This is a genomic window from Allobosea sp. CRIB-10, from assembly GCF_900112185.1.
Taxonomy (GTDB): Bacteria; Pseudomonadota; Alphaproteobacteria; order Rhizobiales; family Beijerinckiaceae; genus Allobosea.
Genome location: NZ_FOKP01000002.1, coordinates 56,296 through 168,229 on the forward strand (window position 1 = coordinate 56,296; position 111,934 = coordinate 168,229).

A 111,934-nucleotide genomic window follows, 5' to 3' on the forward strand; every position below is an offset into this window, starting at 1 on the left:
AAGCGCGGATTGGTCATCAGCGCCCGTCCCACGGCCAGCATCTGCTGCTCGCCGCCCGACAGCGAGCGGGCATATTGGTTGCGGCGCTCGCCGAGGCGCGGAAAGAGCTCGACGACGCGGTGCTCGCTCCAGAGGCCGGGCCGGGCTGCGGCGACGAGGTTTTCGTGGACGGTGAGGTTGGAGAAACAGCGCCGCCCCTCCGGCACCAGCCCGATGCCGAGGCGCGCGATATGGTGGGCGCCCATGCCGGCGACTTCGCGGCCATCGAAGCGCACACGACCGCCGCGCGGCCGCGACAATCCCATGATCGAGCGGATCGTGGTGGTCTTGCCCATGCCGTTGCGCCCCATCAGGGCGACGACCTCCCCTTCCCCGACATCGAGCTCGATGCCGAACAGCGCCTGCGATGCGCCATAGAAGGTTTCGAGCCCGGAAACTGAGAGCAGGCTCATGGCGTATCTCCCAGATAGGCGCTGCGTACATCCGCATTGCGGCGGATCTCCTCGACCGTTCCTGTGGCGATGACGCTGCCATAGACGAGCACCGATATCCGGTCGGCCAGCGCGAAGACGGCGTCCATGTCGTGCTCGATCAGAAGGACCGGGGCTTCTCGCCTGAGCCGGTCGAGAAAGGTCGTCAGCGTCTTCGCGCTCTCCGGCCCCATGCCGGCCATCGGCTCGTCGAAGAGGAAAGCCTTCGCGCCGAGCGCCAGGGCCATCGCGATCTCGAGCTGGCGTCGCTCGCCATGCGAGAGCTCGGCGGCCGGAATCCGCGCGCGTGCTGCGAGCCCGGCCCGTTCGAGCGCCGCCATGGCGGGCTCGATCAGCGAGGCGTCGTTGCGCACGGGACGAATGAAGCGGAAGCTCGACCCCTGCCGCGCCTGCACCGCGAGCATCACATTGCGCAGCGCCGAGAAATCCGGGGCGAGCGAGGAAATCTGGAAGGTGCGCCCGAGCCCGAGACGGGCGCGGCCGGCCATGTCGATACCGGAGACGTCTTGCCCGTCGAAGAGGATCGATCCGGAATCCGGCTTCAGAAAGCCGGAGATCAGATGCATCAAGGTGCTTTTTCCGGCGCCATTGGGGCCGATCAGCGCATGGACCTCGCCAGGCCTCAGATCGATGCTGACGTCGTTCGTCGCCTTCAGCGCACCGAAGCTCTTCGTGAGATTGCGGATCTGGAGCAGCGGCTCAGCCATGACGAAGCCTCCCCGCCAGCATGCCGATCAGCCCGCCGCGCGCGAACAACACCACGCCGAGCAGGATCAGCCCGAGGAAGAGCTGCCAGCGCTCGGTCAACCCGCCGAGCGCGAATTCGAGGAAGACATAGAGCATCGCGCCGGCGACCGGGCCGAACAGCCGGCCGACGCCGCCGAGGATCACCAGGACGATCAGCACGCCCGACATGTGCCATGACAGCATCGAGGGGCTGACGAACTTGTTGAGGTCGGCATAGAGGGCGCCGGCCAATCCGGTGAGCCCGGCCGAGAGGGCAAAGGCGACGAGGCGCACACGGAGAGGCGCAACGCCGACCGCGGCGAGCCTGATCTCGTTCTGCCGGGCGGCTTCGAGCGCCGTGCCGAAGCGCGAATTGCGCAGGACGGCGAAGGCGGCGAGCCCCGCCATCAGCATGGCATAGCAGATGAGGAAGAAGGTCAGCGACTCCGCCGTATCGAGCCCCGGCAGCGTGTTGCGCACCGACAGCGCCAGCCCGTCCTCGCCGCCATAGGCCGGCCAGGAAATCGCGAAATAATAGACCATCTGAGCGAAGGCCAAGGTGATCATGATGAAGTAGACGCCGCTGGTGCGCAGACTGATCGCGCCGATCGGCAGGGCGAGGAGCGCAGCGAGGCCCATCGCCACGATCCAGATCACCGGCATGAGATCGCTGGCGGACAGCGTGAAGGGCACGGCGAAGATCGGCTCCGCATTGAAGGCATGGGTCGCCATGACGCCGGCGACATAGCCACCGATGCCGAAGAAGGCGGCATGGCCGAACGACACCAGTCCGCCGACGCCGAGCGCCAGGTTGAGGCCGGTCGCCGCGAGGCCGAGCACGGCCATGCGTGTCGCAAGATCGATGTAGAAGGGCTCGTCGAGTGCGAAGGCGACGAAGGGCAGTGCCAGCAGGAGGAGCGCCAGCGCGGCGTTGAGAATGCTCTCGCGGCTCATGGTCAGGCGCTCCCCGTGAACAGGCCGCGCGGCTTGAAGGCGAGGACCAGCGCCATCACCACATAGATAAGCATGGCCGCGACCGCCCCGCCGACCAGCGCGCCCTGAGCCGGTCCGAGGACGGCGCCGAACAGCTGGGGCAACAGGATTCGGCCGAGCGTATCGACGACGCCGACGATGAGCGCGCCGACCAGCGCGCCTTCGATCGAGCCGATGCCACCGATGACGATGACGACGAAGGCGAGGATCAGGACCGGCTCGCCCATGCCGACCCGGACCGACTGCAACGCGCCGATCATGGCGCCGGCGAGCCCGGCCAGGGCGGCCCCGAGCGCGAAGACGATCGTGTAGAGCCCGTTGATGTCGACACCGAGCGCGCCGATCATTTCGCGGTCGTTCTCGCCGGCGCGGATGCGCATGCCGAGCCGCGTCTTCGAGATCAGGAGCCAGAGCCCGAGCGCCACCGCGATGCCGACGACGATGATCGCGAGGCGATAGACCGGATATTGGCCGCCGCCCGGCAGGGCGATCGAGCCGGACAGGACGGGCGGCGCGTTGAGATAGAGCGGGACGGAGCCGAACAGCCAGCGCGTCGCCTCGGAGAAGATCAGGATCAATGCGAAGGTCGCCAGCACCTGGTCGAGATGGTCGCGGCCGTAGAGCCGCCGGATCACCAGGACCTCGACCAGCGTGCCCGCCGCAGCGGCCGCAGCGAGACTGGCGACGAGGCCGAGCCAGAAGGAGCCGGTGGCGGCCGCGACCGCGGCACAGGCGAAGGCCCCGATCATGTAGAGGGAACCATGGGCGAGATTGATCAGCCCCATGACCCCGAAGACCAGGGTCAGCCCGGCCGCCATGAGGAAGAGCATGACGCCGAACTGGAGACCGTTCAGAGTCTGTTCGACGAGAAGTGCGCTGGACACGGCGGGCCTTTCCGCAAAAGACCGGAGGATTGGTGTCAGGAGGGCCGCTCGCTGTCGGACGCCACGCGGCATGCGTGACGGCTGCCGGCCTTCGTCTGACGATGGGGCCGGCCCGCAAATGCTCGAGCCCTCGGCGTGGCTACGTCACATCTTGCAGTCTTTGACGTAGGCATCCTGGTGAGCGGTGAAGGTCTTGCTGACGAGCTTGTTGGTCAGCGCGCCGTCGACCTTGACCACGTCGCGGACATAAACGTCCTGGATCGGGTGGTGGTTAAGGCCGAAGCGGAAGCTTCCCCGGACAGACTTGAAATCGGCCGCCTCTAGGGCGGCGCGGAAGGCGGCGGCGTCCTTCACGCTCGCCTTCGCGACCGCCGAGAGCAGCAGGTTGGCGGTGTCGTAGCCCTGGCTCGCATAGATCGACGGCCGGCGCTTGTACTCCGCCTTGAACCCTTCGACGAAGGCCTTGTTGGCCGGGTTGTCGAGATCCTCGGACCATTGCGAGGTGTTCTTCACGCCGAGCGCGATGTCGCCCATGGCGCCGAGGACGTCCTGGTCAAGCGAAAAGCCCGGACCGGTGATCGGGAGCTTCACCCCGGCCTGCGCATATTGCTTCATGAAGGCGATGCTCATGTCGCCCGGCAGGAAGAAATAGACGGCATCAGCGCCGGAAGCACGGATCTGCGCGATCTCCGCCGCGTAGTCGGTCTGTCCAAGCTTGGTGTAGAGCTCGCCGGCCAGCTCGCCCTTGTAGTAGCGCTTGAAGCCCCTCAGCGCATCCGTGCCGGCCGGATAGTTCGGCGCAAGAATGAACATCTTCTTGTAGCCGGCCTCATTGGAATAATTGCCCATGGCCTCGTGCATCGCGTCGTTCTGCCAGGAGACGTTGAAGTAGAACGGGCTGCACTTCGCCCCCGCCAGCGGCGAAGGGCCGGCATTCGGCGACAGATAGAACTTCTTCTGGCCGACGACACCGGGCACCACCGCCATGGCGAGGTTGGAATAGAGGATGCCGGTCAGCACATCGACCTTGTCGGCCTTGATCACCTTCTCGGCGAGCTGAACCGCCCTCGCCGGCTCGCCATTATCGTCCTCGATGACGAGCTGGACGTCCTTGTTGCCGGACTGCTTCAGCGCCAGCAGAAAGCCGTCCCGCACCTCGATGCCAAGCCCGGCGAGCCCGCCGGACAAGGTCGTGATCATCCCCACCTTGACGGGCTCGGCGAGAGCGGCGGTCGCCACGCTCGCGGACAGCGCCAGGATCCCGACGGCCAACATTCTGGACATTGTGTTTCTCCCCATGAGTTTTCTTGGTTTGCGGCGGCGTTGGCGCGGCTTGCAGGCTTCAGGCGGCGACGGCCAGTCCCGGGGCGAGCGCAGCTCCGGCGCCGGGGGCAACCGGTTCGAGGGCCACGGATTTGAGCATCGCCCGGACGGTGCAGGCCGCGGCCGAGATGACGGGAATGCCGAGAGCGGCCTCGACCGGTGCCAGCGCCGCCAGCGAGGGCATCTGCACGCAGGCCGACAGGACGACGACATCGACGCCGCGCGTATCCAGGCGCTTGACGTCCTCGATCAGCGCCCTGGGATCGCGGGCGGCGACGGCGAGATTGTCCTCGATCTCCAGCGCCAGGCTGTCATGGACCGTGAAGCCTTCGTTCTCGATATAGGCCGTCACCTTCGCGGCCAGCGGCTTCATGTAGGGCATCAGCAGGCTGACGCGCCTGGCGCCCATCTCCTTCAGCCCGTCGACCAGGGCTCCGGCCGAGGAGACGACCGGGATAGCCTTGCCTTCCCCGGCAACGGCGCCTTCGAGGTTCGTCTTCGAGACGCGGTGATAGCCGAGCCCCTGGCTCATGATCGCGACGAGGCAGGCATAGCCCATCACATCGACATCGGCGTCGGCGAGCTCGCGTGCACAGCGCAGGCTGTCGCGATCCATGGCGGCGAGCTCTTCAGCCGTGACCTTCTTCATGCGCATGCGGCTGGAATGGAAGGTGAAGCGCTCCGGCCGGATCGTCTCCCGGGCGCGCAGCATCGCCGGGATCTCGGTCTCCATCGTGATGTTCGAGCTCGGGACGATCTGTCCGATCCGATAGGTCTTCATGCCTTGTCCTCCGGCTGATGGGGATGGGCCGCCGCATAGGCTTCGAGCCGCTCCCGCAGCGCCTGCGGCAGCACCACGCCGGCCTTGCTGACGCGATCGATGGTGATCGGGGAGATGCGGGCGACGAAAGCGACCGGCCCTTGCCGCTTGCCTTCCGCCGCGACCAGCCGCGCGGTGATGTGCAAATCGAAGGTGCGGGAGCGGATCGCGCCGACCCACACCGCCATGTCGAACTGGCTGTCGAGCGGCAGGCGGCTGCGGAAATCGATCTCGACGCCGCGGATCGGAAAGTCGACGCCGGCGGCGGCTTTCATGGTGTGGATCGGGCCGCCGAGCATTAGGCTGATGAAGGCTTCGTGCGCCGATACGACATAGTCGAGGAAGCGCGGCGTATAGGCGATGCCGGCCGGATCACAGTCGCCCCAGCGGACGACGCGGCGGATCACCAGGGGCTCGTCGGAGATGATCTCCTCCGTCGCCGGGAAGAAGGCATAGGGCATCGTCATCGCACGGCCCCTCCGGTCGCGGCGGCGCAGGCCGTCATGAATTGCGGGTAATCTGCGGCGACCCTGGCCGCATCGACGCGGCTGGTGCGCGTCAGGTAGCCGAAGGCGAAGTCGTAAGGGCCGTTCGCCGCCGCCATGTGCCGGCCCATATCCTCGTACCAGGTGTAGCTTTCGCGGGCGGCGCCGATCAGGATGTCGGCGGCGGGCTTGCGGCTGGCGACATAGGCGGCGAGCGCGGCCGGAATGTCGCGCGTCTGTTCGAGCGCGCTCACCAGCGCGATCGAATCCTCCATCGCGATCCTGGTACCCGAGCCGATCGAGAAATGCGCCCGCCGCACCGCGTCGCCGATCAGCACGCGATGGCCATGGGTCCAGCGCTCGTTCCAGACCGGCTGGAAATTGCGCCATTCCGACTTGTTCGAGATCAGTGGCCGGCCGTGAAGGTCGTCAGCGTAGAGCTGCTCGACGAAGGCCTTTCGCTCGTCGTCGGTCATCGTGCCGAAACCGCAGCCTTCCCAGGCGGCGCGGTCGCACTCCATCACGAAGGTGCACATGCGATCGGTGTAGGGGTAGTAGTGCGCGCAGAAGGCGCCGCCGCCAGCGCTCCGGAAGCTGAGCGTCGGCCGGTCGTGGCGCCGCTCCGCCCCGTACCAGGCGAAGGCATTGGACAATTCGCTGCCATGCGTACCGAAAGCGGCCGAACTCATGGCGCGCAAGGTCGAGTTGGCGCCGTCCGCGCCGATGACCAGATCCGCATCGTCGAGGGCGGCGGTATCGCGGATGTCATCATGATGCGTGACGGTGACGCCGACCTCGGCGCAAAGCTCGTTCAAGAGCATCAGCAGCCGCAGCCGTTCGACCGCACCGCCATAGGCCTGCCCTTCAATCGAGACGGCCCGGCCGTTGAGGATGATCTCCTGATTGCCGAGCGGCTTGGTGATCCCCTTCAGACGCTCGAAGCTGTCGGCATCGGCGGCCGCCAGCTTGGCGAGCCCCGCTCCGGCGAGCACGACGCCGAAGCCGAAGGTCGCGTCGGGAGCGTTGCGCTCGTGAACATGGACCTCCACGCCAGGCAGGCGCTTGCGGGCGAGATAGGCGAAGTAGAGTCCCGATGGGCCGCCGCCGATGATGCTGATCTTCATATTCATACTGCCTCAATTTTAAGCCGCGATCGCCCCGCCGAAATGGAGCGATCAGGTCACGAGCTTGTCCTCGAGCCATTTGCGGATCGCCTGGCCGGCAAGGGCTTGCCCGCTGGGCTCCCCCGCCAGAACGGGCTGGCCATGATGGTTTCCGCGGATGACCGCGATCCCCTTGTCCTTGGTCCCGAGCGCTTTCCAGATCGCGTCGAGGTCCCGCGGGAAGACGCAGGCGTCGGCCGTGTAGCGGATGACGAAGGTCGGCTGCGCGATCGCTGGGGCACAGCGCAGGACACTCGCCCGCGAGGACAGCCCCGACCAGGTCGAGAGCCAGCTCTCGGGGGTGCAGGCGCGGCCGAAGCCGACGCCGTTCATATTGGTCTTGAACGGATCGGTGCCCCAGAGGGAGCCGACGAGCCGGTCCGTCGGATCGAGGCTCAAATCCCAGTTGCGCAGATCGGCATCGGTGCGCGCCACCTCGAAGAGATGCTGCCAGCCGGCGGTGAGCTTCTGCGCATCGCTGCTGGCGTCGGTGAGGCCCTTCCGGGCCGCCATGCGCAGCCGCAGCATCTCGCGCGCCTTGGCATCGATGGTCTCGACGCGCCGGCGCTGCGCATCACGGTAGCGTTCAACGAACTCTGGCGCATAGCTCGCCCCGGTCGGTTTGAAGCCGTTTGCGAGGCTGAACGGGAACAGGACCGGGTCGATCGACACCGGATCGCGTTCGTCGACGATGGACGGATCGAGCGAATTCATCAGCAGGATGCCTTGCCCGGGATGCGGGGCGACCATGACGACGATGTCCGGCCGAACCATCGGCGCCTCGGCCAGCCGCACGGGGCGCCCCGCGGGCGTGCGCGTCTCGCGCTGCTCGGGCGGCAGGTTGGCCTGCTCGGTGTAATAGGCATAGAGCCCGGCGCCCCCCGAATTGCCGACCAGGACGATCTGGTCGTAGCGCTCCTTGAGGAAGGAGGTGCCGGCATCGACGTCGAGCAGGGCGAGCTCGTGTTCGAGCCGTGTGTCGTTGCCGGCCGAGCGCGAAGCCTGGACCCAGACGGCAGCGCCGGCCTTGAGCAGTTCGGGCACGAGGTAATGGGTCGCGAGGATCTCGCGCGGGTGCATGATGCAGCAGACCGCCGTCTCGCCGCCCCTGCGATAGAGGAAACCGTTCACATTGGCGCCGTCCACCGTGGTCAGTGAATGCACTGATGTGATCAGGCCGGGCGGCAGGTCCGACTCGTTCCATTGGGCGCCGCGCAGGCCTGCCAGCGGGATGCTCTGCGGTGCGTTCACGGTGCCCTCCCTGTGTCGTTGAATGGGTCGTACCCTGTAATTGAGATAGTGTCAATATTAATGCTGCACACACCCTCTCGACCCCCCGCGCCGAATTTGAGACCCGGCTCCGGTGTGCTCGAGAGCTATTCCGCCGAGGTCCGCACAGCCGGCGACGTCTCGCTGGCGATTATATGGTCCGCGAGATGGATCGCCTGTTTCGCGCCGCGCGCGAGCCGTCGCATGATGCCGCTGAGCGTCTCGAAATCGCCCCGGTCGAGCGAGGCGAACAGCGCGTCGTTCACCGGCCGCTGCAGCGCGGCGAGGCGTTCCAGCATCTCTGATCCGAGCGGCGTCACCGAGAGATTGACCCGGCGCTTGTCGCTGGCATGCGGGAGCTTGGCGACGAGCCCGCTCTTCACCAGCTTGTTTACCTCGATGGTGACGAACGCGCCGCTGAGGTGGAGCCGCTCGGCGACCTGCGCCACCCCGACCTCGCCATCGGGCCCGCCCCGATTGATCGCGATCATGATCAGGTATTGCGAGGGGTTCAGCCCGATATAGCCGGCGAAGCGCGCCCTCGCCTCCTCCAGCCGGCCGCCGAAGGCGAAGAAATCGTAGAGCATATCGCGGAAGCGCGCATCGCTGCCGCCCTCCAGTAGATCCGGCTTCGCCACGGTCAGACGCCGGTTCTCACTCGCCATGGTTCATCCGCCTCCAAAGGCTGTTGACTCACTAAAATAGCTTTGCTACAAAGCTATCTAACAAATATAAACCACAGAACTCAACCGGAGGGAACCATGGACGGCAGGGCCTTCAGGCAATCCCTCGGCGAGTTCGCCACCGGCGTCGCGGTGATCACCGCGCAGGGCGGCGGCGAGGAGCTCATCGGCATGACCATGAGTTCGTTCAACTCCGTTTCGATCGATCCGCCGCTCGTCCTGTTCAGCGTCGACAGGCGGGCGAACAGCCTGCCGGCCATGCTCGAAGCCAAGGGCTTCGCGGTCAATGTGCTGGCGCGCGAGCAGGAGCACATATCCAACCGTTTCGCCCGTGCGCTCGGCGACAAATGGTCCGAGACCAAACGTACGATCGGCCACGCCCAGGCGCCGCTGCTCACCGGGGCGCTCGCCCATTTCGAATGCGAGCCCTACGCAAACTACGACGGCGGCGACCACGTCATCTTCCTGGTGCGGGTGCTGCGCCACGCCGTGCGCCCCGGCAATCCGGCGCCCCTGATCTTCTTCCGCGGCCGCTATCGCGACCTCGTCGACGAGACCCAGCGCGAGCCGTCCTGGCCGCTGCCCATCCACTACTGACAACCGAAACAACGAGGAAACAGCCATGACCAAGACGGGACAGGAGCATCTGGCCAGCCTGCGCGACGGCCGCTCGATCTATATCGACGGCGCCCGCGTCGAGGACGTCACCGGCCACCGCGCCTTCCGCAATGTCGCACAGTCGGTCGCCGGCCTGTTCGACTTCGCCGGCGATGCCTCGCGCCGCGATCTCATGACGTTCGAGACCGAGACCGGCGGCCGCGCCAACCGGATCTGGCAGTTGCCGACCTCCTATGCCGACCTGGTCGAGCGCCGCCGGGCGCTGGAGGCCTGGACCGCGATCCATGGCGGCTTCCTCGGCCGAGCGCCCGACCATGTCGCCTCCTGCATCGCCGGCATGCGCATGGGCCTGCCAGTGTTCGAGGGCTACGACCCGGCCCGCGCCGCGGCGCTCGAAGCCTATTACCGCTACGCCCGCGACAACGACCTCTACCTCACCTACGTCATCATCAACCCCCAGGCCGATCGTTCCAAGAACGCCGCAGAGCAGGCCGACCCGTTCCTGACTGCCGGCGTGGTCGACCGCGGTGCCGAAGGCATCACCATCCGCGGCGCCAAGATGCTGGCGACCGGCGGCGTCGTCGCCAACGAGGTCTTCGTCACCACGATCCAGCCGATGCAGCCCGGCGAGGAGCGCTACGCCGTCTCCTTCGCGATCCCGATGAACGCCAAGGGCCTGAAGATGCTCTCGCGCAAATCGTATGAGGCGCAGGCCGGCTCGATCTTCGACAACCCGCTGGCCAGCCGCTACGACGAGAACGACGCGGTGCTGTTCTTCGACGACGTCAAGGTCCCGTGGGACCGGGTCTTCATCGATGGCAGCGTCGAGATGTGCCAGAAGCAGTTCCACGCGACCCCGGCGCATGTCTACCAGAACTACCAGGCGATGATCCGCCTGAAGGTGAAGCTGCGCTTCCTGATGGGCATCGCCCATCGCACCACCCAGACCAACGGCATCAGCCAGTTCCCGCAGGTGCGCGAGATCCTCGGCCAGCTCGCCGCCGAGGCGGCGATGGTCGACGCCTTCGTCAACGCCATGGAGGCCAAGGGCACGCAGGCCGGCCCCTACTTCGTGCCCGACCGGCACATGCTCTACTCGGCCCAGGTGCTGACCCAGCAGATGTACCCGAAGATTCTGAACTCGCTGCGCGAGCTCGCCGGCGGCGGCATGATCATGCTGCCCTCCTCGATTGCCGACTTCGCCAATCCCGAGATCGCGGCGATGATCGAGAAGACCCAGCAGTCGCCCGCCGCGAACGCGCATGACCGGGTGAAGTTCTACAAGCTCGCCTGGGACGCGGTCGGCTCCGAGTTCGGCTCCCGCCATCACCAGTACGAGATGTTCTACGCCGGGGCGACCTTCGTGACGAAGGGCCACTCCTTCCGCACCTACGACTGGGGCAAGGCCGGCGGCATCGTCCAGTCGATGCTCGACTCCTACGACCTCGACACGAAAGCGGCCGCCTGAGCCGGCGAAAGGACCCGTCATGCCCGTCAACAAGAGCCACGACGAATTCTACACGCTCGACATGTCCAAGGGCTGGGAGGTGCCGGCCGGCTATCCCGCCGGCATCCAGCAGAAGATCCTGTCGGGCGCCCTCGACGAAGAGAACAACCGCGGCACGCGCACCCGGCTGCTGCGCTTCCAGCCCGGCGTCTACACCACCGCGCCGTTCTCCCACGACTACTGGGAGGAGGTCTATCTGGTGGAGGGCGACCTCACCGTCGGCAACGACGCCAACGGCGAAGGCGGCGAGAGCTTCCCGCCGCATACCTATGCGGTGCGCCCGCCGCACGCCCCGCACGGCCCGTTCAAGTCGCAGAAGGGCTGCCTGCTGCTCGAGATTCACTATTTCGACCCGGTCTGAGCCAGCCGTTTCCCGTCCCGTCTCTGACCCTGCTTCGGAGACGGGACGGCCGATGGCCGCAAAGCGACAGAATAAAATTCGCCGACTAATAAAAGGGGACAGGCAATGATCAAGATCGTTTGGAGAACTGCTCTCGCAGTCATGCTCAGCGTACCCATGACGCCCGCCATCGCGCAGGAGAAGCCGGCATCGCTTGGTGTCGGCGTCATGACCTTCACCTCCGGCCCGGCCGCCGCCTATGGCATGCCCGGCAAGAACGCCGCCGAGCTGATGATCGACATGCTCAATGCCAGGGGCGGCATCGGCGGCGTGCCGCTGAAGGCGACCTATGTCGACGAGGCGCAGGGCACGCAGGGCGTCATCGCCGAATATCGCCGCCTTGCCGAGGACAAGGGCAACCAGGTGATGATCGCGGCGCTGTCGAGCGCCAACTGCCTGGCTCTGGCCCCGCTCGCCGAGCAGATGCAGGCCCCGACGATCGGCTGGAACTGCGACACGCACCAGCTCCTGCTCGACGGCAAGAGCAAGTATTACTTCCGCCCGAACGGCAACACGATCCCGGAATTCGTCGCCTATGCGCTCTATCTGCTGCAGCGCAAGCCGGATGTGAAGCGGATCGCCATCGTCAATCCCGACTATGCTTTCGGCCATGACGCAGCGCTGATCTTCAAGACCGCGATGAAGGCGCTGAAGCCCGATGTCGAGGTGGTGGCGGAGCTGTTTCCCAAGCTCGGCTCGGCCAATTTCCAGACCGAGATCTCGAAGCTCTCGGCCTCGCGGCCGGACGTCGTCTTCTCCAATCTCTGGGGCGCCGATCTCGAGAACTTCGTGCGCCAGGCCCAGCCGCGCGGGCTGTTCACCTCGAGCCAGGTCGTGCTGGCGCTGGGCGAGACCGTGCTGCAGCGCGCCAACCTGCCCGAGGGCGTGATCGTCGGCGTGCTCGGCGACGGCTGGTGGATGTCGCCCGACGCCAGGGCAAATCCCGTGACCAAGGCCTTCGTCGAGGCCTATGAGAAGCGCTATGGCGAATACCCGGTCTTCCCGTCGATCAAGATGGCCAACGCGATCATCTACATGAAGGCCGCCTATGAGGCCGCGCTGAAGAAAGGCGACGGCAAATGGCCGAGCCGCGACGAGGTCGCCGAGGCGATGCGCGGCAGCACGGTCAAGACACTGACCGGCACCACCGTGACCCGCAAGGACAATGACGGCCTCGTCGACCAGGTCGTCGGCGTCACCACGAAGTCGCCCGATTACAAGTTCCCGGTGATCGGCGGCATGGTCCGCTACAAGGGCGACACGCTGATGCCGCCCCAGGGCGAAGACGCGATCAAATGGGTGGGAACGCTGACCCCGGCTTTCCTCGCCGCCCAGCCCAAGCCCGGCAGCTACCAGTAACAGCCGGTTCGACAACTCCTCAGCCTTCATCCTGAAAGTCTGACTCGAAACTCCAGCCCTCGTCCTGAGGAGGCCCGAAGGGCCGTCTCGAAGGGCGTTTCAGCTGGCTCCGGAATCTCCTGGAGCGTCCTTCGAGACGCCGCTTCGCGGCTCCTCAGGATGAGGGCTCGATGAATGTTCGGTCAGGTTCTCAGGATGAGGGCTGGGGGTTGTCGAACAGCCTTCCGAGCAGCTGGCGGGACGAACGTCCCGCCCCCCTTTCATCATCAATCCCAGGTGCCGCTCATGCTCGACACCCTGATTCCACTCGCCGTCGACGGCCTTGCCAGCGCGGCGCTGATCTTCTTCGTCGCCGTCGGGCTGACGCTCGTCTTCAGCGTGCTGCGCGTGCTCAACGTCGCGCATGGCAGCTTCTACGCGATCGGCGCCTATGTCGCCGCTTCGATCGGCCTGTGGATCGCCAGCGCGAGCCTGAACCCCTGGCTCTCCTTCCCGGCCCTCGTCTTCAGCGCGGCGATCGTCGCGGTCCTGTTCGGCCCGCTGGTCGAGCGCTGCCTGATGCGCTGGACCTATGGCAAGTCGGAAGCAATCCAGATCCTCGTCACCTTCGGCCTGTTCCTGATCCTTGAGGACCTGCAGCGCATCGTCTTCGGCGTGCGCTCGCTCGCCGAGGACACGCCGATGCAACTGCTCGGCTCGACGCAGATCGGCGGCGTCGTCTATCTCAACTACCAGCTGCTGCTGATCGCGCTGGCCGTCATCGTCGTCCTCGGCCTGCGTATCCTGCTGACCAAGACCCGGATCGGCCGGCTCGTCACCGCCGTCGTCGCCGATCGCGAGATGGCGCAGAGCATCGGCATCAACACCAACCGCGTCTTCATCCTCTCCTTCACGCTCGGCGTCTTCCTGGCGGCGCTGGGCGGGGCGCTGGCGACGCCGACCGCCGGCGCGGCGCCCGGCCTCGGCGCCGAGACCATGGTGCTCGCCTTCGCCGTCGCCGCCATCGGCGGGCTCGGCCAGATCGAGGGCGCGGCGCTGGCGGCGATCATCGTCGGCCTCGCCCGCGTGCTCGCCATCTATTTCGCGCCGTCGCTCGATGCGGTCGCCCCCTACATCGTCATGCTCGTCGTGCTGCTGGTCCGCCCCTACGGGCTGTTCGGCCAGGCGGCGACCCGGAGGATCTGACCGCCATGCGCGCCGCCCTTTTCCTCATCGCCCTTGCCGCGCTGGCGCTGGCGCCCATTGCCGCGCCCTGGCTGCAATTCGTGCTGACGCTCGCGCTCGCCAAGGGTTTTGCCGCGCTCGGCGTCGCCGTCCTCTTGCGCGGCGGGCTGATCTCGATCGGCCATGCCATGTTCTACGCCGTCAGCGCCTATGCCATCGCCTTCCTGGCGCGCGCCGGCCTCAACGAGTTCGTCGTGCTGCTCCTGCTCGGCACGCTCGCCTCGGCGCTGGCCGGCCTGCTCATCGGCGCCTTCCTGGTGCGCTACCGCGCGATCTTCTTCGCCATGCTCAACCTCGCCATGTCGATGGTGCTCTACGCCCTGCTCTCCAAGCTCTACGGCATCACCGGCGGTACGGACGGCCTGCGCCTGGCGGTGCCGCGCTTCTTCGGCCTCGCGCTCGACAAGGCGAGCTTCGACACCGCGCTCTATTATGCCGGCCTCGTGCTGATGCTGGGCGTCGGCTACGGCGTGCAGCGCTATCTTGCGAGCCCGCTCGGCCATGCGCTCGCCGCCGTGCACACCAACGAGCTCCGGCTCGAATATCTCGGCGTTCCCGTCCGGTTCGTGCTGCTGATCGCCTATACGATCTCGGCCGCGCTCGCCGGCGTCGGCGGGGCGATCGCGGCGATGGCGATCAGCCATATCCTGCCCGAATTCGCCTTCTGGACGGCGTCCGGCCATCTCGTCCTGGTCGCGGTGCTCGGCGGCATCGGCGGCGTCGCCGGTCCCTTCATCGGCTCGCTCTTCCTCGAAGTGCTGCACACCCTGGCGGTCGGCGTAACCGATGCCTGGAACCTGATCATCGGCGTCGCGCTGATCGGCGTGATCTTCTTCCTGCCGAGCGGGCTCTACGGCCTGATCCGGCGCCGCAGCGGAGAACCGGCATGACGACGCCCCTCCTCCAGGCCAAGGACCTGCGCATCTCCTTCTATGGCGTGCAGGCCGCCGACGGCGTCAACCTCGAGATCCGCGAGGGCGAGTTCCTCGCCATCATCGGCCCGAACGGCTCCGGCAAGACGACCTTCCTCAACCTGTGCACCGGCTACCTCCGGCCGAGCTCGGGCGAGGTCTATCTCGACGGCAAGCCGATCACCGCCATGGCGCCGCGCACGATCGCCAGGCGCGGCATCGCCCGCGCCTTCCAGATCCCGCAGCTCTTCCTCGACCAGACGGTGCTCGACAACCTGATGATCGCGGTCGCGGCCAAGCGCGGCATCTGGGTGCCGTTCAGGGCGCTCGGCGCCGACGGCCGCCGGCGAGAGGCTGAGGAACTGCTCGCCCTCGTCGGGCTCGACGGCGAGGCGCAGCAGCTGGCCGGCGCGCTGCCGGAAGGACGGCGCAAGCTCCTCGACATCGTCATCGCGCTGGCGCTGAAGCCCCGCCTCGTCCTGCTCGACGAGCCGACCAGCGGCGTCAGCACGATCGAGCGCTTCACCCTGATGGAGACGCTGATGGCCGCGCTGCGCCGCGCCAAGGTCACGGCGCTGTTCGTCGAGCACGACATGGACGTCGTGCAGCGCTACGCCGACCGCGTCGTCGTCTGGGATTCCGGCTCGGTGATGGCGGAAGGGCCGCCCTCCGAGGTGTTCAAGGATGAGCGCGTGCTGCGCAATGTCGTGGGGGTGGCGTGATGCTGCGCATGGAAGGCGTGACCGTCGCGATCGCGGGCGTGCAGGTGCTGCGATCGGTGTCGCTGGGACTGACCTCCGGCAAGACCACGATCCTGATCGGCCGCAACGGCGCCGGCAAGACGACGACGCTGCGGGCGATCATGGGGCTGCTGCCGGTCGAGGCCGGCGCAGTCCGTCTTGGCGACCAGGAGATCGGCACGACCCCGGCCTATCAGCGCGCCGCGCAAGGCATCGGCTACGCGCCGGAGGATCGCCGGCTGGTGCCGGAGTTCACGGTCGAGGACAATATCCTGCTGCCGGCGCTGGCCCTCTCTTTGCCGGCGACGGAACGGGCAAGGCGGCTCGACGAGGTCTATAAGCTGCTGCCGCAGCTCCACACCATGCGCAAGCGCCCGGGCGGCGGCGTTTCCGGCGGCCAGGGCAAGATGGTGGCGCTCGGCCGGGCGCTGATGGTCGCGCGCACGGCGCTCTTGCTGGACGAGCCCTTCCAGGGGCTCGCCCCGGCGCTGGCGCTCGACTATGCGCGCACGCTCGGCGAGCTCCGGCGCGGCCGGCCGGACCTTGCCATCCTGATCACGGAATCGACGCCGGCCCTGCTCGACGCGATCGCCGACGAGACGCTGCAGATCGAGCGCGGCGAGATCGCCCGAACAACCGCGCCTCGGCAACCCGTCTGACCTGCGCCCCTTTGCGAGGCAGTAGGTCGCTCAGGTGCTGAGCTGATCGCGGATCGGCAATTGCCTGATCCGCTTGCCGGTCGCGGCGAACACGGCATTGGCGATGGCTGGGGCGACGGGCGGCAAGCCCGGCTCGCCGACGCCCCCGAGCGGACGGTCATAGTCGCCCGCGGGCAGCAGATGCACGCGAATATCCCGCGGCGCCGAGTCGATTCGCGTCAGCTCGTAGGTGTCGAAATTATCCTGTTCGGCACGGCCGTTCCTGAAGGAGATCTCGGCGGAGGTCGCGATGCCGGCGCCCATGATGACGGCGCCTTCCATTTGCGAGCGGACACGGTCCGGATTGACCATCGGCCCGCAATCGATCGCGATGTCGACGCGTGGGATCGAAAGCCTCCCGCGCTCGCCGACGGCCACCTCCACCGCGGCGGCGATATAGCTGACGAAGCTGTAGTGACCGGCGATGCCGAGCCCGCTGCCCTTGGGCAGGCTGCGTCCCCAGCCTATCCCCTGTGCCGCGGCTTCGACCACGCGCCGCAGACGCCCCGTGTCGATCGGATAGCGCTGCGGATCCTCGCCATGGTTCCAGCTGTCGCCGACCTTGGTCGGGTCGATCAGCCGCGCCGGACCGATCAGCTCCAGCAGGTAGTCTTTCGGGTCGCGGCCGGCCGCGTGGGCGAGCTCGGCGACGAAGGACTGCACCGCGAAGGCATGGGGGATGTTCGAGACGGCCCTATACCAGCCGATGCGGACATGAGCGGGCGCTTCCGGATTCTCCGCCCGGATGTTCGGAATGTCGAAGGGCAGGTTGACCAGCCCCATCCCGAGCTCGAACGGCAATTCATGCTTGGGATCCGGGGCGAAGATCGAACCGATGGTCGGCGCCGCGCTGCGATGCAGCCAAGCCGTCACCTTGCCGGAGCTGTCGAGCCCGGCCTCAAGCCGCTCGACCGACACCGTATGGTAGTAGCCATGGTGGAGATCGTCCTCGCGCGTCCACATCAGCCTGACCGGCGCGCCATCCATCGCCTGCGAGCAGATTCCGGCCTCGACGACGAAATCGGGCTTGGATTTGCGCCCGAACCCGCCGCCGAGCAGGGTGACATTGACCTTGACCTTCTCGACCGGCAGGCTGAGCCGCTTGGCAAGACGCTCACGGGTCACCTGCGGGGCCTGGCTGCAGGCCCAGGCCTCGGCTTCGCCATTGACGATGCGGACCAGCGCCGCCGGCGGCTCCATCGGCGATTGGGCGAGATGCGGAATGTAGTACTCGGCCGTGACGCGCTTGGCCGCTGCGGCCATGGCACGGTCGACGTCGCCGTCATTGCGGACAATTTTGGCGGGCTTGCTCGCCGCCTCGCTGAGGCGGGCGCGGTAGCTGTCGGAGGAATAGACCGCGTTCGGCCCGTCTTCCCAGGTCACCTTCAGCGCCTCGCGGCCCTTGATGGCGGCCCAGCTGTTGCGGGCGATCACGGCGATCCCGCCGACCGGCTCGAACTCGGACGGAATCGTCGGAGGGTCGATGGCGACGACTTTCACGACGCCCGGCACCTTCAGGGTCTCGGACGCGTCATGGGACGCGACCTTGCCGCCATAGACCGGCGGCCGGGCGACGACGGCGAACAGCATGCCGTCGACGCGGGCATCGATGCCGTAGACCGCCTTGCCGGTGGTGATGTCCCGATTGTCGACGAGGCCGATCGAATCCTTGCCGATATAGCGGAAGGCGCTTGCCGGCTTCAGCCGGACGCTGCTGCGATCGGGCACGGGCAAAGCCGACGCAGCCTTGGCGAGCGCGCCATAGCTGAGGCTGCGCCCGCTGGCGGCGTGAACGACCACGTGATTGCCGGCGCGCACCTCGGCGACCGCGACGCCCCATTGCGCAGCAGCCGCCTGCTCGAGCATCATCCGAGCAGCCGCGCCGGCGCGGCGCATCGGCATGAACCAATGGCGCAGACTGCGCGAACCATCCGTGTCCTGGTTGCCGAAGCGGTCCTCGTCGGCCCAGGCTTGCGCGACCCGCATCCGGGCCCAATCGGCCTCGAGTTCGTCCGCGACCACCATGGCGAGCGAGGTGCGCACGCCCTGCCCCATCTCGGAGCGATGGCAGGTGACGGTTACAGTGCCGTCCTCAGCCAGCGAGATGAAGATCGCCGGATCGTCGCGCCAGCCATTCGGCATCCCGTCGGCGCCAAATTTCTTGTCCTGCGCGGGCGTCGCGACGGGCAGGCCTGCGGCGAGCACGAAAACGCCGGCGCCCATGCCCTGCAGCAAGCTCCGGCGACTGACATTGGCAAGAGTGCCGCCAGGATTGGGAACATGCTCCGTCATGGCCGGGCCCCCCCGGCAGCCTGCTTGATGGCCGCGCGAATGCGCGGATAGGTTCCGCAGCGGCAGAGATTGCCGCTCATCGCGCCGTCAATGTCGTCGTCGCTCGGATTCGGCGTCTCCTTCAGCAGAGCGCTGGCCTGCATGATCTGACCCGGCTGGCAATAGCCGCATTGCGAGACATTGAGGTCGCGCCAGGCAGCCTGCACCGGATGATTGCCGTCAGGTGACAATCCCTCGATCGTTGTGACCGGGAGCCCCGCTGCCGCCGAGATCGGCGTCTGGCAGGCGCGGACCGCCATTCCGTCGAGGTGAATGGTGCAGGCTCCGCAAGCGGCGACGCCGCAACCGAACTTGGTGCCGGTCAGACCGAGTTCATCCCGCAGATACCAGAGCAGAGGCATTTCGGGATCGCCGTCATAGCGGCGCTCTGTTCCGTTCACGACGAGGGTTGTCATCAGCATCTCCTTCTTCGCGATCGGGGTACCCAGGACTGCCCGTGACATGCGACAGCGAGGCTCTGAGCGGCGCTATGCAGCGCTTCCGGGCGGCAGAACGCAAGCCGCAGCCGCGCAAGTTATCGTGAGAGGAAGGCCACGCCGGCGCATGCAGATCAAAGCAGGCCGTGGCGCCCCGGAGCCGGCCGAGGGTGCGGCGATGCGAGCGATACGGAATCTGGAGATCAGGGAGCAGTCAGCGCGCGATATCGATCCAATAGCCGGGCCGATAGGCGATCGGCAGGAAGCGCTCATGCAGCCGGCGCAACGTCTCCTCGGCATCGAGGTCGGCGAATAGCTCGGGATGCAGCCAACGGGCGATCTGCTGCAGCGCCACGAACTGGTAGGGGCTGGTGTAGAACTGGTGCCAGATCGCATGGATGCGGCCGGCCCTGACCGCCTTCGTCGACCGGAAGGCCGGCCGCGCCGCCAGTGCGGCGAGCTTCGCCTGCGCCTTGCGAAGATCGGCGCCGGGTCCGAGGCCGACCCAGGCGCCATTCGGCGCCAGCGCTTCCCAATTGCCGCCGGTCACGATCACCACATCGGGATCGCGCACGATAATCGTCTCGGGATTGATCGTCCCGAAGGTGCCGGGGAGCAGCTCGCTGCCGAGATTGACGCCGCCGGCTGCGGCGACCATGGCGCCGAAATTCTCGTTGCCGAAGCTCAGGCAGCATTCGTCGGAATAGCCGGGAATCCGGTCGAGCATGACGAGAGGCTTGGCGAGCGGGCCAGCGGCCGCGAGCCGCTCGGTCACCCGCGCGATCTCCGCAACCCGGAAGGCGATCAGCGCCTCGGCGACCTGCGTTCGCCCGAAGACCTGTCCGAGGAGGCGAAGCGACGGCTCGATGTTGCGCGAGGGCGCATGCCGAAAATCGACATAGACGACCGGGATGCCCGCCTCAGCCAGTCGCTCGACCAGACGGATTTCTCCGGCCGGGCGCTGCGTCTCGGCGCCGAGCACGACGAGATCGGGCTGCAGCGAGATCGCCTTCTCGATGTCGAAGGCACCACTGTTTGGCGAACCGAAGCGCGGCAGCGCCGCCGCCCGCGGAAAGCGCGCGAGATAGGCGGCATGCGTGTCGGGATCGGACTTCTCGAAATCCTCGCCCCAGCCGACGATGCGTCCGAACGGATCATCGCGATCCAGCGCTGCAGCGAGATGAATCTGCCGGCCCTCGCCGAGGATGACGCGACGGACGGGGACGGCGACCTCGACCTGCCGTCCGGTGACATCCGTCACCGTCACGGTGTCCGCGACGGCGAGCGCCGGCATGAGCGCGAGCCAGGCCAGCAGCGCAAGCGCGAGCCAGCTACGCACGCCCGCCGCGTCGGACCGGGCCCAGCGCATGCTAGAGATCCATCGACATCGACAGCCGGAAGGTGCGCGGCGCGCCGAGATAGAAGGTGCCGAAGGAGGCGACGCTCGACCAATACTTGTTGTCGGCGACGTTCTGCACCGTGGCGCGGAACACGGTCTTGCGCCCGGCGATCTCGGTGGCGTAGCGCGCGCCGAGATCGACCCGCGTCCAATCCGGCAGCGACTGGGTATTGGCCGCGTCGATGTACTGCTTGCCGGTGTAGACGAGCGCGCCGGTGAGCGTCAGGCCCCTGAGCCAGGGCACATCCCATTCGGCGCCGAGATTCAACTGCACCGGCGCGACACCGATAGGCCGGTTGCCGCGATTGGCTGCGACAGCGGTCTTGGTCAGCTCGCCGTCGAGCAGGGAGACGCCGCCGAGAAGCCGCAGCTGCGGCGTCACCTCGCCATAGACGCTGAGCTCGAGCCCGCGCACGCGCTGCTCGCCGGTGACGGAGAACAGGCCGCCATTCAGTTCGCCGCTCGGCTTGGCGATCTGGAAGCCGGCGAGCGAGGCGCCGAAGCTGCCATATTGAAGCTTGACGCCGGCCTCGTACTGCTTGGTGCGGTAAGGCGCGAAGGTCTCGCCGGCGTTGCTCGCCGTGGTCGGAGCGACGTCGCCGCGGCTCAGGCCCTCGACATAGTTGGCATAGAGCGAGAGATAATCGAGCGGCCGCAGCACGAGGCCGACCATCGGCGTCGTGGCGCTCTCGTCATAGGCCGAGGTCAGGATGCCGGTGCCCGGCGCATAATTGTTCGTCGCAACCGATTGCCGGCGCACGCCGAGCGTCAGCATGACGCGGTCGTCGAAGGCCGACATCGTGTCGGCCAGGGCCACGCTGGTCAGGTCGCTGTCGGAGAGACGCGCCCGCGGGCCGCGGGTGGCGAACTGCGTCGCGCTCCAGGTCGGTGCGTATACGTTCGAGAAGACCGGCCTGCCATTCGTCAGGGCCCGCTCCAGCGTCTCGCGATAATAGGACGCCTGCAGCGTCAGCTGGTGCTTGACGAAGCCGGTCTCGAAGCGGGCGCGGATGCCGGCTTCGTAGCTCTGGCGGCCGACGCCGAGATCGAAATATTGCGGAGTATGGCTGGTGTCGCCGCGGGCGTTCAGGATGGTCGGCAGGCCGAAGAAGCGCTCGACCCGGGTCTGCGAGCCGCCGACATTGCCGAAGACGGTGATGTTATCGGTGAGGTCGAATTCGTTCTTCCAGAGCAGCGAGCGGTCATCGATGCGCGACCATTCCCAGGGCTGGATGACGTTCTCGCGGCCGCCGGGCGCGGACGGCACGCGCAGGCCCCGCGTCATCAGGAAGGGGCGGTTGGGCGCGTCGAACTCGTCCCGCTGCGCCAGGGCATAGAGCCAGCTGCGGAAGCGCGCGCCCTGATAGTCCAGTGCCAGCGAGCCGATCCCAGTCGTCTCGGACTGCCTGTCGATGGCAGTGTCGCCGCCGCGCAGCGAGCCGTTGACGCGAACGCCGAACTCGCGGCCCGCGCCGAAACGTCGGGCGACGTCGAAGGTGGCGCCGCCATAGGCCCGCGACGAGAACTCGGCGCCGACGCGGGTCAAATCGCCCTCGGCGCGCTTGGGCACGACGTTGATCACGCCGCCGACGCCGCCATTAGGCGCGATCCCGGTCAGCGCCGCCGCCGGGCCCTTCAACACCTCGATGCGCTCGGCATAGTCGGTGAAGACGCGATAGTTCGGCGCGACGCCATAGACCCCGTCGAAGGCGATCTCGCCGCTATTGCCCTCGCCGATCGGGAAGCCGCGAATGTTGAAGGAATCGACGATGCCGCCGGACGGATGCGAGCTGCGCACCGACGGATCGAGGATCAGTGCATCGGCGACGGTCGAGGCCTGGAGATTGCGGGCGAGCTCGCCGGTATAGTTCGTCGTACTGAACGGCGATTTCAGCGTCTCGGCATTGCCGAGCAGGCCGAGCCGGCTGCCCTGGGCGACCTGGCCGCCAGCGAAGGGCGCCGGCATGCCGGAGGCGCGGGCCGGGCCTTCGACCACGATCTCGTCGAGCCGGACCTGATCGTTGCTGCGCTCCTGCGCGCCGGCTGCCGAAGCCGCCAGAGCCACAAGCGCCGTGCTCGCCAGCAAGGACAGCGGGAGCCTTCCGCGCCGGGCAACGCCGCAAGGAACCGAACGACACGGCGGTGCGAGACCAATTTTCGACATAACAAGACCCTTGAACCGGTACCGGAGCTGATTCCGACTGGCTGGAACCCTGTTCGTCACGAACAGAAAAGAAAAGCACGCAGATGCTGCAATGAATGATGATCAGTAGATAGCAGATATACGTGCCAATTTTGCAACGAATACTTTATAATTACTTCAATCAGTGCTTTTTTGTGTGCATGCTGACGGCGCCGCACGAACGCTCGCGCGACGCCATTTCATGATCGAGTGATGCGGTAGCGTGGTGCAGCGGCGATCGTCGACCGCGTTTATTCGTGGGGGACTTCTGAAAATTAGAGGCAGGCCGCGGTCACGCCGCGTAGCGCCCGACCAGCTCGCGCGCCGCTGAGATCTCGTCGCAGATCCACTCGTCGACCAGCCTGACCTCGCGGCGCCGGCGCATACCCGGCGGCCTGACGAGGTAATAGGAGATGCCGGTCGGCACGGCCTTGCGCAGCGGCACTACGAGCCGGCCGTCCTGGATCGCCTCATGGGCGAGGACGACATCGGTCATGGCGACGCCGAGCCCGGCCTCGGCGGCGCTGAGCGCCATGTCGAGCGCGTCGAAATCGAGCCCGTGGCGGGTCTCGATATGCATCCCAGATTTCTCGGACCAGGTCCGCCAGTCGCGCCGGTCGGGCAACGGATGGAGCAGAGTCGCCTCGGGCAGGTCCGCGCCGGAGAAGCGCCCCCCGCCATAGGATGGCGCGCAGACCGGCAGGATCCATTCCGGATAGAGCTCGGTGACGCAGTCGAGCGGCCAGTTGCCCATGCCGTAGCGGATGCCGAGATCGGCATCGGCATCGTTGAGCGTCATGTCGTTCAGTCGGGTCTGGACGCTCACTTTGACCAGCGGGTGCCGCTCCTGGAAAGCCTTCAGGCGCGGCAGCAGCCAGCGCAGCGCGAAGGTCGGCAGGCATTTGATCGTGACCGTCTCCTGCTCGGCGCGGAACGGCGTAATCGCCTCGGCGATGTGGTCGAACGCCTCCTTGACGCTGAGCGCGAGACGCTGGCCGGCATCGGTGATCTCGAGCCCGTTGTGGTTGCGCTGGAACAGCGGCGTGCCGAGCTGGTCCTCGAGGATCTTGACCTGTCGGCTGACGGCACTCTCGCTGACATTGAGCGCCGCCGCGGCCTTCTTGATGCTGAGCTGCGCCGCGACGATCTCGAAGCAGCGCAGGGCATTGAGCGAGGGCAGCCGCCGGGTCATGGCTGCGGGCTCGGACGCCGTGCTGTCGCGGCCGCCGGTCTCATCGGATGTCCATGCGCGGGTCGAGCGCATCCCTCAGCCCGTCTCCCGTGAAGTTGAAGCTCGTCACCGCCAGTGTAATGGCAGCTCCCGGCAGGATCGCAAGCCATGGCGCGCTCGTCAGGTAGATCTGGGCGTTGTTGAGCATGTTGCCCCAGCTCGCGGTGGGCGGCTGGATGCCGTAGCCGAGGAAGCTGACATAGGATTCGAGCAGGATGGCGCGGGCGACGTTGAGCGTCGCCGCGACGACGATCGGCGCCATGGCGTTGGGCAGGAGCTCGCGCAGCATCACCCGCAGATGCGAGGCACCGAAGGAGCGCGCCGCCACGGCGTAATCCTGATCGCGCAGGACCTTGATCTGCGCCTCGACGATGCGCGCCACATTCATCCAGGACGTCGCGGCGATCAGCAGCACCATCGAGATCAGGCCAGGCTTGACCAGCGCCGCCAGCGCCAGCAGCAGGAAGATCGTCGGAAAGCATAGGATCGCGTCGACGAAGCGCATCAGAGCCGAGCCGATGGCGCCGCCATGGTAGCCGGCGACCATGCCGACGCCGGTGCCGATGGCGATCGCGATCGCCATCGCGGCGAAGCCGATGCCGAGCGAGATGCGACCGCCCATCATCAGCCGGGCCAGCATGTCGCGGCCGAGCTCGTCGGTACCGAGCAGATGCGCGCCGGCCAGAGGCGGCGCGAAGCGCTGCATCACGTCGATATGGGTCTCGTCGAACGGCAGCAGGGCCGGACCGAGAAAGCAGGCAAGCGCGAGGACGAAGATGATCGCCGCACCGGCCATGGCGAGCCTGTGCCGGCGGAAGCGGGTCCAGGCACTCTTCCGGGCGAGGCCTTCGGTCTCGATCGGCAACGGGAATACGTCTGCGCTCATGGTCAGCCCAGCCTGATGCGGGGATCGGCGACCGCGTAAAGCATGTCGGCCATCAGCGAGCCGATCAGCACCATCAGCGCCGACAGCATCAGGATGCCCATCACCACCGGATAGTCGCGGTACTCGATCGAATCGAGGAAGAGCCGGCCCATGCCCGGCCAGGTGAAGACGGTCTCGGTGACGAGCGCCCCGCCGAGTAGGGTCGGGAACTGCAGGCCGGCGAGCGTGATCAGCGGCAGCAAGGCATTGCGCAAGGCATGGCGGCCGAGCACCGCCCGCTCCGGCACACCCTTGGCGCGGGCGGTGCGGATATAGTCCTGGCCGATCACATCGAGCACGGCCGCGCGCGTGAAGCGGGCCCAGACCGCCGTCTCGACCAAAGCGAGCACCATCACCGGCGCGATCATGTGGTGCAGCACGTCGAGGAGCGAGCCGTCGCCGATCGTCTGGCGGTTGCCGGCCGGCAGCCAGCCGAGCTCGACCGAGAAGAGATAGATCGCGATCAGGCCGAACCAGAAGGTCGGGATCGACAAGGCGATCATGGCGCCGACCGTGGCGGCCATGTCGAAGATCGAATAGCGCCGGATCGCGCCGAGGATGCCGATGGCGCAGCCGAGCAGCATGGCGATCAGCGTCGAGGCCGCCATCAGTTCGAAGGTCGCGCGCAGATGCGAGGCGATGACGCTCCAGACCGGCGCGTTGTCGCGATAAGAGCGGCCCCAGTCGCCGGTCAGCATGCGCCGAAGCCAGTCGAGATATTGCACCGGCAGCGGCCGATCGAGGCCAAGCTCGCGACTGATCCGATCAAGGTCCTCCTGCGTCATCTGGGCCGACTGGGCGAATTGCGACATCGGCCCGCCGGGCGCCAGATGCAAGATGGCAAAGCCGATCGCCGAGACGATCGCGAGGAGGAGCAGCGACTGCCAGAGCCGCCTTGCGAGGAACGGACCCATCTTTGCCGGTCACGCCGCCCAGTGCCAGCGCCGCATGTTCCAGCAGCTCGAGGAGCAGTTGATGTTGGGTCGGAAGCCCTGCAGCCCGTCCTTGATGCCTTCGGCCATCACCGTCTGGTAGATCGGGAGCAGGACGAGATCGTCGCGGATGATGCGCTGGATCCGGCTATAGATTGTCTTGCGTTCCTGCGGGTCGAACTGGCTGGCGCCGTCGGCGAGCAGACGGTCCATCTCGGAATTGCTGTACTGATAGGTGTTGAGGCCCGTGCCGGCCTTGGCCGGGATCGCGGTCGAGGCGAAACGCGGCGTCACGTCGGGATCGTTGCCGATCATGAAGTTCGAGCCGACCATCACCGACTCGAATTTCGATTTCTGCCAGAACTCGCCCCAGATCACCGCGCCCGGCATGTTGTTGATGCGCAATGCCACACCGATCGCGCGCCAGTCCTGCATCAGCAATTGCTGCGACTGCTCGCGGCCGGGATTGCCGACCGTGGTCGAGTTGGAGAATTCGAGGCGCATCCCATTCTTCTGGCGGATGCCGTCGGCACCGCGGGCCCAGCCGGCGGCGTCGAGGATGGCGTTGGCTCTGGCCGGATCATGGCGATGCGCCGGCAGGCCGTCGTCATAGGCCCAGGATTCGCGCGGCAGGAAGGACTCCGTCGGCACCGGCAGGCCGTAATAGAGCGCGTCGATCCGCGCCGCCTTGTTCATGGCGAGATAGAGCGCCTCGCGCACCGCTCTGTCGGCGAAGGGGCCGAATTCGAGGTTGAGCGCGATATGCTCGATGAACGGCGTCGGTGAGCGCGAGATGCGCCGGCCGCAGCCCCTGCGCCTCCTTGACGAAATGCGCCGCGATGCCGCCGATGCCGAGATAGTCGACCTGCCCGGTGCGGAACTGCGTGTAGAGCACCGTCAGGTCGGGAATATACTTGAAGACGACCCGCTCCAGATAAGGGCCATCGCCATGATAGGCACTGTTGGCCCGCAGCAGCAGATGGTCGCCGGCGGCGCGCTCGCCCCAGCGGAACGGGCCGGTGCCGACCGGAGCCCCGTTGAACGGTGCCGTATTGGGATCGGACGCCTTTTCCAGAACGTGCTTGGGAACGATGAACGTCAGCGCCAGGATCGAGAGATAGGGCGAATAGGCGCTCTCCATGCGCCAGTGAATCTCGTCGGGCGCGACGATCCTGATGTCGCGCAGGAGGCTGTGGCCGACCCGGTTGCGCACCCGGAAGCCGGGCGTGTTGATCAGATCGAGCGTGTATTTGACGTCCTCGGCGGTGAAGGGCGTGCCATCATGCCATTTCGCATCCCGCCGCAGCTTGACCTTCCAGCTCAGCCCGTCGGCAGAGAGGCCGCCATTGGCGATGCTCGGCACCTCGGTCGCGAGGTCGGGGACCAGCTTGCCGTCGGGATCGACGAACCAGAGCGGGCTGAAGAGCTGCCACCAGACGCCCTGATCGACCTCGCTGCCCGGCATCAGCGGGTTGAAGACCGTCGGCTCCTGCGAGAGACCGGCGACAACCTGGCCCTTCGGTTGCTGCGGCGGCCGCGGCTGAGCCTGCGCACCTCCTGCCGCCAGCGCTGCGGCGCCAAGGCCGAGCGCCAGCACCTCGCGCCGGCTGCGGAATCTCATGCGATTGCCCGTTTCGGCCATGTCGAATTCCCCTCATTGCATCCGGGCTGTGTTCAGCCTCGGTCATGTCGCGTCGTATCGGCGGTTCAGCCGGCCCCTTGCAGGCCGCTTCTGGTTGGCGACAGGTCGTCGGCTGTCACGCCGAGCTCCGTCATAGCGGCCGGCAACTGGCGTCCGGCGAGCAGGGCCGCAGTCGCCTCGCCCATTGCCGGCGAGGTCAGGATGCCGCAGCCGCCCTGCCCCACCAGCCAGAAGAAACCGGGCTCCTGCGGCCGCATGCCCGCGACCGGCTCGGCATCGGCGACGAAGCTGCGTAGACCCGCCCATTGGCTCAGCGGGCGCCCGATGCGGAAGCTGGTGTCCTGCTCGATATTGTCGATCGCCTGCGCGACATCGAGATCGTCGGCATAGGCATCGCCCGGCGCGGTCGGCGTCGCATCGGCGAGGCTGCCCATCAGGCAGCCGGGCTCGGGCTTCACATACCAGCGGTAATCGACAGTGCTGACATGCGGCCAGGCGCGGGCGTCGTAGTCGGGCTGGTGCGCGAAGGTGAAGGCGGTGCGGCGCTTGGGCACGATGCCGAGCGGCGCGATACCGGCGATTCCGGCGATCTCGTCGGCCCAGGCGCCGGCGGCGTTGACCAGCAGCGGCGTCTGGACCTCTCCGCCCGGCCAGGCAACCGCCCAGCCGGCCGCGTCGCGGCGGATGGCTTCGACGCCCGCCTTCAGCACGATCGTCGCGCCGTTCGCCCTGGCGCCGCGCAGATAACCCTGCAGCAGCACATCGACATCGATGTCCATGGCGTCGGGCTCGTTGACGCCGGCCTGGACCGTCTCGGGCCGGAGCGCCGGAAAGAGCGCCAGCGCCGAAGGCCCGTCCAATCGTTCAGCCCGGGCGCCGACGGAGAGGATGCGCTCCTCCAGCCGCGCCAGCCTGTCTTCCTGGCCAGCGGCCGCGACCGTCAGGCAGCCGCGCGGCGTCATGATCGGATGGGCGCAGAAGCCGGCTGGCGGCGCTTCGAGGAAGGCGCGGCTGGCCTGCGCCATGCGCCGCATCGTCGGAGCGGTGATGCCGACGGTGAATTGCGCCGCCGAGCGCCCCGAGCTGTGATAGCCGGCCTGCTCCTCGCGCTCGATCAGCGCGACGGAGCCGTGCCGGGACAGGAAATAGGCCGCGGATGCTCCCGCGATCCCGCCGCCCACAATGATCACATCGACCCGCATCGTCCCCGCACCAGCTTTCCGGTCATCGGCCACCGGCAGCCACCCACCGGCAGGATCAACGACAGCACCACGCCGCGCCGCAGTCGATTTCAATAATTGGGGGCCGGCACCTCAAAAGCTGGGTCGCCGGACGAAAGCACCCGACGCCGAATTCCCTGAGCCCCCGCCCCAATTATTGAAATCGACATCGCCGCCGCCTCGGGGCTTGCCTTGGCCCGAACAGACAAGCGGAGCAACAGCCATGAGTGGAACCGGTTTGCAGGCGCCGCGCCGGCGCAACATCTCATCCGGCAGCGCCTTCGAAGCGCAGTACAGCTATAGCCGCGCGGTCGTCGTCGGCACGCATGTCATGCTGTCGGGCACGACGGGCTACGACTATGCGACGAGCACGCTGGCCGAAGGCGCGGCGGAACAGACCCGCCACCTCTTCCGCAACGCCGCGGCCGCTTTCGCGCAGGTCGGAGCAGGGCTCACCGACGTCGTCCGCGTGCGCATGTTCATCGCCCGCGCAGCCGATTACGAGGCGGTGATGGCCGTATTCGCCGAGGCCTTCAGGGAGGTGAAGCCAGCCTGCACCACGGTCGAGGCGGGGCTCTTCGATCCCGACATCCTGGTCGAGATGGATATGGACGCCATCGTCGATGTCGATGCTTAGCCTGCGCTCGCATGTTCCCGACGACGTCATCGCCGCCGCCGACTCCCTCCCCGGCCAGGCCGATGTCGTCGTCATTGGCGGCGGCATCATCGGTGCCGCCGCCGCTTTTCATCTCGCCGGCGCCGGCTTGAGCACGGTGCTGCTTGAAGCCGACAAGGTCTCCTCGCAGCAATCCGGCAGGAACTGGGGCTTCGTCAGGACGCAGTATCGCGACCCCCTGGAATTGCCGCTCGCCGTCGAAGCGCTCGCGCTCTGGCCGGAGCTCGAGCGCGAGCTTGACGCTCCCATCGGCTGGCGCCGGACCGGCTGCGTCTTCGTTGCGGCAACGCAGAAGGAGATGGCGGCCTTCGCCGGCTGGCATGAGAGTACGCGCAACATAGCCTGCGATGCCCGGCTGCTGTCAGCGCGCGAGACCGTCGATCTGCTGCCGTCGCTACGGGGCAAGACGGAAGGCGCGCTCTACACCGCGAGCGACGGCCAGGCCGAGCCGGCGCTCGCGACCCTGGCCTTCGCTCAGGCTGCAGCGCGGCTCGGCGTTCGCATCATCGAGGATTGCGGCGCGCTCGCCATCGAGATCGCGGGCGGGGTGGTCAACGGCGTCGAGACCGAGCACGGCCGGATCCGCTGCAATACCGTGGTCTGCGCGGCCGGAGCCCAGAGCCACCGGCTGCTGATGCCGCTCGGCCTGACGCTGCCGCAGCAGAGCGTGCGCAGCACCGTCTCCCTCACCGCGCCGCTGCCCCCGCTGAGCGAGGCCTGCTTCTGCGGCTTCGGCATCGGCCTGCGGCAGCGCGCCGACGGCTCCTGCATCATCGCCGCCGATTCGACCTCCGACATCGACCTGTCGCTCGATTCCTTGCGGGCCGCCCGCTTCTTCCTGCCGGGGCTGTTGCGCCATGGCAGCGGCTTCTCGCTGCGGTTGGGACGTGCCTTCATCGACGATCTACATGAGCGTCTCGCCGTACCGGATCGCGAACGCACCGTCGCACGGCGCCCCCGCATCCCCACCAACTCCAAGCTGGCGGCACGCACCGGCGCTACCGTCCGCAACCTGTTCGCTGGCGCCACCGGCATCGAGATCGTCAAATCCTGGGCCGGCCGGATCGACGTCCTGCCTGATGCGCTCCCGGTGCTCGATGCACCGTCCGGGATCGGCGGGCTCATCGTCGCAACCGGCTTCTCCGGCCATGGCTTCGGACTTGCTCCCGCAGTCGGCCGCCACGTCGCCCGGTTGGCCAAAGGCGAGGCCCCCGCCGCGATCCTGGAGCCGCTCAGGCTGGACCGTTTCGCCCGCGGCACCTATTCGGCACCACATGCCCCGCTCTGATGACGACGATCGCAGAGCGGAACGGGTTTCAAGAGGATCGATGATGACCCAGGGAACGGGCATGGACGCCGCCGCCCGCGAGCATATCCGCCGCTATTACGACGGCACGCTGCGGCCGGACGAGATGGTCGCGGCGATGTCGCAGGAGGCCGGCTGGTTTCCGTCGCGTGTGGTGCGGCGGGGGGCTACCGTCTCGCCGCTTCCCGATGCCGGCCGCGGGTTGCCGCCGCTGGAGATCCGCGACCATGGCCGGACCTTCGATCTCTAAGACTATCTCTCGGTCAACCGCGTCGCCGGGCTGATGGTCCTCCAGGACGGCACCGCGATCGAGGAAAGCTATTCGCTCGGCATCGGGCCGCAGACGCAGTGGAAGTCCTGCTCGCTGGCGAAATCGGTCACCGCCACGCTCTATGGCATCGCCTTGCGCGAGGGCGCGATCGCGGACCTCGACGATCCGGTGACGCGCTATGTGAACTTAGGCGGCCTCTATGCCGGTGTCTCGGTGCGCCAGCTCTTGCGCATGGCGACCGGTGTGCGCTGGAACGAGGACTATACCGATCCTGCCTCCGACCGGCGCTTGCTGATGGACACCCAGATGAATTGGGAGCCGGGCGGCATCGTCAGGCATATGGAGAGCCTGCCCGCCGAAACCCCGCCGGGCGGCTCCTGGAAGTACAATACCGGCGATTCCTATCTCGCCGGCCTGGTCCTGGAGCACGCGACCGGGACTAGCCTCGCCGACTATCTTTCGGACAAGCTCTGGTCGCGGATCGGCATGGAGGCCGATGCTTCCTGGTGGTGCGAAAACCCCGGCGGGATGGGCATCGCCGGGAGTGGCCTGCATGCGACGCTGCGTGACTATGCCCGCTTCGGCCAGTTCGTCCTCGACAATGGGCGGATCGGCGCGCAGAAGCTGCTACCACAGGGCTGGCGCGAGGAGGCCGGCGCGCCCTACCGGATCGGCGAAGCGCTCATCCCCTATGGCTATATGTGGTGGATCCCAGTCCTCGACGATCCCGCGCTGAAGGGCACCTTCCAGGCCGAGGGCATCTACGGGCAGTTCATCCACATCAACCCGCGCAAGCGCCTCGTCGTGGTGGTCCTGAGCGCTCGCTCGAAGCCGGGCTATCGCCGCCGCCTCGAAATCAACGACGACGCCTTCTTCGCCGCCTTGGCGAGCTGTCTTTGAGCTCAGGCAACCTCTTGCGGGCTCGCGAGCCCCCGATCGGCCTAAGATCGCCGCCTCACACAAAGGCGAGCGGCCGTCCTCCATGCGGATGGGCGATCACGCCGACCTCGACGCCGTAGATCATGCGCAGCACATCGGGGCGCACGATCTCGTCGGGCGTGCCGCGCGCGACGAGCCGGCCGGAATGCAGCGCTATGAGCTCGTCGCAGAAGCGAGCGGCCATGTTGACATCATGCAGTACGACGACGATGCCGAGGCCATGCTCGTGCGACAAGCGCTGCACGAGCGTCAGCACCTCCATCTGATGGGCGAGGTCGAGCGCCGCGATCGGCTCGTCGAGCAGGAGGCATTCGGCATCCTGCGCCACCAGCATGGCGAGCCAGGCGCGCTGACGTTCGCCGCCCGACAAGGTATCGACGAGACGCTCGGCGAAGGGCTCGATATCGGTCAGCGCCATGGCCTCGCCGACCTTGTCGCGGTCGCGCTGGCCGAAGCGGCCGAGCGCACCGTGCCAGGGGTAGCGGCCGAGCGCGACCAGCTCCTTGACCAGCATGCCGGCGGCGGGCGGCGTCTGTTGCGGCAAGTAGGCGACCCGGCGCGCGAAGGCGCGGTTGTCCCAGCTCTCGATCGGGCGTCCGGCAAAACGCAGGACGCCGCGCGAGGGCTGCTGCTGCCGCGCCAGCAGCTTCACCATCGTCGACTTGCCCGATCCGTTGTGACCGAGGATGCCGATCACCTTGCCGGCACCCAGGTCGAGCGACAGCGGTTCGAGCAGGACACGGTCCGCTATCGAGAAGCCGACCTCCTCGAGCGTGAACAGGGGGCCGCTCGTCTGCGGCCCCGCCTCGATCGCCCGGGGTGCGGCACCGAAGCGCCCGGCGGCGCTCGCAATCGCTTCAGTCTGCATTACTCACCATGGTCGTGCACATCGGCGTGACCCCGGCGCCAATAGGCGGCGACGAGATGGCGGTCCTTGGACAGCTGTTTTTCTGCCCGCAGATGCTTGCGGATGGCCCGTGCAGCGGCCTGTTCGCAACCGGCGAAGACGAAGGGGCTTCCCTGGTCCGGCAGGGCGATGCTGCGCACCGCCTGCGGCAGCAGATCGGTCGAGCCGGCCGGCGCGCCATCGCGATGCAACCAGGTCACCTCGATCATGGCTTTCGAAGCGATCTCCTGCTGCTCGGAGGCGTCAGCCACCTCGATCACGATGCTGGCCCGAGTAGAACTCGGCAATGTCTCGGCAATACGCGCGATCGCCGGCAGGGCTGTCTCGTCGCCGCAGAGCAGATACCAGTCGGCCGGGATCACGTCGCCGCCGCCTGGTCCGAGCAGGCCGACGCGATCGCCCGGCTTCGCCTCGCGCGCCCAGATCGAGCCCGGCGAGTCGTCATGCAGCACGACGTCGATGTCGAGCTCTCCGCGGGCATGATCGATCGATCGGATCGTGTAGGTCCGCTTCGCCAGCGCGTCGTCACCCTCCGGCCAGATCACCCGGCTGTCGGGCCCGACGCTGGGCCAGACCGGCTCGCGCCCGCGCGGCGGGATCAGGACGCGCACATGCAGGCCGCCGCTGGTGAAGTGGCCGGGGTCGTCGCAGGCGACCGTGACGCGCCGCATCGCCGGGGTGATGTCGCGGGCGCCGCGCACGACGACCTCGCGGAAATACGGGATATGGGTCTCGCCGACCGCGTCTCCCTGCCAGTCCAGCGCGATGGTCTCGCCATCGGCGAATTCGACGAGATGGTCGGCGACCGAGGATTTGACGACGAAGAGATAGCTTTTGGTCGGCGAGGTGACAGTGATGTCCAGCGCATTCGCTACAAGCGTCAACTGGACCGCTCCGAAGATCCCCTCAAGCCGGGCATTGTCGGTCTCTCGCGTGACTGTCCCATGGTCGACGAAGTGGTCGCAGAGCCGGTCGAGCATGCTGGCCGGGTTGATGAGCGCAACCCGGGCGCTGGCGTGCAGGGTGGTCTCGTCAGCCATGCCGGCTCCCTTTGCGATTCAACAGCCAGATCAGATAGGGGCCGCCGATCAGAGCCGCAAACAGCCCGGTCGGGACCTGATAGGGGAAGGCGACGAGACGCGCGAGCCAGTCGGCCAGGATCAGCAGGCCGCAGCCGATCAGGAGCGAGGCGACGAGCTGGTCGCGGGCACGCGCGAAGCCGCCCAGACGCGCCAGATGCGGCGCGATCAGCCCGATCAGGCTGAGCGGGCCGACCAATAGCGAGGCGACCGCCGTCGCCAAGGCCGCGAACGCAGCCAGGATGAGACGGCTGCCTGCGACGGAGAGGCCGAGGCTACGGCTCGCCGCCTCGCCCAAGGGCATCAGATCGAGCCAGCGCGTCGCCAGGAAAAGCGGCGCGATCAGCAGCAGGCAGGCGGCCAATCCGACCCAGACTTCGATCTCGCCGGCGCGGTTGGTCGAGCCCGAAAGCCAGGTCAGCAGCACATAGGCGCGCAAATCGCCCTTGGCGAGCGCCGTCGAGACCAGGGCCATGCAGAGCGCGCCCATGGCGATGCCGGCGAGCAGCAGACGCTGCGAGCCGATGCCCGGCCTGCCCGCCAGGACCAGCATGACGAGGAGGACGGCGAGCGAACCGCCGGCGATGCCGAGCAGCATCGAGAACGGGCTGAACGGCAGCAGCGCGAGCGCGAGCGTCAGGCCGACGCCGCCGCCGGCGCTGACGCCGAGCACCTCGGGTCCGGCCAACGGATTGGCGGTGAGGCGCTGCATCAGGCAGCCGGCGGCGCCGAGCAACGCCCCCGCGACGCCAGCCGCGACCAGGCGCGGACCACGGAAGGGCAGCAGCTCGGCGAAGAGACCGTCCATCGCGATCCCCCAGCCCTGCGGTCCGCGCCCGAGGACGAGGCCGAGCAGGGCGACAATCGCGACCGCCGCCGCGAGGCCGGCGAGTGCCGGCAGCGGACGCCCGATGCGATGCGTCGGTGTCATGGCATCGACGGCTTGAGCAGGCGGGGCCGGCGGGACGCGGCGCATCAGCCACAGCAACAGCGGGCCGCCGAGCAGGGCGGTGGCGGCGCCGGTCGGAGCCAGATCGTTGAAGCCGGAGCCGAGCAGCTGCACCGCGCTGTCGGTGATGGAGAGCAGCAGCGCCCCGACCGCCGGCGCCGCCAGGAGCAGCCGGCGCGGCGTGCGGGCCCCGAACTCGCGCGCCAGCGCCGGGGCGGCGAGGCCGACGAAGCCGATGACGCCGACCTCGGCGGTGACGCTGGCCGCGAGCCAGATCGCCACCGCGAGCACGGCGAAGCGGGCGGCATGTAGGGCGAGGCCGAGATTGCGGGCGATGCCATCGTCGAGCCCCAGCAGCGCGAGCGGACGCAATAGCAGCGCTGCCGCGAGCCAGCACAGCAGCAGGCGCGGGCCGAGCGCCAGAACCGCGTCCCAGCTCTGCTGGTGGAGCGAGCCGGCGCCCCAGATGAACAGCGAGAGCACATAGTCGCCCTTGGCGAGGATGACGGTCGCGCTCAGGGCAGCGGCCAGCAGCGAGACGACCATGCCGGAGAGGACCACCGTCAGCGGCTCGAGCCCGCGCCGCCAGCTCAGCCCGAGCACGAGGGCGACGGCGAGGAAAGCGCCGGCGAGCGCGACGCCTTCGCGCGAGAAGACGATCGCTGCGGGAGCAAAGGCGGTCGCGATGGTCAGCGCCAGTTGCGCGCCCGAGACGACGCCGAGCGTCGAGGCGTCGGCGATCGGATTACGCAGGACACGTTGCAACAGCAGACCGGCGAGCCCGAGCGCGGCGCCGCAGATCAACGCGGTGACGGAACGCGGGACGAGGCTGTGCCAGAGCAGGATATGGTCGAGCTGCCGTGCGAGCTCGGCCGATGCCGGCACCGGCGGGCGCATCGTCATCACGGCGGCGAGCAGCGTCGCAGCCGCCAGCGTGGCGATCAGCCAGAGACCGGGATGGCGGCCCGGTCTGGAAGGTATCGCCATGGCCGCCTCAGCCATGTGCCGGTCCCTTGGCCAGCAGCGCCTCCGCCAGAAGCCGGGCGAAGCGCCGCGCCGCCGGCAGGCCGCCATAGGGATTGATCGAGGCGAGTTGCAGCAGCCGCCCCTCGCGCAGATTTGGCAGGGTGTTCCAGAAGGCGCTGGCCGACAGCGTCTCCAGCGCGCCGGGCGGCACGGGCGGGATCAGGGCGATCCAGGCGTCAGGCACACGCGCCAGTGCCTCCAGGCCGACCGGCGCCATGGCCGAATAGCTGGTATCGTCGCTCCAGGCATTGGCGAGGCCGAGCCGCTTCAGAACCTCGCCGAACATGCTGTCGGCGCCGAAGACGCGGAAATGCCTGGCGTCGCCGAGGTTGATCGGGATCACCGGACGCTGCGCGTGCGGCGTCAGCCGCTCGCGCAGGGCCGCGAACTCCGCCTCGGCTTCGGCGATGTAGCGCTCGGCCTCATCGCTCCTGCCGAGCCTTGCACCGATGCTGCGCATCATCGCCGCCGCCGGCTCGTAGGGCGGTCGACCGGGCGCATAGATCGAGAAGCGCTCGACCGGCGCGATGCGGGTGAGCCTTGGCTCGGAGCTGACATAGAAGCTCGACGAGTAGATGAGTTCAGGGCGCGAGAGCAGCAGCAGCTCGAAATTGACCGTGCCGCGCAGGCCGAGATCGGTGACGCTCGGTGGAACCGCGGGCTCGACCGCGACCTCGCGGAACTGCAGCAGTTCGGGCGCGGCGGCCGGGGCGATGCCGAGTGCGAGCAGGGTCTCCAGCACCGACCAGTCGACGGTCGCGACGCGCAGGCCGACGGCATGAGCCGGATGCGGCAAGGCGGCCACCGCCAGAATGGCGAGCGCCTCGCGCCGTGTCGGGAGCCTCAAATTCATGGGTGCGGGTCTAGCATGGGCGAAGGCCGCAGCGGGGAGCAGCGGCCTTCCGATGACGTGCGGGTCCGTTGCCTCTACCACCGATAATTGGCCGAGACGGTGATGGTGCGGGCGTCGCCATAGCCGCAGCCCGACTGGCCGTTGCAGCTCTTCACATAGGCCTTGTCGAACAGGTTGGTGACGTTGAGCGCCATGCCCCAATTGCCGATCTGATAGCGGATCGCGGCATCGACAAGGGTCGCGGCCGGCACCTTCAGCGTGTTCTCGGCATTGGCGTAGGAGCTGCCGACATAGCGGACGCCAGCGCCGAGATCGAGCCCTTTGAAGACGCCCTCCGGCACGGTGTAGTCGAGCCAGGCCGAGGCGGTCACCTCAGGCACGACCACCGGGGTCTTGCCGACCAGCAGCGGGCGGGTGTCGCGCGTCGTCTTCAGGTCGAAGGCGGTGAAGGAGGCGAGCAGCTTCAGGTCCTTGGTGATGTTGGCCTTGGCCTCGAATTCGAAGCCGCGCGATGTCACCTCGCCGAGCTGCTGCTGGGCGAACGGGTTGAGAGCGGTCGGCGCCGGGTTCAGCACGTTGCGCTTGGTGATGTGGAAGACCGAGGCGGTGAGCAGCGCGTCGATGAAGCTCGGCTTGTACTTCACTCCGGCTTCGTATTGCTGGCCTTCCTCCGGGCGGAAGGGCTGGCCGGGGCCGCCGAGCAGATTAGGGACGGCGTCGAAGACCGGGGTGAAGAAGGTCGCGGCGCTGACATAGGGGGTCAGCCCGTTGGCGAACTCGTAGCCGAGGCCGGCGCGCCCGCTCCAGGACGCCTCCTTCTTGTCATAGGTCGGCGAGAACAGCAGGCCGGCCGGGCTGACCGACTTCTTGTCGACATAGTCGTAGCGGCCGTTCAGCGTCACCAGCCAGCCGCCGCCGAAGCGGATCTGGTCCTGGGCGTAGAAGCCGATCTGGTGGTGCTTCAGGTCCTGGTTGAGATAGACGCCGGTCGGGCCCTGCGGCGCGCCGTAGACTGGATTGGTGATGCTGATCGTCGTCGCCCCGCCCGAGGCCTGGGTGTGGTCGATGTTGAAGTATTTGTAGTCGACGCCGAACAGCAGCGAATGCTCGAGCGGGCCGGTGACGAGCTTGCCGTCGATGCGGTTGTCGACCGTGAAGGTCCGTACCCGCGTGCGCTCCTGGAAGCCGATCCGATAGAGCCGGTAGTCGGGCCCGACCGGCTGCAGCCGGTCGCCGAAGGGTGCGTCGGGGCCGGAATAGCCGAAGCCGTAGGGGCCGAGCTGCGAGCCCTTCATCACGCCGTAGCGCAGGTTCTGGCTGAAGGTCCAGTTGTTGGCGAACTGGTGCTGGAACTCGTAGCCGAGCAGGGCCTGGGTGCGCTCCTGATCGTCGATCGAGGGCTCGCCATAGAAGGCCTCGCGCCGGATCCTGCCGAAGGGCGCGTTCCTCACCGTGCCGACATAGGGCAGGAAGCCGCCGCCGACATGGACCTGGTCGAGCGCGGCATACATGCCATAGGCGGTGAAGCGGGTCGCGCCATTGGGCTGGTAGCTGATCTGCGGCATGATCACACCGCGGAAATCCTTGGAGTAATCGGTGTACTGGTCACCGCCGGAGAGCCTGCCGGTCAGGCGGGTGCTCCAGACGCCCTGCTTGTCGCTGACGCCGATGTCGATGCCGGTATAGGCGTTGCCCCAATTGTTGATGCCGGCCTCGAGATAGCCGAAATTCCTGCCGTTCGGGCGCTTGCTGACGAGGTTGACGATGCCGCCGGGCGTCGAGCCGCCATAGAGCACCGAGGCCGGGCCTTTCAGCACCTCGACGCGCTCGAGCAGGAAGGGATCGATCTGGAAGCCGCCGAAGCCGTAGGAATAGAGCTGCAGCCCGTCCATGAAGACGCCGGTCTGCGTCGCCTGGAAGCCGCGGATGAAGATCCAGTCGGTATCGGGATCGGGGCCGAAGGTCTGGGCGGCGACGCCGGCGGTGTAGCGCAGCGCTTCGTCGACCTTGAGCGCCTTGCGGTCGTCGATCTCGTCGCGGCCGAGCACCGAGACGGCCTGCGGGATCGCGGTGATCGCCGTGTTCGCCTTGGAGCCGGTCGCCGAGCGGGTCGCGACATAGCCATTGACCGGGCCGGTCGTGGTGCCGCCCTCGCCCTCGACCGTGATGGTGTCGAGCTGGACCGTCGGAGCCGGCTGCACCTGCGCCATGGCTGCGCTCGCACTGAGCATGGCCAACGAGACAGTCGAACCAAGACTAAATCTAGACTTCATCTTTTGCGTGTAGCACATTTCCAATCCCGGCCCCAGCAAATGCCGCCATCTCAGAACTGATCAAATTTAGAATCGTTCAAAGGCGGAGTTCAGCTTTCCGTTGGGCAATATCAGCAACGCGCAGGGCAGGATTGATCGTTCCTGTCATGCATTGAACGATCTTGGGCGCGAGTCTACAATTGCCTTGACCACGTTGCATTTTGATCACGCGCCGCAAGGCGATTCCTCGCCGCTCCGGAGGCTAGCCATGGGTTTCCAGCCGCGCATGCGTTCGGTCCGCGAAGGCATCAGTGTCATCGGTTCGCTGAAATATCGGGTCTGGAACGGCGTCGTCGCCGATCTCTGGCAGGCTGAATGCCAGGCTGGCGCCAGCGGCGAATATGTCTCGGAGCATCCACGCCTGTTCGTGGTGCTCGACAAGGTCGGCGGCCATTTCGAGACGCGGCTCGACCCCAACGAGCCCGGCATTTCCAGCAGCGCGCGCGCCAACGCCATCAGCTTCATGCCGGCCGGCGTGCCGGTCTGGGGACGCACGCAGCAGCGCATGCGCATCCGCCATCTCGACCTGCATTTCGACGCCGAAACCGTCAGCGAGCGGCTGGGCGAGGCCTTGTCGCCGGAGCGGCTGGCGCAGCCGCGCATCGCCTTCTCGAATCCGCGCATCCTGACGCTGGCGCGCCTGATCGCAGGCGAATGCGCCGAGCCGGACGCGCGGCACGACCTCTATGGCGATGGACTCGTGCTCGCGGTGCTGATCGACCTCTTCGGCATACGCGCCAGCGCGCCGCGCCGGCGCACGCCGCTGAGCAATTGGCAGCTCAAGGCCGTGACCGATCATATCACCGAGCACGCCGCAGGCACGATCCGGCTGCAGGACCTCGCCGCGCTCGTCGGCATGTCGCAATCGCATTTCAGCCACGCCTTCAAGGCCTCGACCGGGCTGCCGCCGCATCAATGGCAGCTCAAGGCGCGGATCGAGCGCGGCCAGCGCCTGCTCGCGTCGGGCGAACGGCCGCTGACCGAGATCGCGGCCGATGCCGGCTTCTCCGACCAGGCCCATTTCACCCGCGTCTTCCGGCGCATGGTCGGCGAGACGCCGGCCGCCTGGCGCCGCGGCGCCCTGGGCGGATAGCGAACTGGGTGAGCCCGCAGACAGCGATCAAACGCTCGAAGCGCATTCACCGCAAGCCGGACAGACTCGTTCCGTCCGGCGCTTCCGCCAGCGCGACGAGGCCTGCCCGCGCAGCGATGCACTTATAGATTTAACGACATTGCCGTTGCGCGCCACCGGAAATGACGTAAGGTCATTATCCCTAGGAAGCGGCGTGCCGGGAGACGTCTCGAACGGCAGCTCTCCCCGCGGCCGGAGCGACGATCTGGTCGATCGGGCGCCTTTCACCAACGAGCGGAGTTCAGAGTTCCCGCCTTCGCCAAGACGACGTACGGCTCCGCGTTCGTAGCGGGCCTGACCATCACCGCTCAGCTTTTTTGCGCGGCTCTGCGCGGGCCGTGCGGATCGCGAAACGCCGCAAGCGTGCATATCGAAGGGGAAAGCGATGAGCACGGCACGACAGATGGACGCCAAATGGAATGACAGCCTGGGCGAGATGCGCGCGCTGCACGACCAACTCAACATCGTGGCGCCGCAGGGGAATGCGACGCAGCCAACCTTCAAGGATGCGGCGCTCAAGACCTTGCTCGACGGGATCGATACAGACAATTTCATCGCCTGGCCCGAGCTTCATGAGATCGATCTGCGGTTGATCGAGCTGATGCCCGATCCGATGGTCGGCGCCCAGTTCGCCGGCCGCCGGTCGCAGGCCTCGGCAGCCAGCCTCGCCTCGGCGGCCGCGCTCGAGACCGAGTTCAACAAAAACGGCCAGACAGCGGACGGACGCAAGGCGGTGCTCGCGCAATTGGCCAAGGACATGCAGGCGGCTGCGACGCTCAGGCGCGTGAACCGCAAGGCGAGGAAGGAACTGACCGGGAAACTGAACCGGCTTGCGCTATTGCTGTTCGCCGCCCCGATTGCGTTCCTGCTGCTCTATTGGGTGTTCTTCGGCTTGGCCGGTGCGGCCGGCCGCCTTCACATCTTCCTCGTCGTCTGGTTCGGGGTCATCGGCGCCTGCATGTCGCGTTTGATCGCGATCCAGGGGGCCGACATCGACTATGACGATCTGGTCTCGGGCTTCTCGACCTGGGGCATCGGCGTGAGGCTGATCTTCGGCGGTGCGGCGGCGCTCGTTCTCTACCTGATGATCACAGGCCATTTGCTGGGGGGCGACATCTTCCCGGCCAAGGAGTTTTCGGTCTTCACGCGCAAGATCCCCGCCGGAAAGGACTGGCTCGTGGTCGTTCCCTCCATCGACCTGGCCAAGCTGCTCGTCTGGTCGGCGATAGCCGGCTTCTCGGAGCGTCTCGTACCGGACCAGTTCACGCGCCTTCAAGGCACCTTGAACAAGGGAGCGCCGTAGCGGTCGGTCGCTGAGCAGGGCACGCCGAAATGGGCCGAACGGGCAGTTCGTCGACTGCCATCCGTTTCCAGCGCATCGTTTGTTTTTCAAGGGATTGGATGGTGCCGCAAGAGGGATTCGAACCCCCGACCCCCTCATTACGAATGAGGTGCTCTACCAGCTGAGCTATTGCGGCGACGGGTGGGGCTGTATCAGCCCGGCCCCTATTTGACAAGGCGGGCAGGCGTCAGGGCACAGCGGAATTCACGCCTTTGCTGTGAAATCCCGCAGAGCCCGATCGTCCCCTGCCCTCAGCCCTTCTTCAGCTTCTCCGTCTCCGCCTTCTCCTGGCCGAGTGCGACGATGCCGCGGCGGATGGCGCGCGTGCGGGTGAAATGCTTGTGCAGGGTCTCGCCGTCGCCATAGCGGATGGCGCGGGTGAGCAGCGCGAGATCCTCGTTGAAGCGGCCGAGCATCTCCAGCACCGCCTCCTTGTTGGCGAGGAAGACGTCGCGCCACATGGTCGGGTCGCTCGCCGCGATCCGGGTGAAATCGCGGAAGCCGCCGGCGGAGAACTTGATCACCTCCGACTGCGTCACCGCCGCCAGATCCTCGGCGGTGCCGACGATGTTGTAGGCGATCAGGTGCGGCAGATGGCTGGTGATGGCCAGCACCAGGTCATGGTGCTGCGAGCCCATCACCTCGACGATCGCCGCCATGCCCTCCCAGAACTGGCGGGTGCGGGCGATCGCAGCCTCGTCTGTGCCCGGCGGTGGCGTCAGGATGCACCAGCGATTGAGGAAGAGGCTGGGGAAGCCCGCATCGGGGCCGGAATTCTCGGTGCCGGCAACCGGATGGGCCGGAACGAAATGCACGCCCTCGGGCAGATGCGGGCTGACCGCCTCGACGACCGCATGCTTGACCGAGCCGACATCCGACAGGATCGCGCCGGCTTTCAGCACGCCGGCGATCTCTTCCGCGACCGCGCCGCAGGCACCGACCGGCACGCAGAGTACGATATGGTCGGCGTCGCGCGCAGCCTCGAGCGCGCTTTCGGCGATGTCATGGCCAAGATCGAGCTCGCGGGCGCGGCGACGGACATCGGCGTCGCGATCGCTCAGCACGATCTGGCGGGCGAGGTTGAGCTCCTTGGCCGCATGCGCGATTGAGGAGCCGATCAGGCCGATGCCGATGATGGCGAGCCGCCCGAACAGCGGCTCGTCGCGGCGCGGCGCGAACGTTTCCGGCGCGCTCACTTAGGCTGGCCCAGGAACTCGGCCAGGGCCGCCACGACGAGGCGGTTCGCCTCCTCGCTGCCGATGGTCATGCGCAGCGCGTCCGGCAGGCCGTAGGAGGCGACCGAGCGCAGGATCAGCCCGCGCTGGGTCAGGAAGGCGTCGGCCTCCTTGGCGCTCTTGCCGGCAGCGGCCGGGAAATGGATCAGGATGAAGTTGCCGACCGAGGGTGTGACGACAAGACCGAGCTTCTCCAGCTCGGCCGTGGTCCAGGCCAGCCATTTGTCGTTGTGCTCGATCGCCGAGGCGATATGAGCCTCGTCGGCGATCGCGGCGACGCCGGCTTCGATCGCGGCGCCGTTGACGTTGAAGGGGCCGCGGGTGCGGTTCAGCGCATCGATGATGTGGGCGGGACCATAGGCCCAGCCGAGGCGCAGATTCGCCAGGCCGTAGATCTTCGAGAAGGTGCGGGTCATCACGACGTTCTCTGATGTCGCGACCAGCTCGAGACCCGAGGCATAGTCGTTGCGCCGGACATATTCGGCATACGCCGCGTCCAGCACCAGCAGGACATGCGGCGGCAGGCCGGCCTGCAGGCGCTTGACCTCGTCGAAGGGCAGATAGGTGCCGGTCGGGTTGTTGGGGTTGGCGAGGAAGACGATCTTGGTGCGCGGGGTCACCGCGGCGAGGATCGCGTCGATATCGGCCGTCAGGTTCTTTTCGGGCACGATCACCGGCTTGCCGCCGGCGGCAAGAATCGCAATCTTGTAGACGAGGAAGCCGTGCTCAGTGAACACGCCCTCATCGCCATCGCCGAGATAGACCTTGGTGATCAGCTGCAGCAATTCATCCGAGCCGGTGCCGCAGACGATGCGGTTGGCGTCGAGCCCGTAGCGGCCGGCGATCGCCTCGCGCAGCTTCGTCGCCGAGCCATCGGGATAGAGTTCGAGCTTGCCGGAGAGATTGCCATAGGCGGCGATCGCCTTCGGGCTCGGGCCGAGCGGGGTCTCGTTGGAGGAGAGCTTGTGCAGCTTGACGCCGGCCGGGGCCGAGGACTTGCCGGGGACATAGGCCTCGATGTCGAGGACGCCGGGACGCGGGACGGGGCGGGGAGCGGGCAGAGCCATGGGGCTGGACCTTGAAGGAGTGATCAGCGGACGGGTTTGAAGGCGAAGCGGGCGGCGTGGCTACCGATCTCGGTCAGCTCCTTGAGGCCCGCGGATTCGAGTGCGCTGCGGATGGCTTCAACCGGGGTTTCACCGGCGGCGGCCACCAGCAGCGCCAGATGCGAGCCGTCGGCGGCGCTGGCCGAGACCTCGGCGAGATGCTGGGCAAGGCCGTGGCGAAGCTGCTCCGACCAGCGCTCGACGCGGGCGGCATAGAGCACGATCTCGCGTACGGCGGCGTCGGTCAGGGGCTTGGCGATGCAGTAGACCGGCGTGCCGGCCGGATGGTCCGGCCGCTCGATGAAGGGCAGGCGCGCGATGATCTTGGGCTGGTCGGCGCCGATCAGGTCACGCCACCAGACGCCGGCGCTGGCGCCCAGATCCATGCGGAAGATGCCGAGATCGCCGGCCGAGTCCGCCACCGCCGCGATCACGGCGCGGGCGTCCTCATGGGTGACGAAAGGCACGGTGAAGCCGAAATGGAAGCGGGCGCTGTCGCGCATCGGCGCGTCGCCGCCGGAGATATCGGCATGGACCGAATAATTCGCCTGCACGAAGGTGAAGGTCGCGATGATGATGCGCCAGATGCTCTCGACCGTGTCCAGCGGGAGCAGCCCCTGATGGCGCAGGGCGAGGCGCTTCATCATGTCGGCCTCGCGGCCGGGGCGGAAGGCCGAGCCGGACACTTGCGTCTTCTTGATCGCGATCAGCGTCTCGATGATCTGCGAGCGCTCCATCAGCAGGCCGTGCATCGCCGCATCGATGCGGTCGATCTCGCTGCGCAGGTCGGCGAGCGTGGTCGGGGCGGCTTGCGTCATGATGGCCAGACTTCTTTAATCGTGCCGGTCTCTTAGCTGTCGCCGAAGGGCTTGGCAAAGCGCTCGCAACGCATCGCCGCGTTGACAGACGGGAAGAGCCGCGCCATCGGTAGTGTCCGCTATTACGAACGGACCGGACGACAAGACAAATCCGAATGCCGAACCGGACGCAAGATCCCGAGCTTCTCACCGACCCTCTGGCCGAGGCCAATCGGCCTTCGAGCCTGCTCGCCCAATTCGGGCCGGACAAGGCCCTGCAGCTCGATTCCGGCGCGACGCTGGAGCACTGGCAGATCGCCTATCAAACCTATGGCGAGCTCAATGCGGCGCGTTCCAACGCGGTATTGGTCTGCCACGCCCTGACCGGCGACCAATATGTCGCGAGCCGCAACCCGGTCACCGGCAAGGGCGGCTGGTGGACGGCGATGATCGGGCCGGGCAAGCCCGTGGATACCGACCGCTTCTTCGTGATCTGCGCCAATGTGCTCGGCGGCTGCATGGGCACGACCGGCCCGGCCTCGACCAATCCCGAGACGGGCAAGCCCTGGGGCCTTGCCTTCCCGATGGTGACGATCCGCGACATGGTGCGGGCGCAGGCGCATCTCATCGACTCGCTCGGCATCGACACACTGTTCTGCGTCGCCGGTGGCTCGATGGGCGGGATGCAGGTGCTGCAATGGGCGGCGAGCTATCCGACGCGGGTGTTCTCGGCGCTGCCGCTCGCCACCGCCGCCAAGCACTCGGCCCAGAACATCGCGTTCCACGAGGTCGGCCGACAGGCGGTGATGGCCGATCCGGACTGGCGCCAGGGGCGCTATCTCGACGAGGGCACGCGCCCGGCCAAGGGGCTCTCTGTCGCGCGCATGGGCGCGCACATCACCTATCTCTCGGAGCCGGCGCTGCATCGCAAGTTCGGCCGCAAGCTGCAGGAACGCAGCGCCCCGACCTTCACCTTCGACGCGGATTTTCAGGTCGAGAGCTACCTGCGCCATCAAGGCGTCAGCTTCGTCGAGCGCTTCGACGCCAACTCCTATCTCTATGTGACGCGCGCGATGGACTATTTCGACCTAGGCGCCGACCATGACGGCGTGCTGGCGAAAGCCTTCGCCGGGACGCGGACGCGCTTCTGCGTCGCGTCCTTCACCTCCGACTGGCTGTTCCCGACTAGCGATTCGCGCGCCATCGTGCACGCACTCAATGCAGCCGGAGCCTCGGTCTCCTTCGTCGAGCTCGAAAGCGACAAGGGCCACGACGCCTTCCTGCTGGAGGAGCCCAATCTGTTCGCGACGACGCGCGGCTTCATCGGCGCCGCGGCGCGAGCCTGGGGGATCTGACGATGCTTTGCCCGCCGCCCCTTCCTCGTCATGGTCGGGCTTGTCCCGACCATCCACGTCTTCCTTCGGCGAGGACGGTGTTCAAGACGTGGATGCTCGCCACAAGGGCGCGCATGACGGCGTGGTTCGCGCGTCCTGCGACGGAAAGCATCCAGTGGCCCTGATCGACACCCAGACCAATCGCATCGACCTGCGCCTCGTCGCCGAGATGGTGACGCCGGGCTCGCGCGTGCTCGATGTCGGCTGCGGCGACGGCGAACTGTTGTCGCTGCTCGCCGAGACGCGTGGTGTCGACGGCCGCGGCATCGAATTGTCGCGCGAGGGCGTCGCCGGCTGCGTCGCACGCGGACTTTCGGTGATCCAGGGCGATGCCGACACCGACCTCGCCGACTATCCCGACGATAGCTTCGATTACGTCATCCTCTCCCAGACCATCCAGGCGACGCGCAATCCGCGCCATGTGCTGGAGCACATGTTGCGCATCGGCCGGCGGGCCATCGTCTCCTTCCCGAATTTCGGACATTGGCGGATGCGCGCCCAGGTCTTCTTCATGGGCCGGATGCCGGTGACCGACTCCCTGCCCTACACCTGGTGGGAGACGCCAAACATCCATTTCTGCACGATCCGCGACTTCGTCGCGCTCTGCGACACGGTCGGTGCGGAAAAGGAGCGCGCGGTGGCGCTCGACGTCGCCGGCGGCAAGGTCGGCGTTAGCGCGCCCTGGTGGTTCTGGAACCTGTTCGGCGCGCAGGCGGTGTTCCTGCTCAAGCGAGGGTAGCGCGGGAACCGCGACTAATTTTTCCCGGATGGATTCCTCTGCGAGACGCCGATCGCATGGGCTCCTCCCTTCCCCCTTGTGGGGAAGGGTATGGGATGGGGGGCGAACGACCGGGTGCAAGGTTGTTCGTAGAAGCCGACGGGCCCACTTCCAGGCCAATCCGCTCCGACTTTACGCCCCCCACCCCTATCCCCTCCCACAAGGGGGAGGGGTTTCCCACGCCTCACTGGAAGCTACGCGCTCCACCCGAGAATAACGGCGCCTCAAAACGCCTCTTCCCAGTTCCGGCTCAACCGCATCGCCGAGTTGATCAGACCGACCATCGAATAGGTCTGCGGGAAGTTGCCCCAGAGCTCGCCGGTTTCCAGGTCGGCGTCCTCCGAGAGCAGGCCGAAGCTGTTGCGGCGCTGCAGGATGCGGCCGAACAGCTCCTTGGCCTCGTCCTTGCGGCCGATCGCGTGCAGCGCGTCGACATACCAGAAGGCGCAGATCAGGAAGCCGGTGTGCATGAAGCCGAAATCGTCTTCGGTGCCGTAGCGCAAGATCAGGTCGCCGCGCCCCAGCTCGCGACCGATCGCCTCGACCGTCGCGATGTAGCGGGGATCGTCGGGGGTGACGAAGCCGAGCTCGGCGATCAGCAGCAAGGTCGCATCGAGATCGGTACCGTCGAAGGTCGAGACGAAATGGCCCTTCTCCTGGTTCCAGATCCGGTCGGAGATGATGCCCTTCAGGCGCTTGGCCTCGCCGCGCCAATAGTCCTTGCGGTCGGCGCGGCCGAGCGTGCCGGCGATGCGGGCAAGCCGGTCGCAGGCCGCCCAGCACATCACGCTGGAGAAGGAGTGGACCACCTCCTTCTCGCGCAACTCCCAGGGGCCGGCATCGGGCTTGTCGAAGACGGCGATGGCGCGCTCGCCCATGCGTTCCAGCTGGGCGAAGAGGGCTTCCTTGCCGGGCTGGATCAGGCGGCGATCGAAGAAGGAATGAGTCGCGGCCAGGACGACGGCGCCATAGCCGTCGTTCTGAATCTGCGTCGCCGCGCCGTTGCCGACACGGACCGGCTGATGGCCGCGATAGCCGGCGAGGTTCGGCACCTCGAACTCGCGCAGTTCGCCGCCGCGCGTGATCGGGTAGAGCGGCGGCAGGTGCTCGGCGCCGCTCTCCGAATAGGTGTCGACGATATTGGTGATGAAGCCGAGATAGTCCTCCATCGTCCGCGTCGTGCCAAGGCGATTGAGGGCGTGGACGACGAAATAGGCGTCGCGCAGCCAGCAGAAGCGATAGTCCCAGTTGCGCTGCGTGCCCGGCGCCTCTGGGATAGAGGTCGTCAGCGCCGCGACGATGGCGCCGCTCTCCTCGAAGGAGCAGAGCTTCAGCGTGATTGCGGCGCGGATGACCTCGCGCTGCCATTCGAAGGGAATCGAGAGCGAGCGGACCCAGTCGCGCCAGTAATCGGTAGTCTTGTCGAGGAATTCGCGCGAGGTCGTCTCGATCTCGGCGCGCAGGGCCTCGTCCGAGCCGATGAAGAAGGAGAACGGCTTCTCGACCGCAAAGGGGATGCTCTCCAGCACATAGGAGACAGGCGCGTCAGTCGTCAGCCGGATCGTCTGGTCGGCGCCGACGAAGCGGACATGGTTGGAGCCGCGGGTGATCTCGTCGGGCTCCTCCCCGAGGCCGAGGCAGGGCTTGACCACGACGCGGATGCGCGGGCGCCCGGAAATGCGCCGGACACGGCGCACCAGCTGCGGCGGCCGGAAGAAGCGCTCATAGCGGACGAAACGCGGGGCGAAATCGAGAATCTCCAGCGCATTGCCCTGGTCGTCGGAGAGCACCGAGGAGAGGATCGCGGTGTTGTCGAGATAGCTCTGCTCACAGCGGGTCATCCCGACCATCTCGATGGCGAAGACGCCCTTCTTCGGCAGGGCGTCGCCGTCGTCGATCTGGTTGTCGATCAGCGAGCAGAACACCGGGTCGCGGTCGAAGCGCGGAAAGCAGCTCCAGACGATGCGCGCCTGCCGGTCGATCAGCGCAGCGATCGTGCAATTGCCGATGACGCCGAGATCGAGCGAGGCCACTCTCGGCGAGGCGGTGGTCGTCACAGTCATGCCTGTTCCTGAAGTCAGCCCTGGAGGAAGGATTCGAGCGTGAGGTCGCCGCCTTCGGCAGCGGCAAGGAGAACATGGCGCAGCGCCGTCGGCGAAGCGAGGCGATGGCGGGCGCAGGTCTCACCATCCCCGATCCGGATCGACAGGCCATCCGTGTCATTGACCGTGGCAAAGCCGTCCTCGTCGGTGATGTCGTCGCCGATGAAGACAGGGGTGCGGCCGACATAAGTGTCCTGCTGCATCAGCCAGGTAATGGCGCCGCCCTTGCTCGCGCTCGCCGGAACCAGCTCGGCGACAGCCTTGCCCCGCTGCAGGCGCATGGACGGGCCGATCTCGGCGGCGACATCCTCCATCAGTGCCAGCGCCTCGTCGGCAAGCGACGGCGCCAGCCGCCAATGCAGCGCCACCGATTGGCGCTTGTCCTCGACGATGACGCCGATATGGGTGTTGGCGAAGCGGACCATCTTGCGGATCGCAGCCTTCAGCGCCTCCGAAGGCGCGGCGAGCGGCGCCTCGGCGCCGTCGAGACGGATCTGGGCGCCGTGCAAGCCGGCGGCGTCGAAACGATAGGGCGTCATCATCTCGTCGAGCAGTGCGACCGGCCGACCCGAGACCAGAGCCAGCGCGCCGCCAAGCCGCTGACGTAGCGCCTCCAGCGCTTCCGGCAGGCGCCGGTCGATCTTCACATCCTCCGGCGAAGGGGCGATCTCGACCAGGGTTCCATCGAAATCCAGGAACAGCGCGATCTGCCCGGTGAGGGCAGCGGCTTTTGCGGGAGGCTCGGCGATTTCGGGGCTCAGCATCTCTGACATGGCATCTGGTTAGAAGGCGAAGCGGGCGAAAGGACGACAGGCCGTCCCCTCATCGCCACATTCGAGGTTCAGTTTGGCACGAGGTCGCCATGATCCGGTCACGGCGGCGACGCGATCCGGCTCGGGAAGCCCGGCCTGCACACGAAACATTACGCCTGCCCGCGCGTTCTGTTCCCGCGCCATTGTCGCAAGCGTCAGCAAAAAGTGAGGCATCATGCGTCTTGTCGTCGTGTCCAACCGCGTCACCATGCCCGAGCGGGGCGAAAAGGTGGCGGCAGGTGGCCTGGCGGTCGCGCTGCGTTCGGCGCTCGAACAGCATGGCGGTCTCTGGTTCGGCTGGAGCGGCGCGACCAGGGCGGAACCCGCAACCAGCGTCGAGCCGGTGAGGCACGGCAAGGTCAGCTACGCCGTCACCGATCTGACCGAGGCCGAGCGCCAGAGCTATTATCTCGGCTTCGCCAACCGGGCGCTCTGGCCATTGATGCATTACCGGCTCGGTCTGACCGAGTTCAGCCGCGCCGATTATGCCGGCTATCTCGGCGTCAACCGCCGCTTCGCCAGGCTGCTGATCCCGCTACTCGAGCCCGACGACGTCATCTGGATCCACGACTACCATCTGATCCCGCTCGCGGCGGAACTTCGCCGGCGCGGCGTCACCAACCGGATCGGTTATTTCCACCACATCCCGTGGCCGCCGGCCGACATGTTCAGCGCCCTGCCGTTCTCGGCGACGCTGATCAGCACGATGACGGCCTATGACCTGATCGGCCTGCAGACCCATAACGATGTCGCCAATCTGATCGGCGGGCTGGTCGCGCTCTGCGGCGCGCGTCGCGACGGCAACCGGGTCAAGGCGGGCCAGCGCGAGGCGGTCGTGCAGGCCTTTCCTATCGGCATCGATGTCGAGGGATTCCGCAAGCTTTCCGTCGCCTCGGTGCGGGCGGCGACGCAGCCGGTGCGGGCGACGACCGCGCCGCTCGGTGGCCGCAAGCTGGTGATCGGTGTCGACCGGCTCGACTATTCCAAAGGCATCGTCCAGCGGCTGGAGGCTTTCGGCACCTTCCTGCGCAACCATCCGGAGCACCGCGGCGAGGTCGGCCTGCTGCAGATCGCGCCGCCCTCGCGCAGCGACGTGCCCGAATACGCCGAGCTCGACCGGATGTCGGACGAGGTCGCGGGCCGGCTCAACGCCGCGCTCGGCGAGTTCGATTGGACGCCGATTCGCGTGGTCAAGAAGGCCTACTCCCGTAGCGCTCTCGCCGGCCTCTATCGGCGCGCGCAAGTCGGGCTGGTGACGCCGATGCGCGACGGCATGAACCTCGTCGCCAAGGAATATGTCGCCGCGCAGAACCCCGATGATCCCGGCGTGCTGGTCCTGTCGCGCTTCGCCGGCGCGGCGCAGCAGCTCGGCGAGGCGCTGATCGTTAACCCGTTCGACACCCATGAAGTGGCCGAGGCGATCCGGACCGCGCTCGCCATGCCGAAATCCGAGCGGCAGCGACGCTTCGAGCGGCTCTATGCGACGATTTCCTCGACCGACATCAACTGGTGGACGTCGGCTTATCTCGCCGCTCTCTCCGGTCTCGATATCTCCAGCGGCGACATCGTGCCGCCGGGGCGGCCCAGAACGCTGCGCAGCACACGCAAATCGAGCGCAAACGCCAGCTCCGCACGCCCCAATACGCCTGCTCATTCCTCACCGTCGACGCATGGCAGGGCCGCCTCCGCACGTGCCGGGGCCTTGCCGAACGCTCCCTCCACTGGCTAGAAGCGCCTCGCCAGGAGGCGGCAAACCCCAGCTTGCGCTTGCGACTCAGTGGTTGCGGTGTCAGGTCTGCTGGGGATATTCGGCTGAAAGAGCCGTGGAGGCGGGCGGAGGGCTTTCTTGATGCGAGGCGCACTCGGGGGATCGGGCGTGCTGCTGCGCCGTCTCCGCGAGGTGATGGCGGCACCGGTCAGTCCGCAGGAGCGGCTCGACCGGCTCGTCGTCGTGATCGCCGGCAACCTCGTGGCCGAGGTCTGCTCGGTCTATGTCCTGCGTGAAGACGGCTCGCTCGAACTCTATGCCACCGAAGGCCTCAATCGCGAGGCCGTCCACCTCACCACGATGCGCGCCGGCGAGGGCCTGGTCGGCCTGATCGCCAGCGAGGCGGAGCCGCTCGCGCTCTCCGACGCGCAATCGCACCCAGCCTTCTCCTATCGCCCGGAGACCGGCGAAGAAATCTACCGCTCCTTCCTCGGCGTTCCGATCCTGCGCGGCGGCGCGGTGATGGGGGTGCTCGTCGTGCAGAACCGCGCCTCGCGGCTCTACAGCGAGGACGAGGTCGAATCGCTGCAGACCACGGCCATGATCATGGCCGAGATGATCGCGGCCGGCGGCCTGAAGGCCCTGTCGAAGCCTGGCGCGACCATCGGCCTCGACCGTCCCATCCACAGCATCGGCACCACGCTCGCCGACGGCGTCGGCCTCGGCCATGCCGTGCTGCACGAGCCGCGCGTCGCGATCACCAACCTGATCGCCGAGGACCCCGGCCGCGAGGTGCAACGGCTGGAAGCGGCGATCGCGACGATGCGGCTCGCCATCGACGAACTGATCGAGCGCGGCGACGTCGCCCATACCGGCGAGCATCGCGACGTGCTCGAGACCTTCCGCATGTTCGCGCACGACCAGGGCTGGCTCCGGCGGATGCGCGAGGTGGTGATGACCGGCCTCACCGCCGAGGCCGCGGTCGAGCGCGTGCAGTCGGACACCCGCGCCAAGATGCTGCGCCAGACCGATCCTTACCTGCGCGAGCGCCTGCACGATCTCGACGACCTCGCCAACCGGCTGCTGCGCACGCTCGTCGGCAAGTCCAACGGCGTCACCCGCGAGGACCTGCCGGAGAACGCGATCCTGATCGCGCGCTCGATGGGGCCGGCGGCGCTGCTCGACTATGATCGCCGGCATCTGCGCGGCGTCGTCCTCGAGGAAGGCGGCCCGACCAGCCACATCGCCATCGTGGCCCGGGCGCTCGGCATTCCCGCGGTCGGCGAGATCGCCAATGCCACCGCGCTGATCCAGGCGGGCGACGCCGTCATCGTCGACGGCCAGGCCGGCGAGGTGCAGATCAGGCCGCAGCCGGACGTCGAGAACGCCTACAAGGACAAGGCCCGCCTGCGCGCCCGCAAGCAGGAGCAGTACCGCAAGCTCAAGACGCAGCCGGCTGTGACCAAGGACGGCGTCGAGATCCAGTTGCAGATCAATGCCGGCCTGCTGGTCGATATGGCCAATCTGGAGGAGACCAACGCCTCGGGCGTCGGCCTCTTCCGCACCGAGCTGCAGTTCATGGTGGCGCAGCACATGCCGACCACGGCCGAGCAGCAGGCGCTCTACGATGCGGTGCTCAAGGTCGCGAACGGCCGGCCGGTGACGTTCCGGACGCTCGATATCGGCGGCGACAAGGTGCTGCCCTATATGGAGCGGCTGGAGGAAGAGAACCCCGCGCTCGGCTGGCGCGCCATCCGCATCGGGCTCGACCGGCCGCGACTGCTGCGCGCCCAGGTGCGGGCGCTGCTGCGCGCCGGCGCCGGTTGCGACATGAAGATCATGCTGCCGATGGTGGCGACAGTGAACGAGTTCCTGCGCGCCCGCATGCTGGTGCGGCGCGAGCTCGCCATGCTGGAGCGCGACGGCCGCCCGGCGCCGGCGAGCCTGAAGCTCGGCGTCATGGTCGAGGTGCCGTCACTGCTGTTCGAACTGCCGGAGATCGCGCGCGAAGCCGATTTCCTCTCGGTCGGCACCAACGATCTGATGCAGTTCCTGTTCGCGGCCGACCGTGAGAACAAGCGCGTCTCCGACCGCTTCGACCCCTTGAGCGCGGCGGGTCTGCGCGCTCTGCGCAACATCGTCGACGAAGCCGCCAAGGCCGACTGCCCGGTCACCGTCTGCGGCGAGATGGGCGGCAAGCCGATCGAGACTCTGGCGCTGATCGCGCTCGGCTACCGCTCCTTCTCGATGTCCTCGGCCTCGATAGGCCCGGTCAAGGCGATGCTGCGCGCGCTCGACGCCGGCAAGGCGCGCCAGTGGCTCGATGCCTGGCTCGGCTCCTCCGACGGCGCCGCAAGCCTGCGCCCGCTCCTCGCCGCGCTCGCCGCAGAGATGAAGGTGCCGGTCTAGCGACGCTTCTCCCGCCGCCCGCGCACGCCCCCCCTTTTCGTTCAAGATCGTTTCCGCATCATGTCGCTCCAGCTCCCGCAAGACCGTCTCGACGCGATCGTCGCCCGCCATGCCGCGGCGAGCGACGCCATCAATCATGCGACCGAGGCGGCCCGCGTCGTCGAATTGTCGAAGGAGCTCGCCGAGCTCGATCCGGTGGTCGCGGCGATCGCGGCCTGGCGCAAGGCACAGACCGGGCTGGAAGAGGCGCTGGCGCTGATCGACGACCCCGCCACCGATGCCGAGATGCGCGATCTCGCCTATGAGGAGCGCGATGCGGCCAGGGCCGAGATCGAAGAGCGCGCGAGAGAGATCCTGATCGCGTTGCTGCCCAAGGACGCGGCCGACGAGCGCGGCGTCATCCTCGAGATCCGCGCCGGCACCGGTGGCGACGAGGCCTCGCTCTTCGCCGGCGATCTCTTGCGGATGTATCAGCGTTATGCCGCCGGCAAGGGCTGGAGCGTCGATATCCTGACCGAGAGCGAGGGCACCGTCGGCGGCTTCAAGGAGGTCATCGCCGAGATCGCCGGCAAGGGCGTCTATGCCAAACTCAAATACGAATCCGGGGTGCACCGGGTGCAGCGCGTGCCCGACACCGAGGCGAGCGGGCGCATCCACACCTCGGCGGCCACCGTCGCCATGCTGCCGCTCGCCGGCGAAGTCGACGTCGCGCTCGACGAGAAGGACCTGCGCATCGACACGATGCGGGCCCAGGGCGCCGGCGGCCAGCACGTCAACAAGACCGAGTCGGCAGTGCGCCTCACCCATATCCCGACCGGCATCGTCGTGCTGGTCCAGGACGAGCGCTCGCAACACAAGAACAAGGCGCGCGCCTATGAATTGATGCGCGCCAAGCTCTACGACATAGAGCGTAGCCGGGCCGATGCCGAGCGCTCGGCTGACCGGCGCTCGCAGGTCGGCTCCGGCGACCGCTCCGAGCGCATCCGAACCTATAATTTCCCGCAGGGGCGCGTGACCGACCATCGCATCAACCTGACGCTCTACAAGCTCGATGAGATGATGCAAGGACTGGTGCTCGACGAGATCATCGACGCGCTGACCGCACAGCGCCAGGCCGAGTTGCTCGCCGAGCAGGGCGGCGTGTGAAACCTTCGTCTCTCTCCCGCGTTTCCATCGGAGAGACTGTTCCCTTGGGGAGGATAGAGAGATGAAAGCCCTGTTCAGCGCCATCGCACTTGCCGCCGCCGTCGCCCTCGCGCCGGCATCCACCGGTGCACAGGAGAGGACCGCGAAAAAGGTTTTGAGCGGCCAGCCCGCCACTCTCCACAACGCCAAGACCGAAGCGCAGGCGCGGCGCGATTGCCAGCGCCAGTACCGTGGCGCTAGGGAGAGCAAGTCCGCGCTGCGGATCAAGATGAAGGAATGCGTCCGCGAGGGGATGCAGGGCAACTGACCGGCTGCGTGCCGGGCCAAGGATACGCTTGACCGGTACAGACAAATCGACCGACAAGACCGCGCCCGTTGCCTTGCCGGCAGCGGGCGGAACTGCGTCTGCGGCCCGCAAGGCGATCGCCCTGGCGCTGAAACGGGCCGGCGTCGCCGATGTCACCTTCGAGGCCCGCATCCTGGTCGAGGATCTCGCGAGCGACGGCGATCCGATCAGTGAGGCTGCCGCCATCAGGCTGAACGATGCGCTCGCGCGGCGTCTCACCGGCGAGCCGCTCTGGCGCATCCTCGGGGCGCGGGAGTTCTGGGGGCTGAGCTTTTCGCTTTCGCCGGGAACGCTGGAGCCGCGGCCGGACAGCGAGACCCTGATCGAGGCGGCGCTCGGCCATTTCGCCTCGCGCCGGCAAGACGAACTGCGCGTGCTCGATCTCGGCACCGGCACGGGCTGCCTGCTGGTCGCGACGCTGCGCGAGTTTCCGCACGCGAGCGGCATCGGGATCGACCTGGCGCCCGACGCGGTCGCGACCGCCACCGGCAACGCCGCGCGCAATGGCGTCGCCGAACGGGCTGCGTTCTACCAGGGCAACTGGACTGCCGGGATCGAGGAGTGTTTCGATCTCATCCTGTCGAACCCGCCCTATATCGGCAGCGCCGAAATCGCCGGCCTCGACCAAAACGTGCGCGCGCATGACCCGCTTCTGGCCCTCGATGGCGGGCCGGACGGGCTTGACGCCTATCGCGCGCTCGCTGCCGCCCTGCCCCGCCGCCTGAAGCCAGGGGGCCTCGCCATCCTGGAGATCGGCGCCGGACAGGAAGAGGCGGTCGTCGCGCTGATGAGGCAGGCCGGTCTCAACCATCTCGACTCGCGCCGCGACCTCGGCGGCCACGTTCGCGCCCTCGTCTTCGGGCACGATCCTTGAACGATGCACAGCCAGCTGCGCGAATTTGCTTGGAAGAAGCCGCAAAACCAGCTATGCACGCATGGTCTTGAAGACAGTGTCGACAGCACATAACCTTTGGCTAGGTTCCGCAGAGCGGGCCGAACCCTCGGATCACTGCCAGACTCGACGTTACTGACATAGCGAGACCGAGGCTCCGACTGTGCGAGACAGCCGTTCGGAGGAGGAGCCGGCGAGGCTCCATTGGAAAGAGCGCGTGAAGACCCATACCGGCGCAGAGCCCTTCCAGGTCGAATTTCTTACGCGCGGCGCCGCAACCCGCCGCGCGATACGGCGTGCATGACGACCTCAAGGTTGCTTAGAATGAACACAACGCGAGACAGACGCGAATGAGACCAGGTCAGAACCGGCGCATGCGCGGCCGTAGCAACAATAACAACAACAATAATGGCAACCGGAAATCTCCCAACCCGCTGCAGCGGAGCTACGAGTCGAACGGTCCGGACGTGAAGGTCCGGGGTACAGCGCAGCATGTCGCAGAGAAATACCTGCAGCTCGCTCGCGACGCCCAGTCTTCGGGCGATCCGGTTGCGGCCGAGAACTATTTCCAGCACGCCGAGCACTATTATCGCATCCTGCTCGCTGCGCAGGAGCAGATGACCCAGCAGTTCGGACACACCTTCCAGCCGAATCGCGCGTTCGTCGAAGATGCCGACGAGCTCGAGGAGGAGGGCGAGGAGGACGCCAGCTTCCAAGGCGGACAGCCCCAGGGCGAGCGCCAGCACAACGGCGTGAATGGCCATGGCGGCCAGTCAGAGGACGGCGAAGGCGGCCAGAACAATGGCCAGCGCTTCGACCGGCCGCATCGCCAGGACCGGCAGGACCGCAATTTCGATCGCAACGGCCAGCGCCGCTTCGACCGCAATGACCGCCAGGATCGGGGCGAGCGTCAGGACCGCGGTGATCGCCAGGATCGCGGCGAGCGCCGCTTCGATCGGAACGAGGGCCAGAACGGTTCCTATATGCCGCGCCCGGAGGCCCAGCCCGGCGCCGAGCAACCGGACATCGCGCCGGTCCAGAGCCAGGGCGAGCGCCGCTTCGATCGGCCGGAACGCCAGGAACGCCCCGACAGGCCGCCGCGCGGCGAGCGTTCGTCGCGCCGCGACCGCGATCGTGACGAGGCCCGCGCCAGCAACAGCAACGAGGAGCAGGACGCTCCGGCCGGGCTGCCGGCCTTCCTGACCACGCCGACCCGTGTGCCGATCGCGATCGCCGAGGAGACAGAGGCTCCGGTCGCCGCCCCGCCGACAGCCGTCGCTCCGGCGGACGCAGATGGTGCAGAGGCCGCACCCGAGGCCAGCGAGAAGCCGAAGCGCCGGACGGCCCGGCGGCGTTCGCCGCGCGAGGTGATGGACGCTCTCGGCGGCGAAGGCGGCGAGACCCCGGCCGAGTGATCTGGCCAACGTGATGGAACAATGGAAAGGGCCCGCCAGGGCCCTTTCGCTTTTCAGGCGACACCGAGGGCTGCCGGTTCACTGGCCTCGACCAGGGTCAACCGCTCGCCCTCGCCGAGTGTCCCCCCGGCGACGATCCGGCAATAGATGCCGCAATCGACATGGCCGTAGCCCTTCATCAGCGCCTTCGGGATTTGCAGGTCGCGGATACCGGTCACCGGATCGACATTGGTGGCGGCGCAGCGCTCGATCCGCTTGATCACCTGGAGTCGCAGGCCCGACGGCGCGACGAGTTCGCGGTCGACCAGATCGAGCTCGGCCCAGGCCGGCAGGCCCTCGACCATGACATTGCCGCGGAAGCGCAAGGGATCGACGGGAACGCCGAGCCGCGTCTCCAGGTCGGCGACGCTGGCGAGATTGATGATCGAGACGAAGCCCGAGCGTGAATCGGTGAAGCGATAGCCCAGCGGCGCCGCCAGCAGGCGTGGCTCGCCGCGCAGTTCATCCGGCATGAAGGCCTTGAAGAAGGCGGAGAGTTGCTCCCGGCCCGCTGCGGTTGCTATGGCGAACCTGGTCTCGACATCGTCATGACCAATGACGAGGTCACGACTGTCATCGTCGTAACGCGTGCGCAGACGCGCCAGCGCCTCGTTGCGCATCAGCATCAGGTATTTGATCTTGGGCTGATGCACCGGCTCGGCCGGATCGAAGCCGGAAGGGCCATTCTCGATGGCGAAGAGTCGGTCGCCGGGGACATAGCCGCCGGTCGGCAATTCGGTCCGGCTCAGGCGCTCGGGCGACAGGCCCTTCACTGGATAGCGATACAGCGAGGCGACGCGCATGGGCCCTGTCCTTCCGATTGCGAGGCGCCGGAAACTGCCACGCCAAGCGCCAGGACGCCACAGCAAGGACTGTCACGGCCGATGAAAGGATTCCATCGATCCGATCAATGCGGCTGCTCCGCGCCTTCCTCAACGCCCTCCTCATCGAGAATCGAGCGCTGGCAGCCCCAAGCGGAGAGCACGTCGTCGATCGCGTCGGCCACGAAGTAGCGCGCGGCGTCGCGCTCATAGCCCTCGGCGAGCAGGCGATCATAATCCGTATGGCTGTGCCGAACATGACTGCCGAGCGCGAGCCAGAGCGCGGTCGAGGGCGGCAGCGCCCGCATTTGCGCCCGTCCGGCCAGCGCAAGCACCGTCTCGGCGTCGAGCAGCGGGATGCCGGGCACGAGCGCCCGCAACGCCTTTCGAATCGCCTGTTGCCGCTTCGTGCCGACCATGACCACAGGCTGGGCGCGGACCTTGACGATCGTCAATGTCAAAGCTGCCTCCCGCCCCTTACGTTGCGCGAAAGCAACACTATCTTTGAGGACGAGGGGCTGCCCATCGGGGGCCCTATCCCATCGAAAAGCAGCCGGCTCCGCCGCTTCGGGGCGCGACTGGCGTGCGGAGGCAGTTGAATGAACATTGAGAAGTATACCGACCGGGCAAAGGGTTTCCTCCAGGCCGCTCAGACGATCGCGATGCGCGAGGGCCATCAGCAATTCACGCCCGAGCATGTGCTGAAAGCACTGCTCGACGACAGCGAAGGCATGGCGGCCGGTCTAATCGACCGCGCCGGCGGACAGTCGCGGCAGGCCAAACAGCTGGTCGACGCGGCACTTTCCAAGCTCCCCAAGGTGAGCGGTGCCGGCGCATCGAGCCTGCATTTGACCCCTGCGCTGGCGCGCGTCTTCGATACTGCCGAGAAGGCGGCGGAGAAGGCCGGCGACAGCTTCGTCACGGTCGAGCGGCTGCTGCTCGCGCTGGCAATCGAGAAGGACAATGAGGCCGGCAAGATTTTGGCCAAGGCCGGCGTCACGCCGCAGGGCCTCAATGCCGCGATCGAGGCAATCCGCAAGGGCCGCACCGCCGATTCCGCCTCGGCCGAGCAGGGCTATGACGCGCTGAAGAAGTATGCTCGCGACCTCACCGCCGCGGCGCGCGAGGGCAAGCTCGATCCCGTCATCGGCCGCGACGAGGAAATCCGCCGCACCATCCAGGTGCTGAGCCGCCGCACCAAGAACAATCCGGTGCTGATCGGCGAGCCCGGCGTCGGCAAGACCGCGATCGCCGAGGGCCTGGCGCTGCGCATCGTCAATGGCGACGTCCCTGAGAGCCTGAAGGACAAGGAACTGCTCGCTCTCGACATGGGCGCGCTGATCGCCGGCGCGAAATATCGCGGCGAGTTCGAGGAGCGGCTGAAGGCCGTGCTTTCCGAGGTCTCGGCCGCGGCGGGCGGGGTCATTCTGTTCATCGACGAGATGCACACTTTGGTCGGCGCCGGCAAGACCGACGGCGCGATGGACGCGTCCAACCTGCTGAAGCCTGCTCTCTCCCGCGGCGAGCTGCACTGCGTCGGTGCGACCACGCTCGACGAGTACCGCAAATATGTCGAGAAGGATGCGGCGCTGGCGCGGCGCTTCCAGCCCGTTTTCGTCGACGAGCCGACGGTCGAGGACACGATCTCGATCCTGCGCGGCCTGAAGGAAAAGTATGAGCAGCACCACCGCGTGCGCATCACCGACTCGGCGCTGGTCTCGGCCGCGACGCTGTCGAACCGCTACATCACCGACCGCTTCCTGCCGGACAAGGCGATCGACCTTGTCGACGAGGCCTCGGCGCGCCTGCGCATGCAGGTCGACTCCAAGCCCGAGGAGCTCGATTCGATCGACCGCGAGATCGTCCGGCTGAAGATCGAGCAGGAGGCGCTGAAGAAGGAAAGCGATGCCGGCTCGAAGGAGCGGCTACGGCGTCTCGAGGGCGAGCTCAGCGATCTCGAAACCCGCTCGGCCGCGATCACCGCGACCTGGAAGGCCGAGAAAGACAAGCTCGGCCAGGCGGCGGAGATCAAGACCAAGCTCGACAACGCCCGCAACGAGCTCGCCCAGGCGCAGCGGAAGGGCGAGTACCAGCGCGCCGGCGAGCTCGCCTATGGCGAGATCCCGCAGCTCGAGAAGCAGCTTTCCGAGATCGAGGCTAAGGACGACACCTCCGGCATGGTCGAGGAAGCCGTGACGCCGGACCATGTCGCGCAGGTGGTCAGCCGCTGGACCGGCGTGCCGGTCGACAGGATGCTGGAAGGTGAGAAGGAGAAGCTCCTGCACATGGAGCAGAGCCTCAGCCAGCGTGTCGTCGGCCAGGCGGAGGCGGTCGAGGCCGTCTCCAAGGCGGTCAGACGCGCGCGCGCCGGCCTTCAGGACCCGAACCGGCCGATCGGCTCGTTCATGTTCCTCGGGCCCACCGGCGTCGGCAAGACTGAGCTGACCAAGGCTCTGGCGGCGTTCCTGTTCGACGACGAGACGGCGATGGTCCGGCTCGACATGTCCGAATATATGGAGAAGCACTCGGTCAGCCGGCTGATCGGCGCGCCTCCCGGCTATGTCGGCTATGAGGAAGGCGGCGCGCTGACCGAAGCGGTCCGGCGCCGGCCCTATCAGGTCGTGCTGTTCGACGAGGTCGAGAAGGCGCATCCCGACGTGTTCAACGTCCTGCTGCAGGTGCTCGACGACGGGCGCCTGACCGACGGCCAGGGCCGCACGGTCGATTTCCGTAATGTGCTGATCATTATGACCTCCAACCTCGGCTCGGAGTTCCTGGTGAACCAGCCGGAAGGGCAGGACAGCGACGCGGTGCGCGACGAGGTGATGGGTGTTGTCCGCCATGCCTTCCGGCCGGAGTTCCTGAACCGGATCGACGACATCATCCTGTTCCACCGCCTGCGGCGGTCGGACATGGGCGCGATCGTCGACATCCAGATGGCCCGGCTCGCCAAGCTGCTGGTCGACCGCAAGATCACGCTCGACCTCTCGGAGGAGGCGCGCGACTGGCTGGCCGAGAAGGGTTACGACCCCGCCTATGGCGCGCGCCCCCTGAAGCGCGTGATCCAGAAATCGGTGCAGGACCCGCTGGCGGAGCTCTTGCTCTCGGGCGCGATCCGCGACGGCGAGACCGTGCCGGTCACGGTCGGCCCCGCCGGGCTGATGCTCGGCGAGTTCACCGCCGCGAGCGAGAGCCGGCCGGCCGGTGTGGCGCTAAACTGATCCGCCTCTCGATCACAAAAAGCGAAGGGCGCCGCTCACGCGGCGCCCTTTTTCTTTCTGGGGCGTCATTCTCGGCCGAAGCGAAGCGCAGAGCCGAGAATCTCATGACGAGAAAGCGACGGACTAGCGCGCTCTCCGGCCCGAGATGCTCGGGTCAAGCCCGAGCATGACGTGTATGTCACTCCATCCGCGCCGCAGTCCGCATCACCGCCAGCGCCAGGGTCTGCGCGGCAGGGACGATGCTCTCGATCTCCAGGAACTCGTCCGGCGTATGGGCCATGCCGCCGACCGGGCCGACGCTGCAGAGCGTCGGGCAACCCTGCGCTGCGGTGAAGCCGGAATCGGCGCAGCCGCCGGTGTATTCGGCGGTCACCGCGATACCCAAGCCTGCCGCGGCCTCGCGATAGGTGTCGTAGAGCAAAAGCGAATCAGGCGTCTGCTCCAGCGGGTGGAATTCGCCCTTGATGATCAGCGTGGCCGAGCTGCCCTCGACCACCGGCGTCTCGACGATCTCGCGGATCGCCTCGACCAGTTCCGCACGCTGAGCCGCCGTCTTGTAGCGCAGGTCGATCTCGCACCAGGCGGAGGGCGCCACTGTATTGACGGTCTGGCCGCCGCCGATCAGCCCGACATTGACGGTGATACCGGCATCGAGGTCGGTCAGCCCCTGCAGGCGCGGGATCTTGTGGCCGAGATCGACGATGGCCGAGACACCCTTCTCGTAATTCGCGCCGGAATGAGCCGCCTTGCCGGTAAACTCGGCGCGCATGAAGACGCCGCCCTTGCGGCCGGAGGTGATCGACTGCTTGTGATCGCGGTTGTACTCCGTTCCCGTGGGCAGCCGGCTCGGCTCGGCGTTGAAGACGCAGCGCGACTCGCGGGCGGCAGCCTCGATCACCGGCCGCGAGGACGGCGAGGCGATCTCCTCATCGCTGGTGGTCAGCATCATCAAAGGCGCCTTGAGGCCGCCATTGGCGGCGAAGGCGGCGGCGACGAAGGCCTCGATCACGAGCCCGGCCTTCATGTCGGCGACGCCCGGCCCATAGGCGCGGCCGTCGCGAATGGTGAAGGGCCGGCGGGTCGGCTCGCCCTCGCGGAAGACAGTGTCGCGATGACCGAGCAGCAGGACCGGACGCTGGTCGTTCGCGGTCGGATTGGGCAAGTGCGCCTTGACCGCATCGCCATAGCGGGCATCCGGCACGATCTCGACGGAAAGCCCGTTCGCCTCGTGGAAACGGGCCAGCACCTGGCCAGCCCGGTCGACGCCGGCCTTGTCGTAGGAGCCGGAATCAGTGTCGACCATCTCGCGCAGCAAATCGATCATCGCCTGCTTGCGATCGCTCAGCCAGGCGAGGATGCGGGCTTCTTCCTGCGTCGTGTCGGTCATGGTCGGCTTTCCGTGTCTGGTCGGGCCGGGAGCTTAGCCAAGCTGCTCCGGCGACGATAGGCGAAGCATATGGGCCGGTGGACGTTGTTCTTGCGGCTGGGGCTAAGCCGCCATCTCGCGCGCATTGGCGCCGAGATAGGTGACCGCAGCCGCGACGCCGCCCGCACCATGTGGGATGCTCTTCGCCTGTAGGGCCATCTCGACCGCGCTCAGGCTGCCGAGCACCATCGGCGCGTTGACATGGCCCATATGGGCGATGCGGAAGGCCTTGCCAGTGAGATCGCCGATGGCCAGGCCGAGCGTCACGCCACAGACCTGCTGGGCGTAGTCGGTGATGGCAGTGGGATCGCCGTCGACCAGGATGGTGGTGACCGACGGGGCGCGCTGCGACGGCTCGACGACGTTGAAGCTCAGTGCCTGGCCTTCTGCCCATTTCGCCATCGCCGCCTGCGTCGCGGCTGCCAGCAGGGCATGGCGCCGCCAGACCGCTTCGAGCCCTTCGGCGAAGATCATGTCGATCGCGGCGCGCAGCCCGAACATCAGATGCTCGGGCGGCGTGCCGCAATGCTTCATATAGAGCAGCGGGTCCATGCGCGCGGTCCAGTCCCAATAGGGCGTGCGCATGTTTGCGTCCCGGTGCGCCTGCAGCGCCTTGCCATTCGCCGCGACGAAGGCGAGGCCGGGCGGGGTCATCAGCCCCTTCTGCGAAGCGGACATCGCGACATCGACGCCGAAGCCGTCCATGTCGAACGGCATGCAGCCGAGGGCTGCGACGCCATCGACCATGTACAGTGCCGGATGGCCGGCAGCATCGATGGCGCGGCGGATCGCCTGGACATCATTGACCACGCCGGAGGCGGTGTCGATCTGGACGGTCAGCACCGCCTTGATCGCATGCTCCTTGTCCTGCCGCAGGCGCGCCTCCACCGCGGCCGGATCGACCGCCGCGCGCCAGGAGCCGGCGAGCACCTCGACATCGGCGCCCATGAACCGGGCCATCTCGCCCCAGCCGATGGCGAAGCGGCCGCTGGCGAGCACCAGCACCTTGTCGCCGCGCGACAGGACGTTGGTGAGCGCCGCCTCCCAGCCGCCATGGCCATTGGCAGCGTAGAGGAAGGTCTCTCCCGTCGTGCGGAAGACTGCCTTGAGATCGGCCAGCAGGGTTTCGGTGAGGTCGACGATCGTCTTCGAGGCGAGCTCTTCCGCCGGGCGCATCATCGCCTGGAGGACGCGATCGGGAATATTGGTCGGGCCCGGCATCGCCAGGAGGGCCCGGCCGTTGGCAACACTCATGAAGACCCCCGCCTTACGCTTTGAATCGGACGCGCTGACCAAGCAGTGATCCGACGGCGCGATGCACAAACCCTATGAACGGTGCAGAAATCGTTGCGCGCGGCCTGTCAGCGGCGCGCTTCTGCCGCCATGCGCACGGCAAAGCCGGCGAGCATCGTCGCCATCACCCAGCGCTGCACCAGCGCCCAGAACGGGCGCGTGCGCAGGAAGACGGCGATGCCGCCGGCAGCGAAGGTGATCAGCGCGTTGACGCTGACCGAGACGCTGATCTGGATGAAGCCGAGGATGATCGACTGCGCCAGCACGCTGCCCGCAGCCGGATCGATGAACTGCGGCAGCAGCGCCAGGTAGAACATCGCGATCTTCGGGTTCAGCAGACTGGTGAGGAAGCCCATCATGAAGAGCTTGCGCGGCCCGTCATGCTTGAGCTCGCGCACATGGAAGGGCGAGCTGCCGCCCGGCCGGACCGCCTGCCAGGCGAGCCAGAGCAGATAGGCCGCGCCGGCCAGCCGCAGCGCATCGTAGGCAAAGGGGACGGCGAAGAGCAGGGCGGTGATTCCGAAGGCGGCGCAGAGGACATAGAAGACGAAGCCGAGCGCAATGCCTCCGAGCGAGATCAGGCCGGAGGCCGGCCCCTGCGCGATCGAGCGCGAGATCAGATAGATCATGTTCGGCCCTGGCGTCAGCACCATGCCGAAGGCGAGCAGGATGAAGGCGATCAGGTTGCTCGTATCGATCATGGCGCGCTCCGGCCGCAAGGTGCGCGACCATGGCATTGCCGGCGAAACGCCCGCAAGGCGCAACCCATGACGCGGCTGCATCGCCGCCATCCAGCTCCGGCTTCCCTGGCAGCAGATGGCGGGAACGAGTCGCCGCCTGCCGGGTTCATGGGCATCATCTCGGGGGGATCCACACCATGACCTTGTTCAGCCGCCTGCTCTATTCCGGCATCGCCGGCTCCTTGCTGCTGGCCTCCTTGCTGCTGATGGCGGTCGCGATCTCGCGCACCTTCATCGGCTTCCGAACCGGCGAAGGTGCGCTCGACACCATGCTCGACGGCATCGGCCTCGTGATCATCGCGGTCGCCGTCGCCGATGTCGGCAAGTTCCTGTTCGAGGAGGAGGTCGTCGCCGACCGCGAATTGCGCCGCCCGGCCGAGGCGCGCGGGTCGCTGACCAAGTTCATGACGATCATCATCGTCGCGCTCAGCCTGGAATCGCTGGTGCTGATCACCAAGGCTGCGCGCGACAAGCCGGCCGACATCCTGTTTCCGTCCCTGCTGATGCTGGTCGCCGTGGCGGCGCTGGTCGGGCTCGGCCTGTTCCAGAAACTGAGCCAGCATGCGACGGCGGCGATCCCCGACGATGTCGGGGATGACGAGGACAAGAGCGAGTCGGGCAAACCCACAAAGGGAAAACCTCGACGCCCCAGCCGGCGGACGGCCGAGGCCTAGCCCAGGCTGGACTTCAGCCGCGCATATCCACCAGCATCAGGTCGGTATCATCGGGCTTCGCGCCCGCCGCTGTCAGCATGGCGTGAGCCTGACCGCGATGGTGGGTCTGGTGATTGAAAAGGTGCATGACGAGGATCGGCGCCGGCATCGTCATTTCACTCCCGGTCAGCCCCGAGAACCAGGTCACGTTCCCTGAGAGCCACTCTGGCGAGAGGTCCTCCGCCCAACCCAGGATCGTCTTGTCGAAATCGCGGCGCGCGACCTTCAGCTCCTCCCAGTCCTCGATCATCCGCGACGACTCGCGATTGGGCACGCTCGGCTTCAGCGTTCCGGCGAAGCGCGAGAGCCAGGTCTGGTCAGCCCAGAGCAGATGACAGAAGGTGCCGTGGATCGAGCGGAAGAAGGCGCCCCTATCGAGCCGGCGCGCTTCGTCGGTGAGCGTGTCGGCGGCGCCGTAGAGGCTGCGATTCTGCCAGCGGTTATAGCGCGCCATGGTCGTGACATAGGCCGTATCGATCATGAGGCGCACTCCTTTCAGATGATGTTCGCCTCGCGCAGGGGCTGGCCGGCGACGATCCGCTCATGGCCGAGATCGGCGAGGTCGAGCGTCAAATACCGGCCGTTGACGATGTGCTCGGCGAGGCCGCGGCCGACCGCCGGGGATTGCTGCAGGCCATGGCCGGAGAAGCCGTTGGCAAGGTAGAGATTGGGCACGCCGACCGCGGGGCCGAGGATGGCATTGCCGTCGAGGCCGTTCATGTCATAGGGACCGGCCCAGGCGCGGCCGGGCTTGATCGCCTCGAAGGCGGGCACGCGATGGGCGAGCGGCGCCCAGACATATTCCTCGAAGAAAGACCAGTCGACATCCTCGACATCGGCGTCGGTCTCGACCCATTCGCGGTCGAGCTCGGCCGGCGGCGAAGAGCCGCAGATGAACATCTGCCCTTCATTGCCGCGCTTGCCCTCGGGGCGGACATAGGCGCCGGAGGTGTCGATCAGCAGCGGGCAATTGTCGACCTCGCCCTTGCACGTGAAGCTGTAGACATAGCGCTTCATCGACTTCACGGGGATTGCGACGCCGGCGGTCGCGGCGAGTCTCGCGCCATGGGTGCCTGACGCGTTGACCGCGGCGGCACAGGCGATGCGGCTGCCATCGGCCAGCTCGACGCCGGTAACGCGGTCGCCCTCGACCGCATAGCCGACGACCTCGCCCTGGCGGTATTCGACGCCGAGCGAGCGTGCCTTCTTGCGGAAGGCCTGCAGCAGGGCCCAGCCGTCGAACCAGCCCTCGCCGCTGACGCCATAGGTGCCGCAGAGGAGATCCGAGGTATTCAGCCAGCCGAATTTGCTGCGCAGCATTTCTGCAGCATAAAGTGCGACATCGGCGCCTTCCTGCTGCTGAAGCTTCTGATTCTGTTCGAGAACCTCACGCCCCTCATCGCCGGCGACGTAGAGGTAGCCACCCTCGTGCAGATCGATCGATGGCGCCTCGCCATCCACCGATAGGTGCTGGCCGATATTGCGCAAAAACTCGATGCCGAAGAGCGAGACGCGGATATTCACCGCGCTGGAGAATTGCTGGCGGATCGAAGCCGCCGAGAGCGCCGAGGCCGAGAGCCGATAGGTCGGGTCCTTCTCGACGACGATGACCTTGCCCTTGAAGCCGGGATCGCTGGCGAGGTGATAGGCGACGGAAGAGCCGATCGCCGCGCCTCCCACGATGACGATATCGGCCGAGGCTGGAGCGGAAGACATGAATGACCTGCGCGAGCGGTGGTTCGTGATCTCAGCGCATGAATGACGCCTCGACCGGCGCTTGTCGAGGGCCTAGTTCATCGCCTCGCACTCACCGACGAGCCAGTCGCGGAAAGCGACCACCGCCGGCAGGCTCGCCTTGGCCTCGGGATAGACGAGGTAATAGCCCTCGGGGCCGCGCACCGGCCGATCCACTGGAATGACCAGCGCGCCCGAGCGCAATTCCTCCTCGATCAGGAAGCGTGGCACGATCGCGACGCCGAGCCCAGCTACCGCGGCCTGCGCCACCATGGCGAACTGCTCGAAGCGCGGACCCATCAGCGCCCGCTCCGGCGGCAGGCCCTGCTGCTCCAGCCAGTTGGCCCAGGCGCGCGGCCGGGTCGATTGCTGCAGCAAGGGCTGGCGCAGCAGGTCGGCGGCCTCCTTGATACCGGACCGCGCCACCAGCGCCGGCGCTGCGACCGGCACGACCTCCTCACCCATAAGGCGGTGCAGCCGCGCGCCGGGCCAGACCGGATGGCCGAAATGGATGGCGGCGTCGGCTTCGTCGTGGGCGAAGTCGAAAGGCACGAGCTTGGTCGAGAAATTGATGGTAACGCCGGGATGCGCCTCGGTGAAGCGCGGCAAACGCGGGATCAGCCAGCGCGTGCCGAAGGTCGGCAGGATGGCGAGATGGAGCAGGCCGGCGCCGCCCCGGAAGGCCATGGCGGAGAGCGTCGCGGCGGCCAGGCGTGAAAGCCCGTCGCGCACCTCGGCCGCGTAGGCGCCGCCGGCCGGCGTCAGGCTGACGCGCTTCTTCACGCGCTCGAACAGCTTCAGGCCGAGATTCTGCTCCAGCAGCGCGATCTGGCGACTGACGGCGCCTTGCGTCAGGTTCAGCTCCTCGGCGGCCCGGGTGAAACTGCCATGTCGCGCCGCCGCCTCGAAGGCGGCGAGCGCCGAGAGCGAGGGCACCGAGAGGCGGCCGGGAACGATTTCGGCGGTCATGATCTCAACTCATCAAGTCGTGAGAACATATCGATTGCGGAGAGCGGCTGGAAGAGGGCATTGTGCGGTCGAATGCCGGGCTGCAGCTCGCAGCCCAATACGAGCCCTCATCCTGAGGAGCCGCGTAGCGGCGTCTCGACGGATGCTCCAGACTGCATCACTGCAGTCGATTGGAGCATCCTTCGAGACGCGCTTCCTTTGGAAGCGCTCCTCGTAATGAGGGCTGTGGTTCGCTGGCGATCAGGATCAACACCATGACGACCTCCCTTCCGAAAGACGCCCTCGCTTTGCTGAAGCGCCTCGGCGTGCCTGAGAGCGCCTATGCCGGCGCCGGCCTCAGCGCCCGTTCGCCGATCACCGGCGAAACGGTCGCGACGCTGCGCGAGACTTCGCCGGCCGAGGCCGAGGCCGCGATCGGCCGGGCCCAGTCGGCCTTTCTCGCCTGGCGCAAGGTGCCGGCGCCGCGGCGCGGCGAGTTCGTCCGCCTGCTCGGCGAGGAATTGCGCACGCACAAGGCCGATCTCGGCCTGCTGGTGACGCTGGAAGCCGGCAAGGTCACCTCCGAGGGCCTCGGCGAGGTCCAGGAAATGATCGACATCTGCGACTTCGCCGTCGGCCTGTCGCGCCAGCTTTACGGCCTGACCATCGCGACCGAGCGCCCGAACCATCGCATGATGGAGACCTGGCATCCGCTCGGCGTCTGCGGCGTGATCTCGGCCTTCAACTTCCCGGTCGCGGTCTGGTCGTGGAATGCGGCGCTCGCCTTCGTCTGCGGCGACAGTGTCGTCTGGAAGCCGTCGGAGAAGACCCCGCTGACAGCGCTCGCCGTGCAGGCGATCACTCTCAAGGCGATGAAGCGCTTCGGCCCCGAAGCCCCCATCGGCCTGTCGGAAATCCTGATCGGCGGCCGCGAGCTCGGCGACATCCTGGTGCAGGACCATCGCGTCCCCGTCGTCTCCGCCACCGGCTCGACCCGGATGGGCAAGGAGGTCGGCCAGAAGCTCGCCGCCCGCTTCGCCCGCGCCATCCTCGAGCTCGGCGGCAACAATGCCGCGATCGTCGCGCCCTCGGCCGATCTCGATCTCGCTCTGCGCGGCATCGCCTTCGCGGCGATGGGCACTGCCGGCCAGCGCTGCACCACGCTGCGCCGCCTGATCGTGCATGAGAGCGTCTACGACCAGCTCGTGCCGAAACTCGCCAAGGTCTACGGCTCAGTGAAGATCGGCGACCCCCGCGAGGCCGGCGTGCTGGTCGGCCCGCTGGTCGACGAGGCCGCCTATCAGGGCATGCAGAAGGCGCTGTCCGAAGCCAAGGCCGAGGGCGGCAAGGTCCATGGCGGCGAAAAGGTCGATGTCGGCTCCGGCGGCTTCTATGTCCGCCCCGCCCTGGTCGAGATGCCCAGCCAGTGCGGCCCGGTCGAGCGCGAGACCTTCGCGCCGATCCTCTATGTGATGAAGTACAAGTCGATCGACGAAGCGATCGCCATTCAGAACGCGGTCGGCGCCGGCCTGTCCTCCTCGATCTTCACGCTGAACATGCGCGAGGCCGAGCTGTTCGTCTCCGACGAGGGCTCGGATTGCGGCATCGCCAACGTCAATATCGGCCCCTCCGGCGCCGAAATCGGCGGCGCCTTCGGTGGCGAGAAGGAAACGGGTGGTGGCCGCGAGGCCGGCTCGGACGCCTGGAAGGCCTATATGCGCCGCGCCACCAATACGCTGAACTACGGCACCACGCTGCCGCTGGCGCAGGGCGTCAGCTTCGACGTGGATGCGTGATCGATAAGCCGTCATTCTCGGGCGAAGCGCAGCGCAGACCCGAGAATCTCAGAACCAGCCAGCTGGTTTCCGAGATGGTCGGGTCAAGCCCGACCATGACGATCCAAACAGCAGGGAGACGAACCATGGCCGAGGCCGCGCGCAAGACCGCCCATAGCCACAAGCTGGCGGAGTTCAACTGGGAAGACCCATTCCTGATCGACGAGCAGCTCTCTGAGGATGAGCGGCTGATCCGTGACACCGCGCGCCAATACGCGCAGGAGAAACTGCAGCCGCGCGTCGCCGAGGCTTATCTCGAGGAGAAGACCGAGCGCGGCATCTTCAACGAAATGGGCGAGCTCGGCCTGCTCGGCGTCACCGTCCCGGAAGAGTATGGCTGCGCCGGCGCCAACTACGTCTCCTACGGGCTCGTCGCCCGCGAGGTCGAGCGCGTCGACTCCGGCTATCGCTCGATGATGTCGGTGCAGTCGTCGCTGGTGATGTACCCGATCTACGCCTATGGCGACGAGAACCAGCGCAAGAAGTACCTGCCCAAGCTCGGCTCGGGCGAATGGGTCGGCTGCTTCGGCCTGACCGAGCCGGATGCCGGCTCCGATCCCGCGGGCATGAAGACCCGCGCCGAGAAGGTCGCCGACGGCTACAAGCTGACCGGCTCCAAGATGTGGATCTCGAACTCGCCGATCGCGGACGTCTTCGTCATCTGGGCGAAGTCGGCCGCGCATGACAACCAGATCCGCGGCTTCATCCTCGAAAAGGGCATGAAGGGCCTCTCCGCCCCGAAGGTCGGCGGCAAGCTTTCCTTGCGCGCCTCGATCACCGGCGAAGTCGTCATGGACGGCGTGATCGTGCCGGAAGAGAACCTGCTGCCGAACGTCTCGGGCCTCAAGGGTCCGTTCGGCTGCCTCAACCGCGCCCGCTACGGCATCTCCTGGGGCGCGATGGGCGCCGCCGAGGACTGCTTCCACCGCGCCCGCCAATACGGGCTCGACCGCAAGCAGTTCAACAAGCCACTGGCCCAGACGCAGCTCTTCCAGAAGAAGCTCGCCGACATGGTCACCGAGATCACCCTCGGCCTGCAGGGCTCGCTGCGCGTCGGCCGCCTGCTCGACGAAGGCAAGATGGCGCCGGAGATGATCTCCCTGGTCAAGCGCAACAATTGCGGCAAGGCGCTCGACATCGCCCGCCAGGCCCGCGACATGCATGGCGGCAACGGCATCTCGATCGAGTACCATGTCATGCGCCATGCGGCGAACCTCGAGACGGTCAACACCTATGAGGGCACGCATGACGTCCACGCGCTGATTTTGGGCCGGGCCGTCACCGGGCTGCAGGCGTTCTTCTGAGCCCTGCCCGTCATGGCCGGGCTTGACCCGGCCATCTCTCCCCGAACCAGACTCCCGAAGAGATGGTCGGCTCAAGGCCGACCATGACGACGTGGATCAGTCGATGTCCAATGCCCCTCCCCTCGCCGGCCTGCGCGTCCTCGAACTGGCGCGCATCCTTGCCGGGCCCTGGATCGGCCAGTTGCTCGCCGATCTCGGCGCCGATGTCGTCAAGGTCGAGGCGCCCGAGGGCGACGACACTCGCAAATGGGGGCCGCCCTTCGTCGAGGGCATGGGCGAGGAGCATCTCTCGGCCGCCTATTTCCACTCGGCCAATCGCGGCAAGCGCTCGATCACGGCCGATTTTCGCACGGAGGAAGGCCAGGCGCTGGTGCATCGCCTCGCCGCCCATGCCGACGTCGTGATCGAGAACTTCAAGGTCGGCGGCCTCGTCAAATACGGACTCGACGCCGCCTCGATGCGCAAGGCCTATCCGCGCCTGATCTACTGCTCGGTCACCGGCTTCGGCCAGGACGGGCCCTATGCGCCGCGCGCCGGCTACGACTTCCTGGTCCAGGGCATGGGCGGGCCGATGTCGGTCACCGGCGAGCCCCAGGGCGCGCCGATGAAGGCGGGCTATGCCGTCGCCGACATCTATACCGGCCTCTACGCCACCACCGGCATCCTCGCTGCGCTGCGCCGGCGCGATGCGACCGGCGAAGGTGCCGTCCTCGACATGGCGCTGCTCGATGCGCAGGTCGCCGTGCTCGGCAACCAGGCGATGAACTATCTGACCTCCGGCAAGGCGCCGCAGCGCCTCGGCAATGCTCATCCCAACATCGTGCCCTACGACGTCTTCCCGGTGGCGGACGGGCACATCATCATCGCCACCGGCAATGACGGGCAGTGGCGCAAGCTCTGCGAGGCGGTCGGCGATGCCGGCTTCGCCAGCGAGCCCGACTACATTGACAACCGTTCGCGCGTCGCCAACCGCGTCGCCCTGACCGCGCGGCTCAACGCGCTGACAAGCCGCTTCGCCAAGCTCGACCTGCTCTCCAAGCTGGAGGCGGTCGGCGTGCCGGCCGGCCCGATCAACACGATCGAGGAGGTCTTCGCCGACCCGCAGGTGAAGGCGCGCGGCGTGCGCGTCGACCTGAAGAACCCGGCGGCCAGGGCCGGCTCGACACCGACCGTCGCCTCGCCGATCGTACTCGACGGTGTCAGGCAGGTGGCCAGCCGACCGAGCCCGCGCCTCGGCGAGCATGCCGAAGAGATCCTGAACGACCCGGCCTGGGGCGGAGGCGGCTGAATGGCCGATTCACCAGAGGCGGCGGGCACCGAGGGTGTCGAAGGCGGCGTCGGACGCGACGAGAAGCAGTCCCTCGGTAATCGCCTGCGCCGCCAGCAAACGATCGAACGGATCGCGATGGTCACCGGGTATGGAGCCCGCCAGGCGAGCGTGCATGTTCAGAACCGGAAGCGACTGAAATCCATCCGCTTCGAGCGCCTCATCGAACGTCGCGAGGACATTCTCAACCCCGGGCAGCTTCCCGACCCGATGCTTTGTCGCGATCTCCATCGCCGAGATCGGACTGACATAGACCAAATGATTGCGATCGGTGATCGCATCCATGACTGGCCTGCTCAATGTCCGGCCTCCGAGCCAGAACCACAGCAAGGTCGAGGTATCGAGCAGCAGCCTCAATCGCCATGGCCCTCCCAGAGCCGCAATTCCTCTTCCGGAAGCGGCTCGAAAAACTCCGGCCCGATATCGAACTGGCCCTTGAAGCGCCCCGGCTTGCGCTCCGGCCGCGCCGTCTCGATCGGCACCAGCCGCGCCACCGGCTTGTCGCGGCGCGAGATCACGACCTCGCCGCCCTTCTCGACTTGCTCGATCAGGCGCGAGAGGTTCGTCTTGGCTTCATGGATGGTGACGCGCGTCATCGCCGTCTCCTCACTCAACCTGACCAACTTAGCTAACTAGGACGGATGTTTCAATGACCGGACCTCGCACAGGCGGGCAGATCCTCGTCGACCAACTCCTGATCCATGGCGCGACCGACGCGTTCTGCGTGCCGGGCGAGAGCTATCTCGCCGTGCTCGACGCCCTGCACGACGCCGACATGAAGGTCACCATCTGCCGGGCCGAGGGTGGCGCGGCGATGATGGCGGAGGCCGCCGGCAAGCTCACCGGCAAGCCCGGCATCTGCTTCGTGACGCGCGGCCCAGGCGCGACCAATGCCTCGCCCGGCATCCACATCGCCGACCAGGACTCGACGCCGATGATCCTGTTCGTCGGCCAGATCGAGCGCGGCATGCGCGAGCGCGAGGCCTTCCAGGAGCTCGACTACCGCGCCGTCTTCGGCACGATGACCAAATGGGCGACCGAGATCGACGATGCCGCCCGCATCCCCGAGATCATCAGCCGCGCCTTCCATGTCGCCACCGCCGGCCGGCCCGGGCCGGTGGTGATCGCGCTGCCCGAGGATGTGCTGACCGATCTCGCCGGCGTGCCGGACGCAGCGCCCTACCAGGTCACCGAGACGCACCCCTCCCTGCTGCAGACGATCGACCTGCAGAAACGGCTCTGGGCGGCGAAGGCACCGATCGCCATCCTCGGCGGCTCGCGCTGGGACCCGCAGGCGATCGCACGCTTCCAGCGCTTCGCCGAGCGCTTCGACCTGCCGGTCGCGGTCTCGTTCCGCCGGCAAATGGTCTTCCCGGCCGATCATCCGAACTTCGCCGGGGATCTCGGCATCGGCCCCAACCCGAAACTGCTGAAGCGCATCCAGGACAGCGACCTCGTGCTCCTGGTCGGCGGGCGGCTCTCGGAAATGCCGAGCCAGTCCTATACCTTGTTCGGCATCCCCAATCCCGGCCGGCCGCTGGTGCATGTCCATCCCGATGCCGAAGAGCTCGGCCGCGTCTATCGGCCGGAGCTGGCGATCAACGCCTCGCCGCCCGCCTTCTGCGCCGCGCTCGAGACGGTGCATCCGCCGCAGGTGATCCCGTGGGCCGGTGCGGCCGCCGAGGCGCATGACGCCTATCTCGCTTGGAGCGAGCAGCCGGCGCCGGTGCCCGGAAAATTCCATCCCGGCGAGATGGTGACCTGGCTGCGCCGCAACATCCCGGCCGACGCGATCCTGTGCAACGGCGCCGGCAATTACGCGACCTGGGTGCATCGCTTCCATCGCTTCACCAGGTTCGCGACGCAGCTCGCGCCGACCTCGGGCTCGATGGGTTACGGGGTGCCGGCAGCGATCGGCGCCAAGCGGATCTTCCCTGACCGGACGGTAATCGCCTTTGCCGGCGATGGCTGCTTCCTGATGAACGGCCAGGATTTCGCGACGGCGGTGCAATACGAGCTGCCGGTGATCGTCATCGTCGTCGACAACGGCATGTACGGCACGATCCGCATGCACCAGGAGAAGCACTATCCCGGCCGGGTCTCGGCGACGACGCTGAAGAACCCCGACTTCTCCGCCTATGCAAGAGCCTTCGGCGGCCATGGCGAGCGCGTCGAGACCACCGAGGAGTTCGCTCCGGCCTTCGAGCGGGCACTGAGCAGCGGCAAGCCGGCTATCATCCACTGCCTGCTCGACCCCGAGGCGATCACCCCGGCAAAATCGCTGTCGACCATCCGCGCCGAGGCAATCGCCGCGCAAGGCTGAGAGCCTACTGAACTTTCCCGCCCGTTCCTCGTTTGTGAGGAGCGGGCGCCTGATCTTGTCGATTGCGGCGCTGATACGAACAAGCGCGACGCAACCGGCGACGCAGGAGCGGGAGGTTCGACTATGACACGACGGATGGTCCTGGCGATCGCCGTGACCGGCAGCCTCGGCCTCGCCATGACGCCGCAGGCGCAGGCTGCCGGTTTCCTCGACGACCTGACACGGGTGATCTTCGGCAATCCGAGCCCACCGGCCATGATCGGCATTCCGGACGGACCGGCACTCAGGCCAAGGCCAAGCAAGCCTCGGCCCGCCAGCACCAAACCGGCGGAGCCCACGGTCAAGCTCGACCCGGCCAGCGACGCCTACTGGTATCTGCGCGATCCCACACTGCGGAAGGGCGACATCGTCGTCACCCGCAGCGGCGTCGTCGTCTTCGATGGCCAACGCTCATCGGGCCATGAGACGAGCGATTTCACCGCGCTGGAAGGCACCAAGCGGCTGACGAAGGCTCAGCAGCAGACACTGGAAGCCGCCGCCGCGCGCGGACGGGCCTATTTCACGCCCTCCATCACCGCGCCAGTCGTCCCAGTGCTGGCGACGAAGACGGACGTCAACGCGGCTGCCCTGGCTCAGTAAGTCGCACGGCCACCCGAGAGATCGAAGACGGCGCCGGTCGAGAAGCTGCATTTGTCGCTGGCGAGCCAGGCGACCAGCTCCGCCAGTTCCTCGACCGTGCCGAGCCGCTTCAGCGGGCTCTTGCCGATCATGGTCGCGACCGTCTCGGCGCTCATCTGCTGCAGCAATTCCGTCTCGATCGCAGCCGGCGCCACGGCATTGACCAGGACGCCGGTGCCAGCGAGCTCCTTGCCATGGGCCTTGGTCAGCGCGATCACGCCAGCTTTTGCAGCGCTATAGGCCGAGAGCGTCGGCGTGCCCTCCTTGCCGGCGAGCGAGGCGATGTTGACGATGCGGCCATGGCCGCGCAGCACCATCGTAGCCGCCACCGCGCGCGAGCTGAGGAAGGTGCCGGTCAGGTTGACCGCCTGAATCGTCTGCCATTGCGCCAATGGCGTATCGGCTACCGTGGTCGAAGGGCCGGTCAAGCCGGCATTGTTGACGAGAACCGCGATCGGGCCATGCTCGCGCTCGGTGCGCTCAAGCGCGGCAGCGACCTGCGCCTCGTCGGTGACATCGCAGGCGACGAAGGCGTGACCGCCCTCGCCTTCCCTGAGATCCCAGACGACGGGGAGGAAGCCGTCCTGCGCCAAGCGCTCGCAGACGGCGCGGCCGATGCCCTTGGCGCCGCCGGTGACGACGGCGACCTTCTCCGAAGCCACAGAACTCACGCGGCCTTGGCCTCGTCGAGCTTGGCGGCGACGAGCTTGCGCAGGCTGCGCAGATCCTTGACGAAGCCGCGAATGCCCTCGGCAAGCTTCTCGGTCGCCATCGCGTCCTCGTTCATGGCGAAGCGGAAGGCCTTCTCGTCGAGCGTGATCTTCTTTGCGCCGTCAGGGGACGCGACTTGCGGCGATGCGGCCGGTGAGAGCCTGCGCGGCAGATCGCCGGTGGCCGCGGCCAGTTCATCGAGCAGTCCGGGGCCGATCGTCAGCCGGTCGCAGCCGGCCAGCGCCTCGATCTCGCCGGTGTTGCGGAAGGAGGCTCCCATGACCACGGTCTTGATCCCGAACGCCTTGTAGTAGGCGTAGATGCTCTTCACCGAGACGACGCCCGGATCGGTCTCGGCGGTGTAGGGACCGCCGCCCGCCTTCACATGCCAGTCGAGGATGCGGCCGACGAAAGGCGAGATGAGGAAGGCCTTGGCATCGGCCGCCGCGACCGCCTGCGGCAGGGCGAAGAGCAGGGTCAGATTGCAGTCGATGCCTTCGGCCTGCAGGACGCGCGCCGCCTGGATGCCTTCCCAGGTCGAGGCGATCTTGATCAGGATGCGCTCGCGCCCGACGCCGCGCTCCTTATAGGCGGCGATGATGTCACGCGCCTTGGCGATCGTCGCTTCCGTGTCGAAGGAGAGATCGGCATCAACCTCGGTCGAGACCCGGCCGGGAACGATCTTGGTCAGCTCGGTGCCGAAGGTGACGGCGAGCCGGTCGCAGACCGCCTCGACCGCACTAGGCCCACCGTGACGCTTGCCCCAGGAGATCGCCTCCTCGACGAGCGATGCATAGGCCGGCGTCTCCACCGCCTTGAGCAGCAGGGTCGGATTGGTGGTGCAGTCGACGGGCTTGAGGCGACGCACGGCCTCGATGTCGCCGGTGTCGGCGACGACGGTGGTCATGGCGCGGAGCTGGTCAAGCTTTGAGGCGGTCATCACGTCATCCGTAAGAGTTGTCATCGGTCCCGCCAACAATATGAAGCCTGCCGGCCGTCATTGCGAGCTTTTGTGAACTGAACCGTGCCGTCATCCGGGCCTCGCCGTCGGGTCCGACCTTCGGTCGGCCCAAGGACAGCCTCCGCGAAGAGCCCGGAGTCCATGAACACCGCCCTTTCCGTCATGGTCGGGCTTGTCCCGACCATCCACGCCTTCGCTCCACTGATCGCATGCGGTGTTCAAGACGTGGATGCTCGCCACAAGGGCGAGCATGACGAGTTGGAGCAGCGTCGTGGTCATGGGTTCCGGGCTCGACCCTGCGGCCGCCCTTGAAAGACAGCAAGCCGTCAGCTCTTCACCGCGCCCGAGGTCAGGCCGGTGACCATGTTCTTGCGGAAGCCGTAATAGATCACCGCCGGAGGGATGGCGTAGATCAGGCCGGCCGTCATCAGCAGATTCCAGGGCGCGTCGTCGGCCGAGAGGAAGAGCCCGAGGCCGACGGCGAGCGGCACTGCCCTTTCGCTGGAGAGCAGCAGGAAGGCATAGAGATACTCGTTCCAGGCGAGCAGCAGCGCATAGATGCCGATCACCACCATGGAAGGCTTCATCAGCGGCAGATAGACCAGCCGGAAGAGCTGCAGCGAGTTGGCGCCGTCCATGATCGCGGCCTCGTCGAGCTCCTTGGGAAGCTTGTCCGAAGCCTGCTTCAGCACCCAGATCGCATAGGGCGAGGCCAGCGCCACCATGGCCAGGATCAGCGCGATGCGGGTGTTGAGCAAGCCGAAGGTGCCCATCGCCTTGTACATGGGGATGGCGAGGAACGCGGCCGGGATCAGATAGGTCGCCAGGGCGAAATTCATGATCGAGCGGCCGCCCGGCGCCTTCAGCCGCGAGATCGCGAAGGCGGCGCAGGTCGCGATGAACAAGGTGAGCAGCCCGGTCGCGATCGCGATCATGAAGCTGTTGAACAGCTGCAGCCAGAAATTGTTGAGGTAATAGTGCTGCTGGTTGAAGACGATCTGGAAGTTCTGCAGCGTCGGCTTCTCCGGCCAGAGCTTGCCGGCGAGCATCGATTCCTGCGTCGAGATCGACAGCACGAAGAGGTGGTAGATCGGCAGCAGCGTCCAGATCAGCACGGGGATGGCGATCAGGATCAGCTTGCCCTCGTCGAGAACCTTTTTCATCACTCGGCTCCCTTCGAGAGACGCTTCACCATGAACCAGACCATGGGCAGGATCAGCGGCATCGCGCAGATGATCGAGGCGATGCCGAGGTCGAGGTTGTTGTTGCGCATGTAGCGGATGCCGAGCGTCGCCAAGACGTGGTTGAGATCGCCCGGGCCGCCGCCGGTGAGCAGGTAGACGCTGTTGAAGTCGCCCAGCGTCCAGATCATCGAGAGCAGCGTCGAGGTGACGTAGAGCGTCGCCAGCGAGGGCCAGGTGATGAAGCGGAACTGCTGCCATCTGTTGGCGCCGTCGACGCTGGCCGCCTCGTAGAGATCCTGCGCGATGGCGAGCCGGCCGGTGACGAGGATCAGCGTCCAGAACGGTAGCGACTTCCAGATATGGACGAGGATCGAGGAGGCGAAGGCGAGCGTCGGATCGGTCAGCCAGCCCGGGCCCTCAATGATGCCGAACCACTGGAAGAGCTGCTGGTTGATCATACCGTTCTCGGGGTTCAGCATGACCCGGAAGGACAGGATGGTCGGGATCGACGGCACCGCCCAGGGCAGGATGAACAACACCAGCATGAAGCGGATCCAGGCGCGCTGCTGGACGAAAAAACCCGACAGGAACAGCGCGATCAGGAACTTCAGGTTCACCGCGATGAACAGGAAGACGACGGTGTTGACCACCGTGCGTACGAAGATCGGGTCGGCGAAAAGCGCCTTGTAGGACTGCCAGTTGAGGCCGAGCCAGAGGCCATAGGCGACGGGATAGACCACCATCACTGCGAAGACGACAAGATAAGGCGCGAGCATGAGCACGCCCCAGAGCACGCGGTCGCGGGCCTGTCCCGAGGTCGCCTGGCTTGAAACGGTTGCGGGGGGCGCCATCGCTGCCGTGGTCATCGTGTCGTTCTCCCTCAGATGGGCCCCGTCGCCGGAGACGGGCCGGCACCCCGCGGCGAGGTCGCGCCGCGGGGTGCCGTATTTGTCGGCTAGGGCTATGCCGGCGTCAGCCGGCGATCTGCTTGATGCGGGCGATCATCTCGTCGACAGCCTGCTCCGGCGAGACCTTGTCGACCAGCACGCGGTTGACCGCCTTGGCCCAGACGTTCTCGGCGTTCACCGTGGTGAACTTGTAGTTGTAGACGAACTGGAACGGCGTGGTGCCGTCCGTGTACTGCTTGTGGACGATCTTGCGGTGCGGATCGGCGCCGGTCCAGAACTCGGCCTTGGCGGCCTCGACCGTGGTCGGGAACCAGCGGCCGACCGAGCCCTCGACGAAGGGACGCAGGTTCTCGTCCTTCATCATGAAGGCCATGAATTCCTTGCCGCGCTTCTTGTTCTTGCCGTCGGCGAAGACGACGGCGGTCTTGACCGCGGCGAGGTTGGTCATCGGCGAGCCGTCCGGCTTGTTCGGGAACTCGGCCGTGCGGATGTTGTCGTAATAGTTCTTCTTGGCCTGGTCGCGCTGTTCCTGCGTCAGGGCCTGGTTGTTCATGTCGTCGAGATGCTTGGCCGCGATCGAGATCGTGGCGTTGTGGGTCAGGATCGTCGTGCGGTTGTGGAAGGCGACGTTGTTGTCGGGGTCGAGCCAGTTCACCGAGGAGGGCGGCGTGCAGCCGCGCTGGGAGATGTTGGCGTAGTCCTTCACCGCCTTGACCATCGCCGCCTTGTTGGCCGGCTGGTCGAGCACGATCTTGCCGTCCTCGTCGACGATCTTGGCGTTGTGCGCGTTGGCGAAGGTCAGGAAGCTGTAGAAGGTGTCGGAAGCGGCGACGCCGAGCGGATGACCGACGGCGTAGATGCGCTTGCCCTTGGCCCGCGCCGCGCCCTGGACCTTGTCGCACCAGAAGTCCCAGTAGCCGTCCCAGCCCTTCGGGATGTCGCTTTCCTTGAAGCCGGCCTCTTCCAGCATGTCCTTCCAGTAGGTGATGTGCATCATCTGCTGCTGGACCGGGAAGGCGTAATAGGCCTTCTTCTTGGTCTTGTCGTTCATCAGGAAGGTCGTCGCCAGCGCCTGCGGCTGGATCTGCGCCTTGATCGGCTCCAGCACGTCGGTGACGTCCTCGAGCTTGCCCTCGAAGGCCCACTGGCCGGTGGTGCGGAAATCATAGGTGGTGCAGAAGCCGACATCCGGCGGCGTGCCGGCCTGGACGGCGCCGACCGACTTGGTGACGCAGTCCTCGGTGGCGTAGAGGGAGAGATCGACCTTGACGCCCGTCGCCTTCTGGAACTTGTCTACGACGGAGAGAAGCGCGTCGTCTTCGCCCTTGTAGAAGCCCTTGGTGAACCAGACGGTCACCGTCTCCTGGGCGAGCGCCGCTCCGGACCAGCCGGCGGCGATGGCGGCCAAGGCTGCGCCGGCAGCCAGAGAGCGCACGGATTTCATGGTAACCTCCCATTTCAAACGTTTAGATTGGGCTTTTTTGCCGCCTCCTCATAAACACTAGTCGATGAGCCATGCAACTCACAAGCGGCTGGGTTGCACGATTTTCATGCGACGCTCGGCGCCACGCTACCGCCATCCCTCCGCTGGAACCTGCATGAATCGGCTTTGACGGCGCAGCCCGGTCGCGTCAAAGAGGACAATGTCACGGATGTGTCATGAGCGCAGCTTACCCCGCGCCGCACGATCCACATCCTGACGTTCGCGCGATCTCGCCGCGCGGCAGACCAGCGGAGTTTTCAATGCGCGCTCTCGCGACCACCGCCGTCCTTGCGCTCGGCCTGGCCTTCCCGGCTCTCAATGCCGCCGGAGCCGTCGAAGGCAAGCTGGTGCTCTACACCAGCCAGCCCAACACCGACGCCCAGCAGACGATCGACGCCTTCAAGGCGAAGTATCCCAAGGTCGAGATCAGCTTCGTCCGCGACGGCACGCCGCGCGTGATGGCCAAGCTGCGGGCCGAGATCGAGGCCGGCGCACCGCAGGCCGACGTCCTGCTGATCGCCGATGCCGTGACCATGGAAGGCCTGAAGAAGGAAGGCCGCCTGCTCGCCCATGAGAAGGCCGACGTGTCGGCCTTCCCCGCGGGCGTCCATGACCCCGCCAAGATGTGGTTCGCGACCAAGCTGATCACCACCGGCATCGTCTACAACACCAAGGCGACGCTGAAGCCGGAGAGCTGGCTCGACCTCGCCAAGCCGGAGGCGAAGGGCCAGCTCGCCATGCCGAGCCCGCTGAATTCGGGCGCGGCGATGATCCACACGATCACGCTGACCGGCAACCTGCCGGGCGGCTGGAGCTTCTACGAGAACCTGCAGAGGAACGGCGCGCTCGCCGCCGGCGCCAATGGCGACATCCTGCGCCAGGTCGCCACCGGCGAGAAGCTCTACGGCATGATCGTTGACTTCATGCCGATCCGCGAGAAGGCCAAGGGCGCCCCGGTCGAGTTCGTCTTCCCGAAGGAAGGCGTCTCGGCGGTGAGCGAGCCGGTCGCGATCCTGAAGAGCAGCAAGAACCCGGAAGCCGCCAAGGCCCTGGTCGATTTCCTGATCTCGAAGGACGGCCAGGAGCTGGCGCTGAGGCAGGGCTATGTCTCGGCCCATCCGGACGTCGCCCTGCCGGCCGGCTATCCGGCCCGCGGCGCGATCAAGCTGATGCCGTTCGACGCCGCCAAGGCGCTGGCCGACGAGCCGGCCGCCCGCAAGCGCTTCAGCGCGATCTTCGAAGGCTGAGCCCGGACACAATCCGGTCCCAGGCACCGACACGATGACGCTCGCAGCCCCCGCTGAGCTAAGGCAGACCGGCATCCGCCCGGTTCTGCCTGGGCTAACCTTGCCATCCGGCCTTGGCCTGCCGGCGCTGGTACTGCTCTGCGCGACCCTGTTCGGTGCCCTGCCCTTCCTGCGCCTGCTCGCCGCCGCCTTCGCGCCGGGCTGGCAGTTCGCCCCCGAAGGCGCGCTGGCCGAGATCACCAGCCGCGCCGCGTTCAACGCAACCCTGCACACCTTCGAGACGGCGGGTCTGTCGGCGCTCGGCGCGCTGCTGATCGGCGGCACGGCGGCGATCCTGCTCGCCGTCACCGACGTCCGCGGCAAGCGCCCGCTCGCTTTCGCGCTGGTCTTCTCCATGATGGTCGCGCCGCAGGTGGCGGCGCTAGCTTTCCTGAGCCTCACCGCGCCGAATTCGGCCCTGCTCGGCATGCTCGGGCTGGCGCCCGCACCCGGCACGCCAAATCCCCTGCTCGGGCGCGGCGGCATCATCCTGGTGATGGCGCTGCATCATGCGCCACTTGTCGCGATCACGCTCTGGACCGGCCTGCGCAGCGTGCCGCAGGCGCTGGTCGAGGCGGCGCAGATGGAAGGCGCGGCGCCCGCCACCATCGTCGGGCGCATCCTCCTGCCGGTGCTGCGGCCGCAGATCATCGCGGCGGCGCTGCTCGCCTTCGTCGCCGGCATCGGCAATTTCGGCATCCCGGCTTTGCTCGGCCTCCCCGTGAACTACCTCACTTTGCCGACACTGATCTATCGCCGGCTGTCGAGCTTCGGCCCGGCCGGCCTGCCGGACGCGGCGGCGCTCTCGCTCCTGGTCGCGCTCGTCGCCGGCCTCGGCATCGCCGCCGGGCTGATGGCGACGCGCCGCGGCGGCGGCAAGGTCGAGATAGAGCGGCCACTGCAGCCGTTCTGGCAGCTCGGCGCCGCACGGCCGCTCATTGCCGCCGGGCTCTGGCTGCTGATCGCCGTGAAGCTCGGCCTGCCGCTGCTGGCGCTGCTCGGCGAAGCGCTCACGCCGGCGCTCGGCGTCGCGCTCACCTGGCAGAACCTGACCTTCAACAAGTTCGCCGAAGTGCTGCTGCGGCAGGACGTCACGGTGCGCGCCTTCCGCAACTCCTTCCTGTTCGCAGGTTCGGCGGCGCTGCTGCTGGCCCTGCTCTCGATCGCCTTCGCCTATGGGCTGGAGCGGCGCATGGGCAAGCTCCGGCGCGTGGTCGAGGTGGTGATCGAACTACCCTATGCGCTGCCCGGAGTGGTGCTCGCCATCGCCTGCATCCTGATGTTCCTGAAGCCGCTGCCGCTGCTCGGCGTCAGCATCTACGCCACGCCCTTCATCATCCTCTTCGCCTATATGGCCCGCTTCCTGCCGTTGGCGCTGAAGGCGCCGCTCGCGGCAATGGCGCAGATCGAGGCCCATCACGAGGAAGCCGCCAGGCTGGACGGCGTCACACTCTGGCAGATGCTGCGCTTCATCGTCGCCCCGATCCTGGCGCCGGCCGCGGCCGTCAGCGGGCTGATGGTCTTCCTGGTCGCCTTCAACGAGCTCACCGTCTCGGCCCTGCTCTGGTCCTCCGGCACCGAGACGCTCGGCGTCGTGCTGTTCAGCCTGAAGGAGGCCGGGCTTGCCGGCGAAGCCGCGGCGGTGGCGATCAGCGCCTGCGCGGTGATCCTTGCGGTGATGCTCGGGCTCGACGCGCTCGGCCGCAAGCTGCCGGCCAATATCCTGCCCTGGCGGATCTGAGCGGCGACATCGCTCGAAGGCCGATAGGAGCCCCCTATCGCGGCGATCCAGACCGACATAGTTAAGCCCAATTTAACGTTACGGCAGGATGGTCTGCCGCATGGAGTTCGCCCTTCCTTCGCGAAGCAGAGCTTGCAACCCGCCGCATACCTCGCCGGCGCCGATCAGGGACTTGTGAGTTCAATGGCCTATCGCGCAAACGGACGCCGCCAGAGCGAACCGATCGTCAAAGAGCTCAAGGTCCTCCTCGTCGAGGATTCGCGCACCTACGCGTTGGCCTTGTCGCGCCGCCTCGAAGCCGAGCTGCGCCTGCCCATCGTCGTCTGCCAGTCGCTCAACGAACTGCATGAGGTCGTCACCGAGAACCGCGCCGCCTACACCATGGCGGTGGTCGACCTGAACCTGCCCGACGCCCCGCGGGGAGAAGCGATCGACTTCACCGTCCAGCGCGGCATCCCGACCATCGTCCACACCGCGAGCTACGATCTCGAGACGCGCAACCGGATTATGGAGCGCGACGTCATCGACTATGTCCCCAAGGACAGCGCCTTCACGCTCGAGACGGTGGTCGCCACCGCCAGGCGCGCGCTGGCCAACCGGCAGACCCGTATCCTGATCGTCGACGATACCGCAGCGACCCGCAAGCTGCTCGCCCATATGCTGAAGGTCCAGCAATACCAGGTGATCGAGGTCGGCTCGGGAGACGAAGCGCTGTCGGTTCTCGAAGACAATCCCGATATCCGGCTGGTCGTGAGCGACTATTACATGCCGGCGATGGACGGCTACGAGCTGACGCGGCGCCTGCGCCGGCAATTTGCCTCGAACCGGCTGCGGGTCATCGGCGTCTCGTCCTCCAATGACCGCATGGTCTCGGTCGGGTTCCTCAAGGCGGGCGCGAACGACTTCATCTCGATGCCCTTCATCCCGGAAGAGCTGCAATGCCGAATCGCCAGCAATGTCGAGACGCTGGAGCAGATCGAGCTTTTGCATAACCTCGCTTCGCGCGATGCTTTGACCGGTCTGTTCAATCGCCGCCATTTCTTCGAGAGCGCCGGCAGGCTGATCGAGGAAGCCCAGGCGACGAACCTGACGAGTGCTGTCGCCATCCTCGACATCGACGACTTCAAACAGCTGAACGACAGCCACGGCCATGATTTCGGTGACCAGGCGCTGGCGAAGGTGGCGCGTTACCTGGCCCAATCGGTCGAGGGCAGCGGCCATCTGCTGGCGCGGATCGGCGGCGAGGAATTCGCGATCCTGTTCCCGGGCCTGAACGCCAAGGCGGCCCTGCGCCTGAGCGATCATATTCGGCTCGACCTCTCACACGAGACGCTTGATGTCGACGACCGGCAGATCACGCTGACGGTCTCGATCGGGGTCGCGGAGATCGGCGGACAGGGCAGTCTGGATCACTACCTCGTCGCGGCCGATCGCGCGCTCTATACAGCCAAGCACGAAGGCCGCAACTGCGTGCGCGTCGCGCCGTAAACGCGAGCCGATCTCAACCTGCCGCGGCGAGGCGCTGGCCCACCGCCTGCTCGCCCATCAGCAAGGCGCGGTTGGCCTTCGACTCGCGCACGATGAAGTCGACAACCGCCCGCACGCGGGCGACGTCCTTCAGATCGGCATGGACGAGCAGCCAGAACGAGCGGGTGATCGAGACGCTCTCGGGCAGCACGGGCACGAGACGCGGTTCGTCGACCGCCATGAAATGGTGGATCACACCTATGCCGGCACCGGCCGCGACCGCATTCATCTGCGCCAGCACGCTCGAGCTCTGGATCTGGGCGCGCAGGCCCTTGGCGACCTCGTCGAGATAATCGAGCTCGGGCGTGAAGATCAGGTCGTCGATATAGCCGACGACGCGATGGGCGAAGAGATCCTCGGCCGCAGTGATCTTCGGCATGGCGTCGAGATAGTCCTGCGAGGCGTAGAGGCCGAGCCGATAGTCGCAGAGCTTGCGGGCGACGACCTTGCCCTCCTTGGGCGGGGCGAGCGTGATCGCGACATCGGCCTCGCGCTTCGACAGCGAGAGCAGGCGCGGCATGGCGATGAGCTGGAGCTCCAGCCCGGGATAGGCTTTCGCAAAGCCCGCGAAGCGCGGCGCAATGAAACTCGCGCCGAAGCCGTCGGGCGCGCCGATCCTGACGGTACCGGAGAGCGCCATGTCGGCGCCGCCGATCTCGCTCTGGATCGCCAGCGCCTCGGTCTCCATGCTCTCGGCCTTGGCCAGAAGCTGCTCGCCATGGCCGGTCAGCGCATAGCCCTGCGGGCGGCGCTCGAACAGCTTGGCCTTGAGCGATTCCTCCAGCGAGGTGATGCGTCGCGAGACGGTGGCATGATCCGCCCCCAGCCTGCGAGCAGCCGCAGTGAGCCGACCGGAACGGGCGACGGCGAGAAAGAAGCGCAGGTCGTCCCAGTCGAACCGTTCCATGCCGCTCCTCCCGTATCTGTGTTTTTGCACGACGTCGGCTGATATCCGCCTATAGCCGTGCGCAAACGATAATGATAGAGGTAGCTCAAATCAACGTCACGCGACTTTAGGGGAGGACGCCATGCGTCAGATCGGTCACTTCATCGGCGGCAAGCACGTCGCCGGCACCTCGGGCCGCACGGCTGACGTCTACCAGCCGATGGACGGCTCGGTGATCGGCAAGGTGGCGCTTGCCTCGCAACAGGAAATGCGCGCCGCGGTCGAGAACGCGCTGGAAGCCCAGCCGAAATGGGCGGCGGTCAATCCGCAGCGCCGCGCCCGCGTGCTGATGAAGTTCCTCGACCTGATCGCGCAGAACAATGACGAGCTCGCCGAGCTGCTCGCCCGCGAGCACGGCAAGACCATTCCCGACGCCAAGGGCGACATCCAGCGCGGCGTCGAGGTCGTCGAGTTCTCGCTCGGCGTGCCCAACCTGATGAAGGGCGAGTTCACCGACGGCGCCGGCCCCGGCATCGACATCTATTCGCTGCGCCAGCCGCTCGGCGTCGTCGCCGGCATCACCCCGTTCAACTTCCCGGCGATGATCCCGCTCTGGAAGCTCGGCCCCGCCATCGCCTGCGGCAACGCCTTCATCCTGAAGCCGTCCGAGCGCGATCCCGGCGTGCCGATGCGCCTCGCCGAGCTGTTCGTCGAAGCCGGCGGCCCTCCCGGCATCCTCAACGTCGTCAACGGTGACAAGGAGGCGGTCGACGCCATCCTCGACGATCATGACATCAAGGCCGTCGGCTTCGTCGGCTCGACCCCGATCGCCGAGTACATCTACGCCCGCGGCTGCGCCAACGGTAAGCGCGTGCAGTGCTTCGGCGGCGCCAAGAACCACATGATCATCATGCCCGACGCCGACATGGACCAGGCGGTCGACGCGCTGATCGGCGCCGGCTACGGCTCTGCCGGCGAGCGCTGCATGGCGATCTCGGTTGCGGTCCCGGTCGGCAAGGCCACCGCCGACGAGCTGGTCAAGCGCCTGATTCCCCGCGTCGAGAGCCTGAAGATCGGCCCCTCGACCGACACCTCGGCCGATTACGGCCCGGTCGTCACCAAGGCGGCGATGGAGAAGATCAAGTCCTATGTCGACATCGGCATTCAGGAAGGCGCCAAGCTCGTCGTCGACGGCCGCGACTTCAAGATGCAGGGCTACGAGAACGGCTTCTATGTCGGCGGCTGCCTGTTCGACAACGTCACCAAGGACATGCGCATCTACAAGGAGGAGATCTTCGGACCCGTCCTCTCCGTGCTGCGCACCGAGAGCTATGACGAGGCGCTGAAGCTGACCAACGACCACGAATACGGCAACGGCACCGCGATCTATACCCGCGACGGCGACGCTGCCCGCGACTTCGCCTCGAAGGTCCAGGTCGGCATGGTCGGCATCAACGTGCCGATCCCGGTTCCGCTGGCCTATTACACCTTCGGCGGCTGGAAGCGCTCGGCCTTCGGCGATCTCAACCAGCACGGCCCGGACTCGATCCGCTTCTACACCAAGACCAAGACGGTGACGGCCCGCTGGCCCTCGGGCATCAAGGACGGCGCCAGCTTCGTCATCCCGACGATGGGTTGAGGTCACCATCCAGTAGTGCTATCATTTTTGATAGCACTACTGGAGGCAATCTGATGGGACAGGTGCTGGTTCGAAGCATCGAGGACGACACCATCGAGAGCTACCGCATCAAGGCCAAGCTCAACGGACATTCGCTCGAGCAGGAACTGCGCAACCTGATCGAAGCGAACAAGACCTTGACGCCGGAGCAACGGGTGCAACTGTCGCGACAACTTCGCGCCCGGACGAAGCCGTCACCGGCTCTGACCATGGATAAGATCCGCGAAGGGCTAGAATGACAGGCATGGCCGTGGTCGATGCCAGCGTGGCGATGAAGTGGTTCATCGATGAGGAAGACGTGGACAAGGCGGAGCTTCTGCTGAGATCACGCGAACTCATCGCGCCAGCCATCATCCTCAGCGAGGTCGGCAACGGCTTGTGGAGCAAACGCGGTACCAGCAACATCGATCGCGATCTGGGCCGGGACCTCATCGGCGAGCTCCCGCAACTGCTGAAAGAGATCGTGCCAATCGAGGGCCTCATGAGAGACGCGACGCAATTCGCCTTCGATCTGGACCGTCCGATCTATGACTGCATCTATCTCGCACTTGCGATTCAAAGGCGGCTACCGCTGGTGACCGCCGACAAGCGTTTCATCGGCAAGCTCGACGGACAAGACTTCGCCATCCCCGTGATCGCCCTGCCCCGGTACCAGCCATGACCGCCTTTTCCCTCACCGAAGACCAGATCGCGATCCGCGACATGGCCCAGGGTTTCGCAGCCGAGACCCTGGCGCCGCACGCCGTGCGCTGGGACGAGGAGAAGCATTTCCCGGTCGAGGAGATGCGCCAGGCGGCCGCGCTCGGCATGGGCGGCATCTACATCCGCGACGATGTCGGCGGTTCCGGCCTGTCGCGCCTCGACGCTGCGGTGATCTTCGAGGCACTCTCGACGGGCTGCCCGACGGTCGCCGCCTATATCTCGATCCACAACATGTGCGCCTGGATGATCGACCGCTACGGGTCGGACGAGCAGCGCCACAAGTTCCTGCCGAAGCTCTGCAGCATGGAGCATCTGGCGAGCTATTGCCTGACCGAGCCGGGCGCCGGCTCGGACGCCGCCGCGCTGAAGACGAAGGCCGTGCTCGACGGCGATCATTATGTGCTCGACGGCCAGAAGCAGTTCATCTCCGGCGCCGGCGTCTCCGACGTCTATGTCGTGATGGTCCGCACCGGCGAGGCCGGCCCGTCCGGTATCTCGACTATCGTCGTCGAGAAGGGCACGCCCGGCCTCTCCTTCGGCGCCAACGAGAAAAAGATGGGCTGGAACGCCCAGCCGACGCGCGCCGTGATCTTCGAGAATTGCCGCGTGCCGGTCGCCAACCGGATCGGCCCGGAAGGCATCGGCTTCAAGATTGCCATGGCCGGGCTCGACGGCGGCCGGCTCAATATCGGCGCCTGCTCGATCGGCGGCGCGCAGGGCGCCCTCGACAAGGCGCTGAGCTATGCCCAGGAGCGCAAGGCCTTCGGCTCGCGCATTGCCGATTTCCAGGCGCTGCAGTTCAAGCTCGCCGACATGGCGATCGAACTGGAGGCGGCCCGCACCTTCCTCTGGCGCGCTGCGGCGGCGCTCGACCAGAAGACGCCGGATGCGAGCAAGCTCTGCGCCATGGCCAAGCGCGTCGCCACCGACACCGGCTTCGAGGTCGCCAACCAGGCGCTGCAGATCCATGGCGGCTATGGCTATCTCGCCGATTACGGCATCGAGAAGATCGTCCGCGACCTCCGGGTCCACCAGATCCTGGAGGGGACCAACGAGGTGATGCGGATGATCGTGGCGCGCTCGCTGGTCGGGCGGGCGAAGGGAAACTAGCGAACACAGGTCATCCCGGGCGGACGTAAGTCCGACCCGGGATCCATTCCGGAACGGTTCAGGCATGGATCCCGGCTCTCCGCTTCGTTGTGGCCGGGATGACCACCCGAGAATACAGGCAGGGAGAGAACGACCATGAGCACCATCGCCTTCATCGGGCTCGGCAATATGGGTGGGCCGATGGCCGGCAACCTGGTCAAGGCCGGGCACAAGGTCTCCGCCTTCGACCTGTCGCAGGCTTCGAAGGACGCCGCCGCCGCGCTCGGCGTCGGCATCGCCGCCTCGGCGAAGGAGGCCGTCGCAGAGGCCAAGATCGTCGTCACCATGCTGCCGGCCGGCAAGCATGTGCTGGGGGTCTGGGCCGACATCCTGCCGGCGGTAAAGCCGGGCACGCTGCTGATCGATTCCTCGACGATCGACGTCGAGAGCGCCCGCAAGGCGCACGCGCTCGCGGCCGAGCGCGGCTGCCTCTCGCTCGATGCGCCGGTCTCGGGCGGCGTCGGCGGCGCCCAGGGCGCGACGCTGACCTTCATGGTCGGCGGCAGCGCGGACGCCTTCAAGCGCGGTGAGCCGATCCTGTCGGCGATGGGCAAGAAGGTCGTGCATTGCGGCGACGCCGGCAACGGCCAGGCGGCCAAGATCTGCAACAACATGATCCTCGGCATCTCGATGATCGGCGTCTCCGAAGCCTTCGTGCTGGCCGAGAAGCTTGGCCTGTCGCATCAGGCGCTGTTCGATGTCGCCTCGACCTCGTCGGGCCAGTGCTGGTCGCTGACGACCTATTGCCCGGTACCGGGCCCGGTGCCGACCTCGCCCGCCAACAACGACTACAAGCCCGGCTTCGCCTCGGCGCTGATGCTGAAGGACCTGAAGCTGGCGCAGGAGGCGGCGCAGGCCGCCGGCGCCTCGACCCCGCTCGGCTCGGCAGCGGCACAGGTCTACGGGCTGCACAATGCCTGGGGCGAAGGCGGCACCGACTTCTCCGGCATCATCCATCTGCTCCGCGGGCGCGGGAAGGAGTGAGCAGGCGGCTCCGCTGCCGGCGAACGTTCGCATACGTATAATTCTGCGTTCGACCCCGTTCCGGTCGGATCGAAAGCGGAGTAGGACGGGAGGCATGAACGACGCCTCCCGCCGCACCGAACGCTCAGCCCAGACCGGTTTCGCCACCAGCTCGCTCGACCGACGCGCCGATCTGCGCGACCGGCCCGACGAGGTCGCCGCGCTGCGAGCCCGCAGCGATGCACGCTTCACCATCGTCGCCGGCGAGACGCCGATCCTGTTGCGGACCGGCGCCGAAACGCAGACGGTCTGGTTCGACGCGCGCAGCGCCGATGGGCTCGGCGAGACACAAGAAGAGGTTTTCCTCGGACTCGATCCAGAGGGCGCACCGCGCTTCGGCCGCCTGATCGACCGGGATCTGCTCGACGGGCTGCGCGAACAGGCCGTGCTCGTCGTCACGGACCTGCGCAGCGTTGCGCTGAAGCGGCTGGTGCCGAAGGACGAACTCGGCCCGCTCGGCGAGGCCAAGGCCCTGCTCGACTGGCATGCGCGCCATCGCTGCTGCGCCCAATGCGGCGCGCCGACCAAACTGGCATCGGCCGGCTGGAAGCGGCAATGCGAGGCCTGCGGCGCCCAGCATTTCCCACGCACCGACCCGGTCGTGATCATGCTGGCGGTGCGCGGCGACAACTGCCTGCTGGCGCGCCAGGCGCGCTTTGCGCCCGGCATGTATTCCTGCATCGCCGGCTTCGTCGAGCCGGGCGAGACCTTCGAGGACGCGGTCCGCCGCGAGACCTGGGAGGAAGCGGGGCTGCGCACCGGGACGGTGCGCTATATCGCCTCGCAGCCCTGGCCTTTCCCGGGATCGCTGATGATCGGCTGCATCGCCGAGGCGCTGAACGACGACATCGTGCTGGATGGCACCGAGCTGGAAGCCGGCCGCTGGTTCAGCCGCGCGGAGGCGCTGCAGATGCTGGAGGGCAAGCATCCCGACAATCTGTTCTGCCCGCCGCACATGGCGATCGCCAACACGATCCTGAAGGCCTGGGCGGTGGACGGCGAGGAGCCCTGATCTTACGGGTGCGTCATTCTCGGGCGAAGCGAAGCGCAGACCCGAGAATCTCCTGACTAGAAAGCGCTGATCGACGCCCCTTCCGGCCTGCAATGCTCGGGCCAAGCCCGAGCATGACGGATCTCACTCCCCCGGCTCGGGGAAGCTGTCGCGGAATTCGTGGGCGGGGTAGACGCCCAAAATCTTCAGCTCCTTGGAGAAGAAGGCGAGCTCGTCGAGCGCCCGCTTCAGCGCCGGGTCATCGGGGTGGCCCTCGACGTCGCTGTAGAACATCGTCGCGGAGAAATGGCCGTCGACCATGTAGCTTTCCAGCTTGGTCATGTTGATGCCGTTGGTGGCGAAGCCGCCGAGCGCCTTGTAGAGCGCCGCCGGCAGGTTGCGGACCTGGAAGATCAGCGTCGTCACCGTCTTGCCCGAACCCGGGCGGGCGAATTCCGGATATTTCGAGAGCACGACGAAGCGCGTGGTGTTGTGCTTCTCGTCCTCGATGTCCTCCATCAGGATCTTGAGGCCGTAGACCTCGGCGGCGATGTGCGGCGCGATCGCGGCGCGCGTCGGATCCCCGGCCTCGGCGACCTGGCGAGCGGAACCGGCGGTGTCGGCCGCGACCTCGGCCTTGAGGCCGAGCTTGCGGATGATCTTGCGGCACTGCCCGAGCGCATGGATGTGGCTCTGCACCGTCTGCAGCGTCGCCAGCGTCGCCCCCTCGACCGCCATCAGATGGAAGCGGATCGGCAGGAAATGCTCGCCGATGATGTGCAGGCCGGAGCGCGGCAGCAAATGATGGATGTCGGCAACGCGACCCGCGATCGAGTTGTCGATCGGGATCATGCCATAGCGCGCGGCACCGTCCGAGACCGCGGCGAGCGCGTCCTCAAAGGTCCGGCAGGGCAAAAGCTCGCAATCCGGGAAGACCTGGAGGGCGGCCTGCGAGGAAAAGGCTCCGGGCTCACCCTGATAGGAAACGACGACTGACATTTTGGATCTTCAGGCTCCGGCACTAGAAGTCAGGAACGCGCGGGCGCGGTCCAGATCGGGCGGCGTGTCGACGCCGCGCGGGACGTGATCGATGATCATCGCGTCGATGCGCATGCCATCCTCCAGCGCCCGCAACTGCTCGAGCTTCTCGCGCAGTTCGAGCGGCGACTGCGGCAGCGAGACGAAACGGTCGAGCGCCCGGCGGCGATAGGCATAGAGGCCGACATGGTGATAGAGCGGGCCGTCGCCATAAGGCGCGGTCGCGCGGGTAAAATAGAGCGCCCGCATCCGGCGCGGGGAAATCTCGCTGCCGATCAGCTTGACCACGCTCGGCGCGGTCCTCTCTTCCTCGTCGGTGATCTCGCCGGCCAACGTCGCGATGTCGACAGCCGGATCGGTGAGCGGCTCGACCGCAGCCGCGATCGCGGTCGGCGCCAGAGTGGGGAAGTCGCCCTGGACGTTGACGATGATGTCGTGCTCGCCCTTGGGATCGATGATGTCGGCGGCCTCCTTGATCCGGTCGGAGCCGGTCTGGTGCGCGGGGCTGGTCATCACCGCGCGGCCGCCGGCCTGCTCGATCGCGGCCAGGATGCGCTCGTCATCGGTCGCGACCACGACATCGCCGACACGCGCTTCGATGGCGCGGCGCCAGACGCGGACAATCATCGGCTCGCCCAGGATGTCGGCCATCGGCTTGCCCGGCAGGCGCGTCGCCTGCATGCGGGCCGGGATCAGGATCAGCGGATTGGGCATTGGCTCAAGGAAAGCTCGCAGGGCGGCAAAAGGTCTCAAAGCGGTGCGTGCTTATACGAGTTGCAATGCAGCGCGCAAAGCGGTTAAGCAGCGCAGACGTGCCGGCTCCCGCAAGGGTCCGGCCGCAGCGCTGTCTTGCTTCGCCGACGGGCGGGCCGGGGGTTGTGAGAGACGATGAACATCGAACTGAACAAGATCGCTGGCGCGGGTCTGTCGACCCTGCTCGTGGTGATGGCTCTGAACATGACCGCCGGCATCGTCTTCGCCCCGAAGAAACCTGCCGTGCCGGGCTACGACCTTCCGAGCCTCGAGCCAGCGGCGGCCGGTGGTGCCGGCGCTCCCGCAGCAGCGGCCGACGAGCCGATCGCGGTGCGCCTCGCCAAGGCCGATCCGGCCAAGGGCGAGAAGGCCGTCGGCGCCTGCAAGGCCTGCCACACCTTCGAGAAGGGCGGCGCCAACAAGGTCGGCCCGCATCTCTATGACGTCTACGACCGCAACAAGGGATCGGTCGCCGGCTTCGGCTATTCCGCCGCGATGAAGGGCAAGGCCAGCGAAGCCTGGACCGCCGAGAATCTCGACGGCTTCCTGAAGAATCCGAAGGCCTATCTGCCCGGAACGACCATGGCCTTCGCCGGCCTCGGCAAAGCCGACCAGCGCGCCGACGTCGTAGCCTATCTGAACACGCTGGCCGACGCGCCCAAGCCCCTGCCGAAGCCCTGAGCCTGCAGCGGCTTTCGCAGTAACGTGACCGCGCGAGCCGGGCCAAAAGCCCGGCTTTTGCTTGTTTGCGCCATGCAATTGCCGTCACGATGACGGCGAATGTGCGCGGCACTGGCTTTGGTCGGGAGCAACGACATAATCGGATGACGAATCAAGGGGTCTCGCATGGCGATCCGGATCAACCGCCGCAGGCTGCTCGAAGCTGGTGGCGCGCTCGCAGGCGCAGCCGCACTGCCGGGCTCGCTCACGACGGCGCTGGCGCAGGAGAATGAGGTCCATGGCCTCTCGACCTTCGGCGAGCTGGCGCTGCCGCCGGACTTCCCGCATTTCGCCTATGTGAACCCGAAAGCGCCGAAAGGCGGCTCGATCACCATCCAGATCAAGCGCGCCGGCGGCAATCAGAGCTTCGACACCTTCAACACGCTCAACACCTATGTGCTGCAGGGCGATGGCGCGGCCGGCATGGACGCCTGCTTCGACAGCCTGATGGCAGGCTCCGGCGATGAGCCGGGCTCGCTTTACGGCCTGCTCGCGAAGAGCGTTGCAGTTTCCCCGGACAAGCTGACCTATCGCTTCCGCCTGCAACCGGAGGCGAAATTCCACGACGGTTCGCACGTCACTGCCGGCGATGCCGCCTTCTCGTTCAACCTGCTGAAGAGCAAGGGCCACCCGACCTATCGGCTGATCCTCGGCGAGATGGAATCGGCAGTCGCCGAGCGCGACGATATCCTCGTGGTCAAGCTCTCGCCCAAGCGCAGCCGCGACCTGCATCTCGTCGTCGCCGGCCTGCCGGTGTTCTCGGAGAAGTTCTGGTCGACGCGCAATTTCGAGGCTTCGACATTGGAGCCGCCGCTCGGCTCGGGCGCCTACAAGGTCGGCAAGTTCGAGCAGGGCCGCTTCATCGAGTTCGACCGGGTGCCGGATTACTGGGCCAAGGACCTGCCGGTGAATGTCGGCCAGAACAATTTCGACCGCGTGCGCTGGGAGTATTTCCGCGACCGGCAAGTAGCGTTCGAGGCCTTCAAGAGCGGCGTGATCACCTTCCAGGAGGAGTTCACCTCGCGCATCTGGGCGACCGGCTACGACTTCCCCGCCATCCATGAAGGCAAGGTCAAGAAGGAAGCCCTGCCGAAGACCGAGCCGATCGGCTCACAGGGCTGGATCTACAATCTGCGCCGCGAGAAATTCGCCGATCCGCGCATTCGCGAGGCGCTCGGCCTCGCCTTCGACTTCGAATGGACCAACAAGAACATCATGTTCTCGTCCTTCTCGCGGGCGACCTCCTATTTCGAGAATTCGGATTCGAAGGCAGTCGGAAAACCCTCGCCGGAAGAGCTCGCGCTGCTGGAACCGTTCCGCGGCAAGGTGCCGGACGAGGTTTTCGGCGAGCCTTATCTGCCGCCGGTCAGCGATGGCTCCGGCAGCGACCGCGCCCTGCTGCGCCGCGCCGACGAGATGCTGCGCGCTGCCGGCTGCAAGCGCGACGGCAATGTGCTGAAGCTGCCGAACGGCCAGCCCTTCGAGATCGAATTCCTCGACTCGACACCGTCGCTGCAGCCGCACACCCAGCCCTTCCAGGCCAATCTCAAGCGGCTCGGCATCAACGCGACCTCGCGCATCGTCGACGGGGCGCAGTACCAGCGCCGGCTCGACGAGTTCGACTTCGACGTGATCAGCCGGGCGATGAGCGGCAGCGCCATCCCGAGCGACACGATGCGCGTGGTCTACGGCTCGGAAGCGGCCAAAACCCGCGGCTCGCGCAATGTCGGGGGAATCGCCGACCCGGCGATCGACGCGATGATCGACAAAGTCGGCCAGGCCAAGAGCTATGCCGAGGTGGTGGTGGCGGCAAAATGCCTCGACCGGCTGCTGCGAGCCGGGCGCTACTGGATCCCGATGTGGTGGAACGCCAGCGAATGGCTGGCCTATTGGGACATGTATGAGCGCCCACAGACTAAGCCGAAATTCGGCTCCGGCGCGCCGGGCACATGGTGGTACGATCCCGAGAAGGCCAAGCGAATCGGGAAGGCCTAGTCGATCAAGGAGCGTGACGCTTAGACGCCGAAGCGGGTAAGAAGCTGACATGAAGCCATCGACCGCCCTTGCTATGAACCGCGATGCGGTGCGTGAGGCGATGGGCCGTTTCCGGGCCAGCAATCCGCGCGTCTTCGGCTCCGTCCTGCACGGCACGGATCGACAAGGCAGCGATCTCGACATTCTGATCGACCCTCTGCCTGGAACAACCCTGTTCGATATCGGCGGTCTGCAGGTCGCGCTGGAAGAATTGCTCGGTGTCAGCGTCGATATATTGACCGCCGAAGATCTGCCCCCCAGCTTCCGCAGTCATGTGCTGGCGGAGGCGCAGCCGGTATGAACGACCGCCAGAGACTGACCGATTATCTGCGACACATGGCCGACGCAGCACGTAAGACGGAAAGCTATATCGAAGGCATGGAGAAAGCTGATTTCCTGGCCGACGAGCGCACGCAGCAAGCCGTCATCCTCAATCTTGTGATCATTGGCGAGGCAGCAACTAGGCTGTTGCAAAGCCATGCCGACTTCCTCGGCCGCTACCCCGATGTGCCCTGGAAGAGCATGAAAGGGATGCGCAATCGTATCGCGCACGGCTATTTCGATATCAATCTTGGCATTGTCTGGGAGACTGCACGAACAGCCCTTCCCGAATTGCTCGCTCGTCTGCCAGCGGTCATTCTGGCAGCGGAGGCGGAGTCATGACAATCACTCGCGACAAGCTGCGCGCTGCCTCGTCTGTGCCGCGCATTTTTCTCTCCCGACTCGAGCTTCGCCGCTCATGCTGAACTACATCGCCCGGCGTCTGGCGCTGATGGTGCCAACCCTGTTCGGCATCCTGCTGATTTCCTTCGTCATCGTGCAGTTCGCGCCGGGCGGGCCGGTCGAGCGGATCATCTCGCAGCTCAACAATCCCAATAGCGGCGCGGCCGAGCGCGTCGGCGGCGGCTCCGGCGGCGATGCAGGGGCACAGGCGATGGATTCAGGCTCGGCCTATCGCGGTGCGCAGGGGCTGGATCCCGCCTTCATCAAGGAGCTGGAGAAGCAGTTCGGCTTCGACAAGCCGGCGCATGAGCGCTTCCTCAAGATGCTGAAGGACTATGCCAGCTTCGATTTCGGCCGGAGCTATTTTCGCGATGCGCCGGTGCTGCAGCTGATCAAGGAGAAGCTGCCGGTCTCGATCACGCTCGGCCTGTGGATGACTCTGCTCTCCTATGCGATCTCGATCCCGCTCGGCATCCGCAAGGCGGTCAAGGACGGCTCGCGCTTCGATACCTGGACCAGCGCGGTCGTGATCATCGGCTACGCCATTCCGAGCTTCCTGTTCGCGATCCTCTTGATCGTGCTCTTCGCCGGCGGCTCATTCTGGCAGATCTTCCCCCTGCGCGGCCTGACCTCGGAGAACTGGGCGCAACTCAGCTTAGTGGGGAAGATCGGCGACTATCTCTGGCACATCGCCCTGCCGGTGCTGGCAATGGCGCTCGGCGCCTTCGCGACCTCGACGCTTTTGACCAAGAACTCCTTCCTCGACGAGATCCGGAAGCAATATGTGCTGACGGCGCGGATGAAAGGCCTGTCGGAGCGCGGCGTGCTCTACGGCCATGTCTTCCGGAACGCCATGCTGATCGTGATCGCCGGCTTTCCCGGCGCCTTCGTGCATGCGCTCTTCGCGGGGTCGCTCTTGATCGAGACGATCTTCTCCCTCGACGGGCTCGGGCTCCTCTCCTTCGAGGCGATCGTCAATCGCGACTATCCCGTCGTCTTCGCCAACCTCTACATCTTCTCGCTGATCGGCCTCCTCGTGCACCTGATCACCGATTTGACCTATGCCTGGGTTGACCCGCGCATCGACTTCGAATCGCGGGAGGCCTGAGGTGAGCGACACGCTTCTCGACGCCCCTCCGCCAGTCCTGCGCACGACTGCGCCCGCCGCTGCGCCGCCGCAGATGAAACAGGGCTGGCTCAAGCTCTCGCCGATCAACCGGCGCCGCCTCGACAGCTTCAAGGCCAACAAGCGCGGCTGGTGGTCGTTCTGGATCTTCCTGACGCTTTTCGTGCTCTCGCTCTTCGCCGAGTTCATCGCCAACGACCGGCCGCTGATCGTCCGATACAAGGGCGAGACTCTGTTCCCGGTCGCGGTCAACTATCCCGAGGAGAAGTTCGGCGGCTTCCTCGCCACGACCGACTATCGCGACCCGACCATCGCCAAGGAGATCGCGGCGAATGGCTGGGCGATCTGGCCGCCGATCCGCTATTCCTACCGCACGCACAATCTCGACCTGCCGGTGCCCGCCCCCGCCCCGCCGACCTGGATGCTCAAGGACGAGCAGTGCCGGCCCATCGCCGAGCGGACCGGCGGGATGACCTGCCGCGAACTGGAATGGAACTGGCTCGGCACCGACGACCAGGGCCGCGACGTCGTCGCGCGCCTGATCTACGGCTTCCGCATCTCCGTGCTGTTCGGGCTGATCCTCGCCTCGATCTCCTCGGTGATCGGCATCGCAGCCGGCGCCATCCAAGGCTATTTCGGCGGCTGGACCGACCTGATCTTCCAGCGTGTCATCGAGATCTGGACCTCGATTCCCGCGCTCTATTTGCTGATCATCGTCGCGGCGATCATCACGCCCGGCTTCTTCGTGCTGCTCGGCATCCTCCTGCTGTTCTCATGGGTGGCGCTGGTCGGCGTCGTCCGCGCCGAGTTCCTGCGGGCACGCAATTTCGAATACGTGAGAGCAGCCCGCGCGCTCGGCCTCTCCAACCGGGCGATCATGGTCAAGCACCTGCTCCCCAACGCCATGGTGGCGACGCTGACCTTCCTGCCCTTCATCCTCAACGGCTCGATCACGACGCTGACCTCGCTCGACTTCCTCGGCTTCGGCCTGCCGCCCGGCTCGCCCTCGCTCGGCGAATTGCTGGCGCAGGGCAAGGCGAACCTGCAGGCGCCCTGGCTCGGCCTCTCCGGCTTCGCCGTGATCGCACTGATGCTGTCGTTGCTGATCTTCATCGGCGAAGCCGTGCGCGACGCCTTCGACCCACGGAAGACCTTCGCGTGAGCGCCCCCCTCCTCTCCGTCCAAGACCTCTCCGTCGCCTTCCGCCAGGGCGGGCAGGAGACGCTCGCGGTCGACAAGGTCTCGTTCGAGATCGCCAAGGGCGAGACGCTGGCGCTGGTCGGCGAATCCGGCTCAGGCAAATCGGTCTCGGCGCTGTCGATCCTGAAGCTGCTGAACTACCCGGCGGCGCATCACCCCTCAGGCAAAGTGCTGTTCAACGGGCAGGACCTGATCGGCGCCGACGAGGACGCGATGCGCAAGGTCCGCGGCAACGACATCACCATGGTGTTCCAGGAGCCGATGACCTCGCTCAACCCGCTGCACACCATCGCGCGGCAGATCGGCGAGATCCTCGAACTGCACAAGGGCCTGCGCGGCGAGAAGGCCCGCGCCCGCACGCTCGAGCTGCTCACGCTGGTCGGCATCCGGGATGCGGCAAGCCGGCTCGACGCCTATCCGCACCAGCTCTCCGGCGGTCAACGCCAGCGTGTGATGATCGCGATGGCGCTCGCCAACGAGCCCGACCTCCTGATCGCCGACGAGCCGACCACCGCGCTCGACGTCACCGTGCAGGCGCAGATCCTGACGCTGCTGAAGGAGCTGCAGGCGCGACTCGGCATGGCGATCCTCTTCATCACCCACGACCTCGGCATCGTCCGGCGCATCGCCGACCGTGTCTGCGTGATGCTGAAGGGCAAGATCGTCGAGCAGGGCCCCGTCGCCGAAATCTTCGGCAATCCCCAGCACGCCTATACCCAGCGCCTGCTCGCGGCCGAACCGAAGGGCCGGCCGGAGCCGGTGCCGGAGGGCGCGCCGATCCTGCTGGAGGCCGGACCGGTCAAGGTCTGGTTCCCGATCAAGACCGGGCTGCTGCGCCGCACCACCAGCCATGTGAAGGCCGTCGACGGCATCTCCGTGAAGGTCCGCGAGGGCGAGACCCTCGGCATCGTCGGCGAATCCGGCTCGGGGAAAACCACGCTCGGCCTCGCCATCCTCCGGCTGATCGCCTCGGAGGGGCCGATCGTCTTCCTCGGCGACCGCATCGACGGGCTGAAGAGCAAGGCCGTCAGGCCCAAGCGCAAGGACCTGCAGGTCGTCTTCCAGGACCCCTATGGCTCGCTCTCGCCGCGCATGTCGGTCGCCGACATCGTCGCCGAAGGCTTGAGCGTCCAGCAGAAGGGGCTGAGCTATCAGCGCCAGCGCGAGATCGTGGCGCAGGCGCTCGCCGATGTGGGCTTGGATCCTGCGACGATGGACCGCTATCCGCACGAATTCTCCGGCGGCCAGCGCCAGCGCATCGCGATCGCCCGCGCCATGGCGCTCGATCCGAAATTCGTTGTACTCGACGAGCCGACCTCGGCGCTCGACATGTCCGTCCAGGCGCAGATCGTCGAGCTGCTGCGCGGGCTGCAGGCCAGGCGCAAGCTCGGCTATCTCTTCATCAGCCACGACCTCAAGGTGGTCAGGGCGCTGTCGCACCGGGTGGTGGTGATGCAGAACGGCAAGGTGGTCGAGGAAGGGCCGGCGGAAGAGATCTTCCAGCGCCCGCGCGAGGCCTATACGCAGGCGCTGCTCGCCGCCGCCCTCAACCTCGAGCCGGCGAACAGCGCCGCGGTGCGCGACTGATGGCGCGCGCCATCCTGATCGTGCTCGATTCCGTCGGCTGCGGCGGCGCCGAGGATGCGGCCGCCTATGGCGACGAGGGCGCCGATACGCTCGGCCATATCGCGCTGGCCTGCGCCGAGGGGCGCGGCGACCGCGATGGCCTGCGCAGCGGGGCTCTCCATATTCCCAACCTCGCACGGCTCGGACTCAGCCATGCCTGCGAGGCTTCGACCGGCAGGCCTCTCGCCGGCATGCCGCGGCCAGAGGCTCCGCAGGGTCGTTACGGCTACGGCGTCGAGATCAGCCAGGGCAAGGACACCCCATCCGGCCATTGGGAGATCGCCGGCTGCCCGGTGCCGTTCAAATGGGGCTATTTCACCGCGCTGGAGAACACGTTCCCGCCGGACCTCGTCGAAGCGATCATCCGCGAGGGCGCCCTGCCCGGCATCCTCGGCAACAAGCACGCCTCGGGCACGGCAATCATCGACGAACTCGCCGAAGAGCACATCAGGACCGGCAAGCCGATCTGCTACACCTCGGTCGACTCTGTGCTGCAGATCGCGGCGCATGAGGAGCATTTCGGCCTGGAGCGGCTTTACAGCCTCTGCAGGAAGGCCCGTGTCCTGGTCGATCCACTCAGGATCGGCCGCGTCATCGCCCGGCCCTTCGTCGGCACCAAAGAGACCGGCTGCACCCGCACCGGCAACCGCAAGGATTTCGCCATCCCGCCGCCGGACGAGACGATTCTCGACCGGCTCACGGCGCAGGCGAGGCCCGTCATCACCGTCGGCAAGATCGGCGACATCTTCGCCCACCGCAACACCGGCGAGGAGATCAAGCCCTTCGGCAACGCCGCCATGTTCGCGGCCGCACTGGAAGCGTTCGAACGACTCCCCGACGGTGGCTTCTGCTTCGTCAACCTCGTCGATTTCGACACCGAATACGGCCATCGCCGCGATATTCCGGGCTATGCGGCAGCGCTGGAAGCCTTTGATCGCGACTTGCCGAAGCTGGAAGCCCTGCTGAAGCCCGGGGACCTCGCCGTCATCACCGCCGACCACGGCAACGACCCGAGCTGGCCCGGCTCCGACCATACGCGCGAGCATGTGCCGATCCTGGCCTTCGGGCCAAGTGTGGCGGCCGGAGCGATCGGGCGCCGCGAAAGCTTCGCCGACATCGCGGCGACGCTTGGCGAGTGGCTGAAGATTGGCGCGATCGGTCCCGGACGCGCCTGGTAATCAGGGCTTTCGTTTCATCGCATTTTTTTCGTGCGAACCGGTACCCACTTCGCTCGACAATGCTTCAAGCTGCGGCGACCCGTTCGCAGAACTCGGCGACCTCGCGGCGGATGCGCTGGGCCTGCGTCGCCAGATCGTTGGACGAGCTCTGCAGACTGCCGGCGGCGGCGTATGTGCGCTCCGTCACCGCTTCGAAGCTCTGCAGGGTCTGGGCACTGCGACTGGCGCCATCGGAGGAGATCTGGACCTCTCTGGCGATCTCGGCCGTAGCGCGATCCTGCTCGCCGACGGCATAGGCGATCGCGACCGAGACGGTCTCGACCTCCCCGATCGCGTCGACGATCTCGCGGATCGATTTGAGCGAGCGCTGCGAGGCGGTCTGGATCGCTTCGATCGAGCGCGCGACTTCCGCGGTCGCAGTAGCCGTCTGCGCCGAGAGCGTCTTCACCTCGCTGGCGACGACGGCGAAGCCCTTGCCCATGGCACCGGCGCGCGCCGCCTCGATCGTCGCATTGAGTGCCAGCATGCTGGTCTGTGCAGCGATCCCGCGGATGATCTCGACCACAGCCCCCACGCTTTCGCCGGTGTGCGCCAGAGCTTCGATCTCGGTGCTGGCGGCACGGGCAAGCCTCGCAGCCGATTGCGAGCTGCCGGCCGATTGCGTGACGTTGCGACCGATCTCGGCGATCGAGGAGGCCAGCTCCTGACTGGCCGCTGCGGTCTGCTCGATGCTGGTCGTCATCTCGGTCGAGCTGCGCGAGATGAGCGTCATCTGCTGTCGGGCACGGTCGGAAGCGCCGGTCAAGCCACGGGCATCGACCTGCATCGCTTCAGAAGCCTTGTCGAGCACCGCCATGGCGCCGTCCATCTCGTCGCGGAAATGCTCGACCATGGCGCGCAGGCGCTGGGCGCGTGCCTCGGCATCGTCAGCGAGCGCCCGCTCGCGTTCGCCCGTCAGCCGCTCACGCTCGGCGACCTCTTCGGCGCGACGCAGATTGGCCTCGGTCTGCGCGAAGATACGGGCGGTCATCACCGCGATCACCGCAAGGAAGGCCGTCTCGACCACGACGATGACGGCGTGCAGCAGGACCCGCAGCAGGTTGCCGCCCTGATAGAACACGGCGGCGGGCAGGACGAACTGCAGCACCAGATGGTGCGCCGCCGTGAGGGCGGCGCCCAGGATGATCGGCCTCCAGTCGCAGAAGCCGGCGAGCAGCGCCAACACGGCGAAATAATACATATGCATGTCGGGCTGCCAGGGATGCCCGGAGAAGACCGCGACCAGGATCGAGACCTGGCCGATCAGCGCGACCGCTATTGCGCACTGCGCCGTCAGGGTCGCGCCCGTGCTGCGATAGGCGATCAGCGCCACGAGCGCGAGCATCAACGCGCCGAGCCCTGGCACCAGTCCGTCGCCGGCCTGAGCCAGCGATGCCAGCGCGAGCAGCGGGATGTGGAGAAAGGCTAGACCGATCAGGCAGCGAGCGACCAGGTCGCGAAGGCCGGGCAAAGTCAGAGTCATAGGCTGCTCGTTTCGGCCTCTGATGAGATGACGCAACCGGCGAGTCCGTCGAGGCGCAGCATCAGCAGCGCGCCGACCGGTCTCGCTGATGTCTCCGGCGCAAGCACGACGATAAAAGGAACCGCGCCTTGCCGCAGAATCCTGGCGCCGGTCGCCAGGCTGCGTGCCACCGCCTCATCCCCGGAGACCCAGGGCGGGAAGATGGCAGCCAATGGCACTGAAGAGCTGGTGACGGGCCCGGGAAGACTGGCTAAGGCCAAGAGGCCGGAGCAAAGCGCCAGACCCGTGATCATGCCGATATCGCGCCACTGCTGAAGTCGTCGAGAACGGGGAACAGCCGGTATCGCGGCGTAACTCATCTTCGGCCCGGCTCTCAGCATGGCTAACGTAACGTTGCCTTCAACGATGTTCCTGAGCTGCGGGTATTAAATTTCTCTTAATCGCGGATTCATTCCGTAAACGTGCGTACATGAAAAAATACAACTTTTACGAATATTAAACCGAGCAGCTTTACGCCTATTGGTTGTATCCAAGAGGAGGGATGCGCCATGCGGTTGCTCGTTCCTGGTTTTAGACGCGATCAGTCGGCCAGCACGGCGGTCGAGTTCGCCTTCGTCGCGCCGATCCTGTTGCTGCTTCTGTTCGGCATCATCGGATACGGGCACGCTTTCGGCGTGTATCACGGCGTGCAGCAACTGGCTGCTGAAGCGGCCCGCGCCTCCGTAGCCGGGCTCGATGACGCCGAACGCGAGCGGCTCGCACGCGCTTTCGTCACGCGCAGCATCGGTTCCTACGCTTTTCTCCAACCGGACAAGCTGACCGTTCGCACGACGTCCCTGGGCGCGCCGTCGCCGAGCTTCGAGGTCGCGATCACCTACGACTATTCGGACAGCGCCTTCAACCGGCTGGCCTCGATCATTGCGCTGCCGCTCCCGGTCGTCGAGCGCCGCGCCGTCGTCCAGCGCGGCGGCTACTGACCCGATCCGATATCGGCCGACAAGGGGGCCCTCATGATCCGTTCGTTCCGGAGATTCCTCGCCGACCGTCGCGGCATCTCGACCATCGTCTTTGCAGGCTCGTCCCTGGTCCTCTTCGGCTTCGGCACCATGGCGATCGATGTCGGGAGCTTCTTCTACCAGAAGCGCCGGCAGCAGACCGCGACCGATCTTGCGGCACTCGCCGCCGCGGCCGACCTTGAGCGCGCGACGAATGCAGCCCGGTCGAGCGCCGGCCGCAACGGCTTTTCGACCAACACCATCGAGACGGTGCAGACCGGCACCTATACGCCCGATGCGCGCCTGGCACCCGATGCGCGCTTCCGGCAGGGTTCGGGATCGTCGGCCAACGCCGCCCGGGTCGAGATGCGGGCGACCACGCCGATGATCCTCGGCCGTGTCCTGGCTCCCAGCCTGGGCGGCGAGGTCGCCATCGTGACCCGAGCCACCGCCGCGCAGGACGCGCAGGCTGCCTTCGCCATCGGCTCACGGCTGGCCCGCGTCGAGGGCGGCGCCCTCAACGGTCTGCTCGGCGGCCTGCTCGGCACGAGCCTGTCGCTCTCGGTGATGGATTACGAAGGGTTGGCGCGCGCGCGGATCGACCTGTTCGGCTTCGCGCGACAGCTCGCAACGCGCGCGGCGATCTCGGCACTGACCTTCGATGACGTCATCCGCGCCAGCATCCGCATCGGGGACGTGATCCTGGCGGCCCAGGACGCCGCACGCGACCAAGGCGCCGGCAGCGACGCGATCGCGGCACTGGGACGCCTGGCTGGAGCCGTCGCCGGCTCGGCGCAGCGCATCAACCTGCAAAGTCTCGTCTCGTTCGGCAGCCATGGCGGCCGTCGGCTGAACGAAGAGGTGCCGCTCAAGGCATCGCTGTCGGCGCTCGATCTCGTCTCGGCCGCTGCCCAGATCGCCAATGGCTCGCGTCAGCTCGATCTCAGCCTCGCCGTCAATGTGCCCGGCCTCGCTTCAGTGTCGCTCAAGCTGGGCATCGGCGAGCGGCCGGTCGGCACCAGCCTCGTCCGCGTCGACCGCGCCGGAGCAAGCGTCCACACCGCCCAGACGCGCCTGCTGCTGACGTTGACCCTAGTCGGCAGCGGCCAGGCCTCGCTAGTCAAGCTGCCGCTCTATCTGGAGCTCGCCTCCGCGACTGCCCGTCTGACCTCGGTCTCCTGCGGGGCCGGCGACATCACCAGCTCCCGAGTGACGCTCGGCGTGACCCCGGCCGTCGTGGATGCCTGGATCGGGCAGGTCTCCAATGCCGAGTTCAACAATTTCAGCACGCGGCCGAATCCGCCGCCTGCAACCGTGCTCGACCTGCTCGGCCTCGCCAAGGTGACGGCCCGGGCGCATGTCACGATCAGCAACACCAGCGAGACCCCGGTCAGCTTCAGCTATGCGGAGATCCAGCGGGCCGACAAGAAGACGACCTCGACGCAGAACTTCGTCGCGAGCCTGTTGTCGCGACTGGTGGGGGATCTCGACCTGCGCGTCGAACTGCTTGGGCTGGGCCTTCCCATACCCGGCCTGGACGGCGCCGTCTCCGGCGTCATCGCCGGCGCCGCGGCACCGCTCGACCAGGTGCTGACGAGCCTGCTCAACACCCTCGGGGTCGGGCTGGGGCAGGCCGACAGCTGGGTCAGCGGCGTACGCTGCGGCGGGGCCGTGCTGATCCAGTAGGGGTCAGGACCTCAGCCGTGTCTTGATCCGCTGCATCAGGCCGTCGCGGACGGCGCGATAGGCATCGAGCACCTGCTCGCGCGAGCCCTGGATGATGGTCGGGTCCGGTGTCGGCCAATACTCGACCTCGGCGGCGACGGTGCGGGTGAGTTCGAGCGCCTTGTGGTGTGCCTCCGGCGAAAGCGAGACGATCAGGTCGAAGTTGAGCCCTTCCCACTCCTCCAGCTCCTCGACCGTCTTCGGCTTGTGCTTGTGCGCGTCGATGCCGATCTCGTCGAGGACCGACAGCGCGAAGGGATCGAGCTCGCCCTTGCGCTTGCCGGCGGCGGACTGGACATAGATCGACTTGCCGAAGAAGTGCTTGGCCAGCGCCTCGGCCATGGGCGAACGCACCGCATTGTAGGCGCACATGAACAGCACGCTCTGGAGCTTGCGCGATACGGGCGACTCCAAGCGCTCAGCCCTTCCAGTGCAGCGCGTAGATCAAGGTGAAGAGGCGGCGGGCGGTCTCGTTGTCGATCTCGACCTTGTTCGCCAGCCGCTCGACCAGGAGAACTGCGGCCTCGTCGTGCAGGCCGCGGCGGCCCATGTCGATCGCCTCGATCTGCGCCGGCGTGGCGGTGCGGATGGCGGCGTAGTAGCTGTCGCAGACCAGCTCATAGTCCTTGATGATGCGCTTGAGGGGCGTCAGCGAGAGATGGTGCGTGACGATGGGGGCACCGTCGGCACTCTTCACCTCGAAGGCGAGCCGCCGCTCGACCAAAGCAAGATGGACGGCATAGGGTCCGCCGTCAAAATCCGGCAGGGCGAAGTGGTTGCGCTCGATCAGGTCGTAGATCGCGACGGCGCGCTCATGCTCCTGGTCGGCGCTGCCGCGCCCGAGCGAGGCCTCGTCGAGCGTGACGGCGACCAGATGGTTGCGTTCCGACATGTGCCCTCCGCCAGAGCATGTTCCGCAAAAAGTGGGCACCACTTTTGCGATCGGAACATGCTCAACTTTTTGATTTTGCGCGAATTCTTTTCGATTGACCGATACCGGTCAATCGGAAAGCGCGCCAGCAGATGTCGGCGCAGAATCGCCGCCTCGACGTCAGCCGTTGAGTCGGATCGTCACGGAACGCGCATGCGCCTGCAAGCCCTCGGCTTCAGCGAGCTCCGTCGCGGCGCCGGCAAGCGCCCGCAACGACTCGGAATCGCATTTCAGCAGCGAGGTGCGCTTCATGAAATCGGGGACGCCGAGCCCGGAGGAGAAACGGGCCGAGCGGGCAGTCGGCAGGACGTGGTTCGAGCCGCCGACATAGTCGCCGATCGCCTCGGGCGTGTGCCCGCCGAGGAAGATCGCGCCGGCATTGCGGATGCGCGCCGCCAGCCCCTCGGCATCGGCCGCGATGATCTCGAGATGCTCCGGCGCCAGCCGATCGACCAGCGGGATCGCCTGATCGAGCGCCTCGACGAGGATGACCGCGCCGAACTCGCGCCAGCTTGCCCCGGCGATCTCGGCGCGCGGCAAGGTCTTGAGCTGGCCTTCGACCGCGCGCTCGACCGCATCGGCGAGCGCGGCGTCGTCGGTGATCAGGATCGACTGGGCGGCGGTGTCATGCTCGGCCTGGGCGAGCAGGTCGGCGGCGATCCAGTCGGGATTGGCGCCCGCATCGGCCAGGACCAGCACCTCGGAGGGGCCGGCGATCATGTCGATGCCGACCGTGCCGAAGACACGGCGCTTGGCGGCGGCGACATAGGCGTTGCCGGGGCCGACGATCTTGGCGACCGGCGCGATCGTCTGCGTGCCATGGGCCAGCGCGGCGACGGCCTGCGCCCCGCCGACCTTGTAGATCTCGTCGATGCCGGCGAGCTTCGCCGCGGCGAGCACCAGCGGATTGCCCTCGCCACGCGGCGTCGGCGCGACCATGACGAGGCGATCCACGCCGGCGACCTTGGCCGGCACCGCATTCATCAGCACCGAAGAGGGATAACTCGCCGTGCCGCCGGGCACATAGAGCCCGACCGCCTCGACCGCGCTCCAGCGCCAGCCGCTCTCGACACCCAGCGCATCGCGCGACCAGGAATCGGCCGGCTTCTGGCGCAGGTGATAAGCCTCGATCCGCGCGCGCGCCGTCTCGAGCGCGGCGAGCTGCTCGCGCGTGCAGGCGGCTACCGCCGCCTCTATCTCGCGGTCGGTGACACGAAGCGTCTGCGGTGTCAGTGCGAGCTTGTCGAAGCGCTCCGTGTAATCGATCAGCGCGGCATCGCCGCGGGCGCGGACATCGGCGATGATCGCGGCGGCAACCTGGTCGACGTCCTCGGAGACCTCGCGCTTCATCGCGAGCAGAGCGGAAAACTTCCGCTCGAAACCGGCGTCGCGTGCGTCAAGCCTGATCGGCATGGCAAATATCCTGACCGGAAGAGGGTTCAGCCGGCGTCCGGGTGAGCGGGCGTCGCCACGGCCTCCCAGATCGGACCGAGATCCTTCATCTGCGCCTCGATGCATTCGACATCGAGGCGGATGGCGGCGCCATCCGAGAAATGCAGGGTCACTTGCCCCGCCGGATCGTCGCTTTGCCCGGAGAAGGTGACGGCGAGCAGGCTGAGCACGGCGTCGCCCGCCGCGACCTTGGTGCTGCGCGCCGCCGTGACGCGCTCGAAATGCAGGGCAGAGAGCCGGCGGCGCTTCTGGCCTTGCGCCGCGCCTTCCCAGTCGAAGCGGCGCAGTGCCAGAGCGAAGCGCTTCTCGGAGGGCAGATAGGCGATGTCGCCGCGCTTCAGGACGGCGTCCTGCAGATGCGCCGAGATCACCGACAGATCGTCGGCGTCCAGGGCGATCAGCTTCAGCGGGTCGGCGGCGGGATCGGACATGCGCCTTATCTGGCGGGGGCAGTGCCTTGCGTCAACCGCTGATGCGCTCGACCTGCGCGCCGCAACGGCCGAGCTTGGCCTCCAGCGCCTCGAAACCGCGGTCGAGATGGTAGACGCGGTTGATCATCGTCTCGCCCTCGGCGACGAGGCCGCCGATGACCAGCGAGACCGAGGCGCGCAGATCGGTCGCCATCACCGGCGCGCCGGTGAGCTTCTCGACGCCGTCGACATAGGCGGCATCGCCGTCGAGCCGGATCTTGGCGCCGAGCCGGGCGAGCTCCTGCACATGCATGAAGCGGTTCTCGAAAATGGTCTCGCGGATGCGCGAGGTGCCCTTGGCCCTGGTCATCAGCGCCATCAACTGGGCCTGGAGATCGGTCGGAAAGCCCGGGAACGGATCGGTGGTGACGTCGACCGGCTCCAGCGCCGCGCCGTTGCGGCGGACGCGGACGCCCTCATTGGTCTCGGTGACCTCGACCCCGGCCTGGCTGATCACGTCCAGCGCCGCCTGCAGCAGGTCGGCGCGGGCGCCTTCGAGCAGCACGTCGCCGCCGGTCATCGCCACCGCCATGGCATAGGTGCCGGTCTCGATCCGGTCCGGCAGGACGGCATGGTGCGCCCCGCCGAGGCGCGAGACGCCGCGGATGGTGATGGTGGAGGTGCCGGCGCCTTCGATCTTGGCGCCCATCTTCTCCAGGCAGGCGGCGAGGTCGACCACCTCAGGCTCGCGCGCAGCGTTCTCGATCACCGTGGTGCCGTCGGCGAGGACAGCGGCCATCAGCGCGGTATGGGTGCCGCCGACCGTGACCTTCGGGAAGACGATCTCGGCGCCCTTCAGCCCCTTCGGCGCGCGGGCCAGCGCATAGCCGCCCTCGATGGTGATGGTGGCGCCGAGGCGCTCCAGCGCCATCAGCAGGAGATCGACCGGGCGGGTGCCGATGGCGCAGCCGCCGGGCAGCGAGACCTTGGCCTCGCCCATGCGGGCCAGGATCGGCGCGATCACCCAGAAGCTCGCGCGCATGGTCGAGACCAGCTCGTAAGGCGCGCAGGTGTCGACGATCTGGCGGGCGGTCAGCGCCACCGTCTGTCCGGTCTCGGCGCTCTGGCCGATGCGCTTGCCGGCGACCGAGCGGTCGACGCCGTGATTGGAGAGGATGCGCGAGAGCGCGCTGACATCGGAGAGGCGCGGGACGTTGGTGAGCGTCAGCGTCTCGTCGGTGAGGAGGCTGGCGATCATCAGCGGCAGTGCCGCGTTCTTCGCGCCTGAGATCGGGATCACGCCATTGAGGCGCTGGCCGCCGGTGATGCGGATACGGTCCATCGGGCTCGTCCTGCAGGACGGCCGGCAGAAAGGCCGGCCGGAAAAGGGGGGATCAGGACCGGGGAGTGTCGGCCTGGGTGGGCGGTAGCGTGTCCTCGGCCGTCGTTTCCGAGGCACGCCTGGCCCTTGCCTGCGCCTTGCGGCGCTTCAGATTTTCGCGGAGGGCGGCGGCGAGGCGCGCCCTTCTCTCATCTTCGGCTTCGGTCTGGCGGCTCAAAGCGTCAGCTCGTCGAAATGTCCGCAACCCTGAGGCGGCGGCGTTGGTTCATGGTTAGCCGCTCAACCCGGCCCGGACAAGACCGGGGCGACGGCACGACATTCCTTGCACGATCGATTGCGGCACAACTGCGGCGCGGCCGGTCTCCGGATGGAACAGCCCTGCCCCAAGGCGGCCAGCAGCCGCGCCAGCCCACACGACCGACTTATCGCGCCGCTCCGGCCGAGACGGGCTGCAAGGCTCTGCCGCGATTGGTAAAATTTTTATTATCTCGGCAACCCTGACCGACGAGTGATATGCTGGCACGCCCATTGCGTGCATAGACGGCAACGATAGCGGCGACAGCAGGACAACCGATGGCTGCGTTCTCAGACCATGAGCCGACTTAGGCATTAACGGACAAAGTTTAACGAAATTAACCATTTCCGGCAGTTTGCGTTTACAGATTATTAACTTTCTCTACCCTCGGCGGCGTCGAGGGGTGCGAGACGAGGCGGAGACGAGACGATGTTTCAGAGCTATGCACCGACGGCGGGTGGCCAGACCGCTGCCGAGCTCGCCGATGGAGAGGTGATCGAGGCGATCCGCCATCACGCCGGCTTCCTGCCGGAGGTTCAGCTCGCCTATGAGGAGGAGCTGCGTCTGCTCTGGGTCACCATCAAGCCGGAGCTGAAGCCGGTCTTCACGCTGCAGCTGCTCGAGAGTCTCGGCAAGGTGCAGCAGGCGATCATCGACCTCTGGGGAGCGCCCGAGCAGTACCACAGCGCGCCGGTGCGCTTCCTCGC

103 protein-coding genes, 1 tRNA gene and 1 pseudogene (2 of these 105 running past the window's edge) are annotated in these 111,934 nt (G+C 66.9%); 49 read left to right on the forward strand and 56 right to left on the reverse strand.

Annotation, left to right across the window (positions count from 1 at the left end; genetic code table 11):
* The 10 genes from BMZ69_RS03055 to BMZ69_RS03100 form a co-directional block, all read right to left on the reverse strand.
* Positions 1-452 carry the 5' portion of an ABC transporter ATP-binding protein gene (locus tag BMZ69_RS03055; protein WP_092154759.1) on the reverse strand. 235 nt of this gene lie to the left of the window's left edge, so 452 of the gene's 687 nt are visible here — the first part of the coding sequence; it begins with the start codon at positions 450-452; the stop codon falls past the left edge of the window.
* Positions 449-1,198 (reverse strand): ABC transporter ATP-binding protein, encoded by a 750-nt coding sequence (locus BMZ69_RS03060; protein WP_092154761.1) that lies wholly within the window; start codon positions 1,196-1,198, stop codon positions 449-451. The genes BMZ69_RS03055 and BMZ69_RS03060 overlap by 4 nt, the downstream gene beginning before the upstream one ends.
* Positions 1,191-2,171, reverse strand: a complete 981-nt coding sequence (locus BMZ69_RS03065) for a branched-chain amino acid ABC transporter permease (protein ID WP_092154763.1) — start codon at positions 2,169-2,171, stop codon at positions 1,191-1,193. The genes BMZ69_RS03060 and BMZ69_RS03065 overlap by 8 nt, the downstream gene beginning before the upstream one ends.
* 2 nt (positions 2,172-2,173) lie before the next feature.
* Complete coding sequence (locus BMZ69_RS03070) at positions 2,174-3,094, reverse strand: branched-chain amino acid ABC transporter permease (RefSeq protein WP_092154765.1); 921 nt, start codon at positions 3,092-3,094, stop codon at positions 2,174-2,176.
* A gap of 144 nt (positions 3,095-3,238) precedes the next feature.
* The gene (locus tag BMZ69_RS03075) at positions 3,239-4,378 is read right to left on the reverse strand and encodes an ABC transporter substrate-binding protein (RefSeq protein ID WP_092154767.1); all 1,140 of its coding nucleotides are present in this window, start codon (positions 4,376-4,378) and stop codon (positions 3,239-3,241) included.
* A 58-nt stretch (positions 4,379-4,436) separates the two neighbouring features.
* Positions 4,437-5,198: a maleate cis-trans isomerase family protein gene (locus BMZ69_RS03080; RefSeq protein ID WP_092154769.1), complete on the reverse strand. Its 762-nt coding sequence runs from the start codon at positions 5,196-5,198 to the stop codon at positions 4,437-4,439.
* On the reverse strand, positions 5,195-5,704 hold the full coding sequence (locus BMZ69_RS03085) for an acyl-CoA thioesterase (protein WP_092154771.1): 510 nt from the start codon (positions 5,702-5,704) through the stop codon (positions 5,195-5,197). Before BMZ69_RS03085 ends, BMZ69_RS03080 begins: the two co-directional genes overlap by 4 nt.
* Entirely contained in the window at positions 5,701-6,846 is a 1,146-nt protein-coding gene (locus tag BMZ69_RS03090; RefSeq protein ID WP_175506647.1) for an FAD-dependent monooxygenase, read from the reverse strand. The genes BMZ69_RS03085 and BMZ69_RS03090 overlap by 4 nt, the downstream gene beginning before the upstream one ends.
* 51 nt (positions 6,847-6,897) lie before the next feature.
* A complete protein-coding gene (locus BMZ69_RS03095) occupies positions 6,898-8,136 on the reverse strand; it encodes a hypothetical protein (protein WP_210187983.1) in 1,239 nt (412 codons plus the stop codon).
* Between the two features lie 125 nt (positions 8,137-8,261).
* Positions 8,262-8,819, reverse strand: a complete 558-nt coding sequence (locus tag BMZ69_RS03100) for a MarR family winged helix-turn-helix transcriptional regulator (protein ID WP_092154775.1) — start codon at positions 8,817-8,819, stop codon at positions 8,262-8,264.
* A 96-nt stretch (positions 8,820-8,915) separates the two neighbouring features.
* Between BMZ69_RS03100 and BMZ69_RS03105 the strand changes: the two genes are divergently transcribed.
* The 8 genes from BMZ69_RS03105 to BMZ69_RS03140 all read left to right on the forward strand — a co-directional run bounded on the left by BMZ69_RS03105 (position 8,916) and on the right by BMZ69_RS03140 (position 16,255).
* Positions 8,916-9,434: a flavin reductase family protein gene (locus tag BMZ69_RS03105; RefSeq protein WP_092154777.1), complete on the forward strand. Its 519-nt coding sequence runs from the start codon at positions 8,916-8,918 to the stop codon at positions 9,432-9,434.
* 25 nt (positions 9,435-9,459) lie between these two features.
* Positions 9,460-10,923, forward strand: a complete 1,464-nt coding sequence (locus tag BMZ69_RS03110) for a 4-hydroxyphenylacetate 3-hydroxylase family protein (protein ID WP_092154779.1) — start codon at positions 9,460-9,462, stop codon at positions 10,921-10,923.
* 19 nt (positions 10,924-10,942) lie between these two features.
* Complete coding sequence (locus BMZ69_RS03115) at positions 10,943-11,323, forward strand: cupin domain-containing protein (protein ID WP_092154781.1); 381 nt, start codon at positions 10,943-10,945, stop codon at positions 11,321-11,323.
* Between the two features lie 156 nt (positions 11,324-11,479).
* Positions 11,480-12,721, forward strand: a complete 1,242-nt coding sequence (locus BMZ69_RS03120; RefSeq protein WP_244543187.1) for an ABC transporter substrate-binding protein — start codon at positions 11,480-11,482, stop codon at positions 12,719-12,721.
* 285 nt (positions 12,722-13,006) lie between these two features.
* Entirely contained in the window at positions 13,007-13,906 is a 900-nt protein-coding gene (locus BMZ69_RS03125) for a branched-chain amino acid ABC transporter permease (RefSeq protein ID WP_092154785.1), read from the forward strand.
* Positions 13,907-13,911: 5 nt separating this feature from the next.
* On the forward strand, positions 13,912-14,835 hold the full coding sequence (locus tag BMZ69_RS03130; RefSeq protein WP_092154787.1) for a branched-chain amino acid ABC transporter permease: 924 nt from the start codon (positions 13,912-13,914) through the stop codon (positions 14,833-14,835).
* Positions 14,832-15,578, forward strand: coding sequence for an ABC transporter ATP-binding protein (locus tag BMZ69_RS03135; protein ID WP_092154789.1), 747 nt, complete (start codon positions 14,832-14,834; stop codon positions 15,576-15,578). Before BMZ69_RS03130 ends, BMZ69_RS03135 begins: the two co-directional genes overlap by 4 nt.
* On the forward strand, positions 15,578-16,255 hold the full coding sequence (locus tag BMZ69_RS03140) for an ATP-binding cassette domain-containing protein (protein ID WP_092154791.1): 678 nt from the start codon (positions 15,578-15,580) through the stop codon (positions 16,253-16,255). The genes BMZ69_RS03135 and BMZ69_RS03140 overlap by 1 nt, the downstream gene beginning before the upstream one ends.
* A 30-nt stretch (positions 16,256-16,285) precedes the next feature.
* On the opposite strand, the gene BMZ69_RS03145 is transcribed toward BMZ69_RS03140, so the two are convergent.
* The 9 genes and pseudogenes from BMZ69_RS03145 to BMZ69_RS03185 all read right to left on the reverse strand — a co-directional run bounded on the left by BMZ69_RS03145 (position 16,286) and on the right by BMZ69_RS03185 (position 28,608).
* Positions 16,286-18,586 carry a xanthine dehydrogenase family protein molybdopterin-binding subunit gene (locus tag BMZ69_RS03145; protein WP_092154793.1) on the reverse strand — a complete coding sequence of 767 codons (2,301 nt, stop codon included), beginning with the start codon at positions 18,584-18,586 and terminating at the stop codon, positions 16,286-16,288.
* On the reverse strand, positions 18,583-19,041 hold the full coding sequence (locus BMZ69_RS03150) for a (2Fe-2S)-binding protein (RefSeq protein WP_092155448.1): 459 nt from the start codon (positions 19,039-19,041) through the stop codon (positions 18,583-18,585). Before BMZ69_RS03150 ends, BMZ69_RS03145 begins: the two co-directional genes overlap by 4 nt.
* 235 nt (positions 19,042-19,276) lie before the next feature.
* Positions 19,277-20,356 carry an ABC transporter substrate-binding protein gene (locus BMZ69_RS03155; RefSeq protein ID WP_244543210.1) on the reverse strand — a complete coding sequence of 360 codons (1,080 nt, stop codon included), beginning with the start codon at positions 20,354-20,356 and terminating at the stop codon, positions 19,277-19,279.
* A gap of 76 nt (positions 20,357-20,432) precedes the next feature.
* A complete protein-coding gene (locus tag BMZ69_RS03160; RefSeq protein WP_092154797.1) occupies positions 20,433-22,625 on the reverse strand; it encodes a TonB-dependent receptor in 2,193 nt (730 codons plus the stop codon).
* 310 nt (positions 22,626-22,935) lie between these two features.
* Entirely contained in the window at positions 22,936-23,835 is a 900-nt protein-coding gene (locus BMZ69_RS03165; protein WP_175506648.1) for a LysR substrate-binding domain-containing protein, read from the reverse strand.
* Positions 23,836-23,875: 40 nt separating this feature from the next.
* On the reverse strand, positions 23,876-24,760 hold the full coding sequence (locus BMZ69_RS03170; RefSeq protein ID WP_092154801.1) for an ABC transporter permease: 885 nt from the start codon (positions 24,758-24,760) through the stop codon (positions 23,876-23,878).
* A gap of 2 nt (positions 24,761-24,762) precedes the next feature.
* A complete protein-coding gene (locus BMZ69_RS03175; protein WP_092154803.1) occupies positions 24,763-25,713 on the reverse strand; it encodes an ABC transporter permease in 951 nt (316 codons plus the stop codon).
* Between the two features lie 9 nt (positions 25,714-25,722).
* Positions 25,723-27,373, reverse strand: a pseudogene (locus BMZ69_RS03180) (peptide ABC transporter substrate-binding protein).
* 65 nt (positions 27,374-27,438) lie between these two features.
* The gene (locus BMZ69_RS03185) at positions 27,439-28,608 is read right to left on the reverse strand and encodes an NAD(P)/FAD-dependent oxidoreductase (RefSeq protein WP_210187984.1); all 1,170 of its coding nucleotides are present in this window, start codon (positions 28,606-28,608) and stop codon (positions 27,439-27,441) included.
* Between the two features lie 208 nt (positions 28,609-28,816).
* Between BMZ69_RS03185 and BMZ69_RS03190 the strand changes: the two genes are divergently transcribed.
* The 4 genes from BMZ69_RS03190 to BMZ69_RS03205 are packed head-to-tail and all read left to right on the forward strand — an operon-like array spanning position 28,817 to position 31,746.
* Entirely contained in the window at positions 28,817-29,230 is a 414-nt protein-coding gene (locus BMZ69_RS03190; protein ID WP_092154807.1) for a RidA family protein, read from the forward strand.
* On the forward strand, positions 29,217-30,557 hold the full coding sequence (locus BMZ69_RS03195; protein ID WP_092154809.1) for an NAD(P)/FAD-dependent oxidoreductase: 1,341 nt from the start codon (positions 29,217-29,219) through the stop codon (positions 30,555-30,557). Before BMZ69_RS03190 ends, BMZ69_RS03195 begins: the two co-directional genes overlap by 14 nt.
* 43 nt (positions 30,558-30,600) lie before the next feature.
* Positions 30,601-30,825, forward strand: coding sequence for a hypothetical protein (locus BMZ69_RS03200; RefSeq protein ID WP_139218963.1), 225 nt, complete (start codon positions 30,601-30,603; stop codon positions 30,823-30,825).
* A gap of 33 nt (positions 30,826-30,858) precedes the next feature.
* On the forward strand, positions 30,859-31,746 hold the full coding sequence (locus BMZ69_RS03205; RefSeq protein WP_092154813.1) for a serine hydrolase domain-containing protein: 888 nt from the start codon (positions 30,859-30,861) through the stop codon (positions 31,744-31,746).
* Positions 31,747-31,801: 55 nt separating this feature from the next.
* Here BMZ69_RS03205 and BMZ69_RS03210 read toward each other — a convergent pair whose 3' ends face one another.
* The 5 genes from BMZ69_RS03210 to BMZ69_RS03230 form a co-directional block, all read right to left on the reverse strand.
* Positions 31,802-32,653: an ATP-binding cassette domain-containing protein gene (locus BMZ69_RS03210; protein ID WP_092154815.1), complete on the reverse strand. Its 852-nt coding sequence runs from the start codon at positions 32,651-32,653 to the stop codon at positions 31,802-31,804.
* Complete coding sequence (locus BMZ69_RS03215) at positions 32,653-33,732, reverse strand: siderophore-interacting protein (protein ID WP_092154817.1); 1,080 nt, start codon at positions 33,730-33,732, stop codon at positions 32,653-32,655. The genes BMZ69_RS03210 and BMZ69_RS03215 overlap by 1 nt, the downstream gene beginning before the upstream one ends.
* Positions 33,725-35,707: a Fe(3+)-hydroxamate ABC transporter permease FhuB gene (gene fhuB, locus BMZ69_RS03220; RefSeq protein WP_244543188.1), complete on the reverse strand. Its 1,983-nt coding sequence runs from the start codon at positions 35,705-35,707 to the stop codon at positions 33,725-33,727. The genes BMZ69_RS03215 and fhuB overlap by 8 nt, the downstream gene beginning before the upstream one ends.
* A gap of 7 nt (positions 35,708-35,714) precedes the next feature.
* Complete coding sequence (locus BMZ69_RS03225; RefSeq protein WP_092154820.1) at positions 35,715-36,599, reverse strand: ABC transporter substrate-binding protein; 885 nt, start codon at positions 36,597-36,599, stop codon at positions 35,715-35,717.
* Positions 36,600-36,673: 74 nt separating this feature from the next.
* Positions 36,674-38,890: a TonB-dependent siderophore receptor gene (locus tag BMZ69_RS03230; protein WP_092154822.1), complete on the reverse strand. Its 2,217-nt coding sequence runs from the start codon at positions 38,888-38,890 to the stop codon at positions 36,674-36,676.
* A gap of 229 nt (positions 38,891-39,119) precedes the next feature.
* Here BMZ69_RS03230 and BMZ69_RS03235 point away from each other — a divergent pair, with 229 nt between their 5' ends.
* Positions 39,120-40,004: a helix-turn-helix domain-containing protein gene (locus BMZ69_RS03235; RefSeq protein WP_092154825.1), complete on the forward strand. Its 885-nt coding sequence runs from the start codon at positions 39,120-39,122 to the stop codon at positions 40,002-40,004.
* A gap of 424 nt (positions 40,005-40,428) precedes the next feature.
* Positions 40,429-41,346, forward strand: coding sequence for a hypothetical protein (locus BMZ69_RS03240; RefSeq protein ID WP_139218964.1), 918 nt, complete (start codon positions 40,429-40,431; stop codon positions 41,344-41,346).
* Positions 41,347-41,445: 99 nt separating this feature from the next.
* Here BMZ69_RS03240 and BMZ69_RS03245 read toward each other — a convergent pair.
* From BMZ69_RS03245 to BMZ69_RS03260, 4 genes are all read right to left on the reverse strand, one after another.
* Positions 41,446-41,521 (reverse strand) — tRNA-Thr (locus BMZ69_RS03245).
* A 115-nt stretch (positions 41,522-41,636) separates the two neighbouring features.
* Positions 41,637-42,581 carry a prephenate/arogenate dehydrogenase family protein gene (locus BMZ69_RS03250; RefSeq protein WP_092154830.1) on the reverse strand — a complete coding sequence of 315 codons (945 nt, stop codon included), beginning with the start codon at positions 42,579-42,581 and terminating at the stop codon, positions 41,637-41,639.
* Positions 42,578-43,687 carry a histidinol-phosphate transaminase gene (gene hisC / locus BMZ69_RS03255; protein ID WP_092154832.1) on the reverse strand — a complete coding sequence of 370 codons (1,110 nt, stop codon included), beginning with the start codon at positions 43,685-43,687 and terminating at the stop codon, positions 42,578-42,580. Before hisC ends, BMZ69_RS03250 begins: the two co-directional genes overlap by 4 nt.
* 23 nt (positions 43,688-43,710) lie before the next feature.
* Entirely contained in the window at positions 43,711-44,544 is an 834-nt protein-coding gene (locus BMZ69_RS03260; protein WP_092154834.1) for a chorismate mutase, read from the reverse strand.
* A gap of 155 nt (positions 44,545-44,699) precedes the next feature.
* On the opposite strand from BMZ69_RS03260, the gene BMZ69_RS03265 reads away from it, so the two are divergent.
* Complete coding sequence (locus BMZ69_RS03265) at positions 44,700-45,878, forward strand: homoserine O-acetyltransferase MetX (protein ID WP_092154836.1); 1,179 nt, start codon at positions 44,700-44,702, stop codon at positions 45,876-45,878.
* A gap of 154 nt (positions 45,879-46,032) precedes the next feature.
* Positions 46,033-46,656, forward strand: coding sequence for a methionine biosynthesis protein MetW (gene metW, locus BMZ69_RS03270; protein WP_280142059.1), 624 nt, complete (start codon positions 46,033-46,035; stop codon positions 46,654-46,656).
* Between the two features lie 263 nt (positions 46,657-46,919).
* On the opposite strand, the gene BMZ69_RS03275 is transcribed toward metW, so the two are convergent.
* Positions 46,920-48,758 (reverse strand): glycoside hydrolase family 15 protein, encoded by a 1,839-nt coding sequence (locus BMZ69_RS03275; protein WP_092154838.1) that lies wholly within the window; start codon positions 48,756-48,758, stop codon positions 46,920-46,922.
* 14 nt (positions 48,759-48,772) lie between these two features.
* On the reverse strand, positions 48,773-49,561 hold the full coding sequence (gene otsB / locus BMZ69_RS03280) for a trehalose-phosphatase (RefSeq protein ID WP_092155450.1): 789 nt from the start codon (positions 49,559-49,561) through the stop codon (positions 48,773-48,775).
* Between the two features lie 223 nt (positions 49,562-49,784).
* Between otsB and BMZ69_RS03285 the strand changes: the two genes are divergently transcribed.
* From BMZ69_RS03285 to BMZ69_RS31870, 6 genes are all read left to right on the forward strand, one after another.
* Positions 49,785-51,338, forward strand: coding sequence for an alpha,alpha-trehalose-phosphate synthase (UDP-forming) (locus BMZ69_RS03285; RefSeq protein WP_244543189.1), 1,554 nt, complete (start codon positions 49,785-49,787; stop codon positions 51,336-51,338).
* 120 nt (positions 51,339-51,458) lie between these two features.
* Positions 51,459-53,726, forward strand: a complete 2,268-nt coding sequence (gene ptsP, locus BMZ69_RS03290) for a phosphoenolpyruvate--protein phosphotransferase (protein WP_175506649.1) — start codon at positions 51,459-51,461, stop codon at positions 53,724-53,726.
* Positions 53,727-53,786: 60 nt separating this feature from the next.
* Positions 53,787-54,872 carry a peptide chain release factor 1 gene (gene prfA / locus BMZ69_RS03295; RefSeq protein WP_092154842.1) on the forward strand — a complete coding sequence of 362 codons (1,086 nt, stop codon included), beginning with the start codon at positions 53,787-53,789 and terminating at the stop codon, positions 54,870-54,872.
* Between the two features lie 61 nt (positions 54,873-54,933).
* On the forward strand, positions 54,934-55,179 hold the full coding sequence (locus BMZ69_RS03300) for a hypothetical protein (protein ID WP_092154844.1): 246 nt from the start codon (positions 54,934-54,936) through the stop codon (positions 55,177-55,179).
* A 28-nt stretch (positions 55,180-55,207) separates the two neighbouring features.
* Complete coding sequence (gene prmC, locus BMZ69_RS03305; protein WP_244543190.1) at positions 55,208-56,092, forward strand: peptide chain release factor N(5)-glutamine methyltransferase; 885 nt, start codon at positions 55,208-55,210, stop codon at positions 56,090-56,092.
* Positions 56,093-56,484: 392 nt separating this feature from the next.
* Complete coding sequence (locus BMZ69_RS31870) at positions 56,485-57,525, forward strand: DUF4167 domain-containing protein (protein WP_244543191.1); 1,041 nt, start codon at positions 56,485-56,487, stop codon at positions 57,523-57,525.
* A gap of 53 nt (positions 57,526-57,578) precedes the next feature.
* On the opposite strand, the gene BMZ69_RS03315 is transcribed toward BMZ69_RS31870, so the two are convergent.
* A complete protein-coding gene (locus BMZ69_RS03315) occupies positions 57,579-58,367 on the reverse strand; it encodes an MOSC domain-containing protein (protein WP_175506650.1) in 789 nt (262 codons plus the stop codon).
* A 104-nt stretch (positions 58,368-58,471) separates the two neighbouring features.
* The gene (locus BMZ69_RS03320; RefSeq protein WP_244543192.1) at positions 58,472-58,846 is read right to left on the reverse strand and encodes a DUF2293 domain-containing protein; all 375 of its coding nucleotides are present in this window, start codon (positions 58,844-58,846) and stop codon (positions 58,472-58,474) included.
* Positions 58,847-58,984: 138 nt separating this feature from the next.
* Between BMZ69_RS03320 and clpB the strand changes: the two genes are divergently transcribed.
* Positions 58,985-61,606, forward strand: coding sequence for an ATP-dependent chaperone ClpB (clpB, locus tag BMZ69_RS03325; protein ID WP_092154848.1), 2,622 nt, complete (start codon positions 58,985-58,987; stop codon positions 61,604-61,606).
* Positions 61,607-61,784: 178 nt separating this feature from the next.
* On the opposite strand, the gene BMZ69_RS03330 is transcribed toward clpB, so the two are convergent.
* The 3 genes from BMZ69_RS03330 to BMZ69_RS03340 all read right to left on the reverse strand — a co-directional run bounded on the left by BMZ69_RS03330 (position 61,785) and on the right by BMZ69_RS03340 (position 65,026).
* Positions 61,785-62,993: a M20 family metallopeptidase gene (locus BMZ69_RS03330; protein WP_244543193.1), complete on the reverse strand. Its 1,209-nt coding sequence runs from the start codon at positions 62,991-62,993 to the stop codon at positions 61,785-61,787.
* 102 nt (positions 62,994-63,095) lie between these two features.
* A complete protein-coding gene (locus BMZ69_RS03335; RefSeq protein WP_092154850.1) occupies positions 63,096-64,286 on the reverse strand; it encodes a pyridoxal-phosphate-dependent aminotransferase family protein in 1,191 nt (396 codons plus the stop codon).
* 107 nt (positions 64,287-64,393) lie between these two features.
* Positions 64,394-65,026, reverse strand: coding sequence for a LysE family translocator (locus BMZ69_RS03340; protein ID WP_092154852.1), 633 nt, complete (start codon positions 65,024-65,026; stop codon positions 64,394-64,396).
* A gap of 176 nt (positions 65,027-65,202) precedes the next feature.
* Between BMZ69_RS03340 and BMZ69_RS03345 the strand changes: the two genes are divergently transcribed.
* Positions 65,203-65,739 (forward strand): hypothetical protein, encoded by a 537-nt coding sequence (locus BMZ69_RS03345; protein ID WP_092154854.1) that lies wholly within the window; start codon positions 65,203-65,205, stop codon positions 65,737-65,739.
* A gap of 13 nt (positions 65,740-65,752) precedes the next feature.
* Here BMZ69_RS03345 and BMZ69_RS03350 read toward each other — a convergent pair whose 3' ends face one another.
* From BMZ69_RS03350 to BMZ69_RS03360, 3 genes are all read right to left on the reverse strand, one after another.
* On the reverse strand, positions 65,753-66,259 hold the full coding sequence (locus tag BMZ69_RS03350) for a DinB family protein (protein WP_092154856.1): 507 nt from the start codon (positions 66,257-66,259) through the stop codon (positions 65,753-65,755).
* 14 nt (positions 66,260-66,273) lie between these two features.
* Positions 66,274-67,494, reverse strand: coding sequence for an NAD(P)/FAD-dependent oxidoreductase (locus tag BMZ69_RS03355; RefSeq protein WP_092154858.1), 1,221 nt, complete (start codon positions 67,492-67,494; stop codon positions 66,274-66,276).
* Between the two features lie 72 nt (positions 67,495-67,566).
* Entirely contained in the window at positions 67,567-68,481 is a 915-nt protein-coding gene (locus BMZ69_RS03360; protein WP_092154860.1) for a LysR family transcriptional regulator, read from the reverse strand.
* A 254-nt stretch (positions 68,482-68,735) separates the two neighbouring features.
* On the opposite strand from BMZ69_RS03360, the gene BMZ69_RS03365 reads away from it, so the two are divergent.
* From BMZ69_RS03365 to BMZ69_RS03375, 3 genes are all read left to right on the forward strand, one after another.
* On the forward strand, positions 68,736-70,256 hold the full coding sequence (locus BMZ69_RS03365; RefSeq protein ID WP_092154862.1) for an L-piperidine-6-carboxylate dehydrogenase: 1,521 nt from the start codon (positions 68,736-68,738) through the stop codon (positions 70,254-70,256).
* Positions 70,257-70,381: 125 nt separating this feature from the next.
* Positions 70,382-71,599, forward strand: a complete 1,218-nt coding sequence (locus BMZ69_RS03370; protein ID WP_092154864.1) for an acyl-CoA dehydrogenase — start codon at positions 70,382-70,384, stop codon at positions 71,597-71,599.
* A gap of 103 nt (positions 71,600-71,702) precedes the next feature.
* On the forward strand, positions 71,703-72,887 hold the full coding sequence (locus tag BMZ69_RS03375; RefSeq protein ID WP_092154866.1) for a CaiB/BaiF CoA transferase family protein: 1,185 nt from the start codon (positions 71,703-71,705) through the stop codon (positions 72,885-72,887).
* Between the two features lie 9 nt (positions 72,888-72,896).
* Here the strand turns inward: BMZ69_RS03375 and BMZ69_RS03380 are convergent, their stop codons facing one another.
* A complete protein-coding gene (locus tag BMZ69_RS03380) occupies positions 72,897-73,283 on the reverse strand; it encodes a type II toxin-antitoxin system VapC family toxin (protein ID WP_210187985.1) in 387 nt (128 codons plus the stop codon).
* Positions 73,280-73,522: a type II toxin-antitoxin system Phd/YefM family antitoxin gene (locus BMZ69_RS03385; protein WP_092154868.1), complete on the reverse strand. Its 243-nt coding sequence runs from the start codon at positions 73,520-73,522 to the stop codon at positions 73,280-73,282. The genes BMZ69_RS03380 and BMZ69_RS03385 overlap by 4 nt, the downstream gene beginning before the upstream one ends.
* A 53-nt stretch (positions 73,523-73,575) precedes the next feature.
* On the opposite strand from BMZ69_RS03385, the gene BMZ69_RS03390 reads away from it, so the two are divergent.
* Both BMZ69_RS03390 and BMZ69_RS03395 read left to right on the forward strand, forming a co-directional pair.
* Positions 73,576-75,249 (forward strand): thiamine pyrophosphate-binding protein, encoded by a 1,674-nt coding sequence (locus BMZ69_RS03390; protein ID WP_092154870.1) that lies wholly within the window; start codon positions 73,576-73,578, stop codon positions 75,247-75,249.
* A gap of 123 nt (positions 75,250-75,372) precedes the next feature.
* Positions 75,373-75,888 (forward strand): hypothetical protein, encoded by a 516-nt coding sequence (locus BMZ69_RS03395; RefSeq protein ID WP_139218965.1) that lies wholly within the window; start codon positions 75,373-75,375, stop codon positions 75,886-75,888.
* Here the strand turns inward: BMZ69_RS03395 and BMZ69_RS03400 are convergent.
* The 5 genes from BMZ69_RS03400 to BMZ69_RS03420 all read right to left on the reverse strand — a co-directional run bounded on the left by BMZ69_RS03400 (position 75,882) and on the right by BMZ69_RS03420 (position 81,135).
* Positions 75,882-76,598: an SDR family NAD(P)-dependent oxidoreductase gene (locus BMZ69_RS03400; RefSeq protein WP_092154874.1), complete on the reverse strand. Its 717-nt coding sequence runs from the start codon at positions 76,596-76,598 to the stop codon at positions 75,882-75,884. The genes BMZ69_RS03395 and BMZ69_RS03400 overlap by 7 nt on opposite strands.
* Entirely contained in the window at positions 76,595-77,578 is a 984-nt protein-coding gene (gene tal / locus BMZ69_RS03405; protein WP_092154876.1) for a transaldolase, read from the reverse strand. The genes BMZ69_RS03400 and tal overlap by 4 nt, the downstream gene beginning before the upstream one ends.
* A 347-nt stretch (positions 77,579-77,925) precedes the next feature.
* Complete coding sequence (locus tag BMZ69_RS03410) at positions 77,926-78,762, reverse strand: carbohydrate ABC transporter permease (RefSeq protein ID WP_092154878.1); 837 nt, start codon at positions 78,760-78,762, stop codon at positions 77,926-77,928.
* Positions 78,762-79,634: an ABC transporter permease subunit gene (locus BMZ69_RS03415; RefSeq protein WP_092155457.1), complete on the reverse strand. Its 873-nt coding sequence runs from the start codon at positions 79,632-79,634 to the stop codon at positions 78,762-78,764. The genes BMZ69_RS03410 and BMZ69_RS03415 overlap by 1 nt, the downstream gene beginning before the upstream one ends.
* Before the next feature lie 121 nt (positions 79,635-79,755).
* Positions 79,756-81,135 carry an ABC transporter substrate-binding protein gene (locus BMZ69_RS03420; protein ID WP_092154880.1) on the reverse strand — a complete coding sequence of 460 codons (1,380 nt, stop codon included), beginning with the start codon at positions 81,133-81,135 and terminating at the stop codon, positions 79,756-79,758.
* 299 nt (positions 81,136-81,434) lie between these two features.
* Here BMZ69_RS03420 and BMZ69_RS03425 point away from each other — a divergent pair, with 299 nt between their 5' ends.
* From BMZ69_RS03425 to BMZ69_RS03435, 3 genes are all read left to right on the forward strand, one after another.
* Complete coding sequence (locus tag BMZ69_RS03425; RefSeq protein ID WP_092154882.1) at positions 81,435-82,421, forward strand: ABC transporter substrate-binding protein; 987 nt, start codon at positions 81,435-81,437, stop codon at positions 82,419-82,421.
* Positions 82,422-82,455: 34 nt separating this feature from the next.
* The gene (locus tag BMZ69_RS03430) at positions 82,456-84,201 is read left to right on the forward strand and encodes an ABC transporter permease (protein ID WP_092154884.1); all 1,746 of its coding nucleotides are present in this window, start codon (positions 82,456-82,458) and stop codon (positions 84,199-84,201) included.
* A gap of 183 nt (positions 84,202-84,384) precedes the next feature.
* The gene (locus tag BMZ69_RS03435; RefSeq protein ID WP_092154886.1) at positions 84,385-85,689 is read left to right on the forward strand and encodes a diguanylate cyclase; all 1,305 of its coding nucleotides are present in this window, start codon (positions 84,385-84,387) and stop codon (positions 85,687-85,689) included.
* Between the two features lie 13 nt (positions 85,690-85,702).
* Here BMZ69_RS03435 and BMZ69_RS03440 read toward each other — a convergent pair whose 3' ends face one another.
* Positions 85,703-86,635: a LysR family transcriptional regulator gene (locus tag BMZ69_RS03440; protein ID WP_092154888.1), complete on the reverse strand. Its 933-nt coding sequence runs from the start codon at positions 86,633-86,635 to the stop codon at positions 85,703-85,705.
* A 121-nt stretch (positions 86,636-86,756) separates the two neighbouring features.
* Here BMZ69_RS03440 and BMZ69_RS03445 point away from each other — a divergent pair, with 121 nt between their 5' ends.
* The 6 genes from BMZ69_RS03445 to nudC all read left to right on the forward strand — a co-directional run bounded on the left by BMZ69_RS03445 (position 86,757) and on the right by nudC (position 92,178).
* A complete protein-coding gene (locus tag BMZ69_RS03445; protein ID WP_092154890.1) occupies positions 86,757-88,253 on the forward strand; it encodes a CoA-acylating methylmalonate-semialdehyde dehydrogenase in 1,497 nt (498 codons plus the stop codon).
* A gap of 53 nt (positions 88,254-88,306) precedes the next feature.
* Positions 88,307-88,531 (forward strand): FitA-like ribbon-helix-helix domain-containing protein, encoded by a 225-nt coding sequence (locus tag BMZ69_RS03450; RefSeq protein WP_092154892.1) that lies wholly within the window; start codon positions 88,307-88,309, stop codon positions 88,529-88,531.
* Positions 88,532-88,536: 5 nt separating this feature from the next.
* A complete protein-coding gene (locus tag BMZ69_RS03455) occupies positions 88,537-88,953 on the forward strand; it encodes a type II toxin-antitoxin system VapC family toxin (RefSeq protein ID WP_175506651.1) in 417 nt (138 codons plus the stop codon).
* The gene (locus BMZ69_RS03460) at positions 88,950-90,104 is read left to right on the forward strand and encodes an isobutyryl-CoA dehydrogenase (protein ID WP_092154896.1); all 1,155 of its coding nucleotides are present in this window, start codon (positions 88,950-88,952) and stop codon (positions 90,102-90,104) included. Before BMZ69_RS03455 ends, BMZ69_RS03460 begins: the two co-directional genes overlap by 4 nt.
* A 135-nt stretch (positions 90,105-90,239) precedes the next feature.
* Complete coding sequence (mmsB, locus tag BMZ69_RS03465; protein WP_092154898.1) at positions 90,240-91,127, forward strand: 3-hydroxyisobutyrate dehydrogenase; 888 nt, start codon at positions 90,240-90,242, stop codon at positions 91,125-91,127.
* Between the two features lie 94 nt (positions 91,128-91,221).
* Positions 91,222-92,178 (forward strand): NAD(+) diphosphatase, encoded by a 957-nt coding sequence (nudC, locus tag BMZ69_RS03470; RefSeq protein WP_092154901.1) that lies wholly within the window; start codon positions 91,222-91,224, stop codon positions 92,176-92,178.
* 123 nt (positions 92,179-92,301) lie between these two features.
* Here nudC and BMZ69_RS03475 read toward each other — a convergent pair whose 3' ends face one another.
* Together BMZ69_RS03475 and BMZ69_RS03480 are read right to left on the reverse strand one after the other, a co-directional pair.
* A complete protein-coding gene (locus BMZ69_RS03475) occupies positions 92,302-93,156 on the reverse strand; it encodes a prephenate dehydratase (protein ID WP_092154904.1) in 855 nt (284 codons plus the stop codon).
* A 9-nt stretch (positions 93,157-93,165) separates the two neighbouring features.
* Entirely contained in the window at positions 93,166-93,909 is a 744-nt protein-coding gene (locus tag BMZ69_RS03480; protein ID WP_092154906.1) for a 3-deoxy-manno-octulosonate cytidylyltransferase, read from the reverse strand.
* 174 nt (positions 93,910-94,083) lie between these two features.
* On the opposite strand from BMZ69_RS03480, the gene BMZ69_RS03485 reads away from it, so the two are divergent.
* From BMZ69_RS03485 to BMZ69_RS03520, 8 genes are all read left to right on the forward strand, one after another.
* A complete protein-coding gene (locus tag BMZ69_RS03485; protein ID WP_092154908.1) occupies positions 94,084-94,629 on the forward strand; it encodes a c-type cytochrome in 546 nt (181 codons plus the stop codon).
* A 165-nt stretch (positions 94,630-94,794) separates the two neighbouring features.
* Positions 94,795-96,663 carry an extracellular solute-binding protein gene (locus tag BMZ69_RS03490; protein WP_092154910.1) on the forward strand — a complete coding sequence of 623 codons (1,869 nt, stop codon included), beginning with the start codon at positions 94,795-94,797 and terminating at the stop codon, positions 96,661-96,663.
* Between the two features lie 49 nt (positions 96,664-96,712).
* Positions 96,713-97,003, forward strand: coding sequence for a nucleotidyltransferase family protein (locus tag BMZ69_RS03495; protein WP_092154912.1), 291 nt, complete (start codon positions 96,713-96,715; stop codon positions 97,001-97,003).
* The gene (locus BMZ69_RS03500; protein ID WP_092154914.1) at positions 97,000-97,365 is read left to right on the forward strand and encodes a HepT-like ribonuclease domain-containing protein; all 366 of its coding nucleotides are present in this window, start codon (positions 97,000-97,002) and stop codon (positions 97,363-97,365) included. Before BMZ69_RS03495 ends, BMZ69_RS03500 begins: the two co-directional genes overlap by 4 nt.
* A gap of 76 nt (positions 97,366-97,441) precedes the next feature.
* Positions 97,442-98,533 carry a microcin C ABC transporter permease YejB gene (locus BMZ69_RS03505; RefSeq protein WP_092154916.1) on the forward strand — a complete coding sequence of 364 codons (1,092 nt, stop codon included), beginning with the start codon at positions 97,442-97,444 and terminating at the stop codon, positions 98,531-98,533.
* A gap of 73 nt (positions 98,534-98,606) precedes the next feature.
* Positions 98,607-99,713, forward strand: coding sequence for an ABC transporter permease (locus BMZ69_RS03510; protein WP_092155458.1), 1,107 nt, complete (start codon positions 98,607-98,609; stop codon positions 99,711-99,713).
* Positions 99,710-101,338 carry an ABC transporter ATP-binding protein gene (locus BMZ69_RS03515; protein WP_092154918.1) on the forward strand — a complete coding sequence of 543 codons (1,629 nt, stop codon included), beginning with the start codon at positions 99,710-99,712 and terminating at the stop codon, positions 101,336-101,338. The genes BMZ69_RS03510 and BMZ69_RS03515 overlap by 4 nt, the downstream gene beginning before the upstream one ends.
* Entirely contained in the window at positions 101,338-102,555 is a 1,218-nt protein-coding gene (locus BMZ69_RS03520) for a phosphopentomutase (protein WP_092154920.1), read from the forward strand. Before BMZ69_RS03515 ends, BMZ69_RS03520 begins: the two co-directional genes overlap by 1 nt.
* A 64-nt stretch (positions 102,556-102,619) precedes the next feature.
* Here BMZ69_RS03520 and BMZ69_RS03525 read toward each other — a convergent pair whose 3' ends face one another.
* A complete protein-coding gene (locus BMZ69_RS03525; RefSeq protein ID WP_092154923.1) occupies positions 102,620-104,077 on the reverse strand; it encodes a methyl-accepting chemotaxis protein in 1,458 nt (485 codons plus the stop codon).
* Positions 104,074-104,436 (reverse strand): hypothetical protein, encoded by a 363-nt coding sequence (locus BMZ69_RS03530; protein ID WP_139218966.1) that lies wholly within the window; start codon positions 104,434-104,436, stop codon positions 104,074-104,076. Before BMZ69_RS03530 ends, BMZ69_RS03525 begins: the two co-directional genes overlap by 4 nt.
* Positions 104,437-104,625: 189 nt before the next feature.
* On the opposite strand from BMZ69_RS03530, the gene BMZ69_RS03535 reads away from it, so the two are divergent.
* Together BMZ69_RS03535 and BMZ69_RS03540 are read left to right on the forward strand one after the other, a co-directional pair.
* A complete protein-coding gene (locus BMZ69_RS03535) occupies positions 104,626-105,054 on the forward strand; it encodes a TadE/TadG family type IV pilus assembly protein (RefSeq protein WP_092154928.1) in 429 nt (142 codons plus the stop codon).
* Between the two features lie 33 nt (positions 105,055-105,087).
* A complete protein-coding gene (locus BMZ69_RS03540; protein ID WP_092154930.1) occupies positions 105,088-106,758 on the forward strand; it encodes a pilus assembly protein TadG-related protein in 1,671 nt (556 codons plus the stop codon).
* Positions 106,759-106,761: 3 nt separating this feature from the next.
* On the opposite strand, the gene BMZ69_RS03545 is transcribed toward BMZ69_RS03540, so the two are convergent.
* From BMZ69_RS03545 to BMZ69_RS32020, 6 genes are all read right to left on the reverse strand, one after another.
* A complete protein-coding gene (locus tag BMZ69_RS03545) occupies positions 106,762-107,169 on the reverse strand; it encodes an arsenate reductase/protein-tyrosine-phosphatase family protein (RefSeq protein WP_092155459.1) in 408 nt (135 codons plus the stop codon).
* 46 nt (positions 107,170-107,215) lie between these two features.
* The gene (locus tag BMZ69_RS03550; protein WP_092154932.1) at positions 107,216-107,689 is read right to left on the reverse strand and encodes a UPF0262 family protein; all 474 of its coding nucleotides are present in this window, start codon (positions 107,687-107,689) and stop codon (positions 107,216-107,218) included.
* 159 nt (positions 107,690-107,848) lie between these two features.
* The gene (gene hisD, locus BMZ69_RS03555) at positions 107,849-109,141 is read right to left on the reverse strand and encodes a histidinol dehydrogenase (protein ID WP_092154934.1); all 1,293 of its coding nucleotides are present in this window, start codon (positions 109,139-109,141) and stop codon (positions 107,849-107,851) included.
* A gap of 26 nt (positions 109,142-109,167) precedes the next feature.
* Positions 109,168-109,611 (reverse strand): DUF2948 family protein, encoded by a 444-nt coding sequence (locus BMZ69_RS03560; protein WP_092154936.1) that lies wholly within the window; start codon positions 109,609-109,611, stop codon positions 109,168-109,170.
* Between the two features lie 31 nt (positions 109,612-109,642).
* Complete coding sequence (murA, locus tag BMZ69_RS03565) at positions 109,643-110,932, reverse strand: UDP-N-acetylglucosamine 1-carboxyvinyltransferase (RefSeq protein WP_092154938.1); 1,290 nt, start codon at positions 110,930-110,932, stop codon at positions 109,643-109,645.
* Between the two features lie 52 nt (positions 110,933-110,984).
* The gene (locus tag BMZ69_RS32020) at positions 110,985-111,176 is read right to left on the reverse strand and encodes a hypothetical protein (protein WP_092154940.1); all 192 of its coding nucleotides are present in this window, start codon (positions 111,174-111,176) and stop codon (positions 110,985-110,987) included.
* 480 nt (positions 111,177-111,656) lie between these two features.
* On the opposite strand from BMZ69_RS32020, the gene BMZ69_RS03575 reads away from it, so the two are divergent.
* Positions 111,657-111,934: the 5' portion of an enoyl-CoA hydratase-related protein gene (locus BMZ69_RS03575; protein ID WP_092154942.1), read on the forward strand. Its footprint extends 685 nt past the window's final position; 278 of the gene's 963 nt are visible here — the first part of the coding sequence; its start codon is at positions 111,657-111,659; the stop codon falls past the right edge of the window.

Excerpts from the sequence above, each read along its gene's own strand:
- BMZ69_RS03545 (WP_092155459.1), bottom strand. The coding sequence starts at position 107,169 with ATGTGCGCCTACAATGCGGTGCGTTCGCCCATGGCCGAGGCGCTGGCC.
- BMZ69_RS03550 (WP_092154932.1), bottom strand. The coding sequence starts at position 107,689 with ATGTCGGAACGCAACCATCTGGTCGCCGTCACGCTCGACGAGGCCTCG.
- BMZ69_RS03230 (WP_092154822.1), bottom strand. The coding sequence starts at position 38,890 with ATGTGCTACACGCAAAAGATGAAGTCTAGATTTAGTCTTGGTTCGACT.
- BMZ69_RS03435 (WP_092154886.1), top strand. The coding sequence starts at position 84,385 with ATGGCCTATCGCGCAAACGGACGCCGCCAGAGCGAACCGATCGTCAAA.
- BMZ69_RS03535 (WP_092154928.1), top strand. The coding sequence starts at position 104,626 with ATGCGGTTGCTCGTTCCTGGTTTTAGACGCGATCAGTCGGCCAGCACG.
- BMZ69_RS03495 (WP_092154912.1), top strand. The coding sequence starts at position 96,713 with ATGAAGCCATCGACCGCCCTTGCTATGAACCGCGATGCGGTGCGTGAG.
- BMZ69_RS03375 (WP_092154866.1), top strand. The coding sequence starts at position 71,703 with ATGTCCAATGCCCCTCCCCTCGCCGGCCTGCGCGTCCTCGAACTGGCG.
- BMZ69_RS03225 (WP_092154820.1), bottom strand. The coding sequence starts at position 36,599 with ATGAATTTGAGGCTCCCGACACGGCGCGAGGCGCTCGCCATTCTGGCG.
- BMZ69_RS03395 (WP_139218965.1), top strand. The coding sequence starts at position 75,373 with ATGACACGACGGATGGTCCTGGCGATCGCCGTGACCGGCAGCCTCGGC.
- BMZ69_RS03060 (WP_092154761.1), bottom strand. The coding sequence starts at position 1,198 with ATGGCTGAGCCGCTGCTCCAGATCCGCAATCTCACGAAGAGCTTCGGT.
- tal (WP_092154876.1), bottom strand. The coding sequence starts at position 77,578 with ATGACCGCCTCAAAGCTTGACCAGCTCCGCGCCATGACCACCGTCGTC.
- BMZ69_RS03455 (WP_175506651.1), top strand. The coding sequence starts at position 88,537 with ATGGCCGTGGTCGATGCCAGCGTGGCGATGAAGTGGTTCATCGATGAG.
- BMZ69_RS03115 (WP_092154781.1), top strand. The coding sequence starts at position 10,943 with ATGCCCGTCAACAAGAGCCACGACGAATTCTACACGCTCGACATGTCC.
- BMZ69_RS03350 (WP_092154856.1), bottom strand. The coding sequence starts at position 66,259 with ATGATCGATACGGCCTATGTCACGACCATGGCGCGCTATAACCGCTGG.
- hisD (WP_092154934.1), bottom strand. The coding sequence starts at position 109,141 with ATGCCGATCAGGCTTGACGCACGCGACGCCGGTTTCGAGCGGAAGTTT.
- mmsB (WP_092154898.1), top strand. The coding sequence starts at position 90,240 with ATGAGCACCATCGCCTTCATCGGGCTCGGCAATATGGGTGGGCCGATG.
- BMZ69_RS31870 (WP_244543191.1), top strand. The coding sequence starts at position 56,485 with ATGCGCGGCCGTAGCAACAATAACAACAACAATAATGGCAACCGGAAA.
- BMZ69_RS03085 (WP_092154771.1), bottom strand. The coding sequence starts at position 5,704 with ATGACGATGCCCTATGCCTTCTTCCCGGCGACGGAGGAGATCATCTCC.
- BMZ69_RS03145 (WP_092154793.1), bottom strand. The coding sequence starts at position 18,586 with ATGACGGAGCATGTTCCCAATCCTGGCGGCACTCTTGCCAATGTCAGT.
- BMZ69_RS03500 (WP_092154914.1), top strand. The coding sequence starts at position 97,000 with ATGAACGACCGCCAGAGACTGACCGATTATCTGCGACACATGGCCGAC.
- BMZ69_RS03440 (WP_092154888.1), bottom strand. The coding sequence starts at position 86,635 with ATGGAACGGTTCGACTGGGACGACCTGCGCTTCTTTCTCGCCGTCGCC.
- BMZ69_RS03485 (WP_092154908.1), top strand. The coding sequence starts at position 94,084 with ATGAACATCGAACTGAACAAGATCGCTGGCGCGGGTCTGTCGACCCTG.
- clpB (WP_092154848.1), top strand. The coding sequence starts at position 58,985 with ATGAACATTGAGAAGTATACCGACCGGGCAAAGGGTTTCCTCCAGGCC.
- BMZ69_RS03080 (WP_092154769.1), bottom strand. The coding sequence starts at position 5,198 with ATGAAGACCTATCGGATCGGACAGATCGTCCCGAGCTCGAACATCACG.
- BMZ69_RS03530 (WP_139218966.1), bottom strand. The coding sequence starts at position 104,436 with ATGAGTTACGCCGCGATACCGGCTGTTCCCCGTTCTCGACGACTTCAG.
- BMZ69_RS03390 (WP_092154870.1), top strand. The coding sequence starts at position 73,576 with ATGACCGGACCTCGCACAGGCGGGCAGATCCTCGTCGACCAACTCCTG.
- BMZ69_RS03105 (WP_092154777.1), top strand. The coding sequence starts at position 8,916 with ATGGACGGCAGGGCCTTCAGGCAATCCCTCGGCGAGTTCGCCACCGGC.
- BMZ69_RS03155 (WP_244543210.1), bottom strand. The coding sequence starts at position 20,356 with ATGCCGGCGCTCGCCGTCGCGGACACCGTGACGGTGACGGATGTCACC.
- BMZ69_RS03365 (WP_092154862.1), top strand. The coding sequence starts at position 68,736 with ATGACGACCTCCCTTCCGAAAGACGCCCTCGCTTTGCTGAAGCGCCTC.
- BMZ69_RS03235 (WP_092154825.1), top strand. The coding sequence starts at position 39,120 with ATGGGTTTCCAGCCGCGCATGCGTTCGGTCCGCGAAGGCATCAGTGTC.
- BMZ69_RS03450 (WP_092154892.1), top strand. The coding sequence starts at position 88,307 with ATGGGACAGGTGCTGGTTCGAAGCATCGAGGACGACACCATCGAGAGC.
- BMZ69_RS03420 (WP_092154880.1), bottom strand. The coding sequence starts at position 81,135 with ATGAAATCCGTGCGCTCTCTGGCTGCCGGCGCAGCCTTGGCCGCCATC.
- BMZ69_RS03195 (WP_092154809.1), top strand. The coding sequence starts at position 29,217 with ATGTCGATGCTTAGCCTGCGCTCGCATGTTCCCGACGACGTCATCGCC.
- otsB (WP_092155450.1), bottom strand. The coding sequence starts at position 49,561 with ATGCTGAGCCCCGAAATCGCCGAGCCTCCCGCAAAAGCCGCTGCCCTC.
- BMZ69_RS03370 (WP_092154864.1), top strand. The coding sequence starts at position 70,382 with ATGGCCGAGGCCGCGCGCAAGACCGCCCATAGCCACAAGCTGGCGGAG.
- BMZ69_RS03330 (WP_244543193.1), bottom strand. The coding sequence starts at position 62,993 with ATGACCGACACGACGCAGGAAGAAGCCCGCATCCTCGCCTGGCTGAGC.
- hisC (WP_092154832.1), bottom strand. The coding sequence starts at position 43,687 with ATGGCTCTGCCCGCTCCCCGCCCCGTCCCGCGTCCCGGCGTCCTCGAC.
- BMZ69_RS03110 (WP_092154779.1), top strand. The coding sequence starts at position 9,460 with ATGACCAAGACGGGACAGGAGCATCTGGCCAGCCTGCGCGACGGCCGC.
- BMZ69_RS03355 (WP_092154858.1), bottom strand. The coding sequence starts at position 67,494 with ATGTCTTCCGCTCCAGCCTCGGCCGATATCGTCATCGTGGGAGGCGCG.
- BMZ69_RS03340 (WP_092154852.1), bottom strand. The coding sequence starts at position 65,026 with ATGATCGATACGAGCAACCTGATCGCCTTCATCCTGCTCGCCTTCGGC.
- nudC (WP_092154901.1), top strand. The coding sequence starts at position 91,222 with ATGAACGACGCCTCCCGCCGCACCGAACGCTCAGCCCAGACCGGTTTC.
- BMZ69_RS03560 (WP_092154936.1), bottom strand. The coding sequence starts at position 109,611 with ATGTCCGATCCCGCCGCCGACCCGCTGAAGCTGATCGCCCTGGACGCC.
- BMZ69_RS03065 (WP_092154763.1), bottom strand. The coding sequence starts at position 2,171 with ATGAGCCGCGAGAGCATTCTCAACGCCGCGCTGGCGCTCCTCCTGCTG.
- BMZ69_RS03175 (WP_092154803.1), bottom strand. The coding sequence starts at position 25,713 with ATGGGTCCGTTCCTCGCAAGGCGGCTCTGGCAGTCGCTGCTCCTCCTC.
- BMZ69_RS03090 (WP_175506647.1), bottom strand. The coding sequence starts at position 6,846 with ATGAAGATCAGCATCATCGGCGGCGGCCCATCGGGACTCTACTTCGCC.
- BMZ69_RS03460 (WP_092154896.1), top strand. The coding sequence starts at position 88,950 with ATGACCGCCTTTTCCCTCACCGAAGACCAGATCGCGATCCGCGACATG.
- BMZ69_RS03075 (WP_092154767.1), bottom strand. The coding sequence starts at position 4,378 with ATGTCCAGAATGTTGGCCGTCGGGATCCTGGCGCTGTCCGCGAGCGTG.
- BMZ69_RS03410 (WP_092154878.1), bottom strand. The coding sequence starts at position 78,762 with ATGAAAAAGGTTCTCGACGAGGGCAAGCTGATCCTGATCGCCATCCCC.
- BMZ69_RS03480 (WP_092154906.1), bottom strand. The coding sequence starts at position 93,909 with ATGCCCAATCCGCTGATCCTGATCCCGGCCCGCATGCAGGCGACGCGC.
- BMZ69_RS03360 (WP_092154860.1), bottom strand. The coding sequence starts at position 68,481 with ATGACCGCCGAAATCGTTCCCGGCCGCCTCTCGGTGCCCTCGCTCTCG.
- BMZ69_RS03120 (WP_244543187.1), top strand. The coding sequence starts at position 11,480 with ATGACGCCCGCCATCGCGCAGGAGAAGCCGGCATCGCTTGGTGTCGGC.
- BMZ69_RS03385 (WP_092154868.1), bottom strand. The coding sequence starts at position 73,522 with ATGACGCGCGTCACCATCCATGAAGCCAAGACGAACCTCTCGCGCCTG.
- BMZ69_RS03260 (WP_092154834.1), bottom strand. The coding sequence starts at position 44,544 with ATGACGCAAGCCGCCCCGACCACGCTCGCCGACCTGCGCAGCGAGATC.
- BMZ69_RS03445 (WP_092154890.1), top strand. The coding sequence starts at position 86,757 with ATGCGTCAGATCGGTCACTTCATCGGCGGCAAGCACGTCGCCGGCACC.
- BMZ69_RS03130 (WP_092154787.1), top strand. The coding sequence starts at position 13,912 with ATGCGCGCCGCCCTTTTCCTCATCGCCCTTGCCGCGCTGGCGCTGGCG.
- BMZ69_RS03125 (WP_092154785.1), top strand. The coding sequence starts at position 13,007 with ATGCTCGACACCCTGATTCCACTCGCCGTCGACGGCCTTGCCAGCGCG.
- BMZ69_RS03135 (WP_092154789.1), top strand. The coding sequence starts at position 14,832 with ATGACGACGCCCCTCCTCCAGGCCAAGGACCTGCGCATCTCCTTCTAT.
- ptsP (WP_175506649.1), top strand. The coding sequence starts at position 51,459 with ATGCGAGGCGCACTCGGGGGATCGGGCGTGCTGCTGCGCCGTCTCCGC.
- BMZ69_RS03265 (WP_092154836.1), top strand. The coding sequence starts at position 44,700 with ATGCCGAACCGGACGCAAGATCCCGAGCTTCTCACCGACCCTCTGGCC.
- BMZ69_RS03210 (WP_092154815.1), bottom strand. The coding sequence starts at position 32,653 with ATGCAGACTGAAGCGATTGCGAGCGCCGCCGGGCGCTTCGGTGCCGCA.
- fhuB (WP_244543188.1), bottom strand. The coding sequence starts at position 35,707 with ATGGCGATACCTTCCAGACCGGGCCGCCATCCCGGTCTCTGGCTGATC.
- BMZ69_RS03540 (WP_092154930.1), top strand. The coding sequence starts at position 105,088 with ATGATCCGTTCGTTCCGGAGATTCCTCGCCGACCGTCGCGGCATCTCG.
- BMZ69_RS03165 (WP_175506648.1), bottom strand. The coding sequence starts at position 23,835 with ATGACCCGGCGGCTGCCCTCGCTCAATGCCCTGCGCTGCTTCGAGATC.
- BMZ69_RS03285 (WP_244543189.1), top strand. The coding sequence starts at position 49,785 with ATGCGTCTTGTCGTCGTGTCCAACCGCGTCACCATGCCCGAGCGGGGC.
- BMZ69_RS03345 (WP_092154854.1), top strand. The coding sequence starts at position 65,203 with ATGACCTTGTTCAGCCGCCTGCTCTATTCCGGCATCGCCGGCTCCTTG.
- BMZ69_RS03240 (WP_139218964.1), top strand. The coding sequence starts at position 40,429 with ATGAGCACGGCACGACAGATGGACGCCAAATGGAATGACAGCCTGGGC.
- BMZ69_RS03200 (WP_139218963.1), top strand. The coding sequence starts at position 30,601 with ATGACCCAGGGAACGGGCATGGACGCCGCCGCCCGCGAGCATATCCGC.
- BMZ69_RS03300 (WP_092154844.1), top strand. The coding sequence starts at position 54,934 with ATGAAAGCCCTGTTCAGCGCCATCGCACTTGCCGCCGCCGTCGCCCTC.
- BMZ69_RS03525 (WP_092154923.1), bottom strand. The coding sequence starts at position 104,077 with ATGACTCTGACTTTGCCCGGCCTTCGCGACCTGGTCGCTCGCTGCCTG.
- BMZ69_RS03490 (WP_092154910.1), top strand. The coding sequence starts at position 94,795 with ATGGCGATCCGGATCAACCGCCGCAGGCTGCTCGAAGCTGGTGGCGCG.
- BMZ69_RS03215 (WP_092154817.1), bottom strand. The coding sequence starts at position 33,732 with ATGGCTGACGAGACCACCCTGCACGCCAGCGCCCGGGTTGCGCTCATC.
- BMZ69_RS03170 (WP_092154801.1), bottom strand. The coding sequence starts at position 24,760 with ATGAGCGCAGACGTATTCCCGTTGCCGATCGAGACCGAAGGCCTCGCC.
- BMZ69_RS03505 (WP_092154916.1), top strand. The coding sequence starts at position 97,442 with ATGCTGAACTACATCGCCCGGCGTCTGGCGCTGATGGTGCCAACCCTG.
- BMZ69_RS03510 (WP_092155458.1), top strand. The coding sequence starts at position 98,607 with ATGAAACAGGGCTGGCTCAAGCTCTCGCCGATCAACCGGCGCCGCCTC.
- prfA (WP_092154842.1), top strand. The coding sequence starts at position 53,787 with ATGTCGCTCCAGCTCCCGCAAGACCGTCTCGACGCGATCGTCGCCCGC.
- BMZ69_RS03520 (WP_092154920.1), top strand. The coding sequence starts at position 101,338 with ATGGCGCGCGCCATCCTGATCGTGCTCGATTCCGTCGGCTGCGGCGGC.
- BMZ69_RS03205 (WP_092154813.1), top strand. The coding sequence starts at position 30,859 with ATGGTCCTCCAGGACGGCACCGCGATCGAGGAAAGCTATTCGCTCGGC.
- BMZ69_RS03315 (WP_175506650.1), bottom strand. The coding sequence starts at position 58,367 with ATGCGCGTCGCCTCGCTGTATCGCTATCCAGTGAAGGGCCTGTCGCCC.
- BMZ69_RS03335 (WP_092154850.1), bottom strand. The coding sequence starts at position 64,286 with ATGAGTGTTGCCAACGGCCGGGCCCTCCTGGCGATGCCGGGCCCGACC.
- BMZ69_RS03140 (WP_092154791.1), top strand. The coding sequence starts at position 15,578 with ATGCTGCGCATGGAAGGCGTGACCGTCGCGATCGCGGGCGTGCAGGTG.
- BMZ69_RS03275 (WP_092154838.1), bottom strand. The coding sequence starts at position 48,758 with ATGACTGTGACGACCACCGCCTCGCCGAGAGTGGCCTCGCTCGATCTC.
- BMZ69_RS03425 (WP_092154882.1), top strand. The coding sequence starts at position 81,435 with ATGCGCGCTCTCGCGACCACCGCCGTCCTTGCGCTCGGCCTGGCCTTC.
- BMZ69_RS03190 (WP_092154807.1), top strand. The coding sequence starts at position 28,817 with ATGAGTGGAACCGGTTTGCAGGCGCCGCGCCGGCGCAACATCTCATCC.
- murA (WP_092154938.1), bottom strand. The coding sequence starts at position 110,932 with ATGGACCGTATCCGCATCACCGGCGGCCAGCGCCTCAATGGCGTGATC.
- BMZ69_RS03430 (WP_092154884.1), top strand. The coding sequence starts at position 82,456 with ATGACGCTCGCAGCCCCCGCTGAGCTAAGGCAGACCGGCATCCGCCCG.
- BMZ69_RS03100 (WP_092154775.1), bottom strand. The coding sequence starts at position 8,819 with ATGGCGAGTGAGAACCGGCGTCTGACCGTGGCGAAGCCGGATCTACTG.
- BMZ69_RS03475 (WP_092154904.1), bottom strand. The coding sequence starts at position 93,156 with ATGTCAGTCGTCGTTTCCTATCAGGGTGAGCCCGGAGCCTTTTCCTCG.
- BMZ69_RS03160 (WP_092154797.1), bottom strand. The coding sequence starts at position 22,625 with ATGTCGAAAATTGGTCTCGCACCGCCGTGTCGTTCGGTTCCTTGCGGC.
- BMZ69_RS03150 (WP_092155448.1), bottom strand. The coding sequence starts at position 19,041 with ATGACAACCCTCGTCGTGAACGGAACAGAGCGCCGCTATGACGGCGAT.
- BMZ69_RS03415 (WP_092155457.1), bottom strand. The coding sequence starts at position 79,634 with ATGGCGCCCCCCGCAACCGTTTCAAGCCAGGCGACCTCGGGACAGGCC.